Genomic DNA, 111,449 nt, shown 5'->3' on the forward strand with positions numbered 1-111,449 from the left:
TCGTCAACTCGCGCGCTGATTCAGGGACATGCCGGAGACGGTGCGGCGCATGGTTCGCCGGCCCGTCGAGACCCAACCGTTGCAGTATGCCCAGGCCGCCCTCCGCCGCAGGTCACGTACCCTACGGGGGCCGTGCGGCGCCGCCCGGACGGCCTTCGTCGCGACCGCTCGGCAATTAAGCCCTGTCGGATCCCTTGACGAGCGTTTCCCACGGGGTTTAACTCACGTCCTAAATTAAGCCGTGAGGGTTTCGGGAGTCGAACGAGGTGTCGTCCGGAACCTTCCTCGGCCTTCTCGACTCCCGGAAAGGGACACCAGGAGCCATGCGCAGCATCCGAGCCGCGGCCGTAGGCGCCGTCACCATGTCTCTCGCCCTTGCCGCCTCGGCCTGCGGAGGCGGTTCGTCGACGGGTGGCGGGTCGAACGACTCGCCGAAGACGCTCACCTACTGGGCCTCCAACCAGGGCGCCAGCATCGAGATCGACAAGAAGGTCCTCCAGCCCGAGCTCGACAAGTTCGAGAAGCAGACCGGGATCAAGGTGAAGCTGGAGGTCGTCCCCTGGTCGGATCTGCTGAACCGGATCCTCACCGCGACCACCTCCGGCCAGGGCCCCGACGTGCTGAACATCGGCAACACCTGGAGCGCCTCCCTGCAGGCGACCGGGGCGCTGCTGCCGTGGGACGCCAAGAACCTCGACAAGATCGGCGGCAAGGACCGCTTCGTCGACTCGGCGCTCGGTTCCACGGGCGCCCAGGGCAAGGACCCGGCCGCCGTACCCCTGTACTCGATGGCGTACGCGCTTTACTACAACAAGAAGATCTTCGCCGACGCCGGCATCTCCAAGCCCCCGGCCACCTGGGACGAGCTGGTCGCGGACGGCAAGAAGATCCAGCAGAAGGGCAAGCAGGTCCTCGGCGCCGAGGGCTCCAACGTCTCCGAGAACATCCACCACGTCTTCGTCTTCGCCAAGCAGCACGGCGCCGACTTCTTCACCGCCGACGGCAAGCCCGACTTCACCAGCGACGGGGTGGTGGCCGCGGTCAAGCAGTACGTCGACCTGATGGCCAAGGACAAGGTCATCCCGCAGGGCAACGCCGAGTACGCGCAGAACCAGTCGGTCAGCGACTTCGCCAAGGGCAGGACCGCGATACTGCTGTGGCAGTCCGCCTCCGCAAACCTCAAGTCGCAGGGCATGAGCGAGGACCAGTACGGCATCGCCCCGGTGCCCGTGCAGTCCGGCACGCCGGGGACCGGCACGAACGTCAACTCGATGGTGGCGGGCATCAACCTGGCCGTCTTCAAGAACAGCCACAACCTCGACGGCGCCACGCGGTTCGTGAAGTTCATGACCAGCGACGCGGAGCAGAAGATCCTCAACACGGCCTACAGCTCCATCCCGCCGGTCAAGGCCGCGCAGTCGGACGCCGCGTTCAACAGCCCGGCGAACGCGGTGCTGAAGAACACCCTCGCGACCAGCGCCGCCCCGCTGCCGCAGGTCGCCGACGAGTCTCAGTTCGAGACGGCGGTCGGCACGGCCGTCAAGGAGCTGTTCGCCGACGCCGCGGCCGGACGTGCGGTGACCACGGACTCGGTGAAGGCGAGGCTCCAGAAGGCCCAGCAGCAGATGCCGACGAAGTGAGCACGGACACCGTCATGACCACCACGACCGCCTCCGCCGAACCCGGCGAGCGGACGGTACGCAAGAGCTCCCCCGGGGCGGCGCGCGGCTCGCGCCGCCCCGGGCGGATTCGCCGTATCGGACTGCCCTACCTGCTGCTCCTGCCCGCCCTGCTCCTCGAACTCCTGGTGCATCTGGTGCCGATGGTGATCGGCATCGTGATGAGCTTCAAGGAGCTCACGCAGTTCTACATCCGCGACTGGGGCACCGCGCCCTGGTCCGGCCTGGACAACTACAAGGTCTCGTTGGACTTCAACGCCCCCGTGGGCGACGCACTGCTCCACTCGTTCCTCGTCACCGTCGGCTTCACCCTGCTGTCGGTCGGTCTGTGCTGGCTGATCGGCACGGTGGCCGCCGTCTACATGCAGGACACCTTCCGCGGCCGCGGACTGCTTCGCGCCCTGTTCCTGGTGCCGTACGCGCTGCCCGTCTACGCGGCCGTCATCACCTGGGTGTTCATGTTCCAGCACGACAACGGCCTGGTGAACCACGTCCTGCACGACCAGTTGCACCTCACCGACAAGCCGTCCTTCTGGCTCATCGGCGACAACAGCTTCGTCGCCCTGCTCGTCGTGTCCGTGTGGAAGGGGTGGCCGTTCGCGTTCCTGATCGTCATGGCCGGTCTGCAGAACATCCCCAGGGAGCTGTACGAGGCGGCCGCCCTCGACGGCGCCGGTATGTGGCAGCAGATCCGCCGCATCACGCTGCCGTCGTTGCGCCCGGTCAACCAGGTGCTGATCCTCGTGCTGTTCCTGTGGACGTTCAACGACTTCAACACACCGTACGTCCTGTTCGGCAAGGCCGCCCCGGAGGCCGCGGATCTCATCTCGGTCCACATCTACCAAGCCTCGTTCGTCACCTGGAACTTCGGCGCCGGCTCCGCCATGTCCGTCCTGCTGCTTCTCTTCCTGCTCGTCGTGACGGGCGTCTACCTGCTGCTGACCTCCCGAGGAAGGAAGACGGCCGATGTCTAGCACCTCGCAGCTGCCGTCCCGTTCGCCGATGGCCCCGCCGCGGTCCTTCCTGTGGTCCCGGCGGATCTTCCTCACGCTGCTCACCGGGTTCGTCCTGGTGCCGGTCTACGTCATGGTCTCCAGCTCGCTGAAGCCGCTCGCGGACGTCTCGGGGAAGTTCCGCTGGCTGCCGAGCGGTCTGACGATCCGCCCCTACATCGACATCTGGTCGACGGTCCCGCTGGCGAAGTACTTCATGAACTCGCTCATCGTTGCGGGCTCGGCGACCGTCTGCTCGGTGGTGATCGCGGTGTTCTCCGCTTATGCCGTCAGCCGCTACAACTTCCGCGGCAAGCGCGTGTTCACGGTCACCGTGCTGTCCACCCAGATGTTCCCCGGCATCCTCTTCCTGCTCCCGCTCTTCCTGCTCTACGTCAACATCGGCAACGCCACCGGCATCGCCCTGTTCGGCTCGCGCGGCGGGCTGATCCTGACCTACCTCACCTTCTCGCTGCCGTTCTCCATCTGGATGCTCATCGGGTATCTGGACTCGGTTCCACGTGACCTGGACGAGGCGGCGCTGGTGGACGGCTGCGGACCGCTCGGTGCGCTGTTCCGGATCGTCGTGCCGGCCGCGATCCCCGGCATCGTCGCGGTCGCCGTCTACGCCTTCATGACCGCCTGGGGCGAGGTGCTCTTCGCGTCCGTGATGACCAACGACGCCACCCGCACGCTCGCCGTCGGACTCCAGGGCTACTCCACGCTGAACGACGTCTACTGGAACCAGATCATGGCCGCCTCGCTCGTCGTCAGCGTGCCTGTGGTCGCGGGCTTCCTGCTGCTGCAGCGCTATCTCGTCACCGGGCTCACCGCCGGAGCCGTGAAGTGACCAACACGCCTATTCCTGAGAGGACTTCTGTGTCCGAACGCATCGACCTCGCCGCGCTTCCGCATGACTTCCTGTGGGGCACGGCCACATCGGCGTACCAGATCGAGGGGGCCGTCGCCGAGGACGGCCGCTCGCCGTCGATCTGGGACACCTTCTCGCACACCCCGGGAAAGATCGCGGGCGACGACAACGGCGACGTGGCCTGCGACCACTACCACCGCTGGCGCGAGGACATCGGGTTGATGAAGCAGCTCGGCACCAATGCCTACCGGCTGTCCATCGCCTGGCCCCGGGTGATTCCGGGCGGCGACGGTCCGGTGAACGCCAAGGGCCTCGCCTTCTACGACGAGCTGGTGGACGCCCTCCTGGAGGCGGGCATCACCCCCTCCGTCACCCTCTACCACTGGGACCTGCCGCAGGTGCTCCAGGACCGCGGCGGCTGGCCCGAGCGAGCGACTGCCGAGCACTTCGCCGCGTACGCGTCGGTCGTCGCCGGACGACTGGGCGACCGCGTCACCCACTGGGCCACCCTCAACGAGCCGCTGTGCTCGGCGTGGATCGGCCACCTCGAAGGCACCATGGCCCCCGGCCTCAGGGACCTGACCGCCGCAATCCGTGCCTCCTACCATCTGCTCCTCGGTCACGGCCTCGCGGCCCAGGCGATCCGCGCTGCCGCCCCGGACGCCGAGATCGGCATCGTCAACAACCTCTCGACCGTGCACGCCGCCACCGACCGGCCCGAGGACGAGGCCGCGGCCCGCCGCATGGACGGTCACGTCAACCGCTGGTGGCTGGACCCGGTCCACGGCCGTGGCTTCCCGGCGGACATGCGTGAGGTCTACGGTGTCGAACTCCCGGAGCGCCCGGGCGACTTGGAGACGATGGCCGCGCCCCTGGACTGGCTGGGCCTGAACTACTACTTCCCGGCCACCGTCGCAGACGACCCGGCCGGCCCCGCCCCCCGCGTCCGCTCGGTCCGCCGCCACGGGGTACCGCGCACCGGCATGGACTGGGAGATCGACGCCGGCGGCATCGAGACACTGCTGCTGCGCCTCACCGACGAGTACGGAGCCCGCAGGCTGTACGTCACCGAGAACGGCTCCTCCTTCCCCGACGTCGTACGCCCCGACGGTACCGTCGACGACCCGGAACGCCAGAACTACCTGGTCGAGCACCTCGCCGCCTGCGCGTCGGCGGCCCGCAAGGGCGCCCCGCTGGCCGGCTATTTCGCCTGGTCGCTGCTCGACAACTTCGAATGGGCGTACGGCTACGACAAGCGCTTCGGCCTCGTCCACGTCGACTACCGCACCCAGGTCCGCACGATCAAGGGCACCGGACACCGGTACGCGGACATCGTGCGTGCTCACCGGCGCCGGGCGAGCAAGGCCGCCTGAGCCGTGATCCGACGCCGAGTGCCGGTTCGGCCCTGAGGGACGAACCGGCACTCCGCGGTGGGCTCAGGTGCTGTCAGTACCACCCGTAGTCGTCGTCATCGTCGTCGCCATGGCCGTGGCCGTGACCGTAGGAGCCGTAGCCACCCCAGTCGCCCCAGTCATCGTCGTCGTCATGGCCCCAGTTGCCCTGCTGGTGGTGTGCCTGGACGGAGGGGGGCGCAGCCGCGGGGGTGCTCGCCATCGCGACTCCGCTGCCCGCCGCGCCGGCCAGCAGCATCGTGCCGGCAATCAGTGCGACCCTGCGTCGGACGATCGTCATCGTCTGTCTCCTTCGTCTGAAGGGCGCGGAAGCCCTGTTTCATCCGGTCGACCCCAGCCTGCGGCAAGGTCGCTGAGAGGAGGCTGAGAGAGACGGCGTCCGCGGCGGCCGCCCGGAACACGCCCGTCACCGACCGTGCTCAGCGCGCAGTCCCGGCCATGTCTCCGTACGGTGGAGACGAGGTCGACCATGCGCGTGCTGGTGATCGAGGACGAACGGGGGCTCGCCGAGGCGATCGCTCAAGGGCTCGCCGCGGAGGGCTTCGTCGGCGATGCCGTGTACAACGGCGACGACGGGCTCTGGCGGGGCGTCCACGAGCCGTACGACGCGATCGTGCTGGACCTCATGCTCCCCGGCATGTCCGGATACGAGGTCCTCAAACGACTGCGCGCCGCGCACGTGTGGACACCCGTGCTCATCCTCACCGCGAAGGACGGCGAGTACGACGAGGCGGATGCCCTCGACCTCGGCGCCGACGACTACCTCAGCAAGCCCTTCTCCTATGTGGTGCTCGTCGCCCATCTGCGGGCGCTGCTGCGCCGCGGCGCGCCTGCCCGGCCCGCAGTGCTCGCAGCCGGCGACCTCGCCCTGGACCCCGCACGCCGCCGCTGCCACCGGGCGGACCGGGAGATCACACTGACCGCCCGGGAGTTCACCCTTCTTGAATTCCTGCTCCGGCACCCCGACGAAGTGGTCAGCAAGACGGACATCCTCGACCACGTGTGGGACGAGAACTTCGACGGCGACACCAATATCGTCGAGGTCTACATCGGCTACCTGCGGCGCAAGATCGACGTTCCGTTCGACCGCCGCACGATCGAGACGGTCCGCGGGGCCGGCTACCGGCTGCACGGCACCGGGAGGTGACCCGGTGCGCATCCCCGTCCCCGCGTGCTGGGCCCGGCGCTCCCTGCGTCTGAGGCTGACCGCCGCGGCGGCCCTGATGATCGCGGCGGCGCTGGTCGGCGCGGCCTGTCTGCTGGTCGTGTGGCTGCGGATGAGCCTCATCACCGGGCTCGACCAGACCGCGCTGCAGCGGGCCCAGGTCATCGCGGCGAACGTCGACAGCGGGAGCCTCCCGCGCGTCCTTCCGGCCTCGGGGGACGGGGACACCGCCGTCCAGGTCGTGGGCACCGGAGGTGCCGTGCGGTCCAGTTCGGTGAATCTGGCGGGCGAGCACGCGCTGTTCTCCTTCGCCCCGGCCTCCTCCGGCACGCCCCGGGCCCACAGCGTGGACGACCTGCCGTTGGACCGCGCGGGCAGCTGGCGGGCGGTGGCCCTCGCCGCCGGAGGCGGTACCGACCCGGTGACGGTGTACGTCGCCGTGCCCACCACGGAGGTGGACCACAACCTGGCCCAGCTCACCGTGGGCCTCGCCATCGCCGTACCGCCGGCCGTCGCCCTGCTCACCGGCGTGGTGTGGCTGCTGACCGGGCGGGCGCTGCGTCCCGTGGAGGCCCTGCGCTCCCAGACCGCCGAGATCACCGCCTGCGACCTGGGCAGCCGGCTGGACGTCCCACCGGCCGACGACGCCTTGGGCCGGCTGGCGCGGACCCTCAACGACCTGCTCGCCCGGCTGGACGTCTCGACACAGCGGCAGCGGCAGTTCGTCGCGGACGCCGCGCACGAACTGCGCAGCCCGCTCAGCAGCCTGCACACCCAGCTGGAGGTGGCCGTCCGGCATCCCGGCGCGGCGGACTGGGGCGCCCGTGGGCCCGCCCTGATCGAGGAGAGCGAGCGGCTGTCCCGGCTCGTCGACGACCTCGTACGGATGGCGCGCCTGGACGCGCGGCCCCGGCTGCGTCAACGCTCCGTGGACCTGGACGAGATCGTCTTCCACGAGGTCCGCCACGCCCGCCGGCGCACCCCGCTCGTCATCGACCAGCACACCGTCAGCGCGGCCCGTGTGCACGGCGACGAGGACGCCCTGGCCCGGGTCGTGCGCAATCTGCTGGACAACGCCATCCGGTACGCCCACCAGCGGATCGAGGTGAGCCTGCGTGTGCGCGACGGCCACGCGGGCCTGGTCGTCGCCGACGACGGTCCCGGGATTCCGGTGGCCGACCGGAGCCGCGTCTTCGACCGCTTCACGCGCCTGGACGGGGCCCGTGCCCGGGACACCGGCGGAAGCGGGCTCGGGCTGGCGATCGTCCACGACCTCGTCGCCGCCCACCGTGGCCACATCCATATCGAGGACAACAACCCCGGAGCCCGCCTCGTGGTCTTCATCCCGGCCAAGGATCCGTGACCGGCGCCCGGCTCCCCGGGCCGGCCGATCATGACGTTCGACAGGCGCGTGGCCATATGCAGGTTGAGTCTGCTGTCCACGTTCGACAGGTCCCCGCCGGTGATCTCGCGGATGCGCTGGAGCCGGTAGCGCAATGTGCCTCGCCGGGGCGCGAAACGGATGCGACCACGAGGTGGCCCTGCAACCCGCGGAGACCGCGCAGGCCGAACGCCCAGCACCACCCCTGCCCCGGGAAGGGCACCTGACCGTCCCGCTCGGCCGGCTGCCGCACGGGCCGGTCGAGGTCGGCGCTGCCGCCGGGACAGTCGGCGGGGATGCGGACCAGGTCGTCCTGGCGCATGAGGTACCCGGCCTCGGCGCTGCACCGGCCGAACGCGCCGACGCGGCTCGGCCCAGGCGCAGGATGGCCGTCTCGTTCCCAGGGGTGAAAATGCACGCCGCCGATCACCCCGCCAGCGTGAGAAAGGACGCCGGACCAGGCCCTTCGCAGGGGCTTCCTGAGCGGGGTGCACCGGAGGTTGGGCCGGGACGACGAGGACACCAGGTCTGGATCGAACGAGTATTCGATTCGTAGGCATTCAGGTGTCGATGTCGGAGCGATCCGCGCCGAAGTCGCGAAGGCGAGGTGTACGTCATGAGACAACGATCATGATCAAGCTCGCCAAGGTCGACATCGACAAGAGCCTGCGGCCGGAGGCCCGGAAGAGGAGAATCCCGATGGCGACATGGAGCGATCCCCACCTCGCCCGGGTACATCCGGTGAGTCCGCGTTCGCGGGACGGATGTGAGGAGTGCCTGCGCCTCGGATCCTCCTGGATACACCTGCGGCTCTGCCTGACCTGCGGGCACGTCGGCTGCTGCGACTCCTCGCCGATGCGGCGCGCGCGCCATCATGCCGGGGACACCGGGCATCCCGTCGTGGCGCCCATGGAGCCGGGACAGAACTGGCGCTGGTGCTACGTCCACGAGGCGATGGTCTGATGTCCGGCGACGGCATCCGGGCAGCGGCGGACGGGAACCGTGAAGCCGTGACTGGTGGACGATCAGATCGCCTTCCTCGCCGAGCACGCCGAGCGGCCGGACTACGGGACGCCCGAGGAGCATGTGCTCACGGTGCACCGGCCGGGGCGGTTCCTGGGCGAACTTGGGCTGCTCCACGGGCAGGTGGCCTTCTGTCGGACAGCGTGCTCACGAGCACGGTGCCCCAGGCGGAGGTCACCGAGCCACGCAGGATCGAGGTCACCCCGCACAGCGACATGGGGCAGACCGGGCAGAGCCGCGGCTGAGCCCACGCCACCCGGAGCCACCGAAAGCAGGGATACGGTCAGCCCTCGGCCGGCGGCCGGGGGCTGACGGATCTCGCACGCCGGGCTCGTCGGGCCGTCCGTGTCGGAGTCCCGCCACCGTGGGACCCAGATCACAGAGCAACCGCTCGGCGCAGCGACCTCCGTCTCATCGCCTATGGCTGCAAGGTCTTTGGCGGACTCCCTCCCGGATGGAATGTCACCGTTTCGTCCCAGTGTGATCGTTGTTACAACCATGGCGGCACGCGGCCGGTCTATGTGGCAGGAGACTCGGTACGCAGGAAAGTGCCCCGCCCAGGGGCGCACGGAGGACGAAAGGGCCGGCATGGGGGACATACGCAAACGGGGAGTCGTCGCACTCGGGGTCACCGCGCTGGTGGCTCCGATCACGCTCGCTCTGGGCGCCACGCCCGCGGGTGCCGCGAGTTGCACGACGCAGACCGGCCCGTATCAGAAGCAGGTCGAGAAGTTCCTCGGCCGCCCGGTCGACGGCAAGCAGTCCGCCGCCGACTGCAAGGCGATCCAGGCCTTCCAGAACAAGCACGGCATCACCCCGGCCATCGGCTATGCCGGCCCCGTCACATGGGGCGTGATGGACCTGATGAACAAGCAGAAGGCCGTCGGAAAAAACCCCAACAAGGACGGGAAGTGCCCCGTCAACAAGGGCCGCATCGCGTGTGTCAACCTCACGCTCCAGCTCAGCTGGATCCAGGACGGCAACCGGCTCGTCTACGGTCCCGTCCCGGTGCGCACCGGCCGCAACGGCTACGAGACCCGCACCGGCCTGAAGAAGATCTACTGGCGGGACATCGACCATGTGTCGAGCGTGTACCACGTACCCATGCCGTACAGCCAGTTCTTCGACGGCGGCCAGGCCTTCCACTCCGTCGGCCTCAGCATGTGGAACCCGCCCGGCTCGCACGGCTGCGTCAACATGACCAAGACCGACGCCAAGAAGTACTGGTCGCTGCTCAAGGTCGGCGACGACGTGTTCGTCTACGGCCGCAAGCCTGGCACCTGAGGGATGCGCGGTCCGGCCGTCCTCCTGAACGGCCGGACCGCAAAGGGCCTCACGCGGGCGCGTCCCCGAAGTCCGGGATGTCCAGCCGGACGCCGCCCTTCAGCGCCGACTCGTGCGCGACGATCCCGGGCAGGGTGTAGCGGGCGGCGACCCAGGCGTTGACGGACGGAAGGGTCCTGGCGCCCACCGCCGTCACGAAGTCGTGCACCAGGAAGTGGTGGCTCCCCTCGTGCCCGTTGTGCAGGTGGTCGAACTCCCGCGGCAGCCGCGACCGGTCGTGCACCGGAGCCGAACCCGAGGTGAAGGCGGCCCGCAGCTCGGGCGCTATGTGCTGGAGCGACGGGTCGTCGGGGGACATGGTCGGCTTGGGCTCCAGCAGCTCGGAGATGTCCTTCACCCCGCTCTTGTCCTGCCACAGGGCCGCCGTGGCGAGCTGCTCCATGCTCGCCTCGGTGCCGAAGAACCGGAAGCGCGACTCACGAATGTGTGACGGGTAGCCGACCCGACGGAACTCGTTCGTACGGAACGAGCCGCCGCTCGCCACCTCGAACAGTGCGGTGGCGTTCGAGAAGTCGTTGCCGAACTGGCTGATCTCCTTGTCGAACACCCCGTCGCCGCGTTCGTCGCGCACCCCGATCGCCGACACGCTCACAGCGTGCGTCTGCCAGGCGCCGAGGACACCGCCCACCGAATGGGTCGGGTAGAGCAGCGGGGGATAACTGGCGGTCGCCTTCCAGTTCTCGCCGCCGCTGTACTGGTAGGCCTCGTAGAAGCCGAGGTCCATGTCGTGGACGTAGTCGCCCTCGGCGTAGAAGAGCCGCCCGAAGGCGCCCTCGGCGATCTGGTTGCGGGCATGCACGGTCGCCGGGTTGTACTGGCTCGTCTCACCCATCATGTACGTCAGCCCGGTCGCCTTGACCATGTCGATGATCGCCGCGATCTCCTCCGTGCTGATCGCCATCGGGACGGCGGAGTACACGTGCTTGCCGGCGTTCAGCCCCTGGACCACCAGGGGGCCGTGGGTCCAGCGCTGGGTGAAGATGGCGACCGCGTCGACCGCCTTCGACTCGAGCATGGCCTCGTACGAGGGGAAGGTGCCCGCCAGACCCTGGGCGGCGGCGAGCTGCTCGGCCCGTTCGGGGAGCAGGTCGGTGACGTACACATCGCCGACGCCGGGGTGGGCCTGGAACAGGGTGGCGAACTGGCCCGAGAACTGGCCGGCGCCGACGATGCCGAGCGAGAACGTCATGAAATACGTGTCCTTCACTGGGAGAGGATCAGACTGATCCGGCTGTTGGTCGGGCTGCTGGAGGCGACGGTCATCGGTGACTCCTCGGCTGCGGCTCGTCCCGTCACTTACTTTTGTTGTGAAAGAATCCCGACGTCAAGGTCCCTGCGCATTTCTTTTCATCCCATGGCCCCCGCCATAGAGTGCTCTTGTTGGTTCCATCGCGAAAGAAAACTTGGAGGAGTCCGAGGTCCATGACCGCACGTGCCGCCAGTTGGCTGCCGCTGAGTCCCGGCGAGCGGGCCGTGGCGATCGAGGTGCTCGTCCACGGGTCGCTCTCGCGCACCGAACTCGCACGGCGACTGAACCTCTCCGCCGGCAGCCTCACCCGGCTCACCAAGCCGCTGATCGAGTCGGGCCTGCTGATCGAGGTCTCCGACGGGAGCGTGCCGGCCGAGGGGCGGCAGGGACGCCCGTCGCAGCCGCTCGACGTCGTAGCCGAGTCCCGTACCTTCCTCGGGTTCAAGATCACCGATGAGATGGTCTACGGCGTCGTCACCACACTCAGGAGCGACATCGTCGCACGGCTCGACCGGCCGCTCACCAGCCGCGATCCGCACGAGGTCGCCGATCTCCTGGCCGAGATGACCGCCACGCTCGCCGCGGAGTTCCCCACGCTCGCGGGCATCGGCATCGGAGTGGGTGGCCTCGTCGAGGACCGCGCCGTGGTCGGGGAATCCCCCTTTCTTCTGTGGCGCGACGTCCCCCTGGCCGAACTCGTGGAGGGGCGCACGGGGCTGCCGGTGGTCGTCGAGAACGACGTCGCCGCCCTGGTCGAGGCCGAGACGTGGTTCGGAGCAGGCCGAGGTCTCGACCGCTTCGTCGTGCTCACCATCGGCGCGGGCATCGGCTACGGGCTCGTCCTGGGCGGCAGGCGGGTGCCCTACGCCGAGGAGAACCGAGGATTCGGGCGGCACTGGATCCTGAACCCCAACGGCCCGCTCACCCCCGACGGCGAACGCGGCAGCGCCGTCTCGCTGCTGACCATCCCCAGCATCCGTTACCAGATCAAGGCCGCCACCGGCCGCGACCTGACGTACGAGGAGATCCTCGGCCGGGCCGCAGCTGGCGAGTCCATGTGCTCCCGTGTCATCGACGAGGCCGCGCGGGCGCTGGGCACGCTGGTCGCCCAGATCGCCAACTTCGCGATGCCCCAGAAGATTCTGCTCGCCGGAGAGGGGGTGGGCCTGATCGACGTGGCGGGAAAGACAGTGGAGGCGACCCTTCGGGCGCACCGCCACCCGTTGGCCGCCCCGGTCGATCTGGAGACCAAGGTGTCCGACTTCCATGACTGGGCCCGTGGAGCGGCCGTACTGGCCATTCAGGTGCTGGTACTGGGTGCTGTGGAGGCTGATGTCATGTCCTGCGGGAAGTGATCAGCTTCACGGTCCGGAATGCCGGAAGGTGCCTGATTGCTCACACCGCCTTCACGCCGGGCCCCGTATGCTTCACGGCATGTCCACCACTCCTGAACCCGCAGCGGAACGCTCCGCCGACGAGGTGAACGAGGAGATCCGGGCCCTGTGGTTCCGGAGCGGCGGGATGCTGAGCATGGAGGAGCGGCGGGAGTACCAGCGGCTCGTCAAGGAATGGGCGGCGGCTTCCCCGCAGTCGACGAAAGCGGCGTGACGGCCCACCCGGTCGCGCCGTGAGGGCACTGTACCCGCCCACCACCGGCTCCGCGCATCCACGGCTGTGCTTCGTTCCCCTCGATTCCGGCTGCCCGGACCAAGAGCCTCAGCCCCAAGTGCCGGAGTAGGCCCGGCGGTAGGCGTTGCGCTCCTGTTCCGTGCGGATGTAGCGGGTGGCGACCAGGGCGACGAGGCTGCCCGCGATGACCAGCAGGCCCGGCCCGATGTTGCGCGGGTCGGTCAGCCGCGACACGAGGGTGTCGGAGGTGCCGGTGACACCGACCTGCTGGACCGCGCCCGGAGCCGCCGACCCGGGAGCCGCCGAGCCGGGCGCGATGGCCGCACCCTGGGAGGCCGAGGTGGACGGCGCGGGGGTGCCGGACGACTGGGCGGTCGCACCCGCCGATGCCTGCGACTGCCCCGTGAGCTGGACCCCGAGCGCCGACAGCGCCTTGATCACCGGCTGGAAGAACGTCGTACCGCCCGACTGGCAGTCCCCGCTGCCGCCCGACGTCACCCCGAGCGCGATGCCCTCGGAGAACAACGGTCCGCCGCTGTCGCCCGGTTCGGCGCACACCGTGGTCTGGATCAGGCCGGTGACCGTGCCCTCGGGGTAGTTCACCGTGGCGTTGAGCGCGGTGACCTCTCCGTCGCGCAGACCGCTGGTGCTGCCACTGCGGAAGACCTTCTGTCCGACGACCGGATCCCCGGACGCCGTGATGCGCACACCGCGACCGCCCCCGATGGCCACGACATTGTCGCCGGGGGTCTCCTGCCCGTTCTCGTACCGGATGAGTGAGAAGTCGCCGTCACCTGGGAACTCCGACGTCACCGTCCGGCCCAGCTGCGTCCGGCCCGTGTTGTCGGAGAACCAGAACGTGCCGCCGGGCCCGCAGTGCCCGGCGGTGAGAATGAACTCGGTCTGCCCGTTGGTGACGTTGAAGCCGGCCGAACAGCGGCCGCTGGTCGAGAAGACGGGCTGCGCGCCGTTCACCCTGGTCGTGAACCGGCCCTGGGTGCGTTCCATCCGTACGAAGTCGCCGATGCCGTCGGCGAGTTTCGTCATCCGGGACCAGTCGGAGGCGGAGACGGTGCTGTCGGCCTCCACCACCACCTCGTTGGTCCGGTAGTCGACGGCCCAGGCGGTACCCGCCACTCTGGGCGCCGAACGCAGGTTGGCCGTGGCCGACTTGAGCTGGTCCATGCTGTGGCGCACCATCCTGGCGCGGGCCCCGGCCGCCGTCACCCGGTCGGCCGCCGCCTTGTCGGTCACGGCGACGACGGGTTTCCCGTCGGAGGCGACCCAGCTGCCGGCGGTGCGCGAGGTGCCGAGCCGTGACACCAGTTCGGCACCCGTCCGGGAGGCGACCTTTGCCGACGTGCTCTCGGGAGCCTGCGCGCCGGACGGTTCGCTCGCCAGTGCCTGGGTGACCATCAGGCCTCCCAGCAGCAGACCGCCGACGGCCGCGATGCGCGTCCCCCGCCGGACGATCCGTCGTCGTGCATGCCTCATCCATGGCTCCCGAACCCCGAACGGCACGGCGTGACCACCGCGCGGCACCCTGGTCGTCGAGCGCCCTCTCTCCATACGTGCGCACGCGCCAGGGCGTTCACCAACCGGCGGTGGAAGTGACGCCGTTGGCGGAGCCGAGGACCGCCCCAGCAACGCGCCACTGCGCTCGTCGCCGAACCGGGAGTCCCCGTTGCCAGTGGCGCGTCCGGCCCAGCAGGGCGAGGATCTCGCCCACGTCGTCGTGTCCTCACGCCCCTTGGCAGGTGAACGGCCGCGGCCGTGTCTACTGGCGAGTAACTGTCTACCGGGGAGTAACTTTTCCGTGGTCTGTCGTCCATCCTTGGACGTGAACATGTCGGGAAGCGGTGACGGTCGAGGAACTGTCCCCGCTTTGAGGCGAGTTGGACGCGAGGGAAGGGACGGGCATGACAAGACGGGGTGTGGGGCGCCGGATCGGTGCGGTCTCCGCGGTCGTGGCGCTGGGCATGGGCGGCACGCTCACGGCAGCGCAGACCGCCTCCGCGGCTCCCGCCGAGACCACCGTGAGCGTGGCTGCGGCGCAGGCCACTTCAGTCGACTACGCCACCTGGCAGGCGGATGTGAAGGCGGTCATCGACCAGGCGCTGCCGTACGTCCAGCAGCGCACCGCGAACGCCGCAGGGCAGAAGCTCGCGATCGTCTTCGACATCGACAACACCACGCTGGAGACGTACTTCCACCCCTGGTACGAGCTGCCCACCCCGGCGGTGAAGCCGTCCCTGGAGCTGGCGAAGTACGCGAAGTCCCGCGGCGTCTCCGTCTTCTTCGTCACCGCGCGCCCCGGCATCATCGCCTCCGAGACAAAGTGGAACCTCAAGGCCGTGGGGTACCCGGTCGACGGACTGTACGTGCGTGACCTGCCGGATCTGTTCGACGAGGTCAGTGCGTACAAGACGGGCAAGCGTGCGGAGATCGAGGCGCAGGGCTACACGATCATCGCGAACGTCGGCAACAACGACTCCGACCTGGTCGGTGGCCACGCCGAGCGCACCTTCAAGCTGCCGGACTACGACGGCCAGTTGTCCTGACGGTCCCTTCCCTGTATCCGGGCGCCGGTATGGTCGTACGTCCGTACCGGCGCCCTGCGCATGACCGGCGGGTGCCTAGACTGCCGCCCATGGACGAGGTCTCGCTGGACCGCCTTGCGGCAGGCAAGTATGTGTTGATCACCAGCTACCGCAAGAACGGCACCGCGGTCGCCACGCCGGTGTGGGTGGTGCGGGACGGTGGCGCGCTCGGCGTCTGGACCGCCGCGGACTCGTGGAAGGTGAAGCGGATCCGGGCCTGCGCCGATGTCCTCGTCGGCCCCTGCGATGTGCGCGGAAACCTGACCGGCGACCAGGTCCCCGGCACCGCCGAGATCTGCGACGCTGCCACCACGTCCCGGTACCGTGAGCTCATCGCCCGCAAGTACGGCATCCTCGGCCGCCTCACTCTCCTCGGTAGCCGGCTGCGCCGGGGCGAGAAGGGCACGGTCGGCATCCGGGTGACGCCGACGTCGTGACCCCACTCCACCCCGGAGCCGCCCAGGCGTAGAAGGGGCCGGGCGTGCTTCGGGCCGTGTCGCCCACGGACGTTGTCCAGGACGACACCCGTCTCCCTATGTAGACGCCATGCGCATTCCGGAAACCCCCTGCGGATCGCCATCGCGCTGTCCGGCCTGGGCCTGGCCTTCTCGAATGTGGCGTGAGGCGGCCGGACGGTGAGTCGTATCCCGTCTGTGCACACCCATTGACCTCGGCAGTCCACAACCCTAGCCTCCATCCTCATACGTAGACGACGTCTTCATATGAGGACAGCGCATGGATGCGGCCACGGTTCAAAGGGGAACTGCCACATGCCACTTGTTGTCGTAGCGATCAGTGTGCTGAGCCTGCTCTTCCTGATGACGAAGCTGAGACTCAACGGCTTCGCCGCCCTGTTGCTCGTGGCCGTGGCGGTCGCGCTCGTCCGTGGCATCCCCCTGGAGAAGATCCCGGACGTCCTCTCCGAGGGCATCGGGGGGCAGATCGGCGACACCATGCTCACCATCGGTCTCGGCGCGATGGTCGGCCGGGTGATGGGGGACTCCGGTGCCGCGCAGCGGATCGCCGGCAGACTGCTCGAACTCTGCGGCCCGCGCTGGGTCCAGGTCGCCATGGTGCTGACGGCCATGCTGATCGGCGTCACCATGTTCTACGAGGTCGCGTTCGTCATCATCGTGCCCATCGCGTTCACACTGGTACGGGTCACGCGCACGAGCCTGCTGTGGGTGGGGCTCCCCATGTCGATCGCCCTGTCCACCATGCACAGCTTCCTTCCGCCGCACCCCGGCCCGACCGCGGTGGCCGCGACCTTCCACGCGTCGGTCGGTCTGACCCTCTTCTACGGCCTCTTCATCGCCGTCCCGGCCGGTGCGCTGATCGCCCTGGTCTGGCCGCGCCTTCCGTTCATCCGCAGGCTGGACCCCTCCATACCCACGGGCCTGGTCAGTGACCATGTCTTCACCGACGAGGAGATGCCGGGCATCGGCTGGTCGCTGTCGGTCGCCCTCCTCCCCGTGGTACTGATCGCCGGAGCCGCGGTGACCGACCTGGCCACCTCCGGATCGAGTCCCGTCCTGCACTTCGTCGCCTTCATCGGCTCCGCGCCGATCGCGCTGCTGCTGACCCTGCTCTTCGCGATCTGGGCGTTCGGCCCGCGCATCGGCCGAAGCCTGGAGGAGGTCAGCGCCTCGTGCCGGTCGGCCGCCCAGGCGATGGCGATGATCCTGCTCGTGATCGGCGCGGGCGGCGCGTTCAAGCAGGTCCTCGTGGACGGGGGGATCCCCGACTACATCAAGAACGCGACCGACGGCTGGTCCCTCTCGCCGATCGTCCTCGCCTGGCTCATCGCGGCCATCCTCCGTGTGGCCCTCGGCTTGGCGACCGTCGCCGTCGTCACCGCCTCGGGCGTGGCACTCCCGCTCCTCGCCGGCAGCGGGGTCCACCCGGAGATGATGGTGCTCGCCGTCTCCTGTGGATCGATCGCCTTCTCCCACGTCAACGACCCGGGCTTCTGGATGTTCAAGGAGTATTTCAACCTGTCCGTCATCGACGCGATCAAGGCGCGCACCAGCTACACGACGGTCCTCGCGCTCCTCGGCCTCGGCGGTGTCCTGGCCATGGAGTCGATCCTGGACGTCCTCACCGTGTAACGGCCGCAGCCCGGTTGCCCCCACCCTCCATCCGCCTTCCCGAGGAGTCCCGTCATGCAACCCGTCGTCACCTCCTTCCGCGTGTATCCGGTCGCCGGCCGGGACTCCATGGCGCTCAACCTCTCCGGTGCGCACGGCCCCTACTTCACCCGCAACGTCGTCGTCATCGAGGACTCCGAAGGACGTACGGGACTGGGTGAAGTCCCCGGCGGGGAAGGGATCACACGGACCCTGAGCGAGGCCGAGCCGCTCGTCGTCGGCGCGCGCGTGGGCGACTACAAGCGTGTCCTGCGCGAGATGGGGGACAGGTTCGCCGACCGGGACTCCGCCGGCCGGGGCGAGCAGACCTTCGACCTGCGCACCACCGTGCACGCGGTCACCGCCGTCGAATCGGCCCTCCTCGACCTCCTCGGGCAGCACCTGGAGGTTCCCGTGGCCGCCCTGCTGGGCGACGGAAAACAGCGCGACTCCGTCCGTGTCCTCGGCTACCTCTTCTACGTCGGCGCCCCCGACCGCACCGACCTGGACTACGTCCGCGAACCCGAGGCCTCCGTGGGCTGGTACCGGATCCGCCACGAGGAGGCGCTCACCCCGGGGGCGATCGTCCGGCAGGCCGAGGCCACCTACGACCAATACGGCTTCCGGGACTTCAAGCTCAAGGGCGGTGTCCTGCCGGGCGGCGAGGAGGTCGAGGCGGTTCGCGCGCTCAAGGAGCGCTTCCCCGAGGCCCGTATCACCCTTGATCCGAACGGCGCGTGGTCCCTGCGCGAGGCCGTCGAACTGTGCCGGCCCCTCGTCGGCACCCTCGCCTACGCCGAAGACCCGTGCGGAGCCGAGGGCGGCTACTCCGGCCGGGAGATCCTCGCGGAGTTCCGCCGGGCCACCGGGCTGCCCACGGCCACCAACATGATCGCGACCGACTGGCGCCAGCTCACCCACGCGCTGGCGCTCCAGTCCGTCTCCATCCCGCTCGCCGACCCGCACTTCTGGACCATGCAGGGTTCGGTGAGAGTGGCCCAGCTGTGCAACGCGATGGGGCTGACGTGGGGATGCCACTCCAACAACCACTTCGACATCTCCCTCGCCATGATGGCCCACTGCGGAGCCGCCGCCCCCGGTGAGTACAACGCGCTGGACACACACTGGATCTGGCAGGAGGGGCTGGAGCGCCTCACCACCGAACCACCACAGATCACCGGCGGCGAGATCGCCGTGCCGGACACCCCCGGTCTCGGTGTCCGCCTCGACCGGGACCGGCTGCTCGCCGCCCACGACCTTTATCTCCGCGAGGCGCCGGCGGGCCGCGACGATGCGGTGGGCATGCGGTACCTCATCGAGGACTGGGCCTTCGACGCCAAGCGGCCCTGCCTGGTGCGGCCGTAGGCCGGTCCCCGCCTCTCACACCTGATGCCCAAATACCCGACGAGAAGGTGGCGTCGGCCCGGTCGGTGGCGGTCGAGATCGGGTCGATGCGCGGGGGTGCGGGGCCAGAGGTTGTCGATATATCGAACATAGTTCGGCAAGCCGATCAGAAGGTAGAGCGGAGGTGAGGGGGCGTCAATCGGTCCGTCTTTGCTGGCTGATATCTGTGGGGCGGGGGGCCAGCGTCCTGCGCGGCGACGAGGTGATCGCGGAGTTACGCGGCCGCAGCCGCAGTCTGCGCACGGGGCCCAGCCCGGCAGGGGAGTGAGGGAGCCCGGAGCCACGGGCGCGCTCATGCCGTTGTGGGCGCGCGGCCGTCGAGGAGCCCTTCGGTGCGGAGGTCGTCCCACAGCCGCTCCGGCACGGTGGCGTCGAACGCCTCGACGTTCCGCCGCACCTCCTCGGCCGACGAACGAAGCAAGGGCCGACGGCCGGTCAGGTTCCGGCGGTCGGAACAGGCGGTGGCGAGCCCTGTGCCTGTACCTCGGCCCACTCCCGGAGCTCGTTCTCGCCGACCTCCTCGATCGTCGTCTGCAGCGCCGCCCGCGCCGCCGCGTCGCGTGCGGCTTCGGGGAGCAGCAGATAACGGTCGACGGACCGGCGCAGGGTCTGGCCGGACTGCGAGGCCAGCACCCAGCGGGGAGCGGGGTTGAAGAGTTGGCGCATACCGGTGAAGAACACGGCGCTGCCGGCGATGAGCGCGGTCAGCCACGCCGGTGCGTGCAACCCGGCAGCGACGACCGTGGACGACGTGGCTGCGAGGGCCCCGATCTCCGTGACGTAGTGTTCCCGCCTGGCGCGGTCGCGTTGCCGACCGTAGAACGCCAAGTCCTGCCGGGCGAGGGCCAGGAGGGGGTCCGGCTGCGAGATCCAGCTCTCGTCGGAGCGTGCCCGTCGTCTCATCGCCCCATCATCGGGGTTCGGCCGTGCGCGGCGGAAGACAAGAGGTGATCTTCCGGCGGATCTTCGCCGGCGTCACGCCCTGGGGCGGCGGCCGCTGCGGCGCGGTGCGGGTTCGGCGCCGTTCAAAAGCGCGCGGCGGCGTTCCTCGGCGCCGGTCAGTGGCGATGACCTCCGTGCGCCCCGGCGTCCCCGGCGTGCTCGTCGTCAGGTGCGCCGCCCATCATTCGCAGCAGCGCGGGCCCGCCGGTGCGCAGGAAGCGTACGAGCAGGGCAGCGGCCAGCAGCAGGAACGCAATGTTGAGCCAGGTCGTGTAGTTCCAGGTGACGCCCTCTTCGGGGATCCTGGCGTCGGCCTGGTCGGGGATGAGTCCGAGACCGCCGAAGAGGAACTCGACCACATACCCGGCGACCACCATGGCCGCGTAGAAGGTGCCGAGGAGGAACAGGGCCGTGCGCGCCCCGTAGTACTTCCGGTAGATGTTCAGGATCGGCAGGATCAGCAGGTCGGCGTAGATGAAGGCGATCATCCCGCCGAAGCTGATCGCATGAGTGGTTATCCGCGTCCGCTGTCTGCAGCGTCGATCCGCAGGGGACTCGACGCGACGCTGCTGGCCTCAGGATTGGTGGACAGTGCGGGCGAACCCCTCATCTTCCAGCCCCATGACTTCCGACGGATCTTCATCACGGACTCCATCCTCAACGGCCTGCCACCCCACATCGCCCAGGTCATCGCTGGTCACGACCACATCGGAACGACGATGGGATACGTCGCCATCTACCCGACGGATGCCATCGAGGCACATCGAGCGTTCATCGCCCGACGTCGGGCCCTGCAGCCAGTCGAGGAGTACCGCACCGTCACCCCAGAGGAATGGGACGAGTTCCTCGGACATTTCGAGCGCCGCAAGCTCGCCTGGGCGACTGCGGCCGCGCATACGGAACCGACTGTGCTCATGAACACGCCCCGTTGACTGAACGAATCACGGAGATTCCGCAGTTCAGGGGGCAGAAGCTGTCTGCGGTCGCTACGGTCACCGGTCGTGATGAGCGATGTTCCCGGGCGGGATCTGGCGACGTTGGTGGTTCCTCGATGGGGTCGCCTGGTGGAGACCGGCGATCGGTACGAGCCCTATCGGCTCCTCGATCCCGACGGTGTGACCGTGGAGGCGGTCGCTGTCTACTTCCAGGAGCTACTGGCCGCGGGGAAAGCTCCGTCGACGGTCCGCTCCTATGGGATGGATCTGCTTCGGTGGTGGCGTTTCCTGCAGGCAGTGGGTATTCCCTGGGACCGCGCGACCCGCACGGAGGCCAGGGATTTCAGTCGCTGGATTCAGCTGGTGGTCAAGCCGAGGCGGGACAAGACGGCGGTTCGACGATCGGCCCAGGTCAGCGGCGCCCCGAACTCGGTGACTGGGAAGCCGTCGACCAGGCCTGGCTACGCGCCGACTACCGTCGCGCACAGCGAGACGGTGTTGCGGCGGTTCTACGACATCCACCGCGACGCGGGGTCCGGCCCACTGCTCAACCCGTTCCCACTGGATCTGTCCCGCCGCTCCAGCCGGGCGCACGCGCACCACAACCCGATGGACGGCTGGAAACCCGAGCGGGTGGGGCGCTACCGGCCCAGCCTTCCGCAGCGGATCCCGCGCTCGATTCCCGACGAATGGTTCAACGAGCTGTTCTCTGCGCTGCCCTCCAACCGCGACCGGGCCCTGGTCGCGTTCTGGATCTCCACCGGGGCACGGGCCTCGGAGCTGATCGGCATCCGCCAGCGCGACGTCGACCCCGGCCAGCAGTTGATCAGTGTGGTGCGAAAGGGCTCGCGGGCGGTGCAGCAGGTGCCGGCGTCGGCGGACGCGTTCGTGTGGCTGCGCCTCTATCAGCAGGAAGTGCACGGCGAGGTGCCACGCGGTCGTACACAGCCGGTGTGGTGGACACGGCGGCGCCCATTTCGGCCGCTGACCTATCACGGTGCACACCGGATGTTCGAGCGGGTCAATGCGTCACTCGATGCCGACTGGACCCTTCACGATCTGCGGCACAGCGCGGCCGCCCGCATGGTGCGCGACCCGAAGTTGACGTTGGCCGACGTGCAATGGGTACTCGGACATGCGCATTTGTCCGCGACGGAGGTGTATCTGACGCCGCGCAAGGACGAGGTGGTGGCCGGGGTGCTGGCCCATCACGCACGTCAGGCCCGCGAGCGCAGCCAGCCCGTGCCGCCGCCTCCGGCGCCGGGCTACAACCCGGCGTCGCTGGAGGTGTTGTTCGGGCGGTCGTCGTGACCGCTGTCGTCAAGCACGTGACGCACAGGCCGTTGAAGGTCTCGAATGCGACGGCGGAGCAGGCGCGGGCGAGGAACAGCCAGCTGCGGGCGCGTTTTCCGGCTCGGGCGGCCGAGCTGTGGTGGCCGCACACCGCACAGCCGCTGGAGGAGACGCTGCGGCGGCTGACCGCGCCGCCGTTCGACTCAGCGGTCAACGGCACCCGGGCCGGTCGTCGACGCGGGGCGACCAAGCTGCTGAGCTGGCTGGAGAGTCTTCCCGGGGATACCTGGCAGCAGCGGTGGACAGCCAGCGGCGCGGAGGATCTTCCCGGTGCTGCCTGGGTGGATCTTCCGCTGCGGTGGTTGTGCGAGCGCGGGCACTCGCCGTCGCATGACCGCGAAGACCTGTCCTCTGGGCTGCTCATGCTGATCTGCGGCGACGTCATCCGGCCTGGTCTGCCGTGGATGATCACCCGCACGCACCGGCATCTCGCCTCCGGCATGGCCCAGATCCGGGACCCCGACGGTTTCGCGCGCCTGCACCAACTGGCCGAGTCCGGGCCGGCGAGCTCGCGCAAGGACGCCCAGATCGCCGCGACACGCATCGCCACCCTGCTGGCCTGCAAGGGCGGACTGATCCGCGACATCACGGTCGGCGACTGCGTGGAACTGGTCGATGCCCAGCGGCGGGTGCATGCCCGCGGCGGGCAGAAGAAGGTCGACTTCTATCTGCGGCTGCGCGCCCTGGGCATCTTCCCCGAGGACGCCCCGGCAACGATCCGGGCATTCGGTCTTGCCCTGGGCCAGTTGAGCATCGAGGAGCTGGTGGACCGCTACCGGATCCAGTGCCAGCCGGTCCGCGATCTGATCGTGGACTACCTGCGTGAGCGGCAGCCGTCGCTGGACTTCGCCAGCCTGGACGCAGTCTCCCGCACGCTCGCGGGCCTGTTCTGGGCCCGGATCGAAGCCCTGGCGCCGGGGATCGACTCGCTGCGGCTGCCGTCGGCAGTGACCCGCGCCTGGAAGGAGGAGCTCAAGGTCAAAAAGCGCACCGTCACCGGTCCCGACGGGAAGAACATCGAGGTCTCCAGTCCGCGGCTCAATGCCAAGGACGAGCTCATGCGGGTGCGGGCCTTCTACCTCGACATTGCGCAGTGGGCGGCCGAGGAACCAGCCCGCTGGGGGCCATGGGCCGTCCCCTGTCCCATCAGCGACGATGAGATCCGCAAGGCGAAGGAGCGCAAACGGCGCAAGGCCCGCATGGACCAGCGCACGCGCGAGCGGCTGCCCGTCCTCCCCGTTCTGACCAGCGGCGCCGACCGTCGGCGACGCGCGGCCGCCGACCTGCTCCAAGCGGCGAAGAACACCGAGCCCGGAGCGCCGATCCCCGGCTCCGGCGGGGCACTGCGCAAGGCCGTCGCCCCAACGGCGGCGGGCCACCTCATCTGGGCCGAAGAGACATCCGGCGGGCGGCGGCGGAACCTGACCTACGAGGAAGAGGCGGCGTTTTGGGCCTTCGCCGCGATCGAGGTCCTCCGCTTGACCGGCATCCGCAACGAGGAACTCCTGGAGCTGACGCACCACAGCGTCACCCAGTACCGGCTCCCGTCCACCGGCGAAGTCGTACCGCTGCTGCAGATCGCCCCGTCCAAGACCGACACCGAACGACTCCTCCTGGTCAGCCCGGAACTCGCCGATGTCCTCAGCGCCATCATCAGCCGCCTGCGGGCCCCCAACGGAGCAATACCGCTGGTGGCCTCCTACGACGTCCGCGAGAAGGTCTGGAACCCACCGATGCCGCTGCTGTTCCAGCGCGACATCGGCTCCGAGCACCGCGCATTCACGCCGACCGCGATCCGAAAACTGCTGATCAACGCCCTGACCGCCACGGGCCTGACCAACACCGACGGTGAACCGCTCACGTTCTCGCCCCACGACTTCCGGGGAATCTTCGTCACCGACGCCATCATGAACGGCCTGCCACCGCATATCGCCCAGGTGATCTGCGGGCACAGGAGCATCGACACGACAATGGGGTACAAAGCGGTCTACCCCGCCGAGACGATCGAGGCCCACCGAGCGTTCATCACCCGACGCCGAGCCACCCGCCCCAGCGAAGAGTACCGAACCCCGACCGAGGAGGAGTGGGAGGCATTCCTCGCCCACTTCGAGAAACGGAAGGTGTCCATCGGCACCTGCGCACGCGCCTTCGGAACCCCGTGCGTCCATGAGCACGCTTGTGTCAGATGCTCACTCCTGCGACCGGACCCGACCCAACGGGCACGGCTGGCCGACATCCGCGACAACCTCATTGCCCGGATCGCCGAGGCCGAGCGGGAAGGCTGGCTGGGCGAGGTTGAGGGTCTGAAGGTCAGCCTTGCCGGCGCCCAGGACAAGCTGGCTCAGCTCGGCGCCGAAGCGGCCCGGCGATCGACGGCCGTCAGTCTCGGCATGCCGGCGTTCGGCCAGATCGCCGCCCTCACTGAAAACCCGACCCCGATCCCTGACCCAAAAGGCGGACCTTAGGCTGTGGCCATGCTGCTGATCTACGACGGGGAGACCACTGCCGACGCGCCCGCGCCGCGCACCGGCGGAGTCCCGCTCGTCCCGGGGGAATTCGTCTGGCCGAGGTGCCGCGAGTGCGGTGGGGCCATGCAGTTCCTCGCCCATCTACCCCTCGACATCGGCGTGGTCGCGGTGTTCTTCTGCCAGAACGATCCCGGGATGTGCGACGACTGGGACGCCACTGCCGGCGCCAACCGCGCCTACCTGTTCTCCGGTGAGCTCACCCTGGCCACTGTCCCGGCCGACGGCGAGACGCTCCTGGGCGCGGTGACCGCTCTGCGCCTCCATCCCGCTGACAATCCCACGGAGGAGCCGGTCCTCGGACGGCTGGGCGGCGAGCCTGACTGGATTCAGGGTGACGAGACTCCCGACTGTCCCTCGTGCACCACCCGCATGACGTTCACGGCCGAGCTGGAGGAGGGTTACGACTACGCCACCTCCGCGAACTTCGGCGGCGGGGGCCGCGGTTACCTCTTCCACTGCCAGCCCTGCAGCGAGGCCGCGTTCCTCTGGCAGCGCTGAACGCCGTCCCAAGAGCCATGCCTCGCGCGTAGTTCAGAGAAGCCTGTGTCCGTTGTCCCGTCCTCATCGTTCACGCGACGGAACGTCCGCGGCTCGTCGAGATCCGCGACAACCTCCTCGCACGCATCCTGGAAGCCGAACGAGAAGGTTGGCTCGGCGAACTCGAAGGACTGCAGAGCAGCTTTACCCACGCCGAGGAGAAGCTCGCCCAACTCGACGCGCAGGTCTCCCGGCAGCAGGAGTCCGTCGACCTGGGAATTCCCACCTTCCGGGAGATCGTTGCTCGCACCACTGCGGCGGCAACCCGCCGGGGCCTTCGTGACTGAACGGCTGTCACTCTGGCGTGCTCAGCGGACACCGCCACAGAACGCGGCGCTTCGGACGAGCTTCATCCACGCGATGATCTACACCACCCCGACCCCGGCCACGGGCCACGTTCTACGGGCGTCGGGCCAGCAAGTGGGTGTCGAGGAAGCCCCGCTCGGACGCTGGGTCGTGGAGCAACCGAGCCACGGTGACGAGTCCGGCCCCGGCCAGCAACTCGGCAAACTGCTCCGCCGGCCAGCTATAGGCAGGCGCCACCTTGTGGTCGAAGCGGACCGGCTCCGGTCCCTCGGTCCCGAAGAACGACACCAGGAGCAGACCCCCCGGTGCCAGGACACGCACCTGCTCAGCGAGCAGCGCGGGCAATTCTTCAGGCGGGGTATGGATCATCGAGTAGTGGGCCAGCACCCCGCCGAGCGCGCCGTCCTCGACCGGCAGGGCCTCCATTCGCGCTTCGTCGAACCGCAGCGCCGGATGGGCCCGCCGGGCGTGGGCGACCATAGCCGGGGAGAGGTCGAGCCCGAAGGCGTCCAACCCCAAGTCTTGCAGCATGGCCGTCAAATGGCCGGGTCCACACCCGACGTCGGCTGCCCGCAGGTTCCCCGTGCCACGCACGAGCTCGGCGAAGGTGCCGATCATGTTCCGCGCGAACGGCTGCGTCTCCAACCGATTAGCGAACATCGACGCATACAGCTCGACGACCCCGTCGTAGGCCGCCCTGGTCTCGTCCTGGTGTTCTGACACGGGAAGGAAGCTAACACCCGCGCGGGGCACGGAGCCCCGCCCCCCGTTCGCAGCCGTTCTCCGGCCCCATACCGGCTCCTTGCCCCTCGGGACTGATCGTCCCGTCATCTGGGACTTGTCCGGCCGATCATGTGACTAGTGCGGTATCAGGCAAGGTTCGCCCTGTTGACGAGCCCTGTCCGGTCGATCTTCGTGGTCAGCGATGAGTTTCGCCGCCTGCCTCCGTCTTACCACGTGAACACCAAGGAAGCGGAGGCATGGGATGAGCGAGACCACCCGCATCACACAGGTGGCCACGGTGGGGATTCACGTCACCGACCAGCAGAAAGCAACAGAGTTCTACGTCGGCGAGCTCGGCTTCGAAGTACGCCGGGACGTACCGTTCGGCAACGGGCGCTGGATCGAGGTGGCACCGCCTGGGGCGACGACGACTATCGCGCTCGTTCCCGAAGGGGTCCCGGCCGGCATCCGGCTTACGACCCGGGACGCCGACGCCGACCACGCGGACCTGCGCGCACGCGGCGTCGATGCGGATGCGGGGGTCCTGCGGATGGGACCCGCAGTGCCGGCGATGTTCGCTGTGCGTGACCCGGACGGCAACAGCCTCATTCTCGTCGAGAGCTCCTGAACAGGCGGTATCCATGATGGACAAGCAGTTCACCGCGATCCTGCAGAAAAGCCCGAACAAGGGCGGCTGGACCTACGTCGTGTGGCCCGAGTCGGCTGAGTTCTTCGGCACCCGCGGCCTGGTGAAGGTCCGAGGCACGATCGACGGTCATCCTTTCCGGAGTTCGTTCATGGCCCTGGGGGACGGCACGCACAAGCTGCCGGTGAAGGCGGAAGTGCGCAAGGCGATCGGCAAGGAGGAAGGGGACACCGTGACCGTCCGCCTGGAGGAGCGAGTGAACGCCTGACGTCAGGAACGATTGCCCTGCCGTGATGTGGCGCGCCAAGAAGTTCCTGGAGTTCTGCCGCTACTTGCGCAGCCTCTACCCGCCGCAGGTCCGCATCGCCATCGTGCTCGACAACTTCTCTCCGCACCTGACCACGAAGAAGGACACCCGGGTAGGAGACTGGGCCGCGGCGAACAACGTCGAGTTCGCGTGCACGCCGACCAACAGTTCGTGGCTCAACCGTATCGAGGCCCAGTTCACCGCGCTGCGCTACTTCGCGCTGGACGGCACCGATCACGCAAGCCACAAGGAACAGGGCAGCATGATCCGCCTCTACATCATCTGGCGGAACGAGCACGCCACCGACGAGCGCCTCCGCCAGGTCGTGGCCAGGGCGAACGTCGCCTGACCCAATGCTGCAGCAGCCAGCCTCACCAGAGGTGCAGGAAGCTCCGGACGTCGTCGAGGCCGTCGAGCGCCCGACCGTCCACGTCCGACGGATCCACCTCAGCACGCGCCGCCAACGATTGCGCCAGTGCGAGGGCCTCATCGCTGAGATGTCCGAACCGTCGAGCGGTATGTCCCAGGCACAGGCCGGCCAGCCCAAGCAGCGGGCTGCCGGACACAGCCCGCGTCCCGACCTGCATGCACCAGTGCTCAACGAACTCCTGATCGTCGTCGTTCAAGGCACTCCCGACCAAGACACTCGCTGCCTCGGACTCATACGCCCGGTCCCCGAGCGCCCGCTCCAACGTCTCGACTACCACGTCATGCGGCAGGGCAGGAGGGTTCTGGAAACGCAGATGTGAATGCATGCCGCGAGACTACGCACTCCACTGCGGCGCCCCCGCCCTGCGGCTCGACCGGGCGAACGTTGCCTGATGCGGCACTAGTTCGTGGACTGGTCGTTGACGTGGGCACGGGGCGAGAGAACGAGATGTTCTCTCAAGCTGGCCGAGTTAGTACTGCAACCGCACCTGTCGCGTCACCGCAGGTCGGGCGCAGTGCGGCGCTTTTCGGGCGGTGGCGATCCGACGGTGCACGGTGATAGTCGCCGCGCCGGGACCGATCGCGAACTGGCAGGTCAACGGCATCTTCATCCGATGGACTGTCAGCTCCGAAATGCCCAGACGCCTACGCTGACCTGCGCTGATTCCATGAGTGCGGTTGCAGTATTAGACCGCTGCACCGTGATGGGATGCCGCACACGGCGCAGCGGATCGGGACTGCCCAGCGGCCCCTTGGCTCAAGTTCAGCCCAGTCCGCAGCGATCGAGTGCAGCACGGACCTGGCTGAGGCCCTCCCCTCTCCAGTGGCCCCGGTCAGGCATTTGGTCGTCTCGGCGCCAGCGCCAGGCGGAGAACATCGCCCAGTTCAGGGCGCGGCACCGGTGGATCAGGTCGTGGTCAGCGCCCGCATAGTGCTGTCCCACTTCTTCGGGCGCATGGGCGAGGTCGAACTCGATCGGCCCACGGCAGCAGGTGGCGAGGTCTACAAAAAGCGGTCCTCTCCTCGTGTTCAGGAGGTTGCCCGGGTGAGGCTCGCCGTGCAACAGCTGGTCGCCGGCTTTGTCGATGCTGATCGCGGCGCTCAGTCCACTGAGTGTGTCGCTGAGGAGTTCCCGGTCAGAGTCGGGTAGCTCGGGGGACCGGCTCCGGTCGTTCACCTCGCTCAATGCCACGGCGACTCGATCGGTGAAGTGCGGTGTGGCCAGATTGATCTGGCGCAGGGCGGCATGGTGCTGCAGAAACACGTCCGCGTAGTCGGCCGGGGAGATCGGTGATCCCACTGGCTCGTAGTAGGTCCAGAGCGAGATGGCGAAGGCATCACGCACATAGACTCTGGGCTCGACCCGAGGCTCGAGCTCAGCCACCGGAGCGTCGACGGCGGCGAGACGGCGAGCAACCTCAACTTCGAACTCGGAATCAGCCAGATGTCCCAACGGTGCGACCCGAGCCAGCACATCACAAGGGACCAGGCGCAGCGCGACGCGGTCCGAGTTGTGGATGACGATCGCATCGTCGACCTGAAGGCCCAGCTCCGAAGCGAGCGCCCGTCCTGCCTCAACGGCGCGGCGGAGTTCTAATGGCTCCATACCGTTCTCCCTCAATGCTGAGTACACATACACGCCTGGGAACAGCGGCGGTGCCCCCGATGTCTTCGGGAACATCATTCGGCGGCCAACCCCGGGCCCGGCAATAAGCATCGCAAAGCAGGACCTGCACAAGCCCTAGCAGTCCCGCGCGGTCGTCACCCGCTACGACAAACGCGGTTACGCCTACCTCGGCACCACCACAGCGGCAGCCCCGGTCATCTGGCTCTGGCCATGATCGGCCGGACAAGTCCTAACCACGGGACGCCCCGGTAGTTCGGAGAAGCCGCCCTTCCACAGCACCACCGCCAGTGGCACGTTGCCGATCGAGCACACGAAGGTCGCGATCGCCACGAGCGGTCCGACCAGCGGTCCGGCCAGCTTGGCCGCGAGCGGGTGGCCGGCCAGGAAGAACGTGCGCCAGAAGTCCTCCGGCACCCATCCGGCGATCGCACCCGCGATCAGCAGACCGGCCACCAGGTCGCGCAGGATCGCCGCCCACTCCATGACGAAGATGTGCGACACGGACGTGAAGCCCTCGCGGGACAGCAGCCGGCGCAGGAAGCCGCCCTCGCCGCCCACCGACATGTCCATCGCCGCATGCCCTTCCATCGAGCCCGCCAGCCCCCGCCCGGCCTGCTCCCGGGCCCGGCGCAGCAGCCGCTCACGCAGCAGGACCCGGAAGAGCACCGCGAGCACGATGATCATCACCGGTCCGCCGACGAACTCGGCGAGCGTGAACTGCCAGCCCATCAACAGGGCCAGGATCACGCCAAGTTCGATCACAAGATTGGTCGAGGCGATCCCGAAGGCCATCGCCGCGGTGAAATCGGCACCCTTGCGGAAGAGGGAGCGCGCCAGCGCGACCGCGCGTACGAGCATGAGGACGAGGCCGCGCCCAGTCCGGGGGCCAGGGCGAGCGTACGCGGCCGGTCGTCACCGAGCAGCCGTACGACGGTCGACCGGCGCACCACCGCCCGCACCACGGCGGACAGGGTGAACCCGAGGATCAGCGCCCAGGCGATCTCCCAGGTCATCGACCCGGTGATGGACAGCGCGTGCCCGATCGCGTGCCACATGAGGTGCCCTTCCCCTTGGGGCCCGGTAGGGGAACGCTATACCCCTGCGGGGTATGAAGGGAGCCTTTCGGTGCGGTGCCGGGAGGGGATCGCGTGGCGACTGTGGGATCCCGGTGAACCGGGCGACGTGGGGCCACGTATCACTCCCCGGGGATGGCGGGAGACCGCGCGCACGGAAGGAGAGCAGTGTGTCGACACCGCCCGAGCAGGAGCAGCCGCTGCGGCGCCCGGTGCTGGAACCCACCTACGTCATGCGCCGCCGCACGGAGGCGCTGGCCGAACTGGTACGGGAGTTCCGGGAGTACGAGAGCCGCCCCCCGGAGCCCGTCCACGAACCGATCGTCGTCCATGTGGCGCCGACGACCGCCGAGGACGCGACGGAGCAACTGCCGCCCGTGCCGTCCGCCCACGCCCGTGGCCGGCGCGAACGGCTCGTGGACGACGGACTCACCCTGCGCCGCGCGGCGATGGTGGTCGGGGTGACCGCGGCGGCCCTCATAGGCTTCGGCTCCGCACTCGTCCTGCCGGGCTCCGGGGACGACGGCGCGTCGCGGCACCCGGCGGCGCCGCCGCCCCGCGCACCGGGTACCACCGCCCCCGCCCGGCAGCAGAGCACCGACCCGGACGGGCCCGGCACCCTGCGCGAGGGCGACAGCGGCCCGGAGGTGACCGCGTTGCAGAAACGCCTGTTGCGCATCCCCGACGTCTACGACAACGGCTCGACCGACGGCCGCTACGACGCCACGCTCACCGCCGCCGTCGCCCGCTTCCAGCTCTGGTACGGCATCCGCGGCGACGAGACGGGCGTGTACGGCAACGACACCCGCCGCGACCTCGAGTCCCGCACCGCGCTGTAGCGGGTGCGGCAGCGGGCACGGGTATGCGTACGGCGGCCGCTCACCCTGAGCCGTACGGTCTCGTGTCCGCGCAATCGGTACGGGCGTGTCGCGCATTCCCCTGGCGCGACACGCCCGTCACCGTACAGCGGGCGACTACCGATTCAGCAGCCGGACCGCCAGCCCCTCGGCCGTGTGGACCGGCACCGCCCGGTATGCCTCCGACGACACGGTGACGCGCCCGAACTGCCCCCGCAGCGACCGCGCCGAGATCACGGGAACAGTGGTCCCCGCCGCCGGGGGCCGGTCCTCGTCCAGCCGTAGCGTCAGGGCGCTGTCGCGATCGAGCACCACACGCCGCTCGACCGTCAGCGCCGCCTCGCGCCCCGCCCTCAGCGTGACGTCCAGAGTCGCCCCGGCCGCCTGCGTGTAGGAGCCGCACACCCTCACGGCGCCGGTCGTCCGCAGTGTTCCGCCCGTCACCCGTGCGTCACCGAGACCCAGCGCGGTCGGTGAGGCGGCGACCAGGGTGCCGTCCTCGACCTCGGTGCCGCCCGTGTACCCGTTCGCCCCGCTCAGGGTCAGCGTTCCCGTGCCCCGCTTGGTCAGACCACCGCAGCCGTCGATGTCGTTGCGCCAGCTGCCGTGTGCGCTGAGGCCCCCGTCGGCCGCGTTCAGCGTGACGCGCACGTCCGTCTCGAAGGAACCGTATCCGTCCGCCGCGGTGAACAGGTCGAGCCGTCCCCACTGCTCGAAGCCGTCCAGCAGGACGTATCCGGAGGGCAGCGCGGTCGTCCGCAGCACCTCGCGCCGCTGCTCCGCGTCGAGGTACGGCAGCCGCGTCTCCAGCAGCACCTCCGCACCCTTGGGCACGTTCAGGTCCGTGCCGCGCCCGTGCCGGGTCAGCACGTACGTCAACCGAGGCCGGACCGCACGGGCGTTGGCTGCCCGGTCGGCATACGGGTCGGTGTCGGTGCCCGCCGAGTGCGCGTAGGCGTACAGCGTGTCGGCCGTCGTACCGGTCTGCGCCTGGAAGTAGGCGAGGGCCTGGGAGCGTGCCGCGGCCTTGAGACCGGCGTTCGCCGGGTCGGCGAGTGTGGCGGCGGCCAGGGCCGTGGCCATGATGCGGCCGCCGATGACGTCGACGGTGGAGTGCATGCCCGCCACGATCCGGGTGTGGCCGAGCTCGAAGGCGCGCGTCACCAGCTCCTGGAAGCGCTCGGGTACGGCGTACGCGTAGGCGAGGGCGGCCAGGTGGAAGGCGTTGGTGTGTCCGCTCGGGAAGCCGCCGTCGTCGGTCGGGGACGTGCTGCGCTGCCGCAGCAGCTGCGGGGCGACGACCACGTCGGACTCGTAGACCGGGTAGCCGAGCGCGTCGGTCCTCCCGGTGTCGACGACCTCGCTGTCCTCGTTCATGCGCCAGGGACGCGGGTACTGGAAGGCGTACTTGGCGGGGTTGCCCGAGGCGTAGGGGCCTCGCACGGTGTCGACCAGCTCGGCCACCTTGCCGAGCGCCGAGTCGTGCGAGCCCGCCCCGAGCGCCGAGCCCGCCGGGGCGCCGGCCGGTACGGCGTCGCTGATCGTGGTCGCGGGCGTGCCGTCCGGCGCGCCGGTGATCGAGGTCACCGCCTTGGCGCCCGCTGTGTACAGGTCGGCCAGCGGACCCAGACCCGCGATCATCGCGTAACTCTGGTGCTGGCGGTCGTGGACGAACGCCTCCTTCGACTGCGCGTCGGTGCGGGCGGAGGTGATGCGAGCGCAGTAGCGCATGTTGGCCCGCAGCACCTCGGGCATGAGCGGCATGCCTGTGTTCCAGGCGCCTCCCGTCTTCCACACCGTGCTCATCCCGCCGAGGACGCGGACCACCGCATTGGTCTCGGGCGTCAGGTTCGTGAGGACGTTGGACTTGTAGTCGTCGACGAACGCGGCGGGCGTCGTGGCCGCCTTCGCGTCGGCGGCGGCCAGCCAGGTGGTGAAAGTGGGCGCGGCCAGCAGACCCGCCGACGCGCCGAGGGATGCCCTGAGGAACGCCCGCCTGTTCACGGCGAGTTCTGACGGCATGCGCTTTCCTCTCCGGAGTTCTTCGGCCGTGCGGCCGGGGAGGGGAGAATGTGCGAGCGACTGTTCCGCGAGGCACCTGAGACGCGTCAGTCCCCTGTGCCGAGGGCCGAGGACGAGTCGTCCGTGTGAAGGTCTACGGCCGAGCCGTGTCCCGTCGGAGAGGGCCCGGCGACCGCGACGTGTTCTCGGGGTGAACGGGGACGTCCCGGCTCACAGGATCGAACGGGCCAGAACCACCGCTCCCTCGACGGGCGGCAACCGCAAGGGCCTTGGCCGTGCCTCGGGCAGCGCTGCGGCGAGCGAGGCGGCGAAGGCCTCGTACAGCGCGGGCTGGGCCAGCACCGTGCTCCCCGCGACCACGACATCGTCGACGGGAACTCCGCGTTCGGCGAGCCGCACGACGAGCGCGGCGAGCGACCGGCCGCCAGCGGCGATCACCTGGCGGGCGAGGAGCGAACCGGCCTCGGCGGCCGCGAACACGACCGGTGCGTGCCGCCCCCACTCCGCGGAGACGTCCGAGGCGCTCTCCAAGGCCGCGCCGAGCGCGGGCACTTCACTGACGCCGAACGAGGCGATCAGCCGCAGCGCCAGCTCGTCCGGGGCCACGCCGCGATCGTGCGCCGCCCACGCGGCCCGCGCCGCCTCACGGACGAGACCGGCCGATCCGCCCTCGTCGCCGAGCACCGCCCCCCAGCCACCGACCTGAACGGGGCTGCCGTCGCACAGCCGGCCCACGGCCACCGAGCCGGTCCCGGCGACCAGGCCGACGCCCTTGTCCAGCCCCGCCGCGGGCACCAGGAGTGCAGCGTCGCCCACCACCAACGCGGGGGCCTGGACGCGTTCATGCAGTGCGGTGCGTATCCCCTCGCACTGGCGCGGGGTCTCGCAGGCGTGCCCGCCCACGGCGACTGCCGAGGGGCGGGCGCCGTGCGGCAGGGCGTCATCGACCAGCGCGGTCAGCCACTCGGCGGCGGCCACCGGGTCGTGCGGCCGCCAGCCGTTGCTCGGACGGATGTGGTCGGCGACGGTTTCGCCTCCCGCGAGCGCGCGGAGATGCGTCTTGGTGCCGCCCACGTCGACACCGACAACGAGGGGCGTGGAGTCCTGCACGGATCCTCTTTCGGTCGTTGCGCTGTGCTGCGAACGGTGGGCGAACCGTGCCTGGTGAACAGGGGAGAAGGAAATCGGGAAGCCCCGGGACAGGCCTCTGGCGGAGCACGGCAGGCGAGTACCGTGAATTCGTTAGGAAATTAACTAACGAAGTAGAGTGCGTCAAGAGGCATCGCGAATCCGACCGCCGAGACGACCGCCCGGTCCGCCGAGCGGCCGGACCGGGTGACGCCAGGGCATCCCATCGCCGGCACCCCGCGGACACGATCGACCGGGGAATGCGGCCCGTGACCCGTTGGGGGAACTGTGGAACACGACGTGGCGGAAGCTCCGTCCCTGACCGAGAGTGCGAGCGCGGTGTTCGCCGTGCTCGCCAAGGCGGGCAGTGCGACCCGGCCACAGCTCGCGAGCTTGGCGGGCCTGTCCAAGCCGACGGTCTCCTCCGCCGTCGCCGAACTGGAGAGCGCCCGGCTCGCCGTCTGCTCCGGCACCTCCTCCAGTGGCACCGGTCGCAGCGCCGTCGTCTACGGTCTCGGGCCGGCCGCCGGGGCCGTGCTCGCCGTCGACCTCGGCCCCGCTCACACCCGGGTGCGCGGCTGCGCCTTGGACGGGACCCTCCTCGCCGAGGTCACCCGCTCCCGCGCGGATGCCGCGGACGCCGTACGCGAGGCCCTCGCCGCGCTGCCTGCCGATGCCCCACTGCGTACCATCGTCGTCGCCGTCGGCGACGTCAGTGCGCCGGACCGGGAGGGGGCCGGTATGCGCCCCGCAACCGCCAAGGCCGGTCCCGCCTTCGACGCGATGGCCGTCGCGTTGCCGTCGGGTGTTCCCGTGCACCTCGAGAACAACGTGAACTGCGCCGCGCTCGCGGAGCTGCACGAGGGCGCCGCCCGCGGCCGCCACACCTTCGGCTATCTGAGGATCGGCGTGGGCATCGGCCTCGGCATCGTCGTCGGCGGTCAGGTGCTGCGAGGAGCCAACGGCGCCGCAGGAGAGCTGGCCAGACTGCCCTACCCCTGGGGCGAAGGCCGCGAACCGCGCCACGAGGCGCTGGAGGAGTACATGGGTGCGCGCTCCCTCCTGCGCCGGGCCGCGGAGGCCTGGCAGGACACCGACGGACCGTGCCCCCGCACCGCCGAGCGGCTGTTCGCCCTTGCCGGGCAGGGCCGGGCCACGGCCCGCGCGGTCGTGGGCCGCCATGCTGCCGACGTGGGCCGGCTCGCCGCCGCCGTGGCCGCCGTGCTGGATCCGGGACTGATCGTGCTGGGCGGCAGTACCGGCGCGGACCCGCGGCTCCTGCCCGGAGTGCGGGCCGAACTGGCACGGCTGAGCTGGCCCACCGAGGTGGTCAGCAGCACGGTCGGGGACTCCGGAACCGTCGTGGGCGCCGCCCGGCTCGCGGTCGCCCGAGGAGTCCAAACCGTGACCGAGGCAGCGCGGGCGAAGGATTGACGGCCTCCGACTCGGTCTGCCAATGTCCGGACAAGCGCTTTCTAAGTCGGGCGGGACGCCGGCTTGGGGTGAGCGTCCCGGCCGTGCGTGAAGTACGGCAGCCGTGCGAGGGCGTGCTCGTGCGGCGGCGGCCGTGATGGCCGGGGATCCCACCCGTCAGGGCGGCGCGGCCGGGCGAGGCCGTCCCCCCGGGAGGCGCGTTCCGAGCAAGTGCACCCGTGCCGCAGCGACCGGCCGGGGGATCCGTCACGCACATCAGGGAGGACCCGGTGGGTCACCACATCTCGCGCAGAACCCTCTTCCGCACCACGAGCGGTCTCGCCGTCGTCGGCGCGCTCGGCAGCTCGCTCACCGCCTGCGCCGGCGGCACCGGCGCCGGCAGCGACTCCGGGAAGCTGACCATGACCTGGTGGGGCAGCGACGACCGCCATGCCGCCTACAAGAAGGCGCTTGCCTACTTCCAGCAGAAGAACTCGAAGATCAAGATCGAAGAGCGCTATTCCGGCTACGACGGCTACTTCGACAAGTTCAACACCCAGGTGGCCGGCGGCAGCGCCCCCGACCTGCTGCAGATGGACACCGCCCTGGTCGCCCAGTACGCCCGCAAGGGCGTCCTCGCCCCCCTCGACGAGTACGTCGGCAAGTCCCTCGACCTGACGGGGTTCTCCAAGCAACTGCTCGCGGCCGGCACCGTCGACGGCAAGCTGTACGGTGTGCCGTCGGGCATCGGCGTCAACCAGCTCACCGTCAACCGCAGCGGACTGGAGAAGCTCGGCCTGAAGCTCCCCGACCGCGAGTGGACCTGGGCCGACCTGAAGAAGCTCGCGACCGACGTCTACAAGAAGAGCGGCGGCAAGATCTACGGCGTCGACGACGGCGGCGGCTCCACGCTCCAGTGCTTCGAGGTGTTCGCCCGCGAGAAGGGCCAGCCCTTCTTCTCCGCCGACGGCAAGAAGGTCGGCTTCACCGCCGACACCCTCCAGGAGTGGTGGGAGTACTGGGCGGAGATGCGCAAGATCAACGCCTCCCCGCCGCCGGCGATCACCTCCGCCGCGCACAACGACCTCACCAAGAACGCCGTCGTCATAGGCAAGGCGCTGTTCACCTTCGACTCCGGCGTCTACGGTGCGGGCGGCTCCATCACCGACGCGCAGCTGGACTTCCTGCCCACTCCGCAGGGCGACTGGTCCGGGGCCCGCGAGGGCAACTTCGTCAACGGCGGCGTGCTGCTCAGCGCCACCAAGGCAAGCAAGCACATCGCCGATTCCGTGAAGATCATGGACTTCTTCGCCCAGGACGAGACGGCGATCAAGGACATGCAGCTGCTGCGGGGCATCCCGCCGACCGAGAAGGCCCGCTCCCTCATCTCCTCGGGCCTGACCGAGACGGACAAGCTGAACATGGCGAACGCCGACTACATCTCCAAGCAGGTCACGAAGGCGACCGACGCCCTGCCCGCCCCCGCCGCTCCGCCGAAGGGCGCCGACCAGATCTGGGACCTGCTGTTCCAGTCCAACCTCGCCGTCGCCTTCGGCAAGAAGTCGATCAAGGCACAGCTCGGCGAGTTCTTCGACCAGGCCGCCAGCATCCTGGCCCAGTAGGACGCGCGGCACAAAGGAACACCGGGAGAGGGCCAGGGAGATGAGTATGACCACCGCCAAGACCGACGAGGTCGTCAAGGAGCCGCAGGCTCCCGCGACCCCGTCCGACCAGCGGGAGCGTGACCGCATGCGCCGGCGCCTCGCCAGACGGCGGGGCGGGGGATGGTGGCCGTACCTCTTCCTGGCCCCCTGGTTCGTCGGCCTTTCCGGCCTGACGATCTACCCGATGCTGGACTCGCTGTACCTGTCCTTCACGGACTTCGACCTGCTGTCGCCCGCGAAGTGGGTCGGCGCCCGGAACTACACGCACATGTTCACCGACGACCCGGCCTTCTGGGACTCGGTGCACGCCACACTCCTCTACGTCGTCGTGTCGGTACCGCTGAAGCTGGCCATGGCGCTCGGCGTGGCGATCATGCTCAACCGTCCGCTCAAAGGCATCGGCCTCTACCGTGCCGCCTTCTATCTGCCGTCGCTGCTCGGCGGGGCGGTCGCCATCGCCATCGTGTGGCGGCAGGTCTTCGGCGGCGACGGACTGTTCAACGACTTCCTCGGCTGGTTCGGTGTCAGGGGCCAGGACTGGATCTCCAGCCCCGACACCTCGATCTACACCCTCATCCTGCTCGCCGTCTGGCAGTTCGGCACCCCGATGGTCATCTTCCTCGCCGGCCTGAAACAGCTGCCGAAAGACGTGTACGAGGCTGCAGCGATCGACGGCGCCGGAACGTTCACCCGGTTCTTCCGGATCACCCTGCCGCTGCTGACCCCGATCGTGTTCTTCAACGTCGTCCTGCAGATCATCGACGCGTTCAAGACGTTCACACCCGCCTATGTGATCAGCAACGGCACCGGCGGACCGCTCAACTCGACCATGCTGTACTCCCTCTACCTCTACAAGAAGGGCTTCACCGACCTGCAGATGGGGTACGCCTCGGCGCTGGCCTGGGTGCTGTTCCTGGTCATCGCCGGATTCACGGCGGTCAACTTCATCGCCAGCCGCTACTGGGTCCACTACGACGACTGAGCGTCGGTGAGGAGTTAGTCACCCCATGTCCGCCATCACCCCGTCCGTCTCACCGCTGCGGAAGCTGCGCTCGCTCACCGGCCCGCGCCGCATCCTCGTCCACACGCTGCTCAGCGGCGTGGCGGTGGTCATGCTGTATCCGCTGCTGTGGATGCTGAGCAGCTCGCTGAAGCCCGACACCGAGATCTTCACCCACCCCGGCCTCATCCCGAACACGCTGCACCCGCAGAACTACTCCGAGGGCTGGAGCGGCTCAGGCAACTCCTTCGCGCTCTACATCACCAACTCGCTGATCGTCACGATCGGCGCGGTGATCGGCAACGTGGTCTCCTGCTCGCTGGCGGCCTACGCTTTCGCCCGCTTCGAGTTCCGCGGCAAGAAGATCTGGTTCGGCCTGATGCTCGGCACGTTGATGCTGCCCATGCAGGCCACCCTGATCCCGCAGTACACGATCTTCTACAACCTGACCTGGATCAACACGTACCTGCCGCTGATCGTGCCCAAGTTCCTCGCGGTGGACGCGTTCTTCATCTTCCTGATGGTCCAGTTCATCCGCTCGATCCCGCGCGAGCTCGACCAGGCCGCCATGATGGACGGCGCCAACCCGTTCCAGATCTACTGGAAGATCATCCTGCCCCTGATGCGGCCGGCCCTGGTGACCACGACCATCTTCACCTTCATCTGGACGTACGACGACTTCCTCAGCCAGCTGGTCTACCTCCAGCAGAACGCCCGCTTCACCGTTCCGCTCGGCCTGACCCTGTTCCTCGACAAGACCAGCGGCTCCTCCTACGGCGCGATGTTCGCCATGTCGACGCTCGCTCTCCTCCCGACGCTCATCTGCTTCCTCGTCTTCCAGAAGAGGCTGGTCGAAGGCCTGGCGACCTCCGGCATGAAGGGATGACCTACATGCATCTGCCTCACCAGCGTGGCCCGTTGCAGGACCTGCCGGACAGTCCGGTGGCGTACGACAGCGTCCTGGCCGAGGTCACCGAGGAGGCTCTGGCGCGCATCACGCCGGAAGGCAACCTCGAACATCCAGGCGCCCTGGACGACATCGGCGACACCTCGCTCGGCATCACCGCATTGCTGGCGCTGGCCTGGCAGCGCACGAAGGACCCGCGCCTGCCCGAGGCGGTCCGCCGCAGCCTGGCCTTCCATGTGCGCGAGCGGGTCTACACCGAGGACAACCCCGGCTACCCCAACCTGCGCGTACGGGACTCCGGTCTCCCGTACGCGCGTTACGTCCTCGAAGCGGGCGCCCACCCCATCGGCGACTGGCCGAGCACGGTGTGGGCCCTGCTCCAGGCGGTCAACGTCCTCGACGCGGCGGACGGGCTCCTCGACGACGAACAGCGTGCGGACCTCCTTGCTGTGGCACACGGTTACTGGCACTGGCTGACCGAGGCCACCTTCTTCAACCCGCAGGAGGCGGGCAACCAGGCGATCGGGTGCGTCGTGGGCGGCCTGATGCTGGCCCGCCATCTTCCCTCCACCGAGGGTGAGCCGGTCCGCGCACGGGCCTTGCGCCTGTACGCCGAGGAGATCCGCGCCCACCGGGTACGGGACCGGGGCGCCCTGCTGCCGCCCGAGCACGGGGGCGCGTACGACAACAACTACGGTCCGATCTCGCTCTCCTTCCTCGCCCAGGCGCACCGGGTCAGCGGCGAGGAGATCTTCGCTCAGGACGGCGACGCGCTGGCCCGCTACATCGACGCGCGCCTGACGAACGGCGGCTTCGACAACGGCGGCCCGCGCTACAGCGAACAGCACTCCGGCTTCGAGTCCGTACCGGGCCTGCGCTACTTCAGCCGGCGCATCGGCTCCGACCTGGGCCGCTACCGGGGCGACACACGCTGGGGCCGGCACGCGGTCCACCCGGACGGGGGCATCGACGGCCACTTCGCCTTCATGCTGGTCTGGCAGATCCAGGACCCGACACGCTGGCACCGTACGCCGTCGACGTCGGCCGCCCGCCACCAACTACGCGCGGGCACGGTATCGGTGGCCTTCGACGACCGGATGACTCCGGCACTGGTCGAAGCCGCGGGTACGTACTACCTGCCGGCCGCGGTCAACCGCCAGCACGGCTTCGGGCCGGTCCTCGACGGCTTCCTGATGTGCCGGCCGATGGGCGAGGTGCGCGTCCGCGACGTCCGTACCGACGCGCTGACGGCCAAGCTGGTCACCAAGCCGGTCGTCGGCCGCGACCACGTCCTGCGCCACGTGCGGTCCCTGTACGTCACCGACGGCACGAGCCTGTGGGTCACGGTCGCCGTGGAACGGCTCGGCGGAGCGCCCTACCTGCTGGCCGGGCTGCCGTACGCCACGGACGACGGCGACCGGGTGCGCAGGACGGCGCAGGCGCAGGTGGCGGGCGCAGGTGAACTGAGGCTCACGCACCCACAAGCCGTGGGCACCGACCATTTCGACGCCCGCGCCGAAACCACCCAGGAACAAGCGGCCTTCGCCCTCGCCGCCGACCCACGCGGCTACGGCAACCCCGACGAGGGATGGCGCCACCTGGTGTCCTCCACCGCACTCGAAGCCGGTCCCGCGCCCGGTGCCCCGGACGACCTGCACGTCTTCGCCGTGCGGTACGGCCCGGGAGGCCCGTTCACGCCCGCCTTCGAGTCCGGTGCACAGGGCCTGACCGTGCGGACCGAAGCCTTCACCGCGGTGATCGGAGAGAGCGCGGGCGACGCTCACGGGGATCCTGAGCTGACGCTGCACGGGTGAGAGCCCGTCAGCCCCTGCCGAGCTCCAGGCCGTGAGCGGCGGCCCCGGCACGAATGGCGCCGACGTCTCCGTCGTCGGCGCCCATGTGCGGGCTGCCACGCACCGCGTACGCGGGCAGGCGGGCGTCATCGAGGAACGCCGGGGACAGCGACAACCCGAACCGCTTCTCGAAGACGGCGAGGGTACGGCGTAACACCGTCCTGTAGCCCTCGTCCCCGTGCGTGACCGGGGTGAGGCCGTCCGCCTCGAGTACCTGCCCGGCGACGAGGTCGGGCAGGAGCAGGTCCGGTTCCCGTCCCCGGCGGACGGATTCCTCGTTCAGCCCGAACCCGCACAGGAGCACGCCGTCGCGTGCGTAGTGCACGGTGGCGGGGGGATGCTCCTGCATGGGCACGTAATGGACGGCCTCGACGCCGTCCTCGGAGATCTCCGCCAGCAGGTCGCTCCCGGTCGAGTCCCCGTACTCCAGGGCGAAGGCCCAGCCCGCGCACTCGCCGACCCGGACGACGCCGTCACCTTCCGCGCCCGGCCGGTACGCCTCCAGTCCGAGGCCGGCCACTGAGGCGTCGGTGATCGGCTCCGTCGCTCCGTCGGGAGCACCGCCCATGCGCAGCGCCAGCTCCCTCGCGGAGATTCCCCGCGCGAACACGACACTGGACATCCAGTGTTCGAGCTCCACCAGCCACTGAATCCCGTCACTCACGATGACCTGCCCCCTGCCCCTGGTGCGTTCTCCGCACACTCACCGGCGCCACCGACAATCCGGCTGCCACCGCGCGACGCCGGACAGGTCAGGACCGTGCGTTCGGAGCGAAGGACGTCACCAGTGCTGCCCCGGGCACGACCAGGTCCGCCCGGTAACTGGTCGTCGCCACCAGGTCCGCGTTGCGCTGATCCGTGCCGAGCACCCACGCCACCGCCTCATCGTGCTCCTTGCCGAACTCCTCATGGCGGGCGACGAGCCGGCGGATGCGCTCCTCCTCGTCGAGTTCGCAGAACCACACCTCGTCGAGGTACCGGTGGACCCTCGCCCAGGCGCCCGTGTCCAGCAGCAGGTAGTTGCCCTCCGTGACGACCAGCCGGGCCGTCGGCGGCACGGGGATCGCTCCCGCGATCGGCTGCTCCAGCACCCGCTCGAATCCCGGCGCGTACACGATCTCGGCGTTCTCCTCCTCGCGCAGGCGCCGCAACAGCGCCGCGTACCCTGCCGCGTCGAACGTGTCGGGCGCGCCCTTGCGGTCCCGGCGGCCCAGGCGGTCGAGCTCGACATCGGCGAGGTGGAAGCCGTCCATGGGCACGTGCGCCACCCACGGCGGCCCGTCACCGTTCAGTTCGCGCACCACGTGCTCGGCGAGCGTCGTCTTGCCCGCACCAGGGCTGCCCGTGATGCCGAGGATCGCACGGTGACCCGGCCGCGCCAGGGACGCGGCCCGCTTCAGGAGGTCGTCGAAGGTCATGGAGGTACGCCGCTCGCTGCCGGGGTGGGTCCTCGCCATTGGACCAGAGGTCGCGCAGGATCGCGAGAACGACGGATGGGCCCACGGCGCCCCTCGGCCGTGCCGCCGGCCGGCCGAGGAGTCGCTGGTGTAGGTGGGGGATCGCGGGGAAGGCGCAGTCAGAGGGCCGCCCGCACCGGGCGCGCGCCATGCGAGCAGACGGGAAAGGAACCACGGCGTCGTATGAGCGAGTCACGACTGCATGACCACGACGATGCGGTGGAACTCGAGCGGCTGCGGGCCGAGGTGTGCGTGAGCATGGTCTCGGCCCATCTGGAGCGCCGGCTCAAAGGGCTGACGGACGCTCAGGCCAAGGCGCTCGTCGTCGTCGGCGGCGAGGCGGGCGAGTGGCTCGCCAGGTACGACCGCACAGTGGTCGTGGCCCCCTGGAGTACCTGCATGCGCTCGGCTGCGGCGTCGGCGGAACGCGGGGTCGGACGTTCCTGAGGTGATCCGCCCACGACGGCATCGGCGCCCACATGGGCGCTTCTGCGGCGTGGGGGCGGCGGAATGTGGCGCTCGCCACTCTGTGCACGGCGTTCTTCGGGGAAAGTGGCCCCTATGACAGAGCTCGGTCTTCCGGACGGCATCCAGGCCTGCCTCTTCGACCTCGACGGGGTCATCACCAAGACCGCCGTCGTCCACGCGGCCGCGTGGAAGCAGACGTTCGACGACTTCCTGCGCCGACGGGACGGGGACACCTACCGCCCCTTCGACGAGGTCGCCGACTACGACGAGTACGTCGACGGGCGCCCCCGCGCCGACGGCGTGCGCACCTTTCTCGCCTCGCGGGGCATCCACCTGCCCGAGGGCGACCCCGACGACCCGCCGGAGCGGCAGACCGTCCACGGCCTCGGCAACCGCAAGAACGAACTGCTCCTGGAACTGATCCGCACGCGCGGCGTCGAGGCCTACGACGGCACGATCCGGTACGTCGAGGCCGTGCGGGCCGCCGGCCTGGGTACGGCCGTCGTCTCCTCCAGCGCCAACTGTCGTGACGTGCTGCGCTCGATCGGCGCCGAGCACCTCTTCGACGTGCGCATCGACGGAGTCGTCGCCGCCGAGCGGCATCTGCCGGGCAAACCGCACCCGGACACCTTCCTCGCCGCCGCCCACGACCTCGGCGTCGAGCCGAAGGCCGCCGCCGTCTTCGAGGACGCGCTCGCAGGCATGGACGCCGGGCGATCCGGCCATTTCGGGTACGTCGTCGGCGTGGACCGCGTCGGCCAGGCGGACGCGCTGCGCGCCCATGGCGCCGACGTCGTCGTACGCGACCTCGCGGAACTGGGGGAGCGGCCGTGATCACGCACACGTCGTACGCCGTCGAGCCCTGGGCGCTGCGCGAGCGTGGACTGCACCTCGACGTCCTGCCGCAGAGCGAGTCCGTGTTCGCGCTGTCCAACGGGCACGTCGGCTGGCGCGGCAACCTCGACGAGGGGGAGCCGCACGGACTGCCGGGCTCCTACCTCAACGGCGTCCACGAACTCCATCCGCTGCCCTACGCCGAGGCGGGTTACGGCTACCCAGAGTCCGGGCAGACCGTCATCAACGTCACCAATGGCAAGATCATCCGTCTGCTGGTGGACGACGAGCCCTTCGACCTGCGCTACGGCACCCTGCGCTCCCACGAACGCGTCCTCGATCTGCGGGCCGGCACGCTCACCCGGACCTGTGAGTGGACCTCACCGGCCGGCACGACGGTCCGGGTGCGCTCCACGCGCCTGGTCTCCTTCACCCAGCGGGCCATCGCCGCGGTCGCGTACGAGGTCGAGGCCGTCGACGGACCGGCCCGCGTCGTCGTGCAGTCGGAGCTGGTCGCCAACGAGCAACTGCCGGGCCACGACGGCGATCCGCGTGCCGCGGTCGTTCTGGAGTCGCCGCTGGAGGCGGAGGAGCACTTCGCCAAGGGTGGCCGGCTGCGGCTGGTGCACCGCACCCGCAGGAGCGGCCTGAGGGTCGGTGCCGCGGCCGACCACATCGTTCGCGGTCCCCGGCCGACCACGACCGAGAGCGAGGCGACCGACCACCTCGCACGTCTCACCGTAGCCTCCGCACTGGATGCCGGCGAGCGACTGTGCGTGGAGAAGTTCGTGTCGTACGGCTGGTCCGGCACACGCTCGCTGCCCGCGATCAGCGACCAGGTGGACGCGGCGCTGGCCGCCGCCACGAGTACGGGCTGGTCCGGTCTTGTCGCCGAACAGCGAGCCTATCTGGACGAGTTCTGGGCACGTTCGGACGTCGAGGTGGAGGGCGACGAGCAGATCCAGCAGGCGGTCCGTTTCGCCCTCTTCCACGTTCTGCAGGCCGGTGCGCGCGCCGAGCGGCGCGCGATACCCGCCAAGGGGCTGACCGGCTCCGGCTACGACGGCCATGCCTTCTGGGACACCGAGATGTTCGTGCTCCCGCTGCTCACCTACACCTCGCCCGACGCGGTCGCCGAGGCGCTGCGGTGGCGGCAGAACACGCTGCCCGCCGCCCGGGAGCGGGCCGCCCAACTCGGGCTGCGGGGGGCGGCGTTCCCGTGGCGGACCATAGAGGGCTCGGAGGGTTCGGCCTACTGGCCGGCCGGCACCGCCGCGTTCCATGTGAACGCCGACATCGCGGACGCCGTCGTCCGCTACACGGCGGCCACCGGCGACGAGGCCTTCGAACGCGACACCGGCGTCGAACTGCTGGTGGAGACGGCCAGGTTGTGGCGCTCGCTCGGACACCACGACAACCATGGCACCTTCCACGTAGACGGGGTGACGGGCCCCGACGAGTACAGCGCGGTCGCCGACGACAACACGTACACCAATCTGATGGCCCGCGCGAACCTGCTGGCCGCCGCCGACGCCGTGGAACGCCATCCGCGCCGGGCCCGGGAACTGGCCGTCGACGAGGAGGAGAGTGCGGCCTGGCGCGACGCGGCCGAGGCGATGCACGTCCCGTACAACCACGAACTGGGCGTGCACGAACAGCACGCCGGATTCACCCGCTACCAGCGCTGGGACTTCGCCGCGACCCGCCCCGACCAGTACCCGCTCCTGCTGCACTTCCCGTACTTCGACCTGTACCGCAAACAGGTGGTCAAGCAGGCCGACCTGGTCCTGGCGATGTACACGTGCAGCCCCTACTTCGACGCGGAGCACAAGGCGCGCAACTTCGGCTACTACGAGCCCCTCACGGTGCGGGACTCGTCGCTGTCCGCGTGCTGCCAGGCGGTCATCGCGGCCGAGGCCGGCCATCTCGGCCTCGCCTACGACTATCTGCACGAGGCCGCGCTGATGGACCTGCAGGACCTGGAGCACAACACCCGCGACGGCCTGCACATCGCGTCCCTCGCCGGTACGTGGATGGCGCTCGTCGCGGGCTTCGGGGGACTGCGCCACCACGGGGCGAAGATCGAGTTCGCGCCGCGCCTGACCGAGAAGTTCGGCCGGCTCGCCTTCACGCTGCAACTGCGGGGCCGTCGGCTGCGGGTGGAGATCGGGGGCAGGGCGGCCACGTACACACTGCTCGACGGGGAACCGATGGCGATCCACCACCACGGCGAACCGCTCACACTCGACGCGGACAAGCCGCGCACCCGCGACATCCCGCCTCTTGGGAGCCGCCCCGCTCCGGACCAGCCACTTCACCGGCGGCCCAACCACCGGGGGGCCGCACGGAGCTGAGGGCCGAACCGTTCGCCCGGCGTCAGCGGGAGGTCAGTCTCCACGCCCAGAGCCTGCACAGCGGCCGCAGCTGGACGGTCGGTCTCAGGACGACGGACGGCATCGGCCGGTTCAGCACCCCCGTCCTGCTCGGCGTGGAGGACGCGCTCGGCACCGGGAAGATCTCGGTACTCCTGTGCGACACCCGGGGCGACGCCATCCGGGAGCAGCACCATTTGCGCACGCTGATGGACCGCAGGGTCGACGGCATCATCGTCACCGGCCGCCGGACCGACCCCCGCTGGCCGGCGTCGACTCCGTGCCCACCTTCTACGCGCTCTCACCCTCCACCGACCCCGCCGACACCTCGGTGGTCACCGACGACCGGGGCGGGGCGCGGTTGGCCGTCGACCATCTGCTGGGCCACCGGCCGCTCCCGGATCGCACACGTCACCGGGCCCGAACACCACGCCGCCGCCCGCGACCGCGCCCGTCACGCCGTCGAGCACCTGGAGCGCTCCTCGTTGAGCCTCGCGACCGACCGGGTCCACTTCGGCGAGTGGAGCGAGGCGTGGGGCCGCCGGGCCGCCGACGCGGTGCTGCGCATGGCACGGACACGGACGCGTCCTTCTGCGGCAACGACCAGATCGCCCGCGGTGTGACGGACGCGTTGCGCGAGCGCGGGGTGAACGTCCCCGTCGACGGGTACGACAACTGGGACACCATGGCGTCGGCGTCCCGTCCGTCCCTGACCACCATCGACATGAACCTCACCGAGATCGGCAGGATCGCCGCCCTGCGCCTGCTGGAGGCCATGGACGCCGATCCGGCACCGGGCGTGCACAGCGTGCCCTGCCGGCTGGTGGTGAGGGAGTCCAGCTGAGGTCCCGGCGAACACCGGCCATGTCATCCGCGTCAGACGCTGTACCCGCCGTCGACGCCCAGAGCCTGCCCGCTGATGAACCCGGCCCGGTCCGAGGCGAGGAACGCGACCGCCTCCGCCACGTCAGCGGCGGTGCCGAAGCGGCGCAGCGGGATGTTGCGCCGGGTGATGTTCAACGCCTGCTCGTCGAGTTCACCGGTTGCGATGAGCCGTGCCGCGATGCCGTCCGTCAGCATGCCGGGAGCGACGCAGTTCACGCGCACGCCGAACCGCCCCTCTTCGGCGGCCAGCGCCCGCGCGACCGCCTCGACCGCGCCCTTGGTGCCCGACGACAGCCCGTCGCGCACCGGGAACCGGCGGGTGGCGACGGTGGTGACCGCGACGATGCTGCCCCGGCTCTCCCGCAGCCTCGGCAGCGCGGGATGCACCAGTGTGAAGAACGCCCCCGCGTCCGCGTCGAGCTGCGCACGGTACTGGCTGGGCGAGACCCTGCTCAGATGCACCATCGGTACATGCGGGCCCGCCGCGTACACGACGGTGTGGATGCCGCCGAAGGCGTCGGCGACCTCGTTCACGGTCCGTGCCGTGGCGGAGTCGTCGCCCAGGTCGAGCCGCAGGGGCAGCACGCGACGCCCGTGCTCGCGGGCCTCGCGGGACAGGGCCTTCGCCGCCTCCTGGTCGGCACGGTAGGTGAACGCCACGTCGCTGCCCCGCTCCGCCAGGATCCGCACGATCGCCGCACCGATCCCCCCGGTACCGCCCGCGACGAGGGCGCCGCCCGTCCTGTTGGAGAAGTCCGACACCGCACGGCCTCACAATCCTGTCCGCGTACAGCCGGGAGAGGGTACTCCAGCTCCCGGCCGCACGCGCAGATGTGTGCGGGGTCGCGCCCGGACGATCAGTCGCGGGTGATGGCCGGTGCGATGTCCTCGCGGCTTTCGGCAAAACCCGCGCCGCGGTTCGCGGCCTTGGTGGTCCGCGTGCCGCAGAAGGTGGCTTCGAGCGTACGGTTCAAGGTGTTCAGCACCGCCGCGTTGTTGGAGGTGTTCGCCAGCGCCGTCACGCTGCGCCTGCCGTCCTGCGAGGTGAACGAGTAGGTGTAGTACCCCTGCACGGTGCCCGTGTGCCCCACCACCGAGACACCGCACGACAGGTCACGTCGGCGCAGTCCGAGCCCGTATCCCTGGGTGCTGTTGACCTGCGTCCACTGTTCCATCTGCACCAACCGGGGCGCCGAGACGAGCTTTCCGCTCGCCAGCGCCGAGAAGAACGTGTCCAGATCGCGTGTGCTGGAGATCATCGCTCCCGCGCTCTGCGCCCAGGAGACCGTCTGCTCGGTCGAGTCCACCAGTGCCGCACCGGCCTGGTCCGGGGTGAGATAGCCGTTGGCGTGCTGCCCTGGAATGGCGGTGTTCGGGTGCACGTAGACGGTGTCGTTCAGCCCCAGCGGCTTGGTGATCCTTTCCGTGTACTCCGTCTGCACGGAGTGCCCCGTCAGCTTCTCGATGAGCATGCCCGCGACGACGAAGTTGGTGTTCGAGTACGAGTACGCGGCCCCCGGCGCGTTGGTGAGCGGCTTCTTGAGCGACAGGTTCAGCAGCTGCTGGTAGGTGAACACCTTGTTGCGTACCGCTTCGAAGCCCGGCACGGTGCGCGCGAACATGTCGTTCGTGTAGTCGTACAGACCGCTGCGATGGCTCATGAGGTGCCGCACCGTGATCCGGCCGTCGGGCAGGAGCCCGGGCAGGTACGAGTTCACCGACGCGTCGAGGTCCAGCTTGGCCTCGTCGACGAGTTGCAGCAGCACGACCGCGGAGAAGCTCTTGGTGACGCTGCCGATCCGGAACCGGTCCTCAGTGCTGATGGCCCGTCGGGTGGAGGTGTCGGCGACGCCCTCGGCCGCCGTGTACACGGTGCCGTCGTCGTCGATCCGCGCCATCGCACCGGGAGCGCCCTGCGCCAGCACCGTGCGCAGCACGCCGTCCAGTCCGGCCACGTCGGGCGGGGGCAGTTCCGCGGCCGCGACCCTCGTGGTGGCGTCGGCGCCGGCGGCGTGTGCGGGAACCGCCAGGAGGGACAACAGGACCGCGCCGAGCGCCGTTCCCCTGCCCACCGTTGCTGAGACCATCGGCTGTTCTCTCCCACTCTCCTTGTCCCGGCGCCGGGGGCCCGGCACCGGCCGCGCCACGGATGGGGGCGACGGCATCATCTGTACGCGCCGTGGGTGCCGACGGGTCGCATCGACGCGGGACAAGTCGCCGAGGAGGGTGAGCGGATCGACGGTGTCAGCCGCCGAACAGCTGCGTCCAGTACGTTCCCGCCCGGCCGCCGCCCGCGAAACCGACGCCCATATGGGTGAAGGCGGGCTTGAGGATGTTGGCGCGGTGGCCTGGACTGTCCATCCAGCCGCGGACGACCTCGGCCGGGGAGCGCTGGCCGCAGGCTATGTTCTCGCCCACCGTGCGATGGCCGGAACCCGCGGCGGCGGCACGGTCCCAGGGCTCGCGGCCGTCGGGGGAGGTGTGCGCGTAGAACGCGCGGGCCACCATGTCGGCGCTGTGCGCCTGGGCCGCGGCCGTGAGCCTGGGATCGGCGGCGAGCGGCCGCAGACCGGCCGTGGCCCGCTCGGCGTTGGTCAGCGCGATCACCTCGTCGGCCGTCCGTGCCAGGCCGGCGGCGGTGAACGGCCGGGCCCAGAGCGCCGTCCAGTACAGATCGCCCGAGCGCGGCCCGCGGAGGCAGGCCACACCGGCCTGGGTGAACGCGGGCTCGCACAGGGTGCGGCGCGACCGCTCGTCGGAAAGGCAGTACTCCACGAACTCGGCAGGCGTGCGCGGACCGGAGACGAGGTGCTCGCCGACGGTCAGATAGGCGTAGCCGCTCGCGGTGATCCGCTGGTGCACGGAGACGCCGTCCGCGCTCTCGGCGGCGAGGGCGCCGCGGGCGGCCATCCCGGCGGCGTGCGCGTGCGCCGCCGCGGCGAGTCGCGCGTCGAGTGAGACGGGAGGCGAACCGGTCCTCGCCCGCGCCGTGTTGACGAGGGCCAGGAAACCGTCGGGCGGGGGCGCGAGCGTCGACTGGGGTACGAAGGCAGAAGCCGGAGCCGGGTCCTGCGCCACCTCCACCCCGAAGTCACGGGCCACGCCCGCCAGTCCGTCCGCGTACCCCTGCCCCAGTGCCCGCAGCTTCCAGCCCATGCCCCTTCGGTAGAGCTCGGCGAGCAGCAGTACGGTCTCCCGTTGCGGGCGCGGCGGGGTGAAGCGGGCGACGGCGTGGCCACCCGGGCCGGTGACGTACAGCGTGGGCGGGGGCAGGACGCCCAGGTCCACGGACGGGTCGGCGGGGCTGGCGACGACGGTGACGCGTTCGGCATCGGCCCTCAACCCGGGCGGATGGACGGTCAGTTCCTCGCGGAGCAGTCGGACGCCGGGTGCGGACGGCTGGTTGTAGAACACGAAGTCCGCGTCGCCGCGCACCTTCCCGTCGGCGTCGGTGACCAGCGCGGAGACGTCGAACGGCCCCGGCACCCTGAGCGTCAGGGTGCCGTCCGGCAGGGGCAGATTGCCCCCGGGAACCAGCTCGCTCATCGTGCCGTCCGCCCGTCCGTACCGCTGCCAGGACGCACGCGGCCACGGAACGGCCGCCCGTCAGTCGGACAACGCGCCGCCGCCACGCCCGGGTTCCCGTACCGGAACGGCGGCGCGCATCGACCTCAGGGCGAGCAGCAGCACGCCGATGTCGTCCAGATACACGGGGTCCGGCAGCAGATCGGCAGGCAGCACCAGATACAGGACCGCGCCCCAGAAGACCCAGCGCGGACCGGTCGGCAGTCCGGCACGGCGCAGGTCCCGGCGGGTGCGCACCAGCCGTAGCAGCACGGCGAGCGCCACGCCGAGCACGGCTGCCGCGAGGACCGCGACGACCGCGATCGCGGTCCAGATGGTGGAGTCCATGCGCAGCTCCGGGCATCCGTAGGAGTCGTCCTCTCCTACGGATGCCCGGCTTCGCGGTGGACAGTGCCCGCGGAGGGCCGAATGCCCCACACGGTCGCGGAACCAGTGGTGGTGCGCCCCGCCGTCAGTGGCCGGCGCGCACGGTGCTGCTCTCCACCAGGGCCTGGCTGACCGCCCGCACGCTGCGCGCGATGTGCTGGAGCTGCAGCAGCTCGGCGGCGTACATCTTGATCGTGTGCTCGATGACCGACTCGGGCAGACCGAGTCCGGGCAGCTCCGCGCGGGCCGTCTGAAGCGCGGTGCGGGCCACGCGCACCTCGTGCTGCACCTGGATCTGTGCGTGCCGGGCGAGCAGGACCGGATGGCGGATCAGGGCCGGGTAGCTCGCGTAGCGAGCGGGTACGAGTTCGCGCAGCCATTTGGCCGCCGACCGCTCCCAGTCGTAGCTGCCGGGGGTTTTGACCTGGCACGGCCAGTCCGAGCTGATCGGCGAGTACGTCGTCAAGGCCATGGTCTTCGCTTCCGGGTCACGTCGGCTCAGGTGGTGCGGCAACTGGGGGCGGCTCCGGTCTAGGGGAGGGCCGGAGCCGCCGCCATGGACGCCCGCGCAGCGGGGCCCGGCCGGACACCCGAAGCCCGTGGGTAGGAGCGGACGGCCTCGGTGGTCCGTACGGCGCGACCCGGGGGCCGGGTGCGATCCGCAAGAAGTATTTATATATACCGCCGGATACGCAAGAACATGAAAAAATTCATCCCTGATTTGTGGCGAATGACCCCGCCTTGTTGCCCGGGCGGCCTGTGTGTCAGTCCTTCACGAAGAACTGGTGCTCGTCTGCGATCTGCTCGTAATCCTCGAGGCGGACCTGCGTCCGCTCCGGGTCGGCGTCGGTCATGGCCTGCAGCAGCGCCGCGGCCATCAGACCGGGGGCGGCGTACGAGTCGAACACCAGGCGCGAGCCGGTGCCCGTGGCGAAGACGACGTCGGCCTCGTCGGCGAGCGGCCCCAGCCCCAGATCCGTGATCAGGGCGACCTGGAGCCCTGCACTGCGCGCCACCCGCACCGCCGTCAGGCTTTCCTGGGCGTGCCGGGGCATCCCGAACGCCAGCACCCAGGTGCCGCCCGCCTCCCGGGACTGGAGCAGCGCCTCGTAGGCGACGCTGCCGCCGCGCGTCACCAGCCGCACGTCGGGGTGAATGCGCCGGGCCCCGTATGCGAAGTACTCGGCGAGCGACCCGGAGATCCGCAGGCCCATCACCGTCAGCGGCGTCGACTCCGACAGCGCGCGGCCGACGCGGATCACCTCGTCCGGGTCGGCGAAGTCCCGGCGCAGGTTCTCCAGGTTCTCGATCTCGGCGTCCACGGCCGCCTGCAGCTCGTTGCTGCGGGGCTCCGCCGGCGCGCCCGGGCTGCCCAGCGTGCCGAGGGCGATGGCCTGGAGCTTCTCCCGCAGCGCCGGGTAACCGCTGAAGCCGACGGCGGCGGCGAAGCGGGTCACCGAGGGCTGGCTGACCCCCACCCGCTCGGCCAGATCCGTGATCGACAGGAACGCGGCCTCGGTGATGTGCTCGATCAGGTACTGGGCGATGCGGCGATGCCCAGGGGACAGCCGCGGGCCGTCGAACAACTCTCTGAGCTGGGACGTCGGTGCGGCATCCGCCTCCGGGGCCGTCTTGCCCGCAGTGATCGCAGATGCCTGCGCGCGTGCCTGCTGCGGCGATGACACCGGACCTCCTCCTCTGTGTCCCGAGAACCTTCAACATAGCTCACGGACAGCGCTGACCAGGGGCCTTACCGCCCACATCGCGGACGGCGCCCCGACAGGCGGGCCCGTCGCTTCGGCCGTACCGTCGTGCATGGGGGAATCGGGGGTGGGGTACCCGCGTCGGTCACCGAAGGAGAGGAGCGGCCGTGAACTCGCCCGTAGCGCACGCACCACAGGTCGAGGTGGTGGTCAGCGACTGCTCGGCCTCGGACGCCGGGAGCCTGTTCGCCGAACTGTGCCGGCACTTCGGCTCGGACCGATGCGTCCAGGATGTGCCGCACGAGACCGAGGGGTCCCGGCCCACGATGTGGACCGGGACGTTCGACACGTCGGCCGCCCCGGGCACGGCCGAGCGGGCGGCACCGACGTCGCCGCTGTCGGGTCCGGTGAAGGCCGAACTGCAGGGCGAGCCCCGGGCGGTGGAGCAACTGCGCCGCGCCCTGGACGAGACGTTCGTCGTCCACCAGTTGGGCGTGGTCGCCGGAGACCAGGAGGTCGACGTCGAGTTGCGGCTGGAGAGCCGGGGACGGGCCTGAGCCGCGAATTGAGCCCGGCTGGCCCGTCGGGGCTGGGGCCTCGTCGGCGCCGTAGCCGTCGTTGTCTCGAGGAAGAAGGCTGCTTCCTGTGGCGGCGCGTGCACAGGCGTGCCGAGGGAGGAGGGCTGCCGGGGTGCCGACTGGAGGGCCGTCGGGTTCCGAGCCGCCCCGCCGTTCGGCGGGGGATCCCCGCCGAACGGCGCGTACCGGGACGACGGACCCGTGGGCACCATGAACGCACTGGCCACACGGGCGTGGCCACGACGCGAGGAGCAGCCATGACCGCCGAGCCCACCTCCCCGGCAACCGCAGACGACGGGCCGGTCCTTCCGCCGCCGCCCTTCGATCCGGAGCTGGCGGCCGCTCTGGAACTGATCGCCGACCAGCTGTCACCGGGCTTCCCGCCCGAGGCGATCCCCGAGGTCCGCGCGGGCATGATCCTCCCGCCGCCCTCGGACGACGACCTGCGCCGCGGCGGCGCCTTCGAGATCGAGGAACGGGCGGTGCCCGGACCGGCGGGCGCGCCGGACGTCTCCCTGCTCATCTGCCGGCCGACGGGTGCGAGCGGCCCGCTGCCGGCCCTGTACCACACGCACGGCGGCGGGATGATCCTCGGCGACAACCGCATGGGCGTCGACGAGATGCTCGACCTGGCCGAGGAGCTGGGTCTTGTCGTGGTGTCCGTGGAATACCGGCTGGCCCCGGAACACCCGCACCCCGCCCCGGTCGAGGACTGCTACGCCGGCCTCGTGTGGACGGCCGAGAACGCCAAGGAAATCGGCATCGACCCCGAGCGGATCGTGGTCGCGGGCGGCAGCGCGGGCGGCGGCCTCACCGCAGCGCTCGCCCTGCTCGCGAGGGACCGAGGCGGCCCGGCCCTGTTCGGCCAGCTGCTGCTGTGCCCCATGCTCGATGACCGCAACGATTCGTACTCCACCCGCCAGATGGCGGGGCGTGGCGTGTGGGACCGCACCGCGAACGAAACCGGGTGGGGCGCGCTGCTGGGCGAAGCCCGCGGCGGCCCGGATGTCTCGCCGTACGCCGCCCCGGCCCGTGCCACCGATCTGGCCGGCCTGCCGCCCGCCTTCATCGACGTCGGCTCCGCGGAGACCTTCCGGGACGAGGACGTTGCCTACGCCACCCGGATCTGGCAGGCGGGCGGGCGCGCCGAACTCCACGTGTGGCCCGGCGGATTCCACGGATTCGACGGCTTCGCCCCGCAGGCTCTTGTCTCCCAGGAGGCCCGGGCCGCCCGGGCGCGCTGGCTGCGGCGGCTGCTGGGCGCCTGATCCGGGGTCCGGCACCCTCCCCGGCGGGCGAGCAGCCCGTCGTGCCGGGTAGGGGGCCGGCTCTGCGGCGACTCCCGACTCCCGCACCCGGCCCTTGGCACAACGCGCGCACGGCCGCAGGATGGTGCCCGTGAAAGAGCTGGCAGGACGGCTCGCGGCGCTCGATCCCGACGCGGGAGCCGCGCTGCGGGTCATCGCGTACTTCGACCGCCTGACGGAGGACCGCGCGGGCCTCGAGGCGCTGGTGCGCGGTGCCGCGGTCCTGTCCGGCAGCCCCGCCCGGCTGGTCGACGAACGGCGTGGCGTCCGCGTCCGCGTCGAACCGGACGGACGCCGCCACGACGCGGCAGGCCCGCCCGACCCGGCGTGGCCCTCGGCGCCCCTCGCGCCCGGTGCGTCCGTCCGTGCTCCGCGGGCCGTGCCGCCCTCCCCGGCGGGCCCCGACCGCACCGGCCCGCACCGGGACGAGGCCGGTCTGTGGCTCGAACACCCAGGCCCGCCCGACGGCGTCCACGCCATGATCCTGGAGCGCGCCGTGACGGCCGTACGCGTGGTCCTGGACCGCACCCGCGGCCGGGCACCCGCCACCGGACCGGCCGACGACCCGGCGCTCGTCGAGACGGTGCTGGACGCGTCCGCACCGCCGCCCGTGCGGGTGCGCGCGGCGGCCCGCCTCGGATTCCACGCGGGGCAACGGGTACGGGCGGTGGCGCTGTACGGCGGCGGCGCTCGGGTCGAGTCCGCCGAGGGGGCGCAGGTGGGGGCGCCGGAGGGGCCGCGGGCGGGGATAGGTCCCGCCGTGGAGCCCGTACGACTGCCGGTGTCGTGGGCGGCCGCCCGCACCGCGCTCCGGTTCACCGCCGAGGGGACCCCGCAGGACCCGGGGCCGCGCACGGTCCACGCCGACGCGTTGGGCGCTCTGGCCCTGCTCGCCGACGCGGTCGGGCCGGACACACCCGCGATCCCGGATCTGCTCGCGGTGGAGCGTGCCGTCGCCGAGAACCCGTGGGCGGCCGCGACCCTGCACGCCGTGGCGTCCTCCCCCAGCCTGCGGTCCGCGGCGACGGAGCTGACGGTGCATCACTCCACGCTGCAGGAGCGCCTGACGCAGCTGGAACACGTGCTCGGCTGGGACGTGCACTCCCCGCACGGGCGCCTGCGCCTCCACCTGGCCCTCGCCGTACGGAAGCTGCGACGGACCGCACCGCCCGCCACCGGCTGACCGCCTCGGTGCGACCGCCGGGCCGAGGACGTCAGACGCGGGGCTCCGCCTCCAGATACCGGTGGAGCGAGGCCGTCATCGCGGCGACGAAGGCGTCGCCGGTCCGGCCGGGGACGAGGTCGAGGGACAGATAGGGGTTGAGGTCCTCCAGCTCGACCAGCAGGAGGACCCCGTCCCGGGTGCGGCAGGCGTCCACGCGCTGGATACCGTGCTCGAGGGTGTTCCAGTCGATGAAGCGCCGGGCGAAGGTGAGGTCTGCGTCCGTGGGCGCGTATGGTTCGAGGACCCAGCGCCGCCCGGGGTCGGGGGCGTGGAGGGCGTACTGGAAGACGTCGTCGACGTAGTAGAACGACACCTCGTAGCGGAAGTCGATGCGCGGCTGGACCAGGATGTCGCCCCAGGCCAGGTCCTTCAGCCGGTCTCCGGGCACGAAGTCCAGACCGATGGAGTCCGCTCCCGCCTTGGGTTTGACCGCGTACAGATCGGTCTCGGGCAGCCGGTCCAGGTCCTCCGGCCGGTCGGCGGTGGGAATGACCGGATGCCCGGCTGCCGTCAGGTCGAGCAGATACTGCTTGCCCGCCATGTCGGCCCGGCCGGTCAGCGGGTTGTACACACGGCTGCCGCGCGCCACGGCCCGGGCACGGAAGGTGTCGTACGCCTCCTGGTAGTGCAGCACGGGTCCGCTGTTGCGCACCACGACGGCGTCGAAGCCGTCCAGCAGCGCCCCGGCGTCCAGCGGATGGCACAGGGCGATGTCGAAGTCCCCGCGCAGCCGGGAGGAGAGAGCGATGTCCTCGTCGCAGTAACGCCGCCCGCGGGCCTGGTAGGCCAGGTCGGTCACGTACAGAAGGCGGGGGCGGGCGGGCACGGCTGGCTGCTCCTCGGTCGGCGGCCATCAATCTAGTCGGTGTGTGCGGGCGTGCCGCACCCGGCCGGTGACGACTTCCCGGTGAGGCGCGCAGGACGGGGGCGTTCCGGCCACGCGCGGGTGCGGGTGACAGACTGGCCGCATGGAAGAGCGAGAATTCGGCAGGTCGGGGCAGCACGCGTCGGTCATCGGCCTGGGCACGTGGCAACTGGGTGCGGACTGGGGCGACGTCGACGACAAGGACGCCCATGAGGTACTGGAGGCGGCGGCCGAAGCTGGGGTGACCTTCTTCGACACCGCCGACGTGTACGGCGACGGGCGCAGCGAGCAGACCATCGCCGCCTTCCTGCTCGGCAGGCCCGATCTGCACGTGCTGGTGGCGACCAAGATGGGCCGGCGCCTCGACCAGATCCCGCAGAACTACGTCCTGGACAACTTCCGCGCCTGGAACGACCGCTCCCGGCGCAATCTCGGGGTCGATCGCATCGACCTGGTGCAGCTGCACTGCCCGCCGACGCCCGTCTATTCCTCCGACGAGGTGTACGACGCCCTCGACACCCTGGTCGAGGAGGGCCGTATCGCCGCGTACGGCGTGAGTGTGGAGACGTGCGACGAGGCGCTGACCGCGATCGCCCGCCCGAACGTGGCGAGCGTGCAGATCATCCTGAACCCGTTCCGCATGAAGCCGCTGCGGGAGGTCCTCCCGGCCGCTCGGGAGGCCGGCGTGGGCATCATCGCGCGTGTGCCGCTGGCCTCCGGTCTGCTGTCGGGCAAGTACACCAAGGACACGGTCTTCGCCGCGAACGACCACCGGTCCTTCAACCGGCACGGGGAAGCCTTCGACCAGGGCGAGACGTTCTCCGGCGTCGACTTCGCGACGGGCGTGGAGGCCGCGGCCGAGTTCGCCGGGCTCGCCCCGGAGGGCTTCACCCCGGCCCAGCTGGCGCTCGCCTGGGTCGTCCAGCAGCCCGGCGTGACCACCGTCATCCCCGGTGCCCGGTCGGCGGACCAGGCCCGCGCCAACGCGGCGGTCGCGAAGCTGCCTCCGCTCTCGCAGGACACGCTCGACGCGATCCGGGATCTGTACGACCGGCGGATCAAGGAGCAGGTCGAGGGCCGCTGGTAGGCGCACGCCGGAAGACCGGTCGGCGGGATGCCCCGACCGGTCGGACCGTCAGGCGGTCAGGGCGGAGCGTGCCGCGTGGGAGGCACCGCGCGCGGCGGCCCGTACCCGGTATGTGGTCTTGGCCCGGTCGACCACCGGGTCGCCGAGCACGATCCGCCCTGCCTCGTACAGCGCGTCGCACTCGTCGGTGGGCAGCGCCACGGGACGGCCGCCGGACTGCCAACAGCCCCACCGGTGCCGCCCGTTCGCATGGACCGTGAGGAAGACCGGCAGGTGCTGGTTCGTGATCAGGCGCAGCACTTCGGCAGCACGGGAACTGAGCCGAGGGCGCGTCATGGTCGGTCAGCCTTTCGGGGGCACGGACGGAGGGCATCCCGCCCGGGAGGCCGGATGATCTTTGCCCGGCATTGTTGCCGAGGGCACTGACATTGATGCTGATACTCGGGTTCCGGTGGTCGTGGCTCGGGCACTGACTGACGTCCTGCTGGGCTGTCCTGCCGCTGTTCAGTGCGCATCCGGCGTGCCGGGACGCCTCCCGATACCAGCCGGTTGTGTCCGGGCAATGTGATGACCTTCACCCTGATGTGGCGGAAAGTGATGAATTCCTTACGCGAGGAAGACGTAAAGGGTTGGGAAGAGCCACACCTAGAACGCGGAGGTTCCCCGTGCGACCGTTCACCCTCAACTACGCCCGTCCCAGAGGGCTCCCGGCCGTAGAGACGCCGTACCGCTTCGACTCCTCCCGGCAGTTGAACGTGCTCCCCGACGGCCGTCCCGCCGTGAGTTACCGGGACCTGCTTTTGGCGGTCGGCACGACGACGTCCACCGCCGGTTCCCAGACCCACTTCGACGACTGACGGCCCGTACCCGGATGACGGTCCTCATCCTCACGTCGGACCAGGACGTGAGTGGAGTGCAACCAGGGCGGGCAGTTCGGCTTCATCGAGCTGGAGACCGGCCAGCCGATAGCAGAGGCGGTCGCTCTGTGGCTCGCCCGGCGCACGTCGGACCGCCGGGTTCCCGAGAGCCGTTGGTGAGCGCCGGCATGGACCGGTGGCCTGAACCCGGCTGTCACCACTTCTGTGGTCCGGTCCGCACGGGGGCGCGGTCCGGACCGCAGAACTGTGGCCCCCGGGTGAGCCCCTGGTGCGCCGTCAGGTAGTCGTCGGGCGGAAGGTTCGCAGGAACACGTTCAACGCCCGCTGGTCGGTGGTGTTCCCGGCCTCGGCGGCGGGGGTCGCCCAGCGCAGGGAGAAGCCGCGGTTGCCGCCGATGAGGAAGCCGCGGCCGAAGGTGCGCACCCGGACGCCGTCCACCGTGGACAGCCACTCCATGTCGGCGCCCTGGTAACCCTGGTAGGTGACGGCCTTGATGTCGCCCACCCGCGAGTAGTCGCCGTACGTGCTCTGCAGGGACGGCTCCAGGTCCCGCCAGACCGCGACCGGGTCCGGACCGAGGCGCACGCTGTAGGTGACCGTCAGGGTGCGCGGGTCCCCGCTCGCGCCGAGCGTCACACGGTAGGTGCCTTCGGCGGCCTTCTCCGTATGGACGCGCTTCCAGCCCTGCGGCAGGTAGACGGAGAAGCCCTCGGGGGCCGCGTAGCGGTGGAAGCCCGCGTTCGGATCCCGGGTTGCGCTCGAGGACGCGGACGGGGACGGAGCCGTGGCCGAACTCGACGCGGTGGGGAGCGCCTTGCGGTCGATGCTGTCGCCGGTCGGGCCCGTCGACGTGGAGGGCGCGTCGGAGCGGGACGGCTCCGTGCCGGACGCGGACGCACGGCCCCCGTCCGGGTGGCCCGCCGCGACGAGGACGGCGACCGACGAGGCCGCGACCACCAGCCCCGCGCCCACCAGCACCGACCTGCGGACCGCCGGCCTTCCCCACGCCCGCCCGGCCCGGTGGGCGAACTGCCACGCGCCTCGGAAGCGCGGCATCACCGCCTGCTGAGTGGGCTCGTCGAGGTCTTCACTCACGATGCGCGTCAGCGAGGCGCGCACCACGGGCTCCGGCACCCGCTCCAGGGCGTCGCGGCGCAGCAGCCCGGTGACGGCAGGAGCGAGCGGGCCGGCGTTCAGCGGGGAGCGCAGCGGCAGCCGGTCCACCGCGCGCAGCGTCGCCTCCACCGGGCCTCGGTCCTTGAACGGCGGACGTCCCTCCACCATCGCGTACAGCAGCGCCCCCAGCGCCCACTGGTCCGCCGCCGGACCCGCGCTCGAGCCACGCGCCTGCTCGGGGGAGGCATACGAAGGCGCGGTGACCCGCTGGGCGACGGATGTGCCGATCAGCCCGAATCCCGTCACCACGACACCGCCTCCCTCCTGTACGAACACCTGCCCGGGGCTCAGGTCTCCGTGTGTCACCCCGCGGCGGTGGGCGGCCTCCAGTACATCGAGGATTCCGAGGCCGATTCGGGCCGCCCTCACGTAGTTGAGGGGGCCGCGGGCGAGGGCCACTCCGAGAGGGGTGCCTTCGATCCGTTCGGTCACGGTCCACAGGACACCGTTGTCGTCGACCACGTCGAGGACGGTGGCGACCCGGCCGGGGCAGAGCAACTCCAGGGTCTCCGACTCGCGCAGGATCCGGGCGACCGTGCGGCGCGGCGTGACCTCGGGCTGCAACGGCGCGAGCCGCGACTCGGTGAGCGACACCGGCCGCCCGAACTCCACGTCCTCGCCGAGCCAGACGGCCCGTCCCTCCTCCTCGTGGACGACCTCGAGCGCCCGGTACCGTCCGGCGATCAACTCCCGTGTGGAGGCCTGCCCGTGGTCCATCGTCATCCCTCGCTGCGCACCGGACTCTCCGGTTTCCCGGTTGTACGGCGGGCGTGACGGTGGGTGTTCAAAGAAAGGCGATTTCTACGGACGGGTTTTCCTCAATTCCCCTTCTGCCGCTCACACGTGCGAAAACACGGCCCACCCTCTACTCGCTAGTAGCTTACCGTCGGTTACTGTTTCCGTCGGTTACTGTTCCCGCCCGAGCCGATGTACGACTCCGCGAACGCGGCCGCCGCGACAGGGGAGTCCAACAGCCGCCGCAGCCGGGCGGTGGCGTTGCCCGCGCGGAACGGATCGCCCGAGGACGGTCCGTGCAGCAATTCGGCGAACCACTCCGAGAACTCCTGGTACTCCCACACGCGCCGCAGGCACGCCGCCGAGTAGTCGCGCAGGCCATCGGCGTCTCCCGTGCGGTAGTACGCCACGAGCGCGTGCGCGAGCAGCAGCGCGTCGTACAGGGCGAGGTTCATGCCCTTCGCCGCGATCGGCGCCACGAGGTGGGCCGCGTCGCCAGCCAGGAACAGCCTCCCGTACGCCATCGGCTGCACCACGTAGTTGTGCATGTCCAGTACGCGCTTCTCGATCAGGCGCCCCTCGGTCAGCGGCGGAGCACCTGCCACGGACAGCCGTTCGCGCAGCTCGGACCAGACCCGTTCGTGCGGCCAGTTCTCCGGGTCGTCGCCGGGCGGGCACTGGAGGTAGTAGCGCGTGACCTGCGGGCCGCGGGCCATGTGGGCCGCGAAACCGCGTGGATGGACCCCGAAGACGACGCAGTCCGACGACGGCGGCGCCTCCGCGAGCAGCGCGAGCCAGCCCACGCCGTAGTCGAGCCGGGCGACGTGGGCGCGCCCCGGCGGCAGCGAGGCCCGCGTCACACCGCGTGCGCCGTCACAGCCGGCGATCACGTCACAGGCGATCCGTCGGCGTTCGCCCGAGCCGGGATCGGTGTACGACACCGACGGTTCCTCGGTGTCGACGTCGTGCAGTTCCACCTCGCGTACGCCGAACCGGATGTCGCCGTCCCTGACATCCGCGTACTCCCGTACCAGATCCGTGACGAGCAGGGGCTGCGGATAGACGAAGTGGTGGTGTCCGGACACCTCTGTGTAGGAGAACCGATGCCGTTCGCCGCCGATGCGGAACTCGCACTCGCTGTGCGTCTGCGCCCGCTCCAGCAGCCGCCCGGCCAGCCCGTGCCGCTCCAGCGCCCGCACGGCCCATTCCTCGATGAATCCCGCTCGGGGCCGCTGTTCGATGAACTCCCGGCTCTCGGCCTCCAGGACGACGCAGTCCACGGAGGCGTCGCGCAGGACGTTGGCGAGGGTCAGCCCGGCGGGGCCCGCGCCGACGATCACGACGCGGATGCGCTGCTGGGACCGGAGAAAGGATGTGGGGGAGGAGGCGACCATTCGATCATTATGGCGGCGTACGGTCAACACCCCGCCGCCGCGTCCCCGTTGCGGTCAGCGCAGGGACTCCCGCAGCGCCGGCAGCAGCTCCTTCGCCGACCACTCCGTGAACGCGGTCTGCGTGTCGCCACCCACCTGCACCAGCGCTACCTCCGTGAAACCCGCCTCGGCGTAGGGCCGTACGGCCTCGACGAAGTCGGCCGGGTCGTCGCCGCACGGGATCGAGGAGGCCACGTCCTCGGACCTGACGTACTGCGTGGCCGACTCGAACGAATCGGGGTGCGGCAGCTCGGAGTTGACCTTCCAGCCGCCGCCGAACCAGCGAAACTGCTCGTATGCGCGGCGCACGGCGGCGTCCCGGTCCCTGTCGTAACAGACCGGCAACTGGCCCACGCGTGGCTTGCCCTGGCCGCCGTGCCGGTCGAAGGCGGTGAGAAGCTCCCGCTTCGGCTCCACGGCGATGACGAGGTCGGCCAGGTGGCCGGCCAGGGCGCATGACCGCTCACCGGAGACGGCGATACCGATCGGCGGCGGCTCGTCCGGCAGGTCCCACAGCCGTGCCGAGTCCACGCTGAAGTACGTGCCCCGGTGGCTGACGTGACCTCCGCCGAACAGGTCGCGGATGATACCGACGGCCTCTTCCAGCATCTCGTGCCGCACCTCGACGGACGGCCAGCCCTCGCCCACCACATGCTCGTTGAGGTTCTCGCCTGAGCCCAGCCCCAGCCGGAACCTGCCCTGCGACAGTAGCTGCACCGTCGCGGCCTTCTGGGCGACCACCGCCGGGTGGTAGCGGACCGTCGGGCAGGTCACATACGTCATCAGGGGGATGCGCGAGGTGGCCTGCGCGGCGGCACCCAGCACACTCCACGCGTACGGCGAGTGCCCCTGGGTCCGAAGCCAAGGGAAGTAGTGGTCCGAGGTCACCGAGAAGTCGAACCCTGCCTCCTCGGCCCGCACCACATGGTCGACGAGCTCACGCGGGCCCGTCTGTTCGGTCATCATCGTGTATCCGATTTGCACCATAAAGCGCGGGTTCCCGGTCGGGGGACACGGAAACTGGGCTTCGGGATCCGGCGGTCGTGCCGTGGACACGCCCCGAGCCGCAGCGGAAGGATGGCCGATACAGCGAACCGCAGTCCTGATCACCCGCCCGCAAGAGTCCAGGAGCCCGCCGGATGAGCACCCGCCCGTTGCCCGTCAGCACACCCGCCGAGCAAGGGATGGACGCCCGGGGGATCCAGGCGTTCCTCGACGCGGTCGAGTCGGCGCCGGACATCGAGCCGCACAGCCTCATGATCCTGCGGCACGGCCGTCTGGTCGCCTCCGGCTGGTGGGGGCCGTACTCCGCCGAGCGCCCCCACCTGCTGTACTCGCTCAGCAAGAGCTTCACCTCGACGGCCGCCGGAGCGGCCGTCGCCGACGGACTGCTCGACCTCGACGCGCCCGTGATCTCGTACTTCCCGGAGTTCGAGGCGGACATCACCGACCCGCGCAGCCGCGCCATGCTCGTCCGGCACGTCGCGTCCATGGCGAGCGGGCACCTCGCCGAGACGAACGCCGAGGCGTTCGCGCTCGACCGCGCCGAGCCCGTGCGCGGCTTCCTGCTGATCCCGCCGGACCGCGATCCCGGGACGGTCTTCGCGTACAACCAGCCCACGACCTACACGCTGGCCGCGCTGGTGCAGCGGCTGTCCGGCCAGTCCCTGACCGAGTACCTGCGCCCGAGGATCCTCGACCCGCTCGGCATCGGCGAGGTCGGCTGGATCCAGCATCCACGCGGCCGTGACCTCGGTTTCAGCGGCCTGCATGCCACCACGGACGCGGTCGCCCGCCTCGGCCTGCTGTACCTCCAGGACGGCGTGTGGGAGGGCAACCGTCTGTTGCCGTCCTCCTGGGTGGCGGAGGCGACCCGCCCGCACATCTCCAACGCCGACGGGACGGCCGAGGGCGCCGCGTCGGACTGGCAGCAGGGCTACGGCTTCCAGTTCTGGATGTCGCGCCACGGATACCGGGGCGACGGGGCGTACGGCCAGTTCTGCGTCGTCCTTCCCGAGCACGACGCCGTGATCGCGACCACCGCGGCCACCGAGCAGATGCAGAAACTGCTCGACGCGATGTGGCGCCATCTGCTGCCCGCCTTCGGTCCCGGTCCGCTCGCCGGCCGCACCGACGAGGACAAGGCGCTGCAGCACCGCCTCGAGCGCCTCGCCCTGCCGCCGGTCGCAGCGCGCCCCCGACCGACGGCGTCCGGTCCTTGGCCGGGGGCCCGCTTCACGCCCTGGGGCGGCCGCTCAGCGGACCAGCCGACCCTGACGGAGGTCGAGGTCGCCGCGGCGGACGGCGCTTGGACGGTGACTCTCGTGGAGGGCGAGGAGCGTCTCGCACTGCGCCTTCCGGGCTCCGGCTGGTCCGTGGACGAAAGCCCGGTCCCCACGGCGGCGAGCGGGGGTTGGACCGACTCCGGCGCCCTGCGCGTCGATGTCGTCTTCCTGGAGACACCGCACCGTCTGACGGTGACCTGCACCCTCGACGACGGCACCTTCACGGCCCGCTGGCACACCACACCCCTGCACGGCGGTCCGCTGCGCCGCCAGCGGGCGCCGCTCACGTCCCGGGAGGCCTCGGCTCCACACGGATGACGGCGGCGGTGACGTTGTCCCGCCCGCCCGCGTCCAGGGCGTGACCGACCAGCGTGCGCGCATCGGCCCGCGCGACCGGCGGGCGGTGTCCGAGCACGGCCCGCAGCCGGGCGGCGTCCGGCAGGTACCGCCACAGGCCGTCCGTGCACAGCAGCAGACGGCCGGGCACGAGGGGCCGGCAGCTGCGGACGTGCGCGGTCACCGGCCCGACGTCGGCGCCCGGCCAAGCGGTGAGGGCGTCGTGTCCGCCGGTCTCCTCCTCGGTCAGCGCCATACCCGGCCCCTCGTCGGACAGCCAGTAGGCCCGGCTGTCACCGCCCCGGCTGCCGGTGCCGCTTGCGGAGGTCGGCCGCGTCCCCTCAGGGGCCCGGGGAACTGCGCCACAAACCACACGGTCCGCACCGTGGCGACCGCTTGATCCCCCCGACTGTCAACGGCTCACCTAGCGGAGCGTCTCCGCCCAGTTCGCCGGCACCCGCCCCGCCGGTCCCGGCACAGGCTGGTCCTCGGGATGGCAGGCCGGGGGAGTGAGTTCGGGCCCGGACTCGTACAGTTCGGACGTGGTGTAGTCCCAGAACCAGTGTTCGCTCGGCTCGAAACTGCGGATCACTGGATGCCCGGTGGCCTGGAAGTGAGCCGTGGCGTGCTTGGCGGGCGAGTCGTCGCAGCAGCCGATGTGCCCGCACTGCGCACACCGCCGCAGATGGAACCACCAGCCGCCTGCCTCGTCGCACTCCACACAGCCGGTGCCGCTCGGTGGGACGCTGGGGTCGATTGAGTTCTCTGTGGTCATGACGTCTCCGGTGAGGCCTGGGAAACCGGCTGCGCCGTGGCCTCCGGCTCGATGACATCGGACTCGGCAGAGGTCAGGGGCAGCCGTACCTGGAAGCGCGTGTCGCCCGGCACGGACTGGACATCCAGGCTGCCGTGATGCTTGTTGACGACGATGCGCCAGGAGATGTCCAGGCCGAGCCCGGTGCCCTGGCCGACCGGCTTGGTGGTGAAGAAGGGGTCGAAGATGCGGTTGCGGATCTCCGGCGGCACCCCCGGGCCCGTGTCGCGGAACTCGACGAGCACCTGGTCGCGGTCGAGCGCGGTCCGTACGGTCAACGTGCCCTCGCCGCCCACGTCGTTGATGGCCGAGACGGCGTTGTCGATGAGGTTCGTCCACACCTGGTTCAGCTCGCCGGGATAGGCGGGAATGCTCGGCAGCGTGCGGTCGTACTCCTTGACGAGCGTGATCCGGTCGCCGATCTTCCCGGAGAGCATCAGCAGCGTGCTGTCGAGGAGTTCGTGCACATCGGCGTTCTGGTAAGGCGCCCGGTCCAGCTGGGAGTACTGTCTGGCCGCGTTGACGAGGGTGGAGACCCGGGTCGTGGAGTCCTCGATCTCGTTCATGAGCAGCTCGGTCTCGACCGTGTAGTTGAGCCAGCGGATCGCGCTCTCGAGGGTCCGCTCGTCGACGGCCGCCGCGACCTGGTCGAGCCAGTCGGTGTCGAGGCCGGCCTGGACGAAGGTCGGCGCGAGCTGCCAGCCGCCCTGGATGTCGCGGTCGTCGAGCCAGTCGCCGATCGCGTCCTCGCGGTCGGAGGCCTCCAGAGGGCTGAGCGGCGTCGCCTTGGCGACCTGTTCGGCCGTCCGTTCCTGGATGTCGACCAACGTCAGCAGCGTCTCCGGCTCGTACCGCCGGGCGGCGATCATGCCCAGCTTGTGCCGCATCCCGGCGACCCGCTCGCGCAGCGCCGCCGTCGCACTCACGGCCGCGGCGGCCGGGTTGTTGAGCTCGTGGGTCAGACCCGCGGACAGGGACCCCAGCGCCAGCAGCCGCTCCCGCTGGTTGATGACCTGCTGCGTGTTCCTGGAGCCGAAGAACAGCCCCTCCAGCAGATGCACCGCCATCGGGAACCAGTCCCGCATGATCGAGGCGAAGGTGTCGGCGGGCAGGACGAAGAACCGCGACGGTTCGGTGACCCGCAGGGACCCGGCGTACTGCGCGGATCGGGCTCGTTCGCCGAGATAGGCCTGAAAGGCGCCCGCGTACACCCCGCGCTGCGACGTCCGCGAGATCTCCACGTCGTCGGCGCCGACCCGGCGCAACAGCACCACGGTGCCCTCCAGGAGGACGAAGAAGCAGGTGGCAGGCTCGCCCTCGGTGTACACCGTGCCGGGCTCGAACTGCTCCACCCGCCCCTCCCGGCACAGCCGCGCCAGCTGGTCGTCGTTCAGCTTTTCGAACAGGAAGAGCGTCTTCAGCTCCGCCTGGTCGCACGTCATCGGCCGGCCGCTCACGACCGCTCCCCGTGCTGTGGGTTCATGACTGCTCCAGATACCGGTGGACGAGCATCACGGCCATGGCTCCCTCGCCCACCGCGGAAGCGACCCGCTTGGCGGACTCGGCGCGCGCGTCGCCCGCCACGAACACACCGGGCACATTGGTCTCCAAGTGGTACGGGGGCCGCTCCAGCTCCCAGTCACGCGGCGGCTGTCCGTCGCAGGTCATGTCGGGACCGGTCAGGATGAACCCGTTCGCGTCCCGCAGGACGGTCCCCTCCAGCCAGTCCGTGAGCGGGGCAGCCCCGATGAACACGAACAGCCACTGCGCGTCGACGAGTTCGGTGTGCCCGCTCATCACGTCGCGCAGTGTCAGTTGCTCCAGGTGGTCGCTGCCGTGCGCCGCCTCCACCACGGTGCCGGTGCGCACCGTGATGTTCGGCGCCTCGGAGATCTGCTGGATCAGGTAGTAGGACATCGACGCCGACAGCGACTCGCCCCGTATGAGCAGGGTGACCGACTTGGAGTTCCGGGACAGGTACATCGCCGCCTGGCCCGCGGAGTTGGCGCCGCCGACGATGTACACGTCCTGCCCCGAGCATGCGGGCGCCTCCGTCAGCGCCGAGCCGTAGAAGACCCCGCACCCCGTCAGCTCCGAAAGACCGGGCGCATTCAGTTGCCGGTACGACACACCGGTCGCCAGAATCACGCTGTGCGCGGCGATCGCGGGCCCGTCCGAGAACCGCACGATGCGCGCCGCCCCGTTGACCTCCAGAGCGGAGACCTCGCGCGCGGTGAGGATCTCGGCGCCGAACTTCTTCGCCTGGCGGCGCGCCCGGTCGGTCAGCTGGGCGCCCGACACTCCGTCCGGGAAGCCGAGGTAGTTCTCGATCCGCGAACTCTGCCCCGCCTGTCCGCCGGTCGCGGACCGCTCCACGAGCAGGGTCCGCAGGCCCTCCGACGCCCCGTACACGGCGGACCCGAGCCCGGCGGGCCCACCGCCGATCACGATGAGGTCGTAGAAGTCCGCGGTCGGTGTCGTCGCAAGACCCACATGGGCCGCGAGTTCCGGGTCTTCCGGCTCGACCAGCGGCGTGCCGTCCGGGGTGACCACGAGCGGCAGCCGCACACCGTCCTGCCCGGCCGCGGCCAGCAGCCGCTGTCCCTCTGGCGTGTCCACCGAGTACCAGCGGTAGGGCACCTGGTTGCGAGCAAGGAATTCGCGCACCCGCGAGGACCCCGAGGACCAGCGGTGACCCACCACTTTGGTGGTGGCGACAGGCCGGTAGTCGGAGGCCCGCCAGGCGTCCAGCAGATCGTCCAGGACCGGGTAGAGCTTCTCCTCGGGCGGATCCCACGGCTTGAGGAGGTAGTGGTCGAGATCGATGACGTTGATCGCGTCGATGGCCGCGCCGGTGTCCGCGTACGCGGTCAGCAGCACCCGCCGCGCGCCCGGGTAGACGTCCAGGGCCTGTTCCAGGAAGTCGATGCCGTTCATCTCCGGCATCCGGTAGTCGGCCATGATCACGGCCACCAGGTCGCCGCGCAGCTTCAGCTCCCGCAGCGCCTCCAGGGCGCTCTCACCGGACTCGGCGCGCACGATCCGGTACGACTCGCCGTAGCGGCGGCGCAGATCGCGCGCCACGGCACGCGACACCCCCGGGTCGTCGTCCACGGTCAGGATGACGGTCCGTGCAGCTGCGCTGGCAGCCTGTGTCATAAAGTCTCTCACTCCGAACTCATCGGCGTCCCGCCCATCGTATGTTCGATCGTCCGGTTTCGCTCCGGAACCCGGAGAGCATCCGGATCGGTACCGTGGGACCGCCGGATCACGAACAGGGAGGCAGCCGTATGACCCGCCCCATCGCTGTGGGAGTGGACGGATCACCGGAGAGCGTCGCCGCGGCGGCCTGGGCGGCTCGCGAGGCGGTACGCCGGGGCCTGCCCCTGCGGATCGTGCACGCCTGGGAGTGGCAGCCCTACGAGATCGCCCCGGCCGCCGACCGTGACACCCAGGCGGGCTGGGCGAGGGAGACCGTGGAGGGGGTTCGGCGCACCGTCAGCGAACGGCACCCGGAGCTGACCGCGACCGCAGAGGCGCCGGAGGGGTCGCCGGTAGGGACGCTGGTCGCCGAGGCGGCCGCGGCCGAGCTGCTGGTACTGGGTTCGCGCGGGCACGGCGCGATCGTGGGCTTCCTGCTCGGGTCCGTGGGACAACAGGTGATCGCCGAGTCCACCCGGCCCGTGGTGCTGGTCCGCTCCGACGACCGGGCCGCGACGGAGGCGGCCGGCCGCGAGATCGTCGTCGGCCAGCACGGCGGGCCGGACGACAGCGCGCTCGCGCTCGGGTTCGCGTTCGCCACGGCCGCGGCGCGGTCAGCGGCCGTCCGGGTCGTGAGGGCCTGGAGCCTGCCGCCCGTCTTCGCCTACAGCCCCGGATCGCTGAAGCTGCTCGACGAGGCCGGCGGCCTGGAGCCCTATGAGAGGAAGGCGCTCGACGAGGCGTTGCGCCCCTGGCGGGAACGCTTCCCGGACGTGCCGGTGACCGAGCACGTGGAGATGGGCAGTGCAGGCCAGGTGCTGCTCTCCGCGGCCGGGCACGCCCAGCTCGTGGTGGTGGGCCGCCACGCCTCCCGGCCGGTGGGCCCGCGCATCGGCTCGGTGGCGCACGCCCTGGTGCATCACGCGCCCTGCCCGGTGGCGGTCGTACCGCCCGCCTGATCCCGGAGCGGACCCGGCGGCTCGGTCGCGCCGAAGCCGCGCCCGCCCCGGGCTTGGCACGCCCCCGGGCGACTGCGGACGTTTCCCGGCGCCCGTAACAGGCGCGACGGGCTGCCACCGGCTACTGACCGGGGCCCTGTCGTGACACGCCCGCCTGCCTCGCGACGCCATGCACGCACTCTCGGCTTCGCACGAGCGGCAGGCGCCCCCACGCCGCCGCGAGGCCCGCCCTCCGGGCGGACAACGGGAGTTCGGCGACCAAGATCTAGGAGGCGCTGTCCGCGCCCCGCAGGGTGCGGTCCAGGAGGGCCAGCAGCTCCCTCCAGTGGCGTTCCGTCGCCTCGGGGTGGTAGCTCGAGGTGTCCGCCTGGGTGAAGCCGTGGCGGGCTCCGGGATAGACCTCGCCCCGGTGGCGGACGCCCGCCTCCGTGAGCGCCTTGTCCAGCCGTTCGATCTGTTCGGACGGCAGCGAGGGGTCCTGGTCGGCGTGGCCGAAGTACGCCTCCGCCGTGATGCGGTCGGCCACCAGATGAGGGCTGTCGGGAGTGTCGGTCGCCAGACGTCCGCCGTGGAACCCGGCCACGGCGGCGACCCGATCCGGATGGGTACCGGCGGTGCGCAGGGCCAGCCGGGCGCCCATGCAGTAGCCGGTGACACCGACGGGCCCGTCCGCGGCCTCGGGGCGGTCGGCGAGCCAGCGCAGATAGGCCTCGGCGTCGCGCTCCGCCAGTTCGGGCGTCAGCGACTGGATGAGCGGCGAGATCTGCTGGAGGAGTTCCGGGCGCTCGGACGTGTCGATGAAGTCCGGTAGTTCGACGACGGGCGCCCGACCGTGACGGTAGAAGACATTGGGCACGAGAACGGTGTAGCCGTTCTCGGCGAGGCGGTCGGCCATCTTCTTCAGGTAAGGGCGCAGCCCGAAGGCGTCCATGTAGAGCAGAACCGCGGGGTGGGGGCTGTGGTCGTCCGGGTGGGCCAGGTAGGCATCGGCCGTGCCGTCCTGGGTGGGGATGTCCACGGACGTCCCACGGGTGGGGGTCATGTGCTGTTCTCCCTGCCTCTCGACATCCGGCCGGTGGCGGTCCGGCCGGGCCTTCGGCGCCATCATCGCAACGCCGCCCGGCCGCCGCGCGGGCGGGGACCATCATCGACGACGTACAGCTCCGGGTGCGGGCCCGCCGGAACGTTCACACCGACGGCGGCACGGGAACGTCCGCGTCCTTGGGATCGGCGAGCGTCTCGCGGACCTTGGGCAGGATGTTCGCGATGTAGTCCTCGACGGCGGTGTCCAGACCGATGTCGTGCTGGGCGCGCTCGGACAGGTACCAGCGGTGTTCGAGCAGTTCGTGGTAGAGCTCGGCGGGATCCATCGAGCCGCGCAGCTCGCGCGGTACGGCGCGCACGGTGGGCCGGAACACGTCGCGCACCCAGCGGTGGGCGAGGACCTCGGGCCGGGCGGCGAGGGGGTCGCCGGGCGCGTAGTCGTCCTGTGTGGCCATCCAGCTCTCCAGGTCGTTGAGCAGCCGCCGGGCCTGGTTCTCCTCGGTGTCGAGTCCGGTCAGCCTGAGCAACTGCCTTTGGTGGTGTCCCGCGTCGACGACCTTGGGGACGAAGGTGACCGTGTCGCCGTTCGCCGAATGCGCGATCTGCATCTCCTCGACGTCGAACCCTAGGTCGTTGAGACGGCGGATGCGGCGGTCGATGTAGTGGTACTTGCCCGCCGGGTACACGGACGTGCGGGTCAGCTCGTCCCACAGCCGGGTGTACCGCTCGCAGATCTCCGTGCCGAACGCGACGGGCTCCACGGACGGATGCAGCGCCCCCGACGCCTCCAGGTCGAGGAGTTCGCCGCTGATGTTGACGCGCGCGAGGTCGAGGTCGTAATCACGCTGTCCGGTGCTCAGCCGGGGATGCAGCTCCCCGGTCTCGGCGTCCACCAGATACGCGGCGTAGGCGCCCGCGTCCCGCCGGAACAAGGTGTTGGACAGCGAGCAGTCGCCCCAGGCGAACCCCGCGAGATGCAGGCGCACCAGGAGCACGGCCAGCGCGTCCATGAGCCGGTGCATGGTGGCGGGCCGCAGCGTCGTCTCGAACATCGACCGGTACGGCATCGAGCCGCCCAAGTGCCGGGTGATCAGCACCGGTTCCAGCGGCTCGCCGCCCCGGTCGGTGCGACCCGTGACCACGGCGAGCGGGTCCACCGCCGGGATGCCGAGCCGGTCGAGGTCCCGCAGCAGCTCGAACTCCCGTACCGCGGGCCGCTCGGCGAGCTCCTTGACCGCCACGACCTCCGTTCCGGCGCGCGCGTAGCGCACCACGTGCCGGGAGATACCGCGCGGCAGCGGCACGAGGTAGTGCTCCGGCCACTCCTCCAGGGGCAGTTGCCAGGGCAGGTCGAGCAGGAGAGCGGGATGCTCCGGATTGGTCGCGCTGATCTGCAGAGCCATCGATGGACAGTCCTCGCCTCACGGTCGGCCGTCGTGCCAAGGAGCATCACCGCACCCGTACGGCGTCCGCGTCAACAGGTCGCCCGGATCATGGACGGGCCACGGGCGGGGGGATGCTCCGTGGGCGGCCGCGGAAGAGGGCGTCGGCTCCCGCAGGGGCGCCGCCGCTTTACGCGTCGCCGTCGCCCGGAGGCTCGTGGCAGCGTGCCAGCAGGAGTGCGATGTCGTCCGGGCGGTCGGGGGTGCGCCGCGCCCGTTCCATGAGCCGGTCCGCGATGTCCCCCAGGCAGGGTCCGTCGCGGCGCTTCGTGCCTTCCACCGCGACGGAGAGCGCCCTGCGCACGACGTCGATGCCCTCGTCGATGTCGGCGCCCGGCCGCTCGACCAGCCCGTCGGTGTACAGCGCCAGTACGGCACCGGGTTCCAGTCGCAGATGCGTCACCGGGTAGCGGGCCTGTGGATCCACCCCGAGCACCAGCCCGCCCGGCAGGTCCAGGACCTCCGTGAGGCCGTCCGGGTGGCGCAGCAGGGGCTGCGGATGCCCGGCTCGTACGGCCCGCGCGTACCCGAGGAGCGGGTCCAGGCGGATGTAGCAGCAGCTCGCGAACTGGTCCGGATCGAGATCGATGAGCAGCCGGTTGGTTCCGCTCATCACCTGGTGCGGGGCGTGGTCGCGGAGCGCGAACGCCCGGACGGCACTGCGCAGTTGGCCCATCGTGGCCGCCGCCTGCACGCCATGCCCCTGTACGTCGCCGATGACCAGGGCCAGCCCCTCGCCGGCCTCGACGACGTCGTACCAGTCGCCGCCCACGTCCATGCCCTGCGTGCCGGGCAGATAGCAGCCGGCGGTCTCCACCAGCGGGTGGGCGGACAGGCGGTGCGGCAGCAGGGCCTCCTGCAGACCGCGGGCGAGGGCGGCCTCGGAGTCGTAGCGCCGGGCCCGTTCCAGGGCCTGGGCGATCAGACCGGCGAGTGCGGTGAGCACGGTTCGCTCTTCGGCGCTGAAGGTACGCGGGCGCTCGAAGCCCAGGATGCAGGAGCCGACCGGACGCCCGGAGGCGATCAGCGGGAGGAAGGCCCGTGACCCCTGCTGGGTGTCCAGCGGGATGCCCGGATAGGCGGCCTCCAGCTGCTGCATCGACTCGAAGAACAGGGGGCGACCGGTGGTGAGGGTCTCCACGCCCGGCAGTTCGGCATCGAGACCGACCCCTTCGAACTGGGAGAGGAACCTCGGCGGGAAGCCGGTCTCCCAGGCCAGGTACAGATGCCGCTCCTGCAGCAGGTAGATGGCCAGCCGACGCCCGCCGAACGCGGGCAACAGTTCACGCATCACCACCTCGGACACCTGGCGCGCGGTCACCGCCTCGGACAGCGCGATCGCGAGGACGATGGGCCGGTACACCGGGGCGGGCGCGTCGCACGTCCTCAGCGCCTCTACCGTCGTGGCCGCCGCATCGCCGAGCAAGGGTGCCTCCGCGGTGTGCCCGAGCGGCAACACCCGGCAGGTCAGGACATCAACGCCGGGATAGACCGAAAGGGTGAGCCAGTCGCCGTCGCACTCGTCCCCGGTCCCCGCCGTGGGGCGGCGGACCTGGAAGTGCACGGGCTCCTGCGCGATCAGCGCCGCCCGAAGATGGTCCTCGTAGGCGGGCCGGTCCAGCCACGGGACGGCTTCCCACAGGGGCCGGCCGGCCAGCTCCGCCTGCGGGCGGCCCAGCAGGTCCGCGGCCCGCGGGTTGACGTAGGTGATCAGGCCCAGCCGGTCGAACGCGAACACACCGTCCGGGAGGAGGTCCGTGGCCTCCTCCGCCGCCGGTCCGGGTCCCGGATCGACCACGAGCCCGCCGACCCGGTGCGTCCGCCCCGTCGATGCCTCGGTCCAGAACTCCAGCATCCGCCGGCAGCCGTTCGCGGCCCGCACCCGCAGCGGACGCATCGGCGGGGAGCCGGCGGCCGTCTCGCTCAGCGCGCACAGCACCAGGTACGCGTCGTCGGGGGAAATGGCCGCGGCGAGGGCCTCAGGTGACCGGGCGATGTCGTCCTTGGCGCCGCCGGTCAGCTCCCAGAAGGTGTCGTCGGCAGTGACCGTGGCGTCGGTGGGGTCCCAGACGAAGTGCCCGATGAAGCCCTGGTGCACTCCGGTGGCCGGGGGCCGCACACACAGCGGCTCGCGGTCCCAGATCACCGGAGCCCCGGCTGCCTCCAGGGCGCTCAAAGCTTCGCCCAGACGGTCCGCTATCGCCATCAGCCGGCCCCGGTCGGGCAGTGCCTCGGAGGTGTCCGCGGCCGAGGGTCGCAGCACGGTCAGGACGCCGTACGTCGTCGTATCGCCCACCACGGGCACGTACACCGAGCCGAAGCGGAACGGCAGTCCCGCCGCAAGCTGCGGGTAGCGCCGCATCGTCTCCGCGGCGTCGTTGAGCACCACCGGCGTGCCCAGCCGGTAGGTGTCCGCGACAGGGAACTGCCGGTCCATGTGCAGCCGCGACCACGGCCGGAACAATGGGCCCGGCAGTCCGGCGAGCACGGCCAGGCGCAGGACCGCGGGCGTGCTGCAGCGCAGGTACACGCCGCCCGCGAAGCCGCCGACGGCGCGGATCGCGTCCGCCACGGCGCCGGTCAGCACGGCGGTCGGCGTCCCGGATGCGCTCTCCGCGCGCTCGGCGCTCCCTTGCATCGGTCTGCCCTCGTCCCGGGCCGTCGGGTGGGTGTCACAGCAAGAATGCGCCGCACCGGCCCAGGTGCGCATCCGGACAGCTCAGTGCGGGTGTCGCGGCCACCGCACCGGGCGAATCCGGTGCCGTGGGCGGCGCCGCCTCGCCGACGCGGACCTCGCGCGGCTGCCCGGGGTCCAGCGGACGTTGCACGCACAGGCGCGGAGGCTGCGTCGCCCGCTCACCTCGCACGCCGGAACACGTCGTCGGAGTCGTTCCAGGACGGCAGCTCTTCCGATCTCCGCTCCCGTGGAATGCGGGCCGCGGACTGGTACATGGCGTCGATCTCGACCGCGTACCGGCGTGCGATGACATCCCGGCGCAGTTTCATCGACGGCGTCAGCAGCCCGTTGGCCACGTCGAAGGGCTCCGGCAGGACGCGGAAGACCCGGATGGACTCCGACCGGGAGACCGTGGTGTTGGCCGCGGCGACGGCGCGGGCCACCTCCTGCCGCAGTGCGTTCTGTTCCCGGGCCTCACGGCCGGGCGCGTCGCCCGGCGCGAACCGGGCGCCGCGCCAGTGCGCCACGAACTCCGGATCCAGAGTGATCAGGGCGCCCACGCAGGGCCGGTTGTCGCCCACGACCACCGCCTGATGGATCAGTGGATGCACCCGCAGTCGCTCCTCCAGGGCCGCCGGGGACACGCTCTTGCCCCCGCTCGTGACGATGATGTCCTTCTTGCGGCCCGTGATGGACAGATACCCCTCGGAGTCGAGCTGTCCGAGATCGCCCGTTGCCAGCCAGCCGTCGCGGACCGCCGTGTGTGTGCCCAGGTCGTCGTTGACGTACCCCTGGAAGACCGAGGGGCCCCGCACCAGGATCTCCCCGTCCCGTGCCACCCGTACCTCGACGCCCGGCACGGGACGTCCCACGGTGCCGATCTTCTCCCGCCCCACCGGCTGCGCGATGATGCCCCCGCTCGTCTCGGTGAGCCCGTATCCGTCGTGCACGAGGATCCCGATCCCGGCGTAGAACAGGACGAGGTCCCGGTTCAGCGGCGATCCGCCGGACACGGCGCCGCAGACCCGCCCGCCCAGCGCGGCGCGCAGCTTCCGGTACACGGCCTTGTCGTACAGGGCGTGCTGCAGCTTGAGGTCGAAACCGGGCCCGGGCCCGGTGCCCAGCCGCTGCCGCTCGACCGCCAGGGCGTAGTCCTGCGCCGTGCGCACGGCCCGCTCGAAGAGGGCGCCCCGGCCCGCCTGCTCGGCCGTGCGGAGGAAATTCTTGTAGAGCTTCTCGAAGACGAACGGGACCGCGTACAGGAAGGTGGGGCGGAAGGTCAGCAGCGACGAGGCCAGGACGTCCGCACGGAGTTCGGGTTCATGGCCCATGAGCAGGCCGCCGCGCAGACACAGCCCCTGGATCATCAGCCCGTACACATGGGAGAAGGGCAGGAAGACGAGGATGGCGGGCTGTACACCGGGTGGTGCCGCGGTGCGTCCCCAGCCGGCCAGCAGTGTGTCACAGGGGCTCGCCAGATTGCGGTGGCTGAGCGCGCAGCCGCAGGGGTGTCCGGTCGTGCCCGAGGTGTAGGCGATGACGGCGGTGGAGTCCGGCAGCACGATACGGCGCAACGAGTCGACGGTCGTGGCCGGGACCGGACGCCCTCGCTCCACGAGTGCCTCCAGCGCGGCGGCGTCCAACTGCCAGACGTGGCGCAGTGGGGGCAGCGAGGCACACACCGATCCGACGGTCATGACCCCGTGCTCGTCCTCGACGACCACGGCGACGCAGCTCGAGTCCTTGAGGATCCACTCGACCTGCTCGTGCGAGGAGGTCGGGTAGATCGGCACCACTTCGGCGCCGACCGCCCACAGCGCGCAGCTGAGCACGGTCCACTCGTAACGGGTGTGGGCCATGATGGCCACGCGGTGACCGGGACGGATGCCCGAGGCGACGAGTCCCCTGGCCAGATCGACCACTTCGTCCCGCAGTTCAACGGCCGTCACCGGGCTCCAGGGGTCTTCGACCTGCTCGGTGCGGCGTGCGATCTGGGGCAGGCCGGGGTCCCGGCGCGCCGTGTCGAAGACGCTGTCGGCGAGCCCTCCCGCCATGACGGGCCACCCCGTCGGGTGCGGGGCGGCAGCCCGGACGTTCCCGAAGTCGCGCATGCGCCGCCCCCCGAGCCTTTCCTGCGACATCGCCGATGGATGCGGGATCGGCGGGGCACGAATCTAGCCCAGGCCGTAGCCGGATGTGCCGGAAACCGACAAGGAACCCACAGGATGGGGCAATAGGGGGTTCCGGTCGGTCAGTGGGAGCGTTGCCGCGGTTGCGGCGCGGCGCTCCGGACCTCTCCAGCGGGGTGGCCGGGGGGCGAGGCCCCGGATGCGGTCCCGGGTGGACGGGCGGACGATGAAGTGGTACGAGGCCGGTCACCACGCAGGGAGCTGTCATGCTCGAGATAAGGGCAGCCGACAAGCCGGATGAGCGGCGCGACTTCCCTCGCGGCCACCTGGAAGCCGTGCACATGACGGGACTTGACTTCGCCATCGGAACCTTCGAGCCGGGCTGGCGCTGGTCCGAGTCCGTCGCCCCGATCGACGGCACGAAGAGCTGCCAGATCCACCACACCGGCTGTGTCGTCCGCGGACGCATGCACCTTCGCATGGACGACGGCACGGAGGGCGAGATGGGCCCCGGCGACGTCTTTGTGCTCTCGCCGGGACACGACGCCTGGGTAGTGGGCGAAGAACCGTGCATCATCTACGACTTCGCCGGTCCGATGGCGCAGAACTACGCGAAGGCGGACCAGGAATAGCAGGAAGGACACGACGAGGGCCGAACAGGCCCTGTGGGGACGCGCCGCGCCGGCCGTGCGGCGCGTCCCGCCCGTCTTCGTGCGCCGTCGGTGTCCTGTCTGCCGCGTGTCACCAGCGGCCGGGTTCCGTCCCCGTGATCGATGCCGAGGGCTTGCCGTCCGGACCCACGGGGACGTCGCCGGCGAGCATCACGCGGTGCATGATCCGGGGATGCTCGGGGGTGACGAGGTCGCTGGGGGCGAGGTGGATGGTGGCCCGGTTGTCCCAGAAGGCGACGCTGCCGGGCTCCCAGCGGAAGCGGACCGTGTACTCGGGGCGAGTGGCCTGTTCCAGGAGCATCTGAAGGACGTGCGCGCTCTCGGCTCGTGAGAGGCCGAGGATCTGCTCGACGTAGTAGCCGTTGACGAACAGCACCCGCTCGCCCGTCTCGGGGAGCACCCGCACGAGCGGGTGCTCCGTCGCCACCTGGTGGTCGAGGAGATGACGCAGGTAGGCGTCGTCGCCGGACCGCGCCTGATAGCCCACGCCCAGCCGGTGCTCGGCGCGCAGCCCGTCGACGAAGGTCCGTACGGGCTCCGAGAGACCCGCGTAGGCGGCCGCCAGATTGGACCACTGGGTATCACCGCCGTACGGCGGCACGGTCTCGGCGCGCAGGATGGTCGCGGCGGGCGGGTCGAGGCGGGCGCCGTGGTCGCAGTGCCAGCCCCGCAGCAGCGAGTGCCGCCTGCGCCGCAGCCACTCGTCCCGGTCCATGCCGTAGCGTCCGCCCAGCTCCAGCCGGTCGGCCGTCGTCTCGACCTCGGGGAAGTCCGTCGGTGAGGCGCTGCCGCGCTTCCCCAGGACGACGGGCCGGCCGAAGAGCCGCGCGAGCGCGATGTGTGCGGCGTGGTCCAGTATCTGGTCCCGAAAGAACACCACCTTCCGGCGCAGCACCGCCGACCGGATCGCGGCCACCACCGCGTCGTCCAGGTCGCCGGCCAGGTCGACCCCGGTGATTTCGGCGCCGATGTGGCCCGCGACGGGCCTCACCTCGATCCCGGTAACGCCGTCCGTCGTCATACGGGCTCCGTCCGTCGTGCGTGCGGACTTCATGAGGCAAGCATCGCCCGTCGACCGACCGCGCGAAAGATCGCACGAGCAGCCGACGGTTGACCGGACGACGCCGAGGCTTCGGTGCTTTTGCTGTCCCATTGCCTCTTCATGGGCGGTTGACCACAAACCTGTAGTCATGATGGTTCGGCACAAGTAAGGCATGCCTTCGCTAACCTGCGCGACCGTCGGCGGGGGGCATGCCGGGGAGGGTCGCATGTGGGATGACGCGTTTCCGAGCTTTCTCATCGGACTGAGGGAGGGGCTCGAAGGCGGACTCATCGTCTCCATCCTGGTTGCGACCCTCGTAAGAGCGGGCGCGAAGTCCCGGCTGCCGCATGTGTGGACCGGCGTGCTGGCCGCGATGGCCTTCGCCATGAGCTTCGGCGCGGTCCTGACCTTCACCGCCGCGTCGCTGTCCGCCACCGCCCAGGAGGCGTTCGGCGGAACCCTGAGCGTGATCGCCGTCGCGTTCGTCACCGCCATGGTGTTCTGGATGCGGCGCTCGGCCCGCGGTCTCTCCGGCGAGATCAAGGAGAAGGTCACCGGCGCGCTCGCCATGGGCGGCGGCATGCTGATCGTCACCTCATTCCTCGCAGTGGGCCGCGAGGGCCTGGAGACCGCCCTGTTCCTCTGGACCACGGCCCGCGCGGCCGGTGAGTCCACGGGGCCGCTGACCGGAGCCGGCATCGGCCTGGTGCTGGCGGCCGGCCTGTGCTGGGGCCTGTACCGCCGCGTCCTGAAGATCAACCTGACGAAGTTCTTCACCGCGACCGGCGCCGTCCTCATCGTGATCGCCGCCGGTGTACTCGGGTACGGCCTGCGCGATCTGCAGGAGGGCGGGGTACTGCCAGGGAAGAGTGCGTACGCCGTCGATCTGAGCAGCGGTATCGACGCCGGTTCCTGGTACAGCACCCTCGTCCAGGGCGTGTTCAACCTGACGCCGACGATGACGTGGCTGCAGGTCGTCGCCTACGTCGCCTATCTCGCCGTGGTGATGACGCTGTTCGTACGCGGCGTCCGTGTCACCCGCAGCCCGGCCGCCGAGGCCGAGCCCGCCGCGAAGGACGCGCAGGCGGGGGAGCGGAAGCCGGCCTCGACGGCACAGGAGCCGCGGGCTGCCGCCGAAGTGCCGGTGGCGGGGGCTGCCGCCGAGGCAGGGCAGGAGCCAGGTGCCGCCGAGGTTCCGGTGGCGCCGGGTGCCGCTGGGGCGGGGCCGGCGCAGGCTGCCGTCGGGGTTCAGGAGCCGTCGTCCGGGGTCGAGGTGCGGGTGGCGGGGGCTGCTGCCGAGGTGCAGGGGCAGCGGTCCGTCGGCTCGGCCCAGGAGGTGCGGCCTGCCGCCGAGGCGCGGCTGGCGCAGGAGCCGCCGTCCGCCCGCGACGCACCGCGGGTGCCGGAGCCGCAGGCGGCCGCGAAGGCGGCGCAGCCGCCCGCCGCTCCCGTGCGCCGCCGCCCCGCCTGGGTGGTCCCGGTGGCCGTCGTCGCCGTTCCGTCCGTCCTCGCCGGGCTGATCGTCGCCTTCAGCGGCTCCAAGCCCGCCGGTGCCCAGACCGTGGCCGTCTCCGAGACCGAGTGCGGCAAGGGGTTCACCGCGCCCAAGCCCGGCCGGCAGACCTTCCAGATGCGCAACACGGGCGACAAGACCTCCGAGGTGTACCTCGTCGACCCGGCCAGCAACGCCGTCTACGGTGAGATCGAGGGTCTTGCCCCCGGCACCACCCGCGACCTCGTCGCCACCGTCGCCGGCGGCACCTATGCCTGGCGCTGCGTGCCCACCGGAGGCAAGTCCGTCACCTCCGAGTCGGTCCGCGTCACCGGCGGCAGCGGCGCCAGGGCGGTCGTCCCGGTCTCCGAGAAGGACCTGGCCGCGCCCCTCACCGCATACAAGACGTACGTCAACCAGGGGCTGGCCACCCTCGTCACACAGACGCGCAAGCTCAGCGACGACATCGCCGGCGACCATCTCGACGCCGCCCGCACGGACTGGCTGACCGCGCACCGCACCTACTCCTCGCTCGGCGCCGCCTACGGCACCTTCGAGGACTTCGACCAGAAGATCAACGGCCGGCCCGACGGCCTGCCGGGCGGTGTCGACGACAAGGACTTCACCGGTTTCCACCGCATCGAGTACGGGCTGTGGCACGGACAGTCCGCCGACCGGCTGAAGGCGCCCGCACAGCAGCTCGCCGACGCGGTCGCGGGCCTGCAGAAGGCCTTCCCCACCCAGGACTTCGACCCCGGTGACCTGCCCCTGCGCGCCCACGAGATCCTGGAGAACACCCTCCAGTTCGAGCTGACCGGCCACACCGACCAGGGCAGCGGCACCGAACTGGCCACAGCGGACGCCAACCTGGCCGGCACGCGCGAACTGCTCACGGTGCTCAAGCCGCTGCTCACCACCCGCGCGCCGCACCTGCTGCCCACCGTCGGCACGGACATCGCACGGCTGCAGAAGCTGCTCGACGCCGCCCACCAGGGCGACTCCTGGACCCCGGTGGACCGGCTCGACGAGACCACCCGTGCCCGCCTGAACGGGGCCACCGGACACCTTCTCGAGGACCTCGCCCCCGTTCCGGACCTGCTGGAGATCCGGAAGTCCGCCTGATGACCGCACCGCGCGCCGAGAACGTACGCACCGAAGGGAACCGCCCCATGCCGACCGCCGAAACGTCCGCCTCCCAGGGCGGCTGTCCCGCCGGTGCCGGCCGCCGCTCCTTCGTGAAGACGGCGCTGGGCGCCGGGGCCGCGGGCGCGGCCCTGGCCGGTGGCGGCTTCGCCCTCAGCCAGAGCGGCACCAGCGAGGCCCACGCCGCGGACACCACGGATGCCGGGAAGATCCCCTTCCACGGCACCCACCAGGCCGGCATCACCACCCCCGCCCCGGCCGCGGCCACCTTCGTCTCCTTCGACGTCATCGCCGAGAGCCGCAAGGAACTCACCGACCTGCTGCGGACCATCACCGAGCGGGCCCGCTTCCTCACCTCCGGCGGCACCCCCGAGGACCTGGGCGTCGGCGCCCCACCCTCCGACAACGGAATCCTCGGCCCCGAAGTCCCCGCCGACGCGCTCACCATCACGGTCGGCGTCGGCGCCTCCCTCTTCGACGACCGCTACGGCCTCGCCAAGGCGAAGCCGCGCCGGCTCACCCCGATGCGTACCTTCCCCAACGACAACCTCCAGGCCGCCGAGTGCCACGGCGATCTGTCGCTGCAGATCTGCGCCGCCCGCCAGGACACCGTGCTGCACGCGCTGCGCGACATCGCCCGTCACACCCGTGGTGCCATGCAGATCAAGTGGCGCATCGACGGCTTCCAGAACACGCCCCGCCCCACCGGAGCCCAGCGCAACCTGCTCGGCTTCAAGGACGGCATCGCCAACCCCGATGTGACCTCGGCCCGTGAGACGAACCGGCTGATCTGGGTGGGCGAGGGACAGGGCGAGCCCGCCTGGGCGACCGGTGGCAGCTACCAGGTCATCAGGATCATCCGGATGCTCGTCGAGTTCTGGGACCGGGTCTCGCTGACCGAACAGGAGAAGATGTTCGGTCGCCGCAAGGACACCGGCGCCCCCCTCGACGGCGCCAAGGAGACCGACGCCCCCAACTACACCAAGGACCCGCACGGCACGGCGATACCGCTCGACGCCCACATCCGCCTCGCCAATCCCCGCACGGCCAGGACGGACAACTCACGCATCCTGCGCCGGGGCTACAACTACGACCGGGGCATCGACAATGTCGGCAACCTCGACATGGGCCTCGTCTTCTGCTGTTACCAGCAGGACGTGCAGCGCCAGTTCGAGGCCACGCAGACCCGACTGATCGACGAGCCCCTCGTCGATTACATCTCCCCGACCGGCGGCGGCTACTTCTTCGCCCTGCCCGGCGTGAGGAACTCCTCGGACTGGCTCGGGCGCGGGCTGCTGGCCCCATGACGACGGTCCAGCGCCACCGTCCGGCCGCAGCCCGAGCGCCGGTGACGGCCCTGAGCCGTCACCGGGGGCTCAGCCGGCCGGCCGCCAGCCGAGCGCCGGTCCGAGGACGGTGGCGATGTCCGTGAGGATCTGCACGTAGTCCTCGTGCTCGAAGGTGAACGGCAGCGCGAACGCCACCTCGTCGACCTCCCGGAACGCGGCGTGCGCGTACAGCCGTTCGGCGATCTGCCCGGACGGGCCGACCAGGTCCGGCGCGAACATCATCCGTGCCGGTCCCTGCGGCGCCGCCGTACGAGGCATCCGCTTCGCCGCGTAGGCCTCGTACTTGGCCCGCTGCTCGGGCGAGGCGCTGTCGGTGGGGATGACGACGAGCCCCTGCGAGACCCGGGCACGGTCCCCGTCGGGGTGATGGGCGCGGAACGTGCGGATGTGCGAGAGCTGGACCTCGGCGAAGTCCTCCGACTCCTCCGCCTTGACGACGCTGCTGGTCAGCAGGTTCATCCCGTGCTCCCCGGCCCACTGTGCCGAGCGCAGGCTCCCGCCGCCGTACCACATGCGCCGGCCGAGACCGGGGGAATGGGGCTGGACCCGGTCGGAGAACACCTCGAAGCCCTCGACCCCGCTGAAGTCGGTGACCGGCTTGCCGCGTACGAAGTCAAGCAGCCGCTGCACGCGTTCGTAGCTGAAGTCCTCCACGTCTGCGGTGCCGGGGTGGAGCGCCTGCTTGACGTGGTCGTAGTGCATCGGCGGGCCGACGCTGATCCCGGGATTGAGCCGGCCACCGGAGAGGATGTCGACGGTGGCCAGGTCCTCGGCGAGCCGCAGCGGGTTCTCCCAGCCCAGCGGGATGACCGCGGTTCCGAGCTCGATCCGCCTGGTGCGCTGGGAGGCGGCCGCCAGCACGGCGACGGGCGAGGAGATCCCGTACTGAAGATGACGGTGGCGCACCCAGGCGCTGTCGAAGCCGAGCCGCTCGCCCAGCTCGATGATCTCCAGCGTCGACTCGTGACCACGACCGGGATCGGCCTCGTCGAACAGGCCGATGGTCAGGAAGCCCAGTTTCTGCAGTGGTGTCGAGGTCGGCGGCACAGGGCTCCTCCAAGATCCGTGGCATGTCTGCCGTACGCCGGTGCTGTGTTCGATTCTCGCAGGGGATCGTTGCGTGGGCGTGACGGCACCGTGGTGCCTTGCGGGCCGCGGGGACGGACGTGAAGCGAGGTGGCTTGGGGAAGGCTCCGGGGGCGCACCGCGCGCCAAGCCGCCCGACCCTGGAGGACACATGCACGTGATGTTCCGCAGAGCGCTGACGGGGGCCGCCGCCACGGCCCTGACCCTGGCCGGCCTGACCGGCACGGCCGGGGCCACCCCACCCGGTCCGGGGGTGACCGCCGTCGTGCTCGCCCAGAAGACCGTCGGCGGCACGGACTACATCCTGCGCGAGATAACCGTCCCGGCCGGACAGAGCACCGGCTGGCACTACCACGACGGTCCCCTGTACGGGTACGTCAAGCAGGGCACCCTCAGCCACTTCGACTCCACTTGCGCCTCCGACGGCGTCCACCGGGCGGGCAGCACCATCACCGAGCCCAGCGGCCTGGACCACGTCCACATCGGACGCAACCTCGGCACCACCCCCCTCGTCCTGGATGTGCTGTACGTCCTGCCGCACGGCGCACCGTTCTCCGAGGACGCGCCGAATCCGGGCTGCGACTTCCAGTAGACGCAGGCTCCTGGCCCATCCGGCGCAGAGCAACTTCACCGGCGTCCGGCATCCGCTGGAGTGGATCGCACGCGCCCAGCGCCACGGCTACGACGTGCTGCTCGACGCCGCCGCCTTCGTGCCCGCCGACATCCTGGACCTGAGCCGGTTCCACGCGGACTTCACCGTGGTCAGCTGGTACAAGGTCTTCGGTCATCCCACCGGTGTCGGCAGTCTGATCGCCCGCAAGGAGGCGCTGGCCCGGCTGCGCCGCCCCTGGTTCTCCGGCGGCACGATCTACGCGGTCAGCGCGCAGGCGCAGTGGCACGTCCTGGCGCCCGACGAGGCGGCGTTCGAGGACGGCACCGTCAACTTCCTCGCCATACCCGATGTCACCGCCGGACTGGCGTTGGATCGACCGCATCGGAGTGCACCGGGTGCATGCCCACGTCGCCGCGCTGACGGACCGACTGCTCATCGGAGTCGCGCAGTTGCGGCACAGCGACGGCTCACCCCTGGTCCGGGTGTACGGCCCCGGAGCCGGGGAGCCGGACCGGGGCGGTACCGGCGCGCTGAACGTGCTCGGCGCGGACGGCAGGATCGTCGACGAGCGGATCATCACCCGCGACAGTGCCGCACGCGGGATCTCCCTGCGCACCGGCTGCTTCTGCAACCCGGGCGCCGGTGAGGCCGCCTTCGCGCTGCCGCTGCCCCGGCTGCGCGCCGCGGCTCGTGGCCGGCCGGGCTCCCTGGAGGACTATCTGGAGCTGCTGCACCTGCCGTCGGCGGGCGCCGTCCGTGTCTCCCTGGGCCTGGCGTCTCAGGCCCGGGACGTCGACACGTTCGTGCGCTTCGTCCGCGAGACCTATCGCGACCGTGTGCCGGGCGCCGGGGGGCTGGCCGCGCGAGCGGGCTGCTGAGCGCGTGCACGGCCGCTGAGCTGTCATGTGATTTCACCCTGCTCAGGCGTCCCGCCGTTTCAGCGCCACTCCTGCACACACCAGCGCCGCCAGCGCATAGAGACAGAACACCGCGAATCCCGTCCACGGTGCAAGAGTGTGCGGCTGATGCTGAACGTGGATCAGGCTCTGTCCGGCGGTGCTCGGCAGAAAGGGGTTGATCGCGTCGTACCAGGACGACGGCAGTGCCTGGGCGAGCACCGGCAGCACCAGCAGCAGCGCGAAGACGGTGGCGATCCCGCCGGCGGTGTTGCGCACCAGCGCGCCCAACGCCACACCGATCAGGCCCACGACCGTCAGATACAGGCCGGTGCCGAGGACGGCGCGGAGCACGCCGGGACTGCTCAGGGACGTCTGCAGCTGATGGCCGGACAGCGCGGTCTGTCCCAGCAGGAACGCCGCCAGCGACGCGGTCGTCATCAACACCCAGGCGACTGCCGCGTACACCAGGGCCTTCGCCCGCAGCACCGGAAGACGGCGCGGTACCGCGGACAGCGAGGCCCGGATCATTCCGGTGGCGTACTCGCCGGTGACGACCAGCACGCCGAGCACGCCGACGGCCAGCTGGGCGAGGTAGAGGCCGCGCAGGCTCACCAGCGTCGGATCGAAGGCGAGCCTTTCTGCCGGCGGCAGACGGTCCCAGCGCGCGGCCGTGAAGTAGCTGAACAGGAAGCCCAGACCGACCATCGCGACGACGGCCGCGAGGAGGGTGAACAGCGTGGACCGCAGCGAACGCAGCTTGATCCACTCGGAGCGGATCACCCGTAGCTGGGTGACCTGGCCCCGCTCCGTTGCGGGGATCGCCGATGCCGTCGTCATGCGGCCAGTCCTTCCCCGCCGGCGCCGACCAGCTCCGCAGCCGGTGCCTGGTACTCCACGGCGTCCCGGGTCAGCTCCATGAAGGCGTCCTCCAGCGACGCCTGCTGCGGCGTCAGTTCGGCCAGCGCGATGCCGTGCTCGGCCGCGATCCGCCCGATCCGCTCACTGCCGAGGCCGGTCACCTGCAGCACGCCCGGCTCCTGTGCGGCGACCGACACGTCCGGCCCCGCGAGCAGACCGGACAGCTTCTCCGCCTCGTCGGTGCGCACCCGCACCACGTCCCCGGCGGCCCGCGCGATGAACTCCGCCACCGAGGTGTCCGCGATCAGCCGACCCCGTCCGATCACGATGAGGTGCTCGGCGGTCTGGGCCATCTCCGACATCAGGTGCGACGACACGAGGACCGTACGGCCCTCGGCAGCCAGGCCCTTGAGCAGGTTGCGGATCCACAGGATCCCCTCCGGGTCCAGGCCGTTGACCGGCTCGTCGAGGATCACCGTCGCCGGGTCGCCGAGCAGTGCGCCGGCGATGCCGAGGCGCTGGCCCATGCCCAGAGAGAAGCCGCCGGCCCGCTTTTTGGCCACCGCGTGCAGCCCGACCAGGTCGATCACCTCGTTCACCCGGCGCGTGGAGATGCCGTGGGTCGCGGCGAGGGCCAGCAGGTGGTGGTACGCGCTGCGCCCGGTGTGGACGGAGTGCGCCTCCAGCATCGCGCCCACCTCGTGCAGCGGCGCCCGGTGCTCGGCGTAGTGCCTGCCGTTGACGAGGGCCCGGCCCGAGGTGGGTGCGTCCAGCCCCAGGAGCATGCGCATCGTGGTGGACTTGCCGGCCCCGTTCGGACCGAGGAATCCGGTCACGATGCCGGCGCGCACGGTGAAACTCAGGTCGTCGACGGCGGTGCGTTCTCCGTAGCGTTTGGTGAGGGAGTGGGCCTCGATCATGAAGTGTCCTTGTGGCGGGGGAAACGCCGGCGTGGTGGTCTCCTCGGTCGTGACCTCCACCCTCGTACGCGCCCGCCCGCCTGTCGCGCGGGACTGCTCCGCCCGGAGGGCGCGCATCCTGCCTTCACCCTCCGGTGCGGCTCCTGACGGCGCCCTCGCGGCACTTGCGGGCGAGCACGGCCCAGGTGACCGCCAGGAAGAAGAGCGCGAAGCCGGTGAGGACGAGCCAGCCGCGACCGGCCGGATGGGCGAAGGTGTCGCCGTACGAGCGCAGCAGCGGCGGTCTTAGGGGAGAGGCGCCCCGGAGCCACAGTGACTCCAGGCCGACCCCGCTGCCCAGCGCTTCGAACGCCCAGCGGTTGGTCATGGCCCAGCTGATGACCTGCCCCGGCACCGGCATCCTCGGCACCGGCACGAACGCTCCGGAGAACAGGACCTGCGGAAAGCAGAGCAGCGGCAGCATCAGCGTCGCCTGCCCCGGCTCGGTCACCGCGGCCGAGGCGAGCAGCCCCAGCGCGCGGGCGGCAGCCGAGGCCGGGACGCTCGACGCGAACAGCGAGCCGTACGCGTCCGGCGCCGCGTACGTCCTGGGCCAGGCGGTGTGCCCGGATGCGCAGACCGTCGATCCGCCCGGTGGAGGGAGCGAGTTCGGGGGCAGGGCGTGGGCGCATGGGGGTCGGCATGAGGGCAGCATGCCAGGGTGGGAGCTCTTCGTCTCTGATTCGGCTTCGGCACCTGTTGGTTGACTGCCCATCACGTGAGAGGGCGCCGACGTTCACCGCGTGAACAGGGTTCTGCGAGATTGTTCAGGGCATGCCAATCATGCGCCGTGTACCCCCACCGCTGTCCACCAGGAGGACGCAGTGAACGTGCAGAAGGGCTCGAGAATCCGCAGAGCGTCGGTCGTCGTGGGCAGCGCCGTCGCGCTGGTCGTCGCCTTCCCCGGCATCGCGCTCGCGGCCCCGCCCAAGGCCCTGCCCGCCAACGCGGACGGACTGGAGCAGACATTCCAGCCGGCCTACGACTACGACACGGACGGCTGCTACCCGACACCCGCCATCGGGTCCGACGGAACCCTCAACGGCGGCCTCAATCCGACCGGTGCGCTCAACGGCAACTGCCGCGACGCCTCGGACCTCGACAACACCAACGGCTATGCCCGCTACAAGTGCAACAACGGCTGGTGTGCCATCATCTACGGCCTTTACTTCGAGAAGGACCAGGCGGTGGCAGGCAGCAGTATCGGCGGACACCGCCATGACTGGGAGCACGTGGTCGTGTGGGTGCAGAACAACCAGGCCCAGTACGTCTCCACGTCCGCCCACGGCGACTTCAACATCTACAGTCGTGACCAGATCCGGTGGGACGGCACCCACCCCAAGATCGTCTACCACAAGGACGGCATCAGCACGCACTGCTTCCGCCCTGCGAACAACAACGACGAACCGCCGGAGAATCACTACCACGCCTGGCAGTTCCCCGCGTTGGTCGGCTGGAACGGCTACCCGCCCGGATTGCGCGACAAGTTGAGCCAGGCTGACTTCGGCAGCGCCCACTTCGGCCTGAGGGACGACAACTTCCCTTCCCACCTGGCGAAGGCCGAGCCGTCCGGAATCGCCTTCGACCCCAACGCCTGACGGCTCCCGCCGGCGCCCGTGACCGCGGGCGCCGGTCACCGGCTGCTCGCCCGACTACTGGTCTGTACCAAAGCCTTGACAGTCCCCTTACTTCACTTCTTAAATCGCGGTCTGAAGTAACTCTTTCCTCATTCCCCCACAGAGAGAAGGAGAGTTATGGACTCCCCGACCGCCGCTCGTGCCGCCCTGGCGGTGTCCCTGCTGGCCCTCTCCGCCGCCGCATTGTCCGCCGCGCCCGCTGCCGCCGCCACCGGAGCCATCACGGGCCTCGCGGGCAAATGCCTCGACGTCGCGGGCGCGAACTCCGCGGACGGCACCCCCGTACAGCTCTACGACTGCAACGGCACCTCGGCCCAGCAGTGGACCGTCGGCACCGACGGCACCATCCGCGCACTGGGCAAGTGCCTTGATGTGACCGGCAATTCGACTGCCAACGGTGCCCGCGTCCAGCTGTGGTCGTGTACCGGCGGCGCCAACCAGAAGTGGACGGTCACCGCCGCGCACGACATCGTCAACCCGCAGGCCGACAAGTGCCTGGACGTCACGGACAACAACTCCGCCAACGGCACGCCGACCCAGATATGGAGCTGCACGGGCGGAGCCAACCAGAAGTGGACTGCTCCCGCGGCCGGCGGCACCACACCCGCCGCGCCGATGGCCGTGGCCCCCTACCTCTACAACGGCTGGGGCGACCCGCCGAGCCCCACCACGATCACCAACGCCACGGGCGTGAAGTGGTTCACGCTGGCCTTCGTCCTCAGCAACGGCTACTGCAACCCCCAGTGGGACGGCAGCCGCCCGCTGACCGGCGGAGTCGACCAGCAGACCGTCAACACGGTCCGGTCGAACGGCGGAGACGTGATCCCGTCGTTCGGCGGCTACAGCGGCAACAAGCTGGAGAGCTCCTGCTCCAGCGCGGGTGAGCTCGCGTCGGCGTACCAGAAGGTGATCAACGCCTACGGCCTGAAGGCGATCGACATCGACCTCGAGGCCGACGCGTACAGCAACCCGACCGTCCAGCAGCGCACGGTCGACGCCCTGAAGACGGTCAAGGCGAACAACCCGGGCCTGAAGGTGTACGTCACCATCGGCACCGGCCAGAGCGGCCCCGACACGGGTTTGATCAACCGGGCCGCCGCGTCGGGCCTCACGGTGGACAGCTGGACCATCATGCCGTTCGACTTCGGCGGCGCCGGCCAGAACATGGGCACCCTCACCCTGCGGGCCGCCGAGGGCCTCAAGTCGGCACTGAAGAACGCCTATGGCTACAGTGACGACCAGGCCTACCGCGGCATGGGCATCTCTTCGATGAACGGCATCACCGACCAGAACGAGACCGTCACCGTCGCCGACTTCCGCACCATCCTCGGCTACGCCCAGCAGCACCACCTGGCGCGGCTGACCTTCTGGTCCGCCAACCGCGACCGTCCGTGCACCGGGGGCCCGGCCGACAGCTGCTCCGGTGTGAGCCAGCAGGCCTGGGACTACACGCGCGTCTTCGCCTCCTACACCGGCTGATGCAGGCGCACCCGCCCACCCCCACAACGGCCGACGAAACGGCCGGTCCAGGAGGAACCGTGCTCAGATCCCTGCCCCACCTCACAACGGGCCGCCGCAGGCGCGCCCGCACCCGTACACCGGCCGTCCTGGCGCTGGTCACGGCCGCCTCGGCGCTGACCCTCGCCTCCGGACCGGCCGCCACTCCCGCCTCAGCCGTCGCGGCTGCCCTGCCCACGAGCTGGGCGACGGTCGTCAACGCCGGCAGCGGCAAGTGCGTGGACGCCCGCGCCGCCGGCACCGCCAACGGCACCGTCGTCCAGCAGTACACGTGCAACAACACCACGGCCCAGCAGTGGAGTTTCACCACCACCAGCGACGGCTACGTCCGCATCAACAACCGCAACGACCCCGCCCAGGTCGTCGACGTGACCGATGTGTCCACCGCCGACGGCGCGCCCGTCCAGTTGTGGACCTACGGCGGCGGCGACAACCAGCAGTGGCTGCCGGTCGACGAGGGCGGCGGCGCCTACCACTTCGTCAACCGGCACAGCGGCAAGTGCCTCGACGTCCCCGGCGCCTCGACCGCGGACAGCGTGCAACTGACCCAGTACACCTGCAACGGAACCGCCGCGCAGCGCTTCCAGGTGACACCCGTGTCCACCTCGCCCGGCGACGTGGACCTCGGCCCGAACGTGGTCGTCTTCGACCCGTCCATGCCGTCGTCGACGATCCAGAGCAGGCTGAACTCCATCTTCCAGCAGCAGGAGACGAACCAGTTCGGCTCCCAGCGCTACGCCGTGCTGTTCAAGCCGGGCACCTACAGCAACGACGTCAACGTCGGCTTCTACACCCAGGTCCTCGGACTCGGCCTGTCACCCGACGCGGTGACGATCAACGGTGCGGTGCACGCGGAGGCGGACTGGTTCCAGGGCAACGCCACGCAGAACTTCTGGCGCGGCGCCGAGAACCTCTCGGTCAACCCCACCGGCGGCACCGACCGCTGGGCGGTGTCCCAGGCCGCGCCGTACCGGCGGATGCATCTGCGCGGCAACCTCGCGCTGGACGACGGCGGCTGGTCCAGCGGCGGCTACCTCGCGGACAGCAAGATCGACGGTCAGGTCCGATCGGGCAGCCAGCAGCAGTGGCTGACCCGTAACTCCCAGCTCGGCAGTTGGACAGGCTCCAACTGGAACATGGTCTTCGTCGGCAGCCAGGGCGTACCGGCGACGAGCTTCCCGAGCCCTCCGTACACGACGGTCGCGCAGAGTCCGGTCACGCGCGAGAAGCCCTTCCTGTACGTCGACAACGCGGGCGCCTACCAGGTGTTCGTCCCGTCGGTACGCACCAACTCGACGGCGACCAGCTGGACGTCCGGAAGCCCCGCCGGCACCTCCCTGCCCCTCGACCAGTTCTTCGTCGCCAAACCCGGAGCGACGGCCGCCCAGATGAACGCGGCCCTGGCCGCGGGCAAGAACCTCCTGGTCACTCCCGGCGTCTACCACCTGGACCAGACACTGAAGGTGACCCGCCCCGACACCGTGATACTCGGTCTGGGCCTGGCCACCCTGGTCCCGGACAACGGCGTCACCGCGATGACCGTCGCGGATGTGGACGGTGTCAAGGTCGCGGGCCTGCTGTTCGACGCGGGGACCACCAACTCGCCGACCCTGATGGAGGTCGGACCGTCCGGATCGTCGGCCTCCCACGCCACGGACCCGACGTCCCTGCACGACGTCTACTTCCGCGTCGGCGGCGCCGCGGTCGGCAAGGCGACCACGAGCCTGGTGGTCAACAGCCGCAACGTCATCGGCGACCACATGTGGATCTGGCGTGCCGACCACGGCAGCGGGGTGGGCTGGACGTCGAACACGGCGGACACGGGCCTGGTCGTCAACGGCGACGACGTGACGATGTACGGCCTGTTCGTGGAGCACTTCCAGAAGTACCAGACGATCTGGAACGGCAACGGCGGCCGCACGTACTTCTACCAGAACGAGATGCCGTACGACCCGCCGAACCAGTCGGCCTGGATGAACGGCTCGACGCAGGGCTACGCGGCCTACAAGGTCGCGAACTCGGTCACCAGCCACCAGGCGTACGGGCTGGGCAGTTACTGCTACTTCAGCTCCAACCCGAGCGTCGCCGCCGAGCACGCCTTCGAGGTGCCGAACACGTCAGGTGTCCAGTTCCACGACATGGTGACGGTCTCCCTCGGCGGCACCGGGACGATCCGGCACGTCATCAACGACCGTGGTGGGCCGTCGAACTCGTCGACGAACGTGGCGAACCTCGTCAACTACCCCTGATCCGCGACGCGATGGGCCCGGTGCCACGGCACCGGGCCCATCGGCATGTGTTCCTCCGCTCAGGCGCCGTTCGCCCCAAGCATGTCCTCACGCTCGACGATCTTCACCCGTTCACGTCCCTGCGGCTCGCCGAGTGCCTTCTCCGCGGCGTCGAGGCGGTACCAGCCCTCCCAGGTGGTGAAACGGACGTTCCGCTCGGCGAGGAACGCGTCCACGGCCTCGGGCGCCGGGGAGGAGGGCGTGTGCAGTCGCCCGTGCGCGTGGTCGTCCAGCAGGTTGGCCACCGTCTCGTTGGCGTCGCCCTTGGTGTGGCCGATCAGGCCCACGGGACCGCGTCGGATCCAGCCCGTCACGTACGTGGACTGCAGATGCGCGCCGCTCTCCTCGATGACCCGCCCGCCCTCGTCCGGTACCGTTCCCGACTCGATGTCCCAGGGGAGCTTGGGAAGGGGGTCGGACAGGTAGCCCACGGCGCGGTAGACCGCGGTGACGTCCCAGTCCCGGAACGTACCGGTGCCCTTGACGTTGCCCGTGCCGTCGAGGGCCGTGCGCTCGGTGCGCAGACCGACGACCTTGCCGTCCTCACCGAGAACTTCGGCCGGCGACTCGAAGAAGTGCAGGAACAGCTTGTGCGGCCGGTCGCCGACGTCCCGGATGGCCCAGTTCTCCAGCGTCTTGGCGACCATGTCGGCCTGCTTGTTGCCGCGCCGCGTCGCTATCGAGCCCTCGTCGTAGTCGATGTCCTCGGGATCGACGATGACCTCGATGCTCGGGGAGTGGTCCAGCTCCCGTAGCTCCATCGGGCTGAACTTCGCCTGCGCCGGGCCGCGGCGGCCGAAGACATGGATCTCCAAGGCCTTGTTGGCCTTGAGCCCCTCGTAGACGTTCGGCGGGATCTCGGTGGGCAGCAGCTCGTCCGCGGTCTTGGCCAGGATGCGGGCCACGTCGAGCGCGACGTTGCCGACACCGAGGACGGCAACCTTCCGGGCCGTCAGCGGCCAGGTCCGCGGCACGTCCGGGTGCCCGTCGTACCAGGAGACGAAGTCCGCCGCGCCGTAGGAGCCGTCGAGCTCGATGCCGGGTATGTCGAGGGCTCGGTCGGCCGTCGCACCCGTGGAGAAGATCACGGCGTCGTAGAACGTGCGCAGGTCGTCCAGGCTGATGTCGACCGGGTAGTCGACGTTGCCGAACAGGCGGATCTGTGGCTTGTCGAGCACCTGGTGCAGAGCCGTGATGATGCCCTTGATCCGCGGATGGTCGGGAGCGACGCCGTACCGGATGAGGCCGAACGGGGCGGGCATCCGCTCGAAGATGTCGATGGACACGCCGGGCTCGGCGGCCACCTCGGACTTCAGCAGCGCGTCGGCGGCGTAGATTCCGGCGGGGCCGGCTCCGACAATGGCTACCCGCAGGGGGCGGGGCATGATCAGGTTCCCTTCGAGCGGTGACAGACGGCTCGTCGGAAACCCTAAACTAAGGCAAACCTTACCTGGTACTCGGGTCTGCTCTATGACCTCATAAGGCTGCCTTATGCCCGGAGCAGGAGTTCGAATTCGCGGGTCCTGTCGAGCGGCGGGGCCGAGGACGGGCGTCTCCGTCGCGCCGGCAGGGCGAATCGCGGCTCCTGCCTGAGGCGTGCCCGGCTCACCCGTCGCCCTGCGGCTCCGGGGTGAGAAGGAGCATCGTGGCGTCGTCGCGGACAGCGCCGCAGTGGCGCACGAGGTCCGCCCACACGTGCTCCGTCGTGGTGGCGGAATCGTCGACGACAAGACGCGGGAGCCGGTCGATCAGGGGGTAGAAGGAGCCGTCGGCGTCCCTGCCCTCCCAGATGCCGTCCGACGCCAGGAACACCCGGTCGCCCCACTGGAGCGGCAGGGAGACCTCGTCGTAGGTACCTTCCGGACACAGGCCGAGTCCCAGTGGCGTCCCCGGGGTGACCTGGACTTCGGCGGCCTTGCCGTCCTGGAGCAGCACGGGCGGCGGACTACCGCACACGATGATCCGCACCGTGCGGGCGTCGGGGGTGAACTCGAGCAGCACCACGGTGGCGAACAGTTCCGGACGTCGCGCCTGCGTCGAGTCGACGAGAAGTCTGCGGTCCAGGCGGGCCGCGACCGACGGCAGGTCCGGCTGGTCGAGCACGGCTTCCCGGAAGGCGCCGAGCAGGGACGCGACGGTTGCCACGGCCGACAGCCCATGGCCCTGCACGTCACCCATGACCGCCCGCACCCCGCGGGGGCTGTCACGGATGTCGAAGAAGTCGCCGCCCACGAGCGTCCCGCGTTGTGCCGCGCGGTACAGGCCGGTGCAGCGGACCCGGCCCACCTTCTCGGGCAGCGGGGGAACGAGGGCGTGCTGGGCGGCTTCCGCGACGGTGCGTTCCAGATCGAGCTGGGCGTCGCGGCGGCTGCGTACATACGAGACGAACACGCTCAGGAGCGCCACGAAGGCGATGGTGAGCAGGTCGGTGTTGCCGGGGTGGTCCAGGTGGAAGACCCGGGCGTGCTGCAGGGCGACCACCGCGACGCCGAGGCCGGCGGTCGCCGCGGGTCCGTAGGAGAGTACGGCCATGGGCGGGATGGCGCCGAGCAGGAAGCCGATGTCGAGCGGGTCGGGGCTGATCAGGGTGGCGACACATACGACGATCAGCAAGGTCACGGGCAGGATCCGCACCCACCGTGGGGGCGGCGCGCCGCGCAGCCAGCTCTGCCGGTCGCCGTCCCGGCGCCACGGAATGACACGCGCGCTTCCCACAGCCCCACGTTCCTACGCGAAGCCGCCCGCCGCATGTCGGCGGCGGGCGGTGAGCAGTCCGTATGCGCTGGTGAGGTGTCCGGGGGGAGGCGAGCAAGGTGCCGAACGGACACCGGCGTGGACTCCGGTCGCGTATTGTGCCGCCGATCGACGCACCACGGACCGGGACCGAGGGGTGACAGCATGGGTGGGGACGGGGCGACGACTGTTCTGGTGACCGGCGGCAGCGGGTTCGTCGGGAGCCATCTGGTCCGGCGGCTGCTGGAGCGGGACAACCAGGTGCGCACCACGGTGCGCAGCCGGTACGCGTCCTGGGCCCGGCCTTCGGTCTGACTCAGGACTACATCCGCAAGCATCTCGGCATCAGATTCCGGGTGGACAACAGCAGGAGCGTGCAGGAACTGGGCATCACCTACCGCCCGATCGAGGAGACCCTCCTGGACCACTACGAGGCGTGGCGTCGGTAACGTTGACCTCACGCTGCCTCGCACACCTCATCATGGGGTCATGCGGGCCGTGCCGCGCCGTGGATCGCCGAGTTCCCGGCGAAGAAGATCGACTCCTCGCGTATGTACGCCCCGGGGCTCGGCGCGTGGATCATCATGGCGTTGCCGGTGTAGATGCCGACGTGGCCGGCGGTCTCGTGGAAGAAGATCAGGTCTCCGGGCCGGATGTCGGTGAGCGGGATCGCCGCGCCCATGGCCGCCTGGTCCTGCGCGGCGCGCGGGAGTACGACCCCGGCGGCCTTCCAGGCGGACTGGGTGAGGCCGGAGGCGTCGTACTGGCCGCCGGTTACGTGGGGGAGGGGGCCGGTGGCCGATGCGGAACCGCGGCGCGGATGTGACCGATGAGCGGTGGGAGGAAGAGCGAGCTCACGGTTGCGCCCGCCGCCGCGGACAGGGCGATGCCCCAGGCGACGGGGCCGAGGGGAGTGCAGCCGAAGAACTGGCTGAGGACCGGGGTTTGGACCACGGCCGCCAGTGCGGCCATGGAGCCCAGGGAGGAGCCGACGATCGCTCCGCTCCGGCCTCCGGCCAGCAAGGTCTGGCCGAGCTGCGCGCCGACGAGCGCGACCAGGGCGACGGTGCGGGCGCGGACGGCGCGGCCGGTGTAGCGGGCTGCGAGCCAGCCGGCCGTGGCGCCGAGGGTGGTGGCCACGGCGCGGCAGACGGTCTCCTCGGTCAGAGCCGTGCCGAGCGAGACCTCGGGTCCCTCGTGGAGCATGCGCTCGGCGGCCTCGGGATGCGGAGGGCGCAGGGCGACCGCCATGGCGGGTGCGAGGTCCGTGAAGAGGTTGACCAGCAGGAGTTGACGGGCCGTCAGGGGCGAAGTGCCGGTGGTGGCGGCGCCGAGGAGGGTGAAGGCGATCTCGCCGAGGTTGCCGCCGACGAGGATCGCCAGGGCCTGCCGCACCGACGCCCACATCGCACGACCCTCCACGAGTGCGGCCAGTACCGTCTCCAGCCGGTCGTCCGTGACGACGAGATCGGCCGCGGCGCGCGCGGCCGGTGTGGCCCGCTTGCCGAACGCGATGCCGATGTCCGCGAGCCGGATCGCGGGCGCGTCGTTGGCGCCGTCGCCGGTCATCGCGACCGTACGACCCAGGCGTTGGAACGCCTGCACGACGCGGACTTTGTGAATGGGGGTGCCGCGTGCGACGACACCCACGTCGGGCAGCAGCGCGTCGAGCGCAGCGTCGTCCAGGTCGTCGAGTTCGGCGCCCGTCACCACGCGTCTGCCGTCCAGGACGCCGAGTTCGGCGGCGGTCTTGCCGGCGGTACCCGGGTGGTCGCCGGTGATCATCACGATGTGGACTCCGGCGTCCGCCAGTTGGCGCACCGCGTCGGCGGCGGCGCCTCGCACGCGGTCGGCGAACGCGAGGAAGCCGAGGAAGTCCAGGTCCCGTACGGCCTCCTCGGTGAGCTTGTCGGCAGTGGCGTCCCGGAGTTCGGCGACCGCGAGGATGCGGTGGCCCTCGGCCGCCAGTTTCTCCCCGGCGGCGAGGACGTCCCCGTGGCCGTCCTCGTCGAGCGGCCGGCCGTGGCGGGTCGCACAGCGCTCGACGACTTCCTCGGGCGCCCCCTTCACCGACAGGATCCGTCTCCCCTCGGACTGGCCGAGCGTGGCGTGGTAGCCGCGGCTCGGCTCGAACGGCAGGCTGGAGACGCGTCGCCAGCCGCGCGCTCCCGTCGTCCGGCGCACGCCCGCCTCCTCGGCACCGGCGGTGACGGCGCCGTCCGTGGCGTGTTCGAATCCCGCGTCGCCGCCGTGTGGATGCGGTGTCGCCCGCAGCGCGGCGGCGAGTACGGCGCGCTGCTCGTCACCCAGTGATTCGACGGGCCGGCTGTCGCCGTCGGCCGCGACGGCGACGAGGGAGATGCGTCCGTGGGTGAGGGTTCCGGTCTTGTCGAAGCACAGGACGTCGGTGCGGCCGGCCGCCTCGATGGTGCGCGGGTCCCTGACCAGGGCGCCCCGCGCGGAAAGCCTTCTGGCAGAGGCGAGTTGGGCCGCCGAGACCAGGAACGGAAGCCCCTCGGGAACACTCGCCACGGCCAGCCCGACGCCCGCGCCGACGGTGTCCCGGACCGGGCGCCCCCGCACCATGCCGGCCGCCATCACCGCCGCGGCCGAACCGAGGGCCACCGGCAGGGTGCTGCGGGTGATCCGGGCCAGCCTGCGCTCCACTCCGACGGCGGGGGCAGCACCACGGCCGACCGTCGCGGCCCGGCTCGCCTCGGTCGCGGTGCCGGTCGCGACGACGACCGCGCGGGCATGACCGGCCGCGACGGTGGTGCCCTCGTAGACCACGGACGTACGGTCCGCCAGGTCCGATGCCAGTACCGGCGCGACATCCTTGGGCACCGGAAGCGACTCGCCGGTGAGCGCCGACTCGTCCACCTCCAGGTGGTGTGCTTCCAGCAGGCGTGCGTCGGCAGGCACCACGGCACCGGCGCTCAGGATCACCACGTCGCCCACGACCAGCTTCTGGGCGGGCACGATGGTCTCGTCGCCGTCCCGCAGCACCCTGGCCATGACGGCCGACTCGCGGCGCAGCCGGGCCACCGCCCGTTCGGTCCGGTGACGCTGGAAACCGCCGAAGAACCCCGACAGTGCCGTGACCGCCACGATGACGACGGCGTCGAGGACGGCGCCCACCGACGCGGACATGGCCGCCCCGGCGCCGAGGACGGGCGTGAGCGGGTTGCTCATCTCGGTCAGGTAGGCACGGACGAGCGAGGACGCGGGTTCCTGCTGCTCGGGGGTGATGCCACGCGCTCGCGCCTCCTCGGTCGTCAGTCCCTCGGGTCTGCTGCCGGTTCTGGCGAGCACGGTGGCCGGGTCCATCGCATGCCAGGGATGGCGGGACACGGCGGCGAGCGGCAGGGGGCGGCGCAGCAGCCGTACCGCCGACCAGACCCCGGTGGCGGTACCGAGGGCGGCCGCCGCGTTGTAAGCCGTCATCCCGCGTGCCGCGGGTTGCCGGGACCGCGCGGCCAGCGCCGCCGTCGCGCCCACGGTGGCCGACACCTGGGCGAGCCGCACTCCGCGGCGCGCACTGTCGCGAGCGCCGCGGCACGCCCGCACGACAAGGACGGCCGCTGTCGGATCGCCGTCCGCGTACAGATCCGCGCCCCAGGGCGGAGTCCCCTGCGGGTCGGCGATGCCCACGCCGACGTCGGCCGCCCACAGAGCGGGCCGGTCCCGCGAGATCAGCAGCACACCTTCGCCGTCGCGCTGAAGGTCGCGCACGGAGTCGACCAGCCGTTCGCCCGCGTCGCGCACCGCGTCGGCCTCCCGCACGGCCGGGTCGGTGGTGTGCGGGCCCGCGACCACGACGGTCAGTCCGGCGGCGTGGGCGGTGGGGACGAAGGCGCCGGCGGCGTCGTGCAACTGCGGCATCACGCTGATCACGGCGAGCAGACGGTCTTCACGCGCCAGCCCCAGCACCAGCCGGGCACCTTCGCGCTCCAGGCGTTCCCGGGCCCGCGCCCCTGTGCGTCCGTGGAGGGCGAGGCGGTCGATGGGGCCCAGCGTCCATTCGCCGTCCCTGGACAGCCTCTCGGGCGCCGAGCTGTCGAAGAGCCTGTGGGCCCTTGCGGCGAGGTCCCCCGCGAGCGTGTCGTCGTCCAGGGCGGTCAGGTCGGCCAGCAGATGGGAGCCGGTGGCCAGGACGTCTGTGTCGATGAGCACGGTGCCGATCCGGTCCAGTCTGCGCAGTGCGGCGGGTACCGGTACGAGAATTCCTCTGCGTGCCAGTCCCCGGCCGAAGGCGCAGGCGAAGCCTTCGCGAGCCATAAGCGGTGCCTTGGGAATCGCCGCGAGTGCGCCGGCGACGGCCTTCGCGGGGCGCCGGGTGACAAGGAGCGATCCGGCGAAGGACGCAGCGGCCACGAAGGGGGCCTGGTCCGCGTAACGCTCGACCGGTCCCTGCTTGAGCGGTGTCTCGCGGGGCGGCACCGGATCCGCCGGGTCGCCGGATCCGGCTTCGGCGCTGCCGGTCAGACGCGGCTCGGCCGCTGCCCAGGCGGCGCTCTCGGCGTTCGCCTCCATCACGCGGAGGGCATGCCGTAGGGCGTCCACGCCGGCCCCGAGAAGACCGCCGGAGCCGGCCTGGCCCAGGGCCGTCAGCCCGGCCAGGACCACTCCGGCGGCGTCGGGGCCCACCGCCCGCTCCACCAGCGATCTCAGCCGCGGTTGGGTGTCGACGATCGGGGCGAGGGACGCGACCCAGGCGGGGAGCGGTGCGCGCCGGGTCAGCCCGGCCACCGCGGCCAGGGGCACGGCCCCGATGTGCGCGGCCACGGCCGACACCGCCCGCCGGGCCGGCCCACCGGAGAGGGGGTGCTCGGGCAACGGATGGTCGACCCCGTGCGCCTCCTCGACCGCTTCGACCGCCTCGATCAGGGCCGACACGATCTCCTCGGTGTCGGAAGGGCCCTCGGTGGCGACGACCGCGTGCCCCAGCACGGAGTTCACGGCGACCCATGTCACCCCGGACACCTCGGCGAGTCGCCGTTCCACGTCGTCGGCCAGCGTCGCCCTGGCGGCCTGGGGCAGGTCGCCCTCGCGCAGACCTCGTACAGCGACATGAGCGCGCCCGTCGAAGTGCCGTACGCGCTGTCGCGTGCCGTCCCACAGCGCGGCGGCGGACGACACGGCGGCCCGCAGCAGATCGCGTCCCGGCAGTGCCACAGCGCATCACCCGATCCCACCGACCGACATTTCACAACGATTGCATGAGTAGCCGCAAAACGCTGATTCAAATCTGATATGTGCGGATACCCGGTCTTATGGGGATAGGGGTGCACCTCAAGAGAGGCGCGCCAGAATTGAAGAGGCACACCACACCGACTCCGTGAGAGGAGGCCAGGGGGATGGCCAAGACGGCGGGGACCACACGACAGCAGGAAGAGTCACGGAAGCAGCCCGCGGAGACCCATGCACACGAGGGAGCGGGCCTGCACCTCCATACGCGCACGGTGCACCCTTCGCTGACGATTCCATACATCACCAGGGGCGACGTGACGAGCACGGCCAAAGCGGCGACGTCACGAGTGCCCGGCGTGCCGGCGACCAAGGATCTGGTGTTCTACGGAGGCCTTGGGGCGATGGCGGTAGCGGGGGCTCTGGAATGGCCGGTTGCCCTGGCTGTGGGGGGAGCGACGTATCTGGTGCGCAGCAGCAGGGCACGCGAGCGCGGCGCCGAAATGTCGGCCGAACACAACGGCGGGGCCCCCGGCCCGGCCGGGAGGAGAACCTGACGCGGCACACGTGCGGATGCCTGGCAGTGACGGTACTGCCGGGGTCCGCACGTCGGGGGGCGGACGGTATGACGGATGTGCGTCAGGGGGGCGGCCGGTATTGGCGGTCGTGCGTCAGGCGGTGGCCGGGGTGACGGCCGTGCGGAGGTATCGTGAGCAGGCGGCCCACAGCTCCCAGGCAAGACGCATGATGATCGCCTCGGCGAGCGCGACGCCGATCTTCATTGCCACGGCTGCAAGTATCTGGCCCATTGTCGGTCGAACTTTCTGTGCATCGATGTAGCTTCCGATGTCCGACAATGCGGCCTTTTTCTGCGTTATGGGTGCCATAGGGAGGTACTTTTGCCGTCGGTCAGGTGAACAGCAGGCGAACGGACCTGCCGGGCAGATCGGCAACTGTGGCCTGTCAGGTGCCGGCAGCAGTCGGGGCATGGCGACGTCGGCGTCGGAGAGGCGTGCCGAGCAGACCAGGGCCGTACTCGGCAGCCTGGCCTGACGGCGCAGGTCAGGGCGGGGGAACGGCATTCGCGGCGGAGGTGTGCCAGTTGGTGACGACCGGGCCGTCGACGGTGATCGTGCCGACCCGCAGGGAAACGGGGCCGGGGTCGTCGTCGCCGACTGAGACGACGAGGCTGTCCAGTTCCGTCCCCTGATCGCCGTCGCTGGTCTTCGGATTCAGTCCGGCGTAGGCCGCTGTTCCCGCGCGCAGTCTGATCTCCGAACCGACGGAACGCTCTGCGGGCTTGGCCCGGATCCCGTCCGAGCCGAAGGTCACGGTCGGCAGGGCGGCGGGCAGGACGCACGTGATGCCGGGCTTGGCCTTCGCCGTGATCAGGATGTGGCCGCCGCCCCGTTCCTTGGACGCCGCGCTCCAGGAGAGGTCGCCGGCCCTGCAACCGCGCCCGTCGTCGCGCTTGTCGCCGGCGCCGCGGTCCTCCTGTGCGCCCGAGTTCCTCGAGGTCTCGCGGCCGGATTCCGGCATGGCGCCCGCGCCGGCGGCCGCCGTGGCGAGCGGTGAGGGCGGCGCCTCGGACTGCGTGGCCGAGGTGCGATCACTCCCGCACGCGGTCATCAGCAGCCCCGCGCCGAGCGTGGCGGTGGCGGCAAGGGGGATGTGCAGACGGCGATTCATCAGGGTGATTCCCTTCAAGGTGCGTCGGTGCCGTCGGCGGCAGGTCCCGCGCAGGGTGTCCGACGCGTGCTCGACGCCGCCGTGTCCGCGACATAAGCGGGCCGGGCCACTGGAGCCCGCATCTGCCGCCCCGCCTGGTGTCGCCGCAGTCGTCCGCCTGAAACCCGGTCGCCGGTAGTGCTTTGGATTTTTTGTCCAATGGTCTAGATTCTCAGTACAGACCCTTCAACTCCCTTGGGAGGATGGATGGCGGACCCTGAGCCGGAGGCCGAGCGTGTCAAGACCGGGGCTCTCACCCGCGTTCCGGTGACATCGGGGGTGTCCGGTGTCGGCTGAGGAGCAGGATGCCGTCATCGCGGCTCTGACACCGGTCATCGACGGCATCGTGGCGACGCTGGGGTCCTTCTGCGAAGTGGTCGTCCATGACTTCCGCCGCCCGGAGAGGTCCGTCGTCGCCATCGCCGGCACGGTCACGGCGCGTACGGTCGGCGGGTCGATGAGCGAGATCGGGATGGGCATCCTCGCCCGCGGTGACGAGGCGGCCGACGAGCTGAACTACATCACCCGCACCCGGTCCGGAAAGCTGGTCAAGTCGTCGACCATGATCCTGCGCGATTCGGCGGGCACGGTCTTCGGCGCGCTGTGCGTCAACGTCGACATCACCGCCGTGAACCAGGCGTACACCCTGATCGGCGAGCTCGCCGGAGTCGCCGGCGCCGAAGCGGTCCCCATGACCACGTTCGGCAACGACATCGACTCCGTGGTGGACGCGATCGTCGACGCCCACCAACTGCGGCAGAACAAGCAATGGGCCGAACTCACCCGCGGCGAACGTCTCGACCTGTTCCGCAGCATCGACGCCCGCGGGGTCTTCGCCGTACGGGGTGCGGCCCAGCAGGTCGCCGAACGGCTCGGGATCTCACGGGCGTCCGCCTACAACTACCTCGCCAGGGCCAGGACCGCGCCGGACGCACCCCGTGCGGACGGCAGCGTGCCCGTCGGCACCGACCAGGATGGAGTACAGACATGACCGACAGCCCGCCCGTCACCCTGGAGGACGTCCGCGACGCCGCCGTGCGGATCAAGGGCGTGGCACACCGCACCCCCGTGCTGCGTTCGCGCACACTGGACGACCTGGCGGGTGCGGAAGTCTTCGTCAAGTGCGAGAACTTCCAGCGGATCGGAGCGTTCAAGTTCCGCGGGGCGTACAACGCCGCGTCACGTCTGTCCGCGGAGCAGGTGGCGAACGGGATCGCCGCGTACTCCTCCGGCAACCACGCGCAGGCCGTCGCCCTGGCCGCCCGGGAACTCGGCACCACGGCCGTGATCCTCATGCCGGAGGACACACCGCGCTCCAAGATGGAGGCGACGGCCGGCTACGGAGCGGAGATCGTCACCTACGACCGCTACACCGGCGACCGGGTCGCGATCGGGGAGGCACTCGCCGCCGACCGCGGTCTGGCGCTCATACCTCCCTACGAGCACCCGCACGTCATCGCCGGGCAGGGCACCGCGGCCCTCGAACTGATCGAGGAGGTCGGGGATCTGGACGCCCTGGTCGTGCCCGTCGGGGGCGGCGGTCTCATCGCGGGCAGCGCCACGGCCGCCAAGGGGCTGCGGTCCGCGATACGGGTCATCGGCGTCGAACCGGAAGCCGGCGACGACACCAAACGGTCCCTTGAGGCCGGTCGGCGCGTCTCCGTCCCGGTGCCGCGGACCATCGCCGACGGTCAGGCCGCGGACATACCGGGAGAGCTCACCTTCTCGATCAACCGACGGCTGGTGGACGGCATCGCCCTGGTCGGCGACGACCAGATCCGTGAGGCGATGCGGTTCGCCTTCGAACGGATGAAGATCGTCGTCGAGCCCAGCGGCGCCAGTGCGCTGGCCGGACTTCTGGCCCACCGGATCGACCGCCTCCCGCGCAGGATCGGCGTCATCGTCTCCGGCGGCAACATCAGTGCCGAGCGGTTCACCGAGATCCTCGACGGCTGACCCCGGACAACCGCCGTGTGACGCGGTGCCCGGCGGGGGCCCGGCTCTGGACACGGGCGACCGCGGTCTACGACCGCACGGTCCCCGCGGGCGCCCGGGCACGCCTGGAGTCGGCGATCGGACTGGTCCGCAACCTCGCGGTGCCCGGAGGCGGTGGCCTGCAGGCGGCCCAAGAACACCGCCTGGCGGCTGTCACCGCGGCGGAGGAGTTCGGCGCCCCCGAGCTGACCGCGCGGGTGATCGGTGCCTACGACGTGCCCGCCATCTGGACACGCAGCGACCACCCGGAGCGGGCGCGGCGACCGTGCCGTGCTGGAGTCGCTGCACGCCCGGCTGCTTCCCGCCGCGGGCGAACTCGCGGGCGCGGGCAGCGGTCTGATCACCCTCGGCCCCGTACGAGGCTGGCTCACCGCCATCTCCGATGCTCTGGCTGACGTTCGGGCAGGCGGCCTGAACGCACCGTGTGTGCGGCGAGGTCAGCGGCGTCCGGGTGGGCGTCTTTACAGGCGGCGTTGAAGCCGTCCAGCAGGGGGCCGTCATAAGAAGCGGGTCAGCGCCTCGGGGTCGGTCGGGGACTGCCCGTGCTCGGCCGGCAGGACGACCGTCGTGCTGTTCTCCAGGTGCCGATCGCTGACTTGGGCGACGATCGCCCCGACCTTCGGCCAACTCGGGCACGGTGTCGTGCCGGTGGGCCCTCTCGCGGAAGGCACCGAGCAGCAGCGTGGCCTCGCCGACGGCGGAAAGACCCTAGCCGCGTACGTCGCCGATCTGGACGCGCACCGCGTTCATGGCGCGGGTAGCCGCGTACAGGTCGCCGCCGATCTGCTCGCCGCCGACCTGCGCTTCGTTCTCGGCGGCCAGGTACAGGAAGGCGACCTTCAAGGCAGTAGATCACGATCAGTACCCAGAGCACGGTGAGGGGTGACGATCTGCACAATGTGGTTCGTGGTGGTCAACCCGCCGTGGAGGACCACGATGACGCCCTGGGCCGCGATCGCCGACGCACCGACGAGAGCGGTCAGCCGCGGCCGGCGATCGACGGTGCGCGCGATGGCCGGCGTCGGTCCCAGATGGACGCTTGTGGGGGAGTCGGTGTCCACCACAGTGACGAGGGCGCGGAGCGTGACAGACGCCGTACGCGGCGTTCGCGTCCGCCGGCGCGACAACCGGCGGTGGCCTGCCATGACCGTACCTCTGTGCGGCCTGATGCCCAAGCGCACGTAAACGGGTGTTTCTTGGGTACTCGCCGCACTGTGCCGAGATCCACGCGGCGGGCCGACGGCCCAGCCGCGGTCGATCAGTCAGAAGGAGGCGCAGATGAGCACCGTCAAGGAAGCGGTGGAAGTCGGAGTCCCCGTCCGCACCGCCTACAACCAGTGGACGCAGTTCGAGCAATTCCCGAATTTCATGGAGGGCGTCGAGGAGGTCAGGCAGCTCGACGAGCGCCACAACCACTGGACCACCAAGATCGGCGGAGTCCGCAGGGAGTTCGACACGGAGATCGTCGACCAGCTCCCCGACGAGCGGATCACCTGGCGTACCACCAGTGGTGACACGAGGCAGAAGGGCAGTGTCCGCTTCCAGCGCCTGGACGACACGCACACGCGGGTGGAGCTCGTGATGGACGTCGAACCCGGCGGAGCCGCGGAGAAGACCGCGGACATGCTGGGGGTGATCGACCGGCGCGTCAAGGGAGACATGCGGCGGTTCAAGGAGTACATGGAACACCGTGGAAGCGAATCCGGTGCCTGGCGTGGGCGCATCAAGCCCGGTGACCCCGGATCGTCTGGCTGAGGCCGCGCATGCCAAGCGCCTCGGTCCCCGGGGGGCCGAGGCGCTTGGGCGCGGTCCGTAGCCGACTCCTTGTCAATCCGCGGCCGGCTCGCCGTCAAGGGGGCGGGTTGCGCCGGTGAGGCGGTCAGGCCATGGCCGCCTCATTTCGATCGCCTGGCTCTTGGGGGCGGCCGGGCGCCTCGTCTCACCCCGCCGTGCCGCGGGCATCACCGGCCGACGAGGGCGGTCCCGCGAGCGGGGACGCCGTTCGCCCCGGTCCCGTACCGGCCAGAACAGCACGTACACGGTCGACAGGGCCACGAAGCCCAGGCGGATCAGACCGCGAGCCGAGTCGTCGGGAACGACGAAGACACTGCCGTACAGGGTGATCAGCGCGATCCAGCTCCACCAGGGGACGAGCCGCCGCTGCCCGATCACGTCCCACAGCAGGGTGCCCAGCAGGACGGACGCCGTGTAGTAGGTGTACACGCTGGGGTCCAGGACGATCCGGGCGTTGGCGCCGAGCAGGACGACCGCGGGCCAGCGGCCGCGCCGGACGGCGGCACAGCCGAGAGCCAGGCCGAGCGCGGCCTGTGCGGGGCGGTCCCACGGAGGGGTCCGTGGGTCGCCGACACCGAGCCAGCGCAGAGCGGACGCCGGCTGGTTGGGGATGGTGAACCGAGCTGCGGCGAACGACTGCGGGGCGTCGACGAAGAACGGCAGCCAGACGAGCGCGACCAGGCCCGCGCACCACAGGCCCGCGCGCAACCACTGGTGTCGCGGCAGCGCGAGGAGCAGAGGCAGGAAGGCGAGCGCGGTCGGTTTCGAGTCCATGGCCAGGGCCAGGAAGATGCCGGTCGCAGCCACGTTGCCGCGGGTGACGGAGCGTACGGCCAGGGCGGTGAAGAAGAGCGCCAGGACGTCGTCGAGATGCCCGAAGCGTACGGATACCTCGATCCACATCGGGATGAAGGCGAGGCCCGCGATCAGGACACGCTGACGCAATCGCTGGTGATTGGTCCCCGTGCCCAGGAAGTGCCAGGCCGCGCTGCGTCCGGCCAGGACCAGGATCACCAGGCCGAGCGCGGACATCAGGGCGGCGGCCAGAAACTGACCGACGGCCTCGGGAAACGGGTTGAACAGACCAGCCGCCAGGAAGCTGACGGGCCCCATCTGCAGTTCGGGGTGATGGGCGTACAGGTTCAGACCGCCGTCGCCATTGCCCGAGGGGCCCTCGTAGATCAACTGTCCGCCGGCGCGCAGATAGTGCCAGGAGAACCCGCCGTGCCGCTCGACCACGGCGAACCAGAGGACTGTCCAGGCGGTGAGCAGCACCAAATGGACCCGCTGACTGATGACGGGCACGCGCCTTCCTTTCGGCTCCTGTCTCCTGCGCACGGTCCGGAGACGTCAGGGTCCCTTCATGGAGATGGCCGAATCGGGAGGAAGGTTCTGCCGTGCATGCGATCAGGCACTTCGGCGCGGGCGGACGCCGCTCTCGAAGGCTGCCTCGCGCTTCGCCCGGCCCGCCTCCCCGGCCTCGGCGCAGCGGACATGGGGATGACGGGACGGAGCCGTGTGGTGGCAGGCGCCGAGTACGGGTGGGACGGTGACTGCAACTCAGAAAGGGCCACCGAGAGCGAGCGACACACGGATCACCCCGAGGATCCTGCGGCGCGTCCCGGTCGCCGATCCCGGCCTGCCTTCCGGCGTCGCCGATGGTCTGGCTCCGCACCTGCTCCACCGGCCGGTACAGGAGGGTCAGTTCGTGCCAGGCCCTGCACGAGCGTCGGCCGCCGTACAGGGCCAGGGGGTGGACAGGGCGGCGCCGCCTGGAGGATCCGATGCGGCGCTGGAAGTTCTCGCCGATGGACCTGGAGTCGATCACCCGCTGGGAGGCGTACTCGCGGGCCAAGGACGAGATGCTGGTGCACACCGGCATCTCGGAGGTGCCGTGGTACGTCGTGGAGAGCGACGACAAGCGTCGGGCCCGCCTCAACATTCGTCCCCGACCACGTGGCGAGTCTCCAGCGGCCTGTCATCGCTTCCCGCTCGCCGAACCCGCGCGGCGGCCGTGGCGTTTGAGCGGCACCTTGCATGAGCAGGAAGCAGACACCCTAGGGGCGCAGATCGTCGAAAGCGATGTTCAGATGGCGCGGGCCGCGCAGCACAGCGTTCTGCCGGTAGGGCGGCGGGTCCTCGACCAGACGCGGGTTGTCCAGCCGGCGGGCCAGTTCGGACAGTGCGATCTGCGTCTCCAGCCGGGCGAGCGGCGCGCCGAAACACGTGTGGATGCCACTGCCGAAGCCGAGGTGCTGGATGTCGCCCCGGTAGGGATCGAACCGGTCGGGGTCCGCGAAGCGCTCCGGGTCCCTGTTACCCGCGGCGAGAACGAGCCAGATCCTCGAGCCCTTCGGAATGGTGACCCCGCGGACCTGGATATCGGCGATACAGGTGCGCTGCGGGACGAGCTGCACCGGCGGCTCGTAGCGCAGGAGTTCTTCGACGATGTTGACGGCAAGACCGGGGTTGTCGCGCAGCTTTCGCAGGATCTCCGGGTGCCGCAGCAGGGTGAGCATGCCGTTTGTGATCAGGTTGACCGTCGTCTCATGGCCTGCGATCAGCAGCAGCACCGCGGTGCTGAGCACTTCCATGGTCGTCATGGGGCCGTCCGGCCCTCGGCTCGTCACCAGCTCGGACAGCATGTCCTCACGGGGTTCCTTGCTCCGCTGCTCCACCAGCCCGGCCAGGTACATGCCGAGTTGGAGCCGTGCCTCCTGCGCGGCGCGCCGACGCTCGGCGCCGTCGCCCGTGTCCGGATCCAGGCCGGCGACGATCGGGTCGACCCAGGAGCGGAATTGCGGCTCGTCCTCGCGTGGAACGCCGAGCAGCCGACAGATCACGGTCACCGGGAAGGGGTACGCGAACTGGTCGACCACGTCGATCTGCCTCGCGTCCCCGAATCCGTCGATCAGGCCGGAGACGATGCGGGCCAGTTCGTCGTGCATGGAGTCGATCCGGCGGGGACTGTGCGGCGGACCGAAGGGACGGTTGGCGATGCGTCGCAGCCGGTCGTGCTCGGGAGGGTCGAGCCGGATGAAGCTCGGCGGCAGCCCCGTCTCCTCGGGCCCGCTCAGTTCGTCCCCTCCGGTGGCGGCCAGGTTGAGCGCGTCGGAGCTGATCCGCGGATCGTGCAGCAGGTTGAGGATGTCCCAGTAGGAACTGACGAGGTAGGGACCGTCCTCCTCGTGCAGCACCGGAGTCTTACGGAGCTCCTCGTACAGCGGATAGGGGTTGGCGCGATTGCCGTAATCGGTGATCCGGCGCAGGAGCGAGGCTGGCGTCATGAGGGGTCCTTGGGGCGTGAAAGATCCGTGGGGCGGGTGGCGGGCCGGTGGGCTGTCAGTGGCGGCCGGGGGTGAAGACCAGACGCCGGTCGCTCGGCGAGTAACCGCTGAGGGTCACGGTCGGGCCGTGGCTCGGCAGGGACGGGTCGGGGAAGTCGGCCGGGACCGGCTGCCGGCCCTCGGGACGGCGGTCCACCGTCGCGAACTCCAGCGGGAAGGGCGCGGCCGTCTCGATCAGTTGCTGGTAGAACTGCAGCCACCGCGTGTTGTCGAAGCTGACGGCGGCGATGACGCGGTCCTGGTAGCCGTACGCCCCGACGAACCGGCCCTCGGCGAGCGACCCTTGCGTGATCATGATCTGTTCACCCATGGGCGGGACGCCGACCGATTTGATGTTCACGCCGAACTGAGACGACCAGAAGGCGGGCACCCACATGTGCGGTCGGCGCTCGGCACTGGCGCTGATCATGTTGTGCGCGGCGACTTCGGCCTGGCTGACGGCGTTGCCCCAGTGTTCGAGGGACAGGAACTGATAGCCGAAGAGCGGGTGCGGGGACCGTGCGACATCGCCGGCGACGAAGATGTCGTCGGTCACGATGCCGCGGAAGTCGAAGGCCCGGCAGCCCGCGTCGCAGGCGATGCCCCTGGGGCCCGCGCCCAGCCCAGAGCCGGCCAGCCATTCGGTGTTGCGGGTCGCGCCGAGTGCGACGACCACGAGGTCCGTCTCGACGACGCTGCCGTCGGACAGGTGGGCGGCCCGCACCCGGCCCACGGAGTCCCCCTCCAGGGCGGTGACCATGACGCCGGTGCGCAGATCCACACCGTTCTCGCGGTGCAGCTCCGCGGCGACCGCACCGATGACCCCGCCGAGCGCGCCCACCAGGGGTGCGCCCGCACGTTCCGCCACGGTGACCGCGACGCCCTTCTCCCGGCAGGCGGAGGCGATCTCCGAACCGGTGAAGCCGGCGCCGATGACGAACACCCGGCGGGGCGAGGCCTTGAGCCGCCGGTGCAGACCGACCGCGTCATCGCGGGTCCGCAGCACGAAGACCCCGTCCAGTTGGGCCTCAGCCTCCTTCGGCCAGGGCCGGGCGCGTACGCCGGTCGCGATCAGCAGCCGGTCGTACTCCACCTCGTCCCCGTCGGCCAGGCGCACCCGCTTGGCCGACACGTCGAGGCCGGTCGCGGCGACACCCAGCCGCCACTTCGCGTCGATCTCCCGGCTCCTGGGCAGTTCCGTGTGGTGCGAAGCCGCCTGGCCGAGCAGGACCGCCTTGGACAGGGGAGGCCGGTCGTACGGCTCGTACGGCTCGTCCCCGATCATGGTGAGGGAGCCGGCGAAACCCTCGGCGCGCAGCGTCTCGGCGGCCTTCAGGCCCGCCAGCGACGCGCCCACGATCACGATCCGGCCCTCGCGTCTGAGCCAGTCGAGGAAATCCTCAGCGGCCATCGGACGACTCCCGCCCGGGCTCGGCGGGCGGGGCGCCCACGGCGTCCACTCCTTCGGCGGTGATCGCTTGCACCGGGCAGGCCGCGACGGCGCGCGCCACCTTCGCCCGGTACTGCTCCTCGGCCCGTGGGTTGTAGACGAGCGACTCCTCGCCGTGCATGGCGAAGACGTCCGGCGCGAGAAATGCGCACTGCGCGTATCCCTGGCACTTGTTGAGATCGACGACAAGCCTCATCAAAGCTGCGCCCCTTCGGTGGCCAGGTCCCTGGGGCACCACCCACGCGGCGGGCACCTCCGGACGGCGGTCGTCTCCCCCCACGCCAGCATCGGAGTCCGTGGGGAGCCATGCTCGCCGGGGCGCGCCGAAGGAGTGAGCGGCGCCGTGCCCGCGCTGCGTTAGTCCCGGCTCATGACGCCGTCGCCGTACCGGGCCGGGAGCGGCCGCTCACCAGGAGGATGTAGACGCTGACGATCAGCGACCATGCCGGGAGCACCAGTTCCGACCAGGGGACGTGTGTGGAGACGAAGAGCAGGGTCAGGGCGGTGAGGAACCCCAGCAGGGTGAGCCACCGCGGCAGGACCTGGAGGCGATGGCCGATCACCGACATGGAGCATGCGAAGACCGCCGCCATCCGCATCGCGTAGTCGACCATCAGCGTGTACGCGAAGTGGCGGCCGAAATCCCAGGTGGGCAGCGCGGGTGGGTTGCCGGGCGGGTTCGCGGTGGCCAATACGGCCCCGGCCGCGGCGGCCG

Annotated in this window: 99 protein-coding genes and 11 pseudogenes (1 of these 110 cut by a window edge); 58 read left to right on the forward strand and 52 right to left on the reverse strand. The window is 70.5% G+C overall.

Going from position 1 to position 111,449, the window contains the following annotated elements:
- Window positions 1–323 precede the first annotated feature (323 nt).
- The 4 genes from ACZ3TS_RS14445 to ACZ3TS_RS14460 are packed head-to-tail and all read left to right on the forward strand — an operon-like array spanning window position 324 to window position 4,915.
- Complete coding sequence (locus ACZ3TS_RS14445; RefSeq protein WP_467617420.1) at window positions 324–1,640, forward strand: ABC transporter substrate-binding protein; 1,317 nt, start codon at window positions 324–326, stop codon at window positions 1,638–1,640.
- A gap of 14 nt (window positions 1,641–1,654) precedes the next feature.
- The gene (locus tag ACZ3TS_RS14450; protein ID WP_467617423.1) at window positions 1,655–2,653 is read left to right on the forward strand and encodes a carbohydrate ABC transporter permease; all 999 of its coding nucleotides are present in this window, start codon (window positions 1,655–1,657) and stop codon (window positions 2,651–2,653) included.
- Window positions 2,654–2,681: 28 nt separating this feature from the next.
- Window positions 2,682–3,521, forward strand: coding sequence for a carbohydrate ABC transporter permease (locus tag ACZ3TS_RS14455; protein WP_467617734.1), 840 nt, complete (start codon window positions 2,682–2,684; stop codon window positions 3,519–3,521).
- A gap of 29 nt (window positions 3,522–3,550) precedes the next feature.
- On the forward strand, window positions 3,551–4,915 hold the full coding sequence (locus ACZ3TS_RS14460) for a GH1 family beta-glucosidase (protein ID WP_467617425.1): 1,365 nt from the start codon (window positions 3,551–3,553) through the stop codon (window positions 4,913–4,915).
- Window positions 4,916–4,988: 73 nt separating this feature from the next.
- On the opposite strand, the gene ACZ3TS_RS14465 is transcribed toward ACZ3TS_RS14460, so the two are convergent.
- Window positions 4,989–5,234, reverse strand: coding sequence for a hypothetical protein (locus tag ACZ3TS_RS14465; protein WP_467617427.1), 246 nt, complete (start codon window positions 5,232–5,234; stop codon window positions 4,989–4,991).
- Window positions 5,235–5,423: 189 nt separating this feature from the next.
- Between ACZ3TS_RS14465 and ACZ3TS_RS14470 the strand changes: the two genes are divergently transcribed.
- Window positions 5,424–6,101: a response regulator transcription factor gene (locus ACZ3TS_RS14470; protein ID WP_467617430.1), complete on the forward strand. Its 678-nt coding sequence runs from the start codon at window positions 5,424–5,426 to the stop codon at window positions 6,099–6,101.
- A 4-nt stretch (window positions 6,102–6,105) separates the two neighbouring features.
- Window positions 6,106–7,482: a HAMP domain-containing sensor histidine kinase gene (locus ACZ3TS_RS14475; protein ID WP_467617432.1), complete on the forward strand. Its 1,377-nt coding sequence runs from the start codon at window positions 6,106–6,108 to the stop codon at window positions 7,480–7,482.
- A gap of 56 nt (window positions 7,483–7,538) precedes the next feature.
- On the opposite strand, the pseudogene ACZ3TS_RS14480 reads toward ACZ3TS_RS14475, so the two are convergent.
- Window positions 7,539–8,060, reverse strand: a pseudogene (locus ACZ3TS_RS14480) (helix-turn-helix domain-containing protein); the annotation flags it as partial.
- 139 nt (window positions 8,061–8,199) lie between these two features.
- On the opposite strand from ACZ3TS_RS14480, the gene ACZ3TS_RS14485 reads away from it, so the two are divergent.
- The 3 genes and pseudogenes from ACZ3TS_RS14485 to ACZ3TS_RS14495 all read left to right on the forward strand — a co-directional run bounded on the left by ACZ3TS_RS14485 (window position 8,200) and on the right by ACZ3TS_RS14495 (window position 9,807).
- Entirely contained in the window at window positions 8,200–8,463 is a 264-nt protein-coding gene (locus tag ACZ3TS_RS14485) for a UBP-type zinc finger domain-containing protein (protein ID WP_467617736.1), read from the forward strand.
- Window positions 8,463–8,655: pseudogene (locus ACZ3TS_RS14490) on the forward strand (hypothetical protein); the annotation flags it as partial. The gene ACZ3TS_RS14485 and the pseudogene ACZ3TS_RS14490, both read left to right, overlap by 1 nt.
- Window positions 8,656–9,111: 456 nt before the next feature.
- On the forward strand, window positions 9,112–9,807 hold the full coding sequence (locus tag ACZ3TS_RS14495) for a L,D-transpeptidase family protein (protein WP_467617434.1): 696 nt from the start codon (window positions 9,112–9,114) through the stop codon (window positions 9,805–9,807).
- 49 nt (window positions 9,808–9,856) lie between these two features.
- Here the strand turns inward: ACZ3TS_RS14495 and ACZ3TS_RS14500 are convergent, their stop codons facing one another.
- Window positions 9,857–11,056: a Gfo/Idh/MocA family protein gene (locus tag ACZ3TS_RS14500; RefSeq protein ID WP_467617436.1), complete on the reverse strand. Its 1,200-nt coding sequence runs from the start codon at window positions 11,054–11,056 to the stop codon at window positions 9,857–9,859.
- Between the two features lie 233 nt (window positions 11,057–11,289).
- Between ACZ3TS_RS14500 and ACZ3TS_RS14505 the strand changes: the two genes are divergently transcribed.
- Window positions 11,290–12,471 carry an ROK family protein gene (locus ACZ3TS_RS14505; protein WP_467617438.1) on the forward strand — a complete coding sequence of 394 codons (1,182 nt, stop codon included), beginning with the start codon at window positions 11,290–11,292 and terminating at the stop codon, window positions 12,469–12,471.
- 67 nt (window positions 12,472–12,538) lie between these two features.
- On the forward strand, window positions 12,539–12,724 hold the full coding sequence (locus ACZ3TS_RS14510; protein WP_467617440.1) for a hypothetical protein: 186 nt from the start codon (window positions 12,539–12,541) through the stop codon (window positions 12,722–12,724).
- A gap of 108 nt (window positions 12,725–12,832) precedes the next feature.
- On the opposite strand, the gene ACZ3TS_RS14515 is transcribed toward ACZ3TS_RS14510, so the two are convergent.
- Complete coding sequence (locus ACZ3TS_RS14515) at window positions 12,833–14,239, reverse strand: S1 family peptidase (protein ID WP_467617443.1); 1,407 nt, start codon at window positions 14,237–14,239, stop codon at window positions 12,833–12,835.
- Window positions 14,240–14,664: 425 nt separating this feature from the next.
- Here ACZ3TS_RS14515 and ACZ3TS_RS14520 point away from each other — a divergent pair, with 425 nt between their 5' ends.
- From ACZ3TS_RS14520 to ACZ3TS_RS14535, 4 genes are all read left to right on the forward strand, one after another.
- Window positions 14,665–15,306 carry an HAD family acid phosphatase gene (locus tag ACZ3TS_RS14520; RefSeq protein WP_467617445.1) on the forward strand — a complete coding sequence of 214 codons (642 nt, stop codon included), beginning with the start codon at window positions 14,665–14,667 and terminating at the stop codon, window positions 15,304–15,306.
- Window positions 15,307–15,395: 89 nt separating this feature from the next.
- Window positions 15,396–15,782 carry a PPOX class F420-dependent oxidoreductase gene (locus ACZ3TS_RS14525; RefSeq protein WP_467617447.1) on the forward strand — a complete coding sequence of 129 codons (387 nt, stop codon included), beginning with the start codon at window positions 15,396–15,398 and terminating at the stop codon, window positions 15,780–15,782.
- Window positions 15,783–16,115: 333 nt separating this feature from the next.
- Entirely contained in the window at window positions 16,116–17,453 is a 1,338-nt protein-coding gene (locus ACZ3TS_RS14530) for a gluconate:H+ symporter (RefSeq protein ID WP_467617450.1), read from the forward strand.
- Window positions 17,454–17,507: 54 nt separating this feature from the next.
- Window positions 17,508–18,836: an enolase C-terminal domain-like protein gene (locus ACZ3TS_RS14535; protein ID WP_467617452.1), complete on the forward strand. Its 1,329-nt coding sequence runs from the start codon at window positions 17,508–17,510 to the stop codon at window positions 18,834–18,836.
- Window positions 18,837–19,167: 331 nt separating this feature from the next.
- Here the strand turns inward: ACZ3TS_RS14535 and ACZ3TS_RS14540 are convergent, their stop codons facing one another.
- The 3 genes and pseudogenes from ACZ3TS_RS14540 to ACZ3TS_RS14550 form a co-directional block, all read right to left on the reverse strand.
- A complete protein-coding gene (locus ACZ3TS_RS14540) occupies window positions 19,168–19,296 on the reverse strand; it encodes a hypothetical protein (RefSeq protein ID WP_467617454.1) in 129 nt (42 codons plus the stop codon).
- Window positions 19,297–19,310: 14 nt separating this feature from the next.
- A complete protein-coding gene (locus ACZ3TS_RS14545) occupies window positions 19,311–19,778 on the reverse strand; it encodes an SLATT domain-containing protein (protein WP_467617456.1) in 468 nt (155 codons plus the stop codon).
- Between the two features lie 155 nt (window positions 19,779–19,933).
- Window positions 19,934–20,320: pseudogene (locus tag ACZ3TS_RS14550) on the reverse strand (permease); the annotation flags it as partial.
- A gap of 3 nt (window positions 20,321–20,323) precedes the next feature.
- Here ACZ3TS_RS14550 and ACZ3TS_RS14555 point away from each other — a divergent pair.
- From ACZ3TS_RS14555 to ACZ3TS_RS14570, 4 genes are all read left to right on the forward strand, one after another.
- On the forward strand, window positions 20,324–20,749 hold the full coding sequence (locus ACZ3TS_RS14555; RefSeq protein ID WP_467617459.1) for a tyrosine-type recombinase/integrase: 426 nt from the start codon (window positions 20,324–20,326) through the stop codon (window positions 20,747–20,749).
- A 72-nt stretch (window positions 20,750–20,821) separates the two neighbouring features.
- A complete protein-coding gene (locus tag ACZ3TS_RS14560) occupies window positions 20,822–22,063 on the forward strand; it encodes a tyrosine-type recombinase/integrase (RefSeq protein WP_467617739.1) in 1,242 nt (413 codons plus the stop codon).
- Complete coding sequence (locus ACZ3TS_RS14565; protein WP_467617461.1) at window positions 22,060–24,570, forward strand: tyrosine-type recombinase/integrase; 2,511 nt, start codon at window positions 22,060–22,062, stop codon at window positions 24,568–24,570. The genes ACZ3TS_RS14560 and ACZ3TS_RS14565 overlap by 4 nt, the downstream gene beginning before the upstream one ends.
- A 9-nt stretch (window positions 24,571–24,579) precedes the next feature.
- The gene (locus ACZ3TS_RS14570) at window positions 24,580–25,131 is read left to right on the forward strand and encodes a hypothetical protein (protein WP_467617464.1); all 552 of its coding nucleotides are present in this window, start codon (window positions 24,580–24,582) and stop codon (window positions 25,129–25,131) included.
- A gap of 438 nt (window positions 25,132–25,569) precedes the next feature.
- Here the strand turns inward: ACZ3TS_RS14570 and ACZ3TS_RS14575 are convergent, their stop codons facing one another.
- Window positions 25,570–26,199 carry a class I SAM-dependent methyltransferase gene (locus ACZ3TS_RS14575; protein WP_467617467.1) on the reverse strand — a complete coding sequence of 210 codons (630 nt, stop codon included), beginning with the start codon at window positions 26,197–26,199 and terminating at the stop codon, window positions 25,570–25,572.
- Window positions 26,200–26,461: 262 nt separating this feature from the next.
- On the opposite strand from ACZ3TS_RS14575, the gene ACZ3TS_RS14580 reads away from it, so the two are divergent.
- The 3 genes and pseudogenes from ACZ3TS_RS14580 to ACZ3TS_RS14590 form a co-directional block, all read left to right on the forward strand.
- On the forward strand, window positions 26,462–26,827 hold the full coding sequence (locus ACZ3TS_RS14580) for a VOC family protein (protein ID WP_467617469.1): 366 nt from the start codon (window positions 26,462–26,464) through the stop codon (window positions 26,825–26,827).
- 16 nt (window positions 26,828–26,843) lie between these two features.
- The gene (locus ACZ3TS_RS14585; RefSeq protein WP_467617742.1) at window positions 26,844–27,113 is read left to right on the forward strand and encodes a DUF1905 domain-containing protein; all 270 of its coding nucleotides are present in this window, start codon (window positions 26,844–26,846) and stop codon (window positions 27,111–27,113) included.
- A 40-nt stretch (window positions 27,114–27,153) separates the two neighbouring features.
- Window positions 27,154–27,501 (forward strand): annotated as a pseudogene (locus ACZ3TS_RS14590) (transposase); the annotation flags it as partial.
- A gap of 22 nt (window positions 27,502–27,523) precedes the next feature.
- On the opposite strand, the gene ACZ3TS_RS14595 reads toward ACZ3TS_RS14590, so the two are convergent.
- The 3 genes and pseudogenes from ACZ3TS_RS14595 to ACZ3TS_RS14605 all read right to left on the reverse strand — a co-directional run.
- On the reverse strand, window positions 27,524–27,907 hold the full coding sequence (locus ACZ3TS_RS14595) for a hypothetical protein (RefSeq protein ID WP_467617471.1): 384 nt from the start codon (window positions 27,905–27,907) through the stop codon (window positions 27,524–27,526).
- Window positions 27,908–28,344: 437 nt separating this feature from the next.
- Window positions 28,345–29,187: a phosphotransferase gene (locus tag ACZ3TS_RS14600; RefSeq protein WP_467617473.1), complete on the reverse strand. Its 843-nt coding sequence runs from the start codon at window positions 29,185–29,187 to the stop codon at window positions 28,345–28,347.
- Window positions 29,188–29,463: 276 nt separating this feature from the next.
- Window positions 29,464–30,263 (reverse strand): annotated as a pseudogene (locus ACZ3TS_RS14605) (permease); the annotation flags it as partial.
- Between the two features lie 188 nt (window positions 30,264–30,451).
- On the opposite strand from ACZ3TS_RS14605, the gene ACZ3TS_RS14610 reads away from it, so the two are divergent.
- The gene (locus ACZ3TS_RS14610) at window positions 30,452–31,120 is read left to right on the forward strand and encodes a peptidoglycan-binding domain-containing protein (RefSeq protein ID WP_467617476.1); all 669 of its coding nucleotides are present in this window, start codon (window positions 30,452–30,454) and stop codon (window positions 31,118–31,120) included.
- A 135-nt stretch (window positions 31,121–31,255) separates the two neighbouring features.
- Here the strand turns inward: ACZ3TS_RS14610 and ACZ3TS_RS14615 are convergent, their stop codons facing one another.
- Both ACZ3TS_RS14615 and ACZ3TS_RS14620 read right to left on the reverse strand, forming a co-directional pair.
- Window positions 31,256–33,160: a phosphatase PAP2 family protein gene (locus tag ACZ3TS_RS14615; protein ID WP_467617478.1), complete on the reverse strand. Its 1,905-nt coding sequence runs from the start codon at window positions 33,158–33,160 to the stop codon at window positions 31,256–31,258.
- A 210-nt stretch (window positions 33,161–33,370) separates the two neighbouring features.
- Window positions 33,371–34,270: an N-acetylglucosamine kinase gene (locus tag ACZ3TS_RS14620; protein ID WP_467617481.1), complete on the reverse strand. Its 900-nt coding sequence runs from the start codon at window positions 34,268–34,270 to the stop codon at window positions 33,371–33,373.
- A 318-nt stretch (window positions 34,271–34,588) separates the two neighbouring features.
- Here ACZ3TS_RS14620 and ACZ3TS_RS14625 point away from each other — a divergent pair, with 318 nt between their 5' ends.
- The 5 genes from ACZ3TS_RS14625 to ACZ3TS_RS14645 all read left to right on the forward strand — a co-directional run bounded on the left by ACZ3TS_RS14625 (window position 34,589) and on the right by ACZ3TS_RS14645 (window position 41,086).
- Window positions 34,589–35,722 (forward strand): ROK family transcriptional regulator, encoded by a 1,134-nt coding sequence (locus ACZ3TS_RS14625; protein WP_467617484.1) that lies wholly within the window; start codon window positions 34,589–34,591, stop codon window positions 35,720–35,722.
- Window positions 35,723–35,991: 269 nt separating this feature from the next.
- Complete coding sequence (locus tag ACZ3TS_RS14630) at window positions 35,992–37,323, forward strand: ABC transporter substrate-binding protein (RefSeq protein ID WP_467617487.1); 1,332 nt, start codon at window positions 35,992–35,994, stop codon at window positions 37,321–37,323.
- A gap of 46 nt (window positions 37,324–37,369) precedes the next feature.
- Window positions 37,370–38,347, forward strand: a complete 978-nt coding sequence (locus tag ACZ3TS_RS14635) for a carbohydrate ABC transporter permease (RefSeq protein ID WP_467617490.1) — start codon at window positions 37,370–37,372, stop codon at window positions 38,345–38,347.
- Between the two features lie 25 nt (window positions 38,348–38,372).
- Window positions 38,373–39,251 carry a carbohydrate ABC transporter permease gene (locus ACZ3TS_RS14640; RefSeq protein ID WP_467617492.1) on the forward strand — a complete coding sequence of 293 codons (879 nt, stop codon included), beginning with the start codon at window positions 38,373–38,375 and terminating at the stop codon, window positions 39,249–39,251.
- A 5-nt stretch (window positions 39,252–39,256) separates the two neighbouring features.
- Window positions 39,257–41,086 (forward strand): hypothetical protein, encoded by a 1,830-nt coding sequence (locus ACZ3TS_RS14645; protein WP_467617495.1) that lies wholly within the window; start codon window positions 39,257–39,259, stop codon window positions 41,084–41,086.
- A 7-nt stretch (window positions 41,087–41,093) separates the two neighbouring features.
- Here ACZ3TS_RS14645 and ACZ3TS_RS14650 read toward each other — a convergent pair whose 3' ends face one another.
- Together ACZ3TS_RS14650 and ACZ3TS_RS14655 are read right to left on the reverse strand one after the other, a co-directional pair.
- On the reverse strand, window positions 41,094–41,789 hold the full coding sequence (locus ACZ3TS_RS14650; protein WP_467617497.1) for a DUF6461 domain-containing protein: 696 nt from the start codon (window positions 41,787–41,789) through the stop codon (window positions 41,094–41,096).
- Window positions 41,790–41,877: 88 nt separating this feature from the next.
- On the reverse strand, window positions 41,878–42,543 hold the full coding sequence (locus tag ACZ3TS_RS14655; RefSeq protein WP_467617500.1) for a nucleoside/nucleotide kinase family protein: 666 nt from the start codon (window positions 42,541–42,543) through the stop codon (window positions 41,878–41,880).
- A gap of 222 nt (window positions 42,544–42,765) precedes the next feature.
- Here ACZ3TS_RS14655 and ACZ3TS_RS14660 point away from each other — a divergent pair, with 222 nt between their 5' ends.
- The 5 genes from ACZ3TS_RS14660 to ACZ3TS_RS14680 all read left to right on the forward strand — a co-directional run bounded on the left by ACZ3TS_RS14660 (window position 42,766) and on the right by ACZ3TS_RS14680 (window position 47,100).
- A complete protein-coding gene (locus ACZ3TS_RS14660) occupies window positions 42,766–43,029 on the forward strand; it encodes a hypothetical protein (RefSeq protein WP_467617503.1) in 264 nt (87 codons plus the stop codon).
- Window positions 43,030–43,143: 114 nt separating this feature from the next.
- On the forward strand, window positions 43,144–43,884 hold the full coding sequence (locus ACZ3TS_RS14665) for an HAD family hydrolase (RefSeq protein WP_467617506.1): 741 nt from the start codon (window positions 43,144–43,146) through the stop codon (window positions 43,882–43,884).
- A complete protein-coding gene (locus ACZ3TS_RS14670; protein ID WP_467617508.1) occupies window positions 43,881–46,238 on the forward strand; it encodes a glycoside hydrolase family 65 protein in 2,358 nt (785 codons plus the stop codon). Before ACZ3TS_RS14665 ends, ACZ3TS_RS14670 begins: the two co-directional genes overlap by 4 nt.
- A 134-nt stretch (window positions 46,239–46,372) precedes the next feature.
- On the forward strand, window positions 46,373–46,879 hold the full coding sequence (locus ACZ3TS_RS14675) for a type 1 periplasmic-binding domain-containing protein (RefSeq protein WP_467617510.1): 507 nt from the start codon (window positions 46,373–46,375) through the stop codon (window positions 46,877–46,879).
- A complete protein-coding gene (locus ACZ3TS_RS14680) occupies window positions 46,876–47,100 on the forward strand; it encodes a substrate-binding domain-containing protein (RefSeq protein ID WP_467617513.1) in 225 nt (74 codons plus the stop codon). The genes ACZ3TS_RS14675 and ACZ3TS_RS14680 overlap by 4 nt, the downstream gene beginning before the upstream one ends.
- A gap of 32 nt (window positions 47,101–47,132) precedes the next feature.
- Here ACZ3TS_RS14680 and ACZ3TS_RS14685 read toward each other — a convergent pair whose 3' ends face one another.
- From ACZ3TS_RS14685 to ACZ3TS_RS14710, 6 genes are all read right to left on the reverse strand, one after another.
- Window positions 47,133–47,903, reverse strand: coding sequence for an SDR family NAD(P)-dependent oxidoreductase (locus ACZ3TS_RS14685; protein ID WP_467617516.1), 771 nt, complete (start codon window positions 47,901–47,903; stop codon window positions 47,133–47,135).
- Between the two features lie 95 nt (window positions 47,904–47,998).
- Complete coding sequence (locus ACZ3TS_RS14690) at window positions 47,999–49,228, reverse strand: serine hydrolase domain-containing protein (protein WP_467617518.1); 1,230 nt, start codon at window positions 49,226–49,228, stop codon at window positions 47,999–48,001.
- Between the two features lie 157 nt (window positions 49,229–49,385).
- On the reverse strand, window positions 49,386–50,687 hold the full coding sequence (locus ACZ3TS_RS14695) for a CAP domain-containing protein (protein ID WP_467617520.1): 1,302 nt from the start codon (window positions 50,685–50,687) through the stop codon (window positions 49,386–49,388).
- 60 nt (window positions 50,688–50,747) lie between these two features.
- On the reverse strand, window positions 50,748–51,053 hold the full coding sequence (locus ACZ3TS_RS14700; RefSeq protein WP_467617523.1) for a YkvA family protein: 306 nt from the start codon (window positions 51,051–51,053) through the stop codon (window positions 50,748–50,750).
- Window positions 51,054–51,177: 124 nt separating this feature from the next.
- The gene (locus ACZ3TS_RS14705; RefSeq protein ID WP_467617525.1) at window positions 51,178–51,564 is read right to left on the reverse strand and encodes a hypothetical protein; all 387 of its coding nucleotides are present in this window, start codon (window positions 51,562–51,564) and stop codon (window positions 51,178–51,180) included.
- A 292-nt stretch (window positions 51,565–51,856) separates the two neighbouring features.
- Window positions 51,857–52,777 (reverse strand): MurR/RpiR family transcriptional regulator, encoded by a 921-nt coding sequence (locus tag ACZ3TS_RS14710; protein ID WP_467617527.1) that lies wholly within the window; start codon window positions 52,775–52,777, stop codon window positions 51,857–51,859.
- Window positions 52,778–52,962: 185 nt separating this feature from the next.
- Here ACZ3TS_RS14710 and ACZ3TS_RS14715 point away from each other — a divergent pair, with 185 nt between their 5' ends.
- From ACZ3TS_RS14715 to ACZ3TS_RS14725, 3 genes are all read left to right on the forward strand, one after another.
- Entirely contained in the window at window positions 52,963–53,352 is a 390-nt protein-coding gene (locus ACZ3TS_RS14715; protein WP_467617530.1) for a hypothetical protein, read from the forward strand.
- 278 nt (window positions 53,353–53,630) lie between these two features.
- Entirely contained in the window at window positions 53,631–54,641 is a 1,011-nt protein-coding gene (locus tag ACZ3TS_RS14720; RefSeq protein WP_467617533.1) for an alpha/beta hydrolase, read from the forward strand.
- Between the two features lie 130 nt (window positions 54,642–54,771).
- A complete protein-coding gene (locus tag ACZ3TS_RS14725; RefSeq protein WP_467617535.1) occupies window positions 54,772–55,863 on the forward strand; it encodes a helix-turn-helix domain-containing protein in 1,092 nt (363 codons plus the stop codon).
- A gap of 31 nt (window positions 55,864–55,894) precedes the next feature.
- On the opposite strand, the gene ACZ3TS_RS14730 is transcribed toward ACZ3TS_RS14725, so the two are convergent.
- Window positions 55,895–56,731, reverse strand: coding sequence for an ATP-grasp domain-containing protein (locus tag ACZ3TS_RS14730; RefSeq protein ID WP_467617537.1), 837 nt, complete (start codon window positions 56,729–56,731; stop codon window positions 55,895–55,897).
- A gap of 142 nt (window positions 56,732–56,873) precedes the next feature.
- Here ACZ3TS_RS14730 and ACZ3TS_RS14735 point away from each other — a divergent pair, with 142 nt between their 5' ends.
- Window positions 56,874–57,857, forward strand: a complete 984-nt coding sequence (locus ACZ3TS_RS14735) for an aldo/keto reductase (RefSeq protein WP_467617539.1) — start codon at window positions 56,874–56,876, stop codon at window positions 57,855–57,857.
- A gap of 48 nt (window positions 57,858–57,905) precedes the next feature.
- Here the strand turns inward: ACZ3TS_RS14735 and ACZ3TS_RS14740 are convergent, their stop codons facing one another.
- The gene (locus tag ACZ3TS_RS14740) at window positions 57,906–58,193 is read right to left on the reverse strand and encodes a hypothetical protein (protein ID WP_467617542.1); all 288 of its coding nucleotides are present in this window, start codon (window positions 58,191–58,193) and stop codon (window positions 57,906–57,908) included.
- Window positions 58,194–58,522: 329 nt separating this feature from the next.
- Here ACZ3TS_RS14740 and tgmA point away from each other — a divergent pair, with 329 nt between their 5' ends.
- Window positions 58,523–58,714, forward strand: coding sequence for a putative ATP-grasp-modified RiPP (gene tgmA / locus ACZ3TS_RS14745; RefSeq protein WP_467617544.1), 192 nt, complete (start codon window positions 58,523–58,525; stop codon window positions 58,712–58,714).
- A 51-nt stretch (window positions 58,715–58,765) separates the two neighbouring features.
- Window positions 58,766–58,894: pseudogene (locus ACZ3TS_RS14750) on the forward strand (ATP-grasp ribosomal peptide maturase); the annotation flags it as partial.
- Window positions 58,895–59,011: 117 nt separating this feature from the next.
- Here ACZ3TS_RS14750 and ACZ3TS_RS14755 read toward each other — a convergent pair.
- The 3 genes from ACZ3TS_RS14755 to ACZ3TS_RS14765 all read right to left on the reverse strand — a co-directional run bounded on the left by ACZ3TS_RS14755 (window position 59,012) and on the right by ACZ3TS_RS14765 (window position 63,066).
- Window positions 59,012–60,628, reverse strand: a complete 1,617-nt coding sequence (locus ACZ3TS_RS14755; protein WP_467617547.1) for a serine/threonine protein kinase — start codon at window positions 60,626–60,628, stop codon at window positions 59,012–59,014.
- A gap of 173 nt (window positions 60,629–60,801) precedes the next feature.
- Window positions 60,802–62,040 carry a 4-hydroxybenzoate 3-monooxygenase gene (locus ACZ3TS_RS14760; protein ID WP_467617550.1) on the reverse strand — a complete coding sequence of 413 codons (1,239 nt, stop codon included), beginning with the start codon at window positions 62,038–62,040 and terminating at the stop codon, window positions 60,802–60,804.
- 54 nt (window positions 62,041–62,094) lie between these two features.
- Window positions 62,095–63,066, reverse strand: coding sequence for an LLM class F420-dependent oxidoreductase (locus tag ACZ3TS_RS14765; RefSeq protein ID WP_467617553.1), 972 nt, complete (start codon window positions 63,064–63,066; stop codon window positions 62,095–62,097).
- A gap of 152 nt (window positions 63,067–63,218) precedes the next feature.
- Here ACZ3TS_RS14765 and ACZ3TS_RS14770 point away from each other — a divergent pair, with 152 nt between their 5' ends.
- Entirely contained in the window at window positions 63,219–64,682 is a 1,464-nt protein-coding gene (locus tag ACZ3TS_RS14770) for a serine hydrolase domain-containing protein (protein WP_467617556.1), read from the forward strand.
- Here the strand turns inward: ACZ3TS_RS14770 and ACZ3TS_RS14775 are convergent.
- The 4 genes from ACZ3TS_RS14775 to ACZ3TS_RS14790 form a co-directional block, all read right to left on the reverse strand.
- Window positions 64,648–64,956: a PP2C family protein-serine/threonine phosphatase gene (locus tag ACZ3TS_RS14775; RefSeq protein ID WP_467617559.1), complete on the reverse strand. Its 309-nt coding sequence runs from the start codon at window positions 64,954–64,956 to the stop codon at window positions 64,648–64,650. The genes ACZ3TS_RS14770 and ACZ3TS_RS14775 overlap by 35 nt on opposite strands.
- Window positions 64,957–65,124: 168 nt before the next feature.
- The gene (locus ACZ3TS_RS14780; RefSeq protein ID WP_467617562.1) at window positions 65,125–65,475 is read right to left on the reverse strand and encodes a UBP-type zinc finger domain-containing protein; all 351 of its coding nucleotides are present in this window, start codon (window positions 65,473–65,475) and stop codon (window positions 65,125–65,127) included.
- Window positions 65,472–66,971, reverse strand: a complete 1,500-nt coding sequence (locus tag ACZ3TS_RS14785) for an ATP-binding protein (RefSeq protein ID WP_467617565.1) — start codon at window positions 66,969–66,971, stop codon at window positions 65,472–65,474. Before ACZ3TS_RS14785 ends, ACZ3TS_RS14780 begins: the two co-directional genes overlap by 4 nt.
- A gap of 22 nt (window positions 66,972–66,993) precedes the next feature.
- On the reverse strand, window positions 66,994–68,673 hold the full coding sequence (locus ACZ3TS_RS14790) for an NAD(P)/FAD-dependent oxidoreductase (RefSeq protein ID WP_467617569.1): 1,680 nt from the start codon (window positions 68,671–68,673) through the stop codon (window positions 66,994–66,996).
- 131 nt (window positions 68,674–68,804) lie between these two features.
- Between ACZ3TS_RS14790 and ACZ3TS_RS14795 the strand changes: the two genes are divergently transcribed.
- Window positions 68,805–69,674 carry a universal stress protein gene (locus ACZ3TS_RS14795; protein ID WP_467617572.1) on the forward strand — a complete coding sequence of 290 codons (870 nt, stop codon included), beginning with the start codon at window positions 68,805–68,807 and terminating at the stop codon, window positions 69,672–69,674.
- Window positions 69,675–69,939: 265 nt separating this feature from the next.
- Here the strand turns inward: ACZ3TS_RS14795 and ACZ3TS_RS14800 are convergent, their stop codons facing one another.
- The 4 genes from ACZ3TS_RS14800 to ACZ3TS_RS14815 form a co-directional block, all read right to left on the reverse strand.
- Complete coding sequence (locus ACZ3TS_RS14800; RefSeq protein WP_467617576.1) at window positions 69,940–70,716, reverse strand: dienelactone hydrolase family protein; 777 nt, start codon at window positions 70,714–70,716, stop codon at window positions 69,940–69,942.
- Window positions 70,717–70,861: 145 nt separating this feature from the next.
- On the reverse strand, window positions 70,862–72,121 hold the full coding sequence (locus ACZ3TS_RS14805; RefSeq protein ID WP_467617579.1) for a DUF4032 domain-containing protein: 1,260 nt from the start codon (window positions 72,119–72,121) through the stop codon (window positions 70,862–70,864).
- A gap of 169 nt (window positions 72,122–72,290) precedes the next feature.
- Window positions 72,291–74,798, reverse strand: a complete 2,508-nt coding sequence (locus ACZ3TS_RS14810; protein WP_467617581.1) for a SpoIIE family protein phosphatase — start codon at window positions 74,796–74,798, stop codon at window positions 72,291–72,293.
- Window positions 74,799–75,016: 218 nt separating this feature from the next.
- Window positions 75,017–76,948, reverse strand: coding sequence for an AMP-dependent synthetase/ligase (locus tag ACZ3TS_RS14815; RefSeq protein WP_467617584.1), 1,932 nt, complete (start codon window positions 76,946–76,948; stop codon window positions 75,017–75,019).
- Window positions 76,949–77,232: 284 nt separating this feature from the next.
- Between ACZ3TS_RS14815 and ACZ3TS_RS14820 the strand changes: the two genes are divergently transcribed.
- Window positions 77,233–77,598 carry a cupin domain-containing protein gene (locus ACZ3TS_RS14820; RefSeq protein ID WP_467617587.1) on the forward strand — a complete coding sequence of 122 codons (366 nt, stop codon included), beginning with the start codon at window positions 77,233–77,235 and terminating at the stop codon, window positions 77,596–77,598.
- 109 nt (window positions 77,599–77,707) lie between these two features.
- Here the strand turns inward: ACZ3TS_RS14820 and ACZ3TS_RS14825 are convergent, their stop codons facing one another.
- Window positions 77,708–78,691, reverse strand: a complete 984-nt coding sequence (locus tag ACZ3TS_RS14825; RefSeq protein ID WP_467617589.1) for a TauD/TfdA dioxygenase family protein — start codon at window positions 78,689–78,691, stop codon at window positions 77,708–77,710.
- Between the two features lie 214 nt (window positions 78,692–78,905).
- Between ACZ3TS_RS14825 and efeU the strand changes: the two genes are divergently transcribed.
- A complete protein-coding gene (gene efeU, locus ACZ3TS_RS14830; protein ID WP_467617592.1) occupies window positions 78,906–81,293 on the forward strand; it encodes an iron uptake transporter permease EfeU in 2,388 nt (795 codons plus the stop codon).
- Between the two features lie 47 nt (window positions 81,294–81,340).
- Complete coding sequence (gene efeB / locus ACZ3TS_RS14835; protein WP_467617595.1) at window positions 81,341–82,621, forward strand: iron uptake transporter deferrochelatase/peroxidase subunit; 1,281 nt, start codon at window positions 81,341–81,343, stop codon at window positions 82,619–82,621.
- A gap of 69 nt (window positions 82,622–82,690) precedes the next feature.
- Here efeB and ACZ3TS_RS14840 read toward each other — a convergent pair whose 3' ends face one another.
- Window positions 82,691–83,710, reverse strand: a complete 1,020-nt coding sequence (locus tag ACZ3TS_RS14840; RefSeq protein ID WP_467617598.1) for an LLM class flavin-dependent oxidoreductase — start codon at window positions 83,708–83,710, stop codon at window positions 82,691–82,693.
- A gap of 190 nt (window positions 83,711–83,900) precedes the next feature.
- Between ACZ3TS_RS14840 and ACZ3TS_RS14845 the strand changes: the two genes are divergently transcribed.
- From ACZ3TS_RS14845 to ACZ3TS_RS14855, 3 genes and pseudogenes are all read left to right on the forward strand, one after another.
- A complete protein-coding gene (locus ACZ3TS_RS14845) occupies window positions 83,901–84,341 on the forward strand; it encodes a cupin domain-containing protein (protein WP_467617601.1) in 441 nt (146 codons plus the stop codon).
- Window positions 84,268–84,663 (forward strand): annotated as a pseudogene (locus ACZ3TS_RS14850) (aminotransferase class V-fold PLP-dependent enzyme); the annotation flags it as partial. The gene ACZ3TS_RS14845 and the pseudogene ACZ3TS_RS14850, both read left to right, overlap by 74 nt.
- A gap of 46 nt (window positions 84,664–84,709) precedes the next feature.
- Window positions 84,710–85,240 (forward strand): hypothetical protein, encoded by a 531-nt coding sequence (locus ACZ3TS_RS14855; protein WP_467617749.1) that lies wholly within the window; start codon window positions 84,710–84,712, stop codon window positions 85,238–85,240.
- 42 nt (window positions 85,241–85,282) lie between these two features.
- Here the strand turns inward: ACZ3TS_RS14855 and ACZ3TS_RS14860 are convergent, their stop codons facing one another.
- The 3 genes from ACZ3TS_RS14860 to ACZ3TS_RS14870 form a co-directional block, all read right to left on the reverse strand.
- Window positions 85,283–86,098: an ABC transporter permease gene (locus ACZ3TS_RS14860; protein ID WP_467617604.1), complete on the reverse strand. Its 816-nt coding sequence runs from the start codon at window positions 86,096–86,098 to the stop codon at window positions 85,283–85,285.
- Window positions 86,095–87,039, reverse strand: a complete 945-nt coding sequence (locus ACZ3TS_RS14865) for an ABC transporter ATP-binding protein (protein ID WP_467617607.1) — start codon at window positions 87,037–87,039, stop codon at window positions 86,095–86,097. The genes ACZ3TS_RS14860 and ACZ3TS_RS14865 overlap by 4 nt, the downstream gene beginning before the upstream one ends.
- Before the next feature lie 124 nt (window positions 87,040–87,163).
- Window positions 87,164–87,733 carry an ABC transporter permease gene (locus ACZ3TS_RS14870; protein WP_467617610.1) on the reverse strand — a complete coding sequence of 190 codons (570 nt, stop codon included), beginning with the start codon at window positions 87,731–87,733 and terminating at the stop codon, window positions 87,164–87,166.
- 175 nt (window positions 87,734–87,908) lie between these two features.
- Between ACZ3TS_RS14870 and ACZ3TS_RS14875 the strand changes: the two genes are divergently transcribed.
- The 3 genes from ACZ3TS_RS14875 to ACZ3TS_RS14885 all read left to right on the forward strand — a co-directional run bounded on the left by ACZ3TS_RS14875 (window position 87,909) and on the right by ACZ3TS_RS14885 (window position 92,482).
- A complete protein-coding gene (locus ACZ3TS_RS14875; RefSeq protein WP_467617745.1) occupies window positions 87,909–88,676 on the forward strand; it encodes an NPP1 family protein in 768 nt (255 codons plus the stop codon).
- Window positions 88,677–88,832: 156 nt separating this feature from the next.
- On the forward strand, window positions 88,833–90,194 hold the full coding sequence (locus ACZ3TS_RS14880; protein ID WP_467617613.1) for a lectin: 1,362 nt from the start codon (window positions 88,833–88,835) through the stop codon (window positions 90,192–90,194).
- Between the two features lie 134 nt (window positions 90,195–90,328).
- The gene (locus ACZ3TS_RS14885) at window positions 90,329–92,482 is read left to right on the forward strand and encodes an RICIN domain-containing protein (RefSeq protein WP_467617747.1); all 2,154 of its coding nucleotides are present in this window, start codon (window positions 90,329–90,331) and stop codon (window positions 92,480–92,482) included.
- 59 nt (window positions 92,483–92,541) lie between these two features.
- Here ACZ3TS_RS14885 and ACZ3TS_RS14890 read toward each other — a convergent pair whose 3' ends face one another.
- The gene (locus ACZ3TS_RS14890; protein WP_467617615.1) at window positions 92,542–93,906 is read right to left on the reverse strand and encodes an FAD-dependent oxidoreductase; all 1,365 of its coding nucleotides are present in this window, start codon (window positions 93,904–93,906) and stop codon (window positions 92,542–92,544) included.
- A gap of 220 nt (window positions 93,907–94,126) precedes the next feature.
- Complete coding sequence (locus ACZ3TS_RS14895; RefSeq protein ID WP_467617618.1) at window positions 94,127–95,236, reverse strand: PP2C family protein-serine/threonine phosphatase; 1,110 nt, start codon at window positions 95,234–95,236, stop codon at window positions 94,127–94,129.
- A 183-nt stretch (window positions 95,237–95,419) separates the two neighbouring features.
- Between ACZ3TS_RS14895 and ACZ3TS_RS14900 the strand changes: the two genes are divergently transcribed.
- Window positions 95,420–95,569, forward strand: coding sequence for an NAD-dependent epimerase/dehydratase family protein (locus tag ACZ3TS_RS14900; protein ID WP_467617622.1), 150 nt, complete (start codon window positions 95,420–95,422; stop codon window positions 95,567–95,569).
- A pseudogene (locus ACZ3TS_RS14905) lies at window positions 95,536–95,703 on the forward strand (NAD-dependent epimerase/dehydratase family protein); the annotation flags it as partial. The gene ACZ3TS_RS14900 and the pseudogene ACZ3TS_RS14905, both read left to right, overlap by 34 nt.
- Window positions 95,704–95,741: 38 nt before the next feature.
- On the opposite strand, the pseudogene ACZ3TS_RS14910 reads toward ACZ3TS_RS14905, so the two are convergent.
- Window positions 95,742–96,008: pseudogene (locus ACZ3TS_RS14910) on the reverse strand (C40 family peptidase); the annotation flags it as partial.
- Between the two features lie 20 nt (window positions 96,009–96,028).
- Entirely contained in the window at window positions 96,029–100,429 is a 4,401-nt protein-coding gene (locus ACZ3TS_RS14915; RefSeq protein WP_467617625.1) for a cation-translocating P-type ATPase, read from the reverse strand.
- A gap of 182 nt (window positions 100,430–100,611) precedes the next feature.
- On the opposite strand from ACZ3TS_RS14915, the gene ACZ3TS_RS14920 reads away from it, so the two are divergent.
- On the forward strand, window positions 100,612–100,998 hold the full coding sequence (locus ACZ3TS_RS14920) for a hypothetical protein (protein WP_467617628.1): 387 nt from the start codon (window positions 100,612–100,614) through the stop codon (window positions 100,996–100,998).
- 505 nt (window positions 100,999–101,503) lie between these two features.
- Here ACZ3TS_RS14920 and ACZ3TS_RS14925 read toward each other — a convergent pair.
- A complete protein-coding gene (locus ACZ3TS_RS14925; protein WP_467617631.1) occupies window positions 101,504–102,130 on the reverse strand; it encodes a DUF4232 domain-containing protein in 627 nt (208 codons plus the stop codon).
- Window positions 102,131–102,455: 325 nt separating this feature from the next.
- On the opposite strand from ACZ3TS_RS14925, the gene ACZ3TS_RS14930 reads away from it, so the two are divergent.
- The 3 genes and pseudogenes from ACZ3TS_RS14930 to ACZ3TS_RS14940 form a co-directional block, all read left to right on the forward strand.
- Window positions 102,456–103,160: a helix-turn-helix transcriptional regulator gene (locus ACZ3TS_RS14930; RefSeq protein WP_467617634.1), complete on the forward strand. Its 705-nt coding sequence runs from the start codon at window positions 102,456–102,458 to the stop codon at window positions 103,158–103,160.
- Window positions 103,157–104,125, forward strand: a complete 969-nt coding sequence (locus ACZ3TS_RS14935) for a pyridoxal-phosphate dependent enzyme (protein ID WP_467617637.1) — start codon at window positions 103,157–103,159, stop codon at window positions 104,123–104,125. The genes ACZ3TS_RS14930 and ACZ3TS_RS14935 overlap by 4 nt, the downstream gene beginning before the upstream one ends.
- Window positions 104,126–104,163: 38 nt before the next feature.
- Window positions 104,164–104,427: pseudogene (locus tag ACZ3TS_RS14940) on the forward strand (SARP family transcriptional regulator); the annotation flags it as partial.
- A 234-nt stretch (window positions 104,428–104,661) separates the two neighbouring features.
- Here the strand turns inward: ACZ3TS_RS14940 and ACZ3TS_RS14945 are convergent.
- Genes ACZ3TS_RS14945 through ACZ3TS_RS14955 form a run of 3 tightly spaced genes read right to left on the reverse strand, consistent with a single transcriptional unit; the run spans window position 104,662 to window position 105,225 of the window.
- A complete protein-coding gene (locus tag ACZ3TS_RS14945; protein ID WP_467617640.1) occupies window positions 104,662–104,835 on the reverse strand; it encodes a hypothetical protein in 174 nt (57 codons plus the stop codon).
- 37 nt (window positions 104,836–104,872) lie between these two features.
- Entirely contained in the window at window positions 104,873–105,007 is a 135-nt protein-coding gene (locus ACZ3TS_RS14950) for a hypothetical protein (RefSeq protein WP_467617643.1), read from the reverse strand.
- A complete protein-coding gene (locus ACZ3TS_RS14955; protein ID WP_467617645.1) occupies window positions 105,004–105,225 on the reverse strand; it encodes a hypothetical protein in 222 nt (73 codons plus the stop codon). The genes ACZ3TS_RS14950 and ACZ3TS_RS14955 overlap by 4 nt, the downstream gene beginning before the upstream one ends.
- 217 nt (window positions 105,226–105,442) lie before the next feature.
- On the opposite strand from ACZ3TS_RS14955, the gene ACZ3TS_RS14960 reads away from it, so the two are divergent.
- Complete coding sequence (locus tag ACZ3TS_RS14960; protein ID WP_467617648.1) at window positions 105,443–105,919, forward strand: SRPBCC family protein; 477 nt, start codon at window positions 105,443–105,445, stop codon at window positions 105,917–105,919.
- A gap of 72 nt (window positions 105,920–105,991) precedes the next feature.
- Here ACZ3TS_RS14960 and ACZ3TS_RS14965 read toward each other — a convergent pair whose 3' ends face one another.
- Complete coding sequence (locus tag ACZ3TS_RS14965) at window positions 105,992–107,263, reverse strand: hypothetical protein (RefSeq protein WP_467617651.1); 1,272 nt, start codon at window positions 107,261–107,263, stop codon at window positions 105,992–105,994.
- Window positions 107,264–107,721: 458 nt separating this feature from the next.
- Between ACZ3TS_RS14965 and ACZ3TS_RS14970 the strand changes: the two are divergent.
- Window positions 107,722–107,901 (forward strand): annotated as a pseudogene (locus tag ACZ3TS_RS14970) (polyphosphate kinase 2); the annotation flags it as partial.
- A 114-nt stretch (window positions 107,902–108,015) separates the two neighbouring features.
- Here ACZ3TS_RS14970 and ACZ3TS_RS14975 read toward each other — a convergent pair.
- The 4 genes from ACZ3TS_RS14975 to ACZ3TS_RS14990 all read right to left on the reverse strand — a co-directional run.
- Window positions 108,016–109,245, reverse strand: coding sequence for a cytochrome P450 (locus tag ACZ3TS_RS14975; protein WP_467617654.1), 1,230 nt, complete (start codon window positions 109,243–109,245; stop codon window positions 108,016–108,018).
- A 55-nt stretch (window positions 109,246–109,300) separates the two neighbouring features.
- Complete coding sequence (locus tag ACZ3TS_RS14980; RefSeq protein ID WP_467617657.1) at window positions 109,301–110,695, reverse strand: NAD(P)/FAD-dependent oxidoreductase; 1,395 nt, start codon at window positions 110,693–110,695, stop codon at window positions 109,301–109,303.
- Complete coding sequence (locus ACZ3TS_RS14985) at window positions 110,685–110,930, reverse strand: ferredoxin (RefSeq protein ID WP_467617661.1); 246 nt, start codon at window positions 110,928–110,930, stop codon at window positions 110,685–110,687. The genes ACZ3TS_RS14980 and ACZ3TS_RS14985 overlap by 11 nt, the downstream gene beginning before the upstream one ends.
- Window positions 110,931–111,102: 172 nt before the next feature.
- On the reverse strand, window positions 111,103–111,449 hold the 3' portion of the coding sequence (locus ACZ3TS_RS14990; protein ID WP_467617664.1) for a hypothetical protein. Its footprint extends 520 nt past the window's final position; 347 of the gene's 867 nt are visible here — the last part of the coding sequence; its start codon lies beyond the right edge, outside the window; its stop codon occupies window positions 111,103–111,105.

Source organism: Streptomyces sp. NPDC022910, from assembly GCF_055561075.1.

Bases quoted from the DNA above. Each gene is read 5' to 3' on its own strand.
- ACZ3TS_RS14445 (WP_467617420.1), top strand. From the start codon at position 324: ATGCGCAGCATCCGAGCCGCGGCCGTAGGCGCCGTCACCATGTCTCTC.
- ACZ3TS_RS14450 (WP_467617423.1), top strand. From the start codon at position 1,655: ATGACCACCACGACCGCCTCCGCCGAACCCGGCGAGCGGACGGTACGC.
- ACZ3TS_RS14455 (WP_467617734.1), top strand. From the start codon at position 2,682: ATGGCCCCGCCGCGGTCCTTCCTGTGGTCCCGGCGGATCTTCCTCACG.
- ACZ3TS_RS14465 (WP_467617427.1), bottom strand. From the start codon at position 5,234: ATGACGATCGTCCGACGCAGGGTCGCACTGATTGCCGGCACGATGCTG.
- ACZ3TS_RS14470 (WP_467617430.1), top strand. From the start codon at position 5,424: ATGCGCGTGCTGGTGATCGAGGACGAACGGGGGCTCGCCGAGGCGATC.
- ACZ3TS_RS14485 (WP_467617736.1), top strand. From the start codon at position 8,200: ATGGCGACATGGAGCGATCCCCACCTCGCCCGGGTACATCCGGTGAGT.
- ACZ3TS_RS14495 (WP_467617434.1), top strand. From the start codon at position 9,112: ATGGGGGACATACGCAAACGGGGAGTCGTCGCACTCGGGGTCACCGCG.
- ACZ3TS_RS14500 (WP_467617436.1), bottom strand. From the start codon at position 11,056: ATGACGTTCTCGCTCGGCATCGTCGGCGCCGGCCAGTTCTCGGGCCAG.
- ACZ3TS_RS14505 (WP_467617438.1), top strand. From the start codon at position 11,290: ATGACCGCACGTGCCGCCAGTTGGCTGCCGCTGAGTCCCGGCGAGCGG.
- ACZ3TS_RS14510 (WP_467617440.1), top strand. From the start codon at position 12,539: ATGCTTCACGGCATGTCCACCACTCCTGAACCCGCAGCGGAACGCTCC.
- ACZ3TS_RS14515 (WP_467617443.1), bottom strand. From the start codon at position 14,239: ATGAGGCATGCACGACGACGGATCGTCCGGCGGGGGACGCGCATCGCG.
- ACZ3TS_RS14520 (WP_467617445.1), top strand. From the start codon at position 14,665: ATGACAAGACGGGGTGTGGGGCGCCGGATCGGTGCGGTCTCCGCGGTC.
- ACZ3TS_RS14525 (WP_467617447.1), top strand. From the start codon at position 15,396: ATGGACGAGGTCTCGCTGGACCGCCTTGCGGCAGGCAAGTATGTGTTG.
- ACZ3TS_RS14530 (WP_467617450.1), top strand. From the start codon at position 16,116: ATGCCACTTGTTGTCGTAGCGATCAGTGTGCTGAGCCTGCTCTTCCTG.
- ACZ3TS_RS14535 (WP_467617452.1), top strand. From the start codon at position 17,508: ATGCAACCCGTCGTCACCTCCTTCCGCGTGTATCCGGTCGCCGGCCGG.
- ACZ3TS_RS14545 (WP_467617456.1), bottom strand. From the start codon at position 19,778: ATGAGACGACGGGCACGCTCCGACGAGAGCTGGATCTCGCAGCCGGAC.
- ACZ3TS_RS14555 (WP_467617459.1), top strand. From the start codon at position 20,324: ATGAGTGGTTATCCGCGTCCGCTGTCTGCAGCGTCGATCCGCAGGGGA.
- ACZ3TS_RS14560 (WP_467617739.1), top strand. From the start codon at position 20,822: ATGAGCGATGTTCCCGGGCGGGATCTGGCGACGTTGGTGGTTCCTCGA.
- ACZ3TS_RS14570 (WP_467617464.1), top strand. From the start codon at position 24,580: ATGCTGCTGATCTACGACGGGGAGACCACTGCCGACGCGCCCGCGCCG.
- ACZ3TS_RS14580 (WP_467617469.1), top strand. From the start codon at position 26,462: ATGAGCGAGACCACCCGCATCACACAGGTGGCCACGGTGGGGATTCAC.
- ACZ3TS_RS14585 (WP_467617742.1), top strand. From the start codon at position 26,844: ATGGACAAGCAGTTCACCGCGATCCTGCAGAAAAGCCCGAACAAGGGC.
- ACZ3TS_RS14595 (WP_467617471.1), bottom strand. From the start codon at position 27,907: ATGCATTCACATCTGCGTTTCCAGAACCCTCCTGCCCTGCCGCATGAC.
- ACZ3TS_RS14600 (WP_467617473.1), bottom strand. From the start codon at position 29,187: ATGGAGCCATTAGAACTCCGCCGCGCCGTTGAGGCAGGACGGGCGCTC.
- ACZ3TS_RS14615 (WP_467617478.1), bottom strand. From the start codon at position 33,160: ATGCCGTCAGAACTCGCCGTGAACAGGCGGGCGTTCCTCAGGGCATCC.
- ACZ3TS_RS14635 (WP_467617490.1), top strand. From the start codon at position 37,370: ATGACCACCGCCAAGACCGACGAGGTCGTCAAGGAGCCGCAGGCTCCC.
- ACZ3TS_RS14640 (WP_467617492.1), top strand. From the start codon at position 38,373: ATGTCCGCCATCACCCCGTCCGTCTCACCGCTGCGGAAGCTGCGCTCG.
- ACZ3TS_RS14645 (WP_467617495.1), top strand. From the start codon at position 39,257: ATGCATCTGCCTCACCAGCGTGGCCCGTTGCAGGACCTGCCGGACAGT.
- ACZ3TS_RS14655 (WP_467617500.1), bottom strand. From the start codon at position 42,543: ATGACCTTCGACGACCTCCTGAAGCGGGCCGCGTCCCTGGCGCGGCCG.
- ACZ3TS_RS14660 (WP_467617503.1), top strand. From the start codon at position 42,766: ATGAGCGAGTCACGACTGCATGACCACGACGATGCGGTGGAACTCGAG.
- ACZ3TS_RS14665 (WP_467617506.1), top strand. From the start codon at position 43,144: ATGACAGAGCTCGGTCTTCCGGACGGCATCCAGGCCTGCCTCTTCGAC.
- ACZ3TS_RS14690 (WP_467617518.1), bottom strand. From the start codon at position 49,228: ATGGTCTCAGCAACGGTGGGCAGGGGAACGGCGCTCGGCGCGGTCCTG.
- ACZ3TS_RS14695 (WP_467617520.1), bottom strand. From the start codon at position 50,687: ATGAGCGAGCTGGTTCCCGGGGGCAATCTGCCCCTGCCGGACGGCACC.
- ACZ3TS_RS14700 (WP_467617523.1), bottom strand. From the start codon at position 51,053: ATGGACTCCACCATCTGGACCGCGATCGCGGTCGTCGCGGTCCTCGCG.
- ACZ3TS_RS14705 (WP_467617525.1), bottom strand. From the start codon at position 51,564: ATGGCCTTGACGACGTACTCGCCGATCAGCTCGGACTGGCCGTGCCAG.
- ACZ3TS_RS14720 (WP_467617533.1), top strand. From the start codon at position 53,631: ATGACCGCCGAGCCCACCTCCCCGGCAACCGCAGACGACGGGCCGGTC.
- ACZ3TS_RS14735 (WP_467617539.1), top strand. From the start codon at position 56,874: ATGGAAGAGCGAGAATTCGGCAGGTCGGGGCAGCACGCGTCGGTCATC.
- ACZ3TS_RS14740 (WP_467617542.1), bottom strand. From the start codon at position 58,193: ATGACGCGCCCTCGGCTCAGTTCCCGTGCTGCCGAAGTGCTGCGCCTG.
- ACZ3TS_RS14755 (WP_467617547.1), bottom strand. From the start codon at position 60,628: ATGGACCACGGGCAGGCCTCCACACGGGAGTTGATCGCCGGACGGTAC.
- ACZ3TS_RS14760 (WP_467617550.1), bottom strand. From the start codon at position 62,040: ATGGTCGCCTCCTCCCCCACATCCTTTCTCCGGTCCCAGCAGCGCATC.
- ACZ3TS_RS14765 (WP_467617553.1), bottom strand. From the start codon at position 63,066: ATGGTGCAAATCGGATACACGATGATGACCGAACAGACGGGCCCGCGT.
- ACZ3TS_RS14770 (WP_467617556.1), top strand. From the start codon at position 63,219: ATGAGCACCCGCCCGTTGCCCGTCAGCACACCCGCCGAGCAAGGGATG.
- ACZ3TS_RS14775 (WP_467617559.1), bottom strand. From the start codon at position 64,956: ATGGCGCTGACCGAGGAGGAGACCGGCGGACACGACGCCCTCACCGCT.
- ACZ3TS_RS14780 (WP_467617562.1), bottom strand. From the start codon at position 65,475: ATGACCACAGAGAACTCAATCGACCCCAGCGTCCCACCGAGCGGCACC.
- ACZ3TS_RS14790 (WP_467617569.1), bottom strand. From the start codon at position 68,673: ATGACACAGGCTGCCAGCGCAGCTGCACGGACCGTCATCCTGACCGTG.
- ACZ3TS_RS14795 (WP_467617572.1), top strand. From the start codon at position 68,805: ATGACCCGCCCCATCGCTGTGGGAGTGGACGGATCACCGGAGAGCGTC.
- ACZ3TS_RS14800 (WP_467617576.1), bottom strand. From the start codon at position 70,716: ATGACCCCCACCCGTGGGACGTCCGTGGACATCCCCACCCAGGACGGC.
- ACZ3TS_RS14805 (WP_467617579.1), bottom strand. From the start codon at position 72,121: ATGGCTCTGCAGATCAGCGCGACCAATCCGGAGCATCCCGCTCTCCTG.
- ACZ3TS_RS14810 (WP_467617581.1), bottom strand. From the start codon at position 74,798: ATGCAAGGGAGCGCCGAGCGCGCGGAGAGCGCATCCGGGACGCCGACC.
- ACZ3TS_RS14815 (WP_467617584.1), bottom strand. From the start codon at position 76,948: ATGCGCGACTTCGGGAACGTCCGGGCTGCCGCCCCGCACCCGACGGGG.
- ACZ3TS_RS14820 (WP_467617587.1), top strand. From the start codon at position 77,233: ATGCTCGAGATAAGGGCAGCCGACAAGCCGGATGAGCGGCGCGACTTC.
- ACZ3TS_RS14825 (WP_467617589.1), bottom strand. From the start codon at position 78,691: ATGAAGTCCGCACGCACGACGGACGGAGCCCGTATGACGACGGACGGC.
- efeU (WP_467617592.1), top strand. From the start codon at position 78,906: ATGTGGGATGACGCGTTTCCGAGCTTTCTCATCGGACTGAGGGAGGGG.
- efeB (WP_467617595.1), top strand. From the start codon at position 81,341: ATGCCGACCGCCGAAACGTCCGCCTCCCAGGGCGGCTGTCCCGCCGGT.
- ACZ3TS_RS14845 (WP_467617601.1), top strand. From the start codon at position 83,901: ATGCACGTGATGTTCCGCAGAGCGCTGACGGGGGCCGCCGCCACGGCC.
- ACZ3TS_RS14855 (WP_467617749.1), top strand. From the start codon at position 84,710: ATGTCACCGCCGGACTGGCGTTGGATCGACCGCATCGGAGTGCACCGG.
- ACZ3TS_RS14860 (WP_467617604.1), bottom strand. From the start codon at position 86,098: ATGACGACGGCATCGGCGATCCCCGCAACGGAGCGGGGCCAGGTCACC.
- ACZ3TS_RS14865 (WP_467617607.1), bottom strand. From the start codon at position 87,039: ATGATCGAGGCCCACTCCCTCACCAAACGCTACGGAGAACGCACCGCC.
- ACZ3TS_RS14870 (WP_467617610.1), bottom strand. From the start codon at position 87,733: ATGCTGCCCTCATGCCGACCCCCATGCGCCCACGCCCTGCCCCCGAAC.
- ACZ3TS_RS14880 (WP_467617613.1), top strand. From the start codon at position 88,833: ATGGACTCCCCGACCGCCGCTCGTGCCGCCCTGGCGGTGTCCCTGCTG.
- ACZ3TS_RS14890 (WP_467617615.1), bottom strand. From the start codon at position 93,906: ATGCCCCGCCCCCTGCGGGTAGCCATTGTCGGAGCCGGCCCCGCCGGA.
- ACZ3TS_RS14900 (WP_467617622.1), top strand. From the start codon at position 95,420: ATGGGTGGGGACGGGGCGACGACTGTTCTGGTGACCGGCGGCAGCGGG.
- ACZ3TS_RS14920 (WP_467617628.1), top strand. From the start codon at position 100,612: ATGGCCAAGACGGCGGGGACCACACGACAGCAGGAAGAGTCACGGAAG.
- ACZ3TS_RS14925 (WP_467617631.1), bottom strand. From the start codon at position 102,130: ATGAATCGCCGTCTGCACATCCCCCTTGCCGCCACCGCCACGCTCGGC.
- ACZ3TS_RS14935 (WP_467617637.1), top strand. From the start codon at position 103,157: ATGACCGACAGCCCGCCCGTCACCCTGGAGGACGTCCGCGACGCCGCC.
- ACZ3TS_RS14960 (WP_467617648.1), top strand. From the start codon at position 105,443: ATGAGCACCGTCAAGGAAGCGGTGGAAGTCGGAGTCCCCGTCCGCACC.
- ACZ3TS_RS14975 (WP_467617654.1), bottom strand. From the start codon at position 109,245: ATGACGCCAGCCTCGCTCCTGCGCCGGATCACCGATTACGGCAATCGC.
- ACZ3TS_RS14980 (WP_467617657.1), bottom strand. From the start codon at position 110,695: ATGGCCGCTGAGGATTTCCTCGACTGGCTCAGACGCGAGGGCCGGATC.
- ACZ3TS_RS14985 (WP_467617661.1), bottom strand. From the start codon at position 110,930: ATGAGGCTTGTCGTCGATCTCAACAAGTGCCAGGGATACGCGCAGTGC.